This window comes from Halobacteriovorax sp. YZS-3-1, from assembly GCF_047084945.1.
In the GTDB taxonomy this organism is placed as follows: domain Bacteria; phylum Bdellovibrionota; class Bacteriovoracia; order Bacteriovoracales; family Bacteriovoracaceae; genus Halobacteriovorax_A; species Halobacteriovorax_A vibrionivorans.
Map to the genome: position 1 here is coordinate 1,153,447 of NZ_JBKIYI010000001.1, position 115,343 is coordinate 1,268,789.

Sequence of the window (115,343 nt, forward strand, 5' to 3'; positions counted from 1 at the left end):
AAAAAGTAGTCTAATTGTGGATGTTACTTTAATGCTTGAGGCAATGTATGAAGAAGGACAGGTTGAAGCAGTAAAGGGGAGTTTCACTCTAGTTGCAATCAATGATGAACGAAAGGCTGTACCTATTTTCTCATAAAAATAGAGATGGATGGATAAACTTTTTTCATTTAAAATATGACTATGTCATATTTTGAAGAAGAAGTATTTAATAGCGAAAATATTAGTGAACTCAGCTCTCTAAAAGGGGGCGAGTTCATTTGTTGTGAGTTTAATGATTTAGACTTAAGTGGATTAGATGCATCTGGTGCCAAGTTTATTGAATGTAAGTTTAATAACTCAAATTTGAGTAATTTAAATCTATTAGGTGCTACACTACGAGATGTTTCATTTGGCGATTGTAAGTGTGTCGGTATTAACTTTTCTGAGTGCAATAATTTATTTGATTTAAGGTTTAAGAGAGCTTCTCTTGATTATACAAGCTTTGTGGACTGCTCGTTAAATAGTTCAAGCTTTATTGAAAGCTCTTTTAAAGAGGCGGACTTTTCTCAGGGAACTTTTGAAAATTGTGACTTTTCAAATAGCAATCTCTTAGGTGCGAATTTTTCAAAGGCCAATATGAAAGGCTCTAATTTTAGCCATGCAATTAATTTCTATATTGATATTACAAATACAAATTTAAAAAAATGTAAATTCACTATGCCTGAGGCCCTAAACTTATTGGGCCCTTTTGGGATAGAAATCGAATAATCAAAGTTAAGCTAGGAAGGCGCCAATGAAAACACCAGAGAAATTTGCTTTAAAGGTTAAAGACAAAATCCGTGCACAAATTAATAGTGCTACTTCAAACAAACATCTATACTCGCAAAAAGATTTCCTCTATGAAAGAAAGGGGCCTTGGCCACAGCCTTCTCCTGTTCATCCTTGGGGAGAATCTCCTGCTGTTATTCATGTTCCATTTAGAGAAGTCGCTGACTGGTGGCTTTGGATTGGCCTTCGTTATATGGCGACTTTACCTCTTGCTCCTTTTTATTATCTTAAGGCCAAGATCATTCCTGGACTAAAAGAAGTCACGAATAAGGAATTTGAGGACTTATTAAATTATTCGATGATGAGTAAATTTTTAAGTGATCAATTAGATGAGGAAGATTGGAGAGTTTTTAGTGATTATAATAAAGACGAGAGAGAATGGTTTATTGTCGATCTCGATGCTGTAAGAGTTGTAAAAACATTTCCTGGTATTTATGCCAGCGCTTCTAAAACACTCCTATATAAAGAAGGAGAGCGCTTCATCGTTCAGGCGATCTACATCAAAGACACTGAGACTGTATTTGATATAAGTGAGGATTCTGATGCATGGGAGCTAGCAAAGTACTTCGTCCTTCAAGGAGGAGCTCTATGTGCAACTTTAGTTGTTCATCCTTTATTGCACTTTCCATTCGACTCAATAAATGCCATCTCTAAGACATCATTACCTAAAGAGCATGTTTTATTTAAATTACTATCTCCACATTTTCGTTTTACTCTGCCACTAGAGAATGCTGTATTAAATTATAAGAGCTCTCTTCTTCAAGAGAAGTGGTGGATGGTGTATGCGCCTTACCCTGGAGGACCAGCTGGTTTAAGAGATTTACTAGTGGAAGGATATAAGGGAATTAAAGGAAATTTATCTTACCCTCCATTTTCATACTCTCTTAATTCTCCAGGTGTTGAAGGAAAGTACGGCATCTATTTAAAAAGCTACTATGAAGTTTTCTATAAATTTGTATCAGAAATTTTATCAGATGTAGAAGATGGTGATTTTTGGATTACTAAATGGTCTGATTATTGTCATCAACACGTTAACGATTTTCCAAAAGGTAATGATATTTTCAAAGGTGATACATTAGTGAAAGCAGTGACGACCTATCTTTTTACAGTAACTGTTGCTCACGCTACTGATCATTACAATTATGGAATCTTAGATAAGAGACAGGTTCCATTACGACTTAGACAAGCGCCTCCTAAAAAGGGAGATAAGATGATGAAAAGATCAAAGCTTGTTAAGGCCTGGGATCAAATGAAATACTCTATGGCCGATAATCTCTTCTTTTCACCAACTACGGTGACAAAACTCATTGATGCTAATTATAAGTTCAAATGTCCTCGACGAAGAAAGGCAGTTATAACCTTTAAAAAAGATCTTATCGACCTTGATAGAAAGTTAAAAAAAGAGGGGATAGAATATATGCCACTTAATAAAATTTCGGCAAGTATTCAGTTCTAAAGGCTTAAATTCTTGGCAGTAATTGGAGCTTATTCACATGACGTAAATCATAATTGTATTTTTATGTTCTGAGAAAAAGCTCTTTAATTTCATGTGGTTACATCGCTAATTTCACCTGATGAAGAAAGTGGCAATAAATATTGTGGGATAATTGGCCATTATGATGTTACGTGATAAATTAATTGCGCTTCTATTTGGGGACTTGAAAAACTTTTCAGATCAAGAAGTTTCACATTTTCGTCTCTATCTATTGACGGTACTTCTTACAGCACCTCTATTGTGGACTCACGTACTGGCCGCATATGTATTCACAGATATTCCTACCTTCTATCAACTGGGAATTGTCTGTGCAACGATTCATCTATTGAGTCCACTTCTGTATAAAGTATTCCGCTCTTTTTCATTAATCTTTCACGCAATCATGTTTGCAGGATTCTCTCATATCGTTCTTTGGACACATTATACCGGTGGGATTTACAGTGTTCAGCCTATTTGGTTTACCGTTCTTCCTCTTATCGCTGGAGTTGTAGGAACACGTAGAGACTTTATCATCTGGTGTGTGATTCCTGTCGTAGCGACTTTGTATTATTTCGTGCTTAACTTAAATGGTTTTGTATTTACAAATCACTTATCTCAAACTGGTGATATTGCTGCCCGTGTTTTTATAATGATGGGACTTATCTTTTTAAATACTGTTTATATGTTTGTTTTCTTAACTGAAAGGGATCGCTTTAATAAGGCCATTTTTGAGAAGAGTGAACAGATTAATACACTATTAACACTCGTTGGACACGACATAAGTAACCCTTTAACTGTTATTAATTTATCACAGAAGAAGTTATTCAAATTATTAGAAGATAATTCTGATGAAGAGATTAAGAAGTGCCTGGCCCGTATTAATTCTTGCACGACTGGGATTGGAAATATACTTGCTCAAATACGGGATCTACAATCGATCAAACAAGGTAAAGTCGAGTTAAAATTTGAAAAGGTCTACATTAATGATGTTGTGGACTATCTTTCAAAAGTATTTGAATCTAAGCTTCAAGAAAAGGAGATTATACTAAATTATGACTTTAAGAAGTATCAAAATGTCTATGTCATGGGAAATGCTACAGCATTAAAATATCAAATTTTAGGTAATCTCCTCTCTAATGCAATCAAATTTTCGGAAAGAGGTAAGGAGATAAAAATAACCATAGAAGAAACAATTGATGGTGTTCATATTCATCTAATTGATGAAGGTGTTGGAATTGATGAAACACTCTTAGATATTCTTTTTGAAAGTAATGCCATCACATCAAGACAGGGAACCGGTGGAGAAAAAGGAACAGGTTTTGGGATGTCCATTGTGAAGACATTTGTTGAACTCAGTCATGGAACTATTGCTGTGAAGTCCCGAACTAAGAATGACTCACCGGACAATCATGGAACACATTTTCAATTAAGCTTTAAAAAGACGCTATTCTCTTAATTTTTCTTTTTCTGCTGGGATTTGTTATAATGTATTAAATTTATAACAAAAGAGGAATCTATGAGAATGATGAGGTCGACAAATCCGACACTATCAAATGATGTTTTTAATACAAGAGCAACAACAGGTGAAACAATGAGTTTTTCTGGTGTTTTCAATAAGGGGATGATTCTCTTTGCTCTTATGATGATGACTTTTATTTATACTTGGAATCAGACACTTGGTGCTCTTGAAAATGGTATGGGTGGCCAACTTTCACCATTTGTCATGATAGGTCTTATTGGTGGACTTATTGCAGCAATGGTTACAATTTTTAAACCAACTTGGGCCATGTTCACAGCTCCAATCTATGCACTCTTTGAGGGCCTATTACTTGGCTCTGTTTCAGCAATGTATGAATTTCAATTCCAGGGATTAGTCTTTAATGCCGTAACGATTACATTTGGGGCTTTTATCACACTTTTCTTTCTTTATCGTTGGGGCCTAGTTAGAGCAACTGGTACTTTTAAGAAGATTATAATGACAGCAATGGGGGCCATTTTCTTAGTGTATATGGTTGGATTTGTAATGAGCTTCTTTGGAGCATCAATTCCATTAATTCATGGAAATGGTCCAGTCGGTATTGGCTTTAGTCTTGTGGTTGTTTGTATTGCAGCTTTTAGTTTAATTCTTGATTTTGACTTCATTGAAAAAAGTGTTAATCAAGGTGCTCCTAAGTACTTAGAGTGGTATGCAAGCTTTTCTCTTATGGTTACTTTAATTTGGCTTTATATGGAAGTTTTAAGATTACTATCAAAGTTAAATAGTCGCGACTAATTTAAATATTTATGGACCAGCGTGCTCCAAAGAGTATCTGGTCCATTATTAGCTTTTCTGAATTAAAATCTTTTCCAGTTTTCCCATCTAAATCTTCAATCTTTTTACGATATAAATTAAATAGACTCTGATCTTCTGGCAGTTGATTGGCCATTTCTTTTAAAACTTGTGCTGCTTTTGAGAACTCTTTTGCAACGGGAGTATTAGAGCGTCCCGCTATTTCATAACTTTGATAAACAGAAGTAATCGTCTTTTTAAAATCTCGTAAGAGCTTCTTACTAATTGAATTATCAAGAGGAATATTCTTATTTGCCCAATCCTTAATTTCGCTTATCTCAGTAAAATGAGCGTAGAATGAATCAGTTCGACTATACTCGTATCCCCATTTTGATTTCTTTACGATCACACCTTGGCAAACGACTTTTAAGGCATCATCACTTAAACTATTAACAGTGATCGTTGATGTTCCTAAAATCTCCTCACTCTCATAGCCTTCTAAATCAAGGCAACGATATCGACATGTGAAGATGACTTCTTTTGGATATGGTGCTGAAAAATCATTTTGAATATAGCGCTTAGTTGAGTAGTCACTAATACAGTGGCCGGCCTCTAGTGCATATGAATTAAATGAGAAAAGAATTAATGAAATAAGTAACTTTAAAATCACGTTCTATCCTTGAGTTGTCATACCGTTATAAATAACGAACCAGATATAAATAGATAAAATAAGGAGGATTACCTTAAGTACAATACGGATATAATTTGGCTTGCGTGGCTTCATTGGCGCATTATAGGTGGGACTTATCAAAAGTTCAATATTACTAAGTAGTTGAATATATTGGGTAGTATAGCTTTTACGTCAAGTTAATTAACTTAGTTTCCGATAAAGTCTTAAGTATTTTTATTATTAGGGGAAACAATGCTTAAACTTCTTAAGAATCCGTCACTAATTCTAATCTTTTCTCTCTTGGCCGGGGTATTTCCACAGGTCTATGTCGCAAAGTACGATTATCCAGATTTCTTAAGTCGCCTGCCGGCTTCTTCCCCTCAGAAAACGGCCTATGAAGTATGGGGTGAGATGATGGAGTCATCTGTGGCCTTTAATGCTAAAGCAACCCAAGTCCTAGGCTCTGGCCGTCGCGCCATTTCTTGGGGAGGTGAAAAAGAGGGTTCATCTTCATATGTCACAAGAATCTTTGGGCCAAGTGCACATACGTTTGAAGCTATTGTCGAAGGTTATTCGATGGATGAAGAAGAGCAAGTTACATTTCTTAGAGACTTCTTTAGTCGTTGGATGAATAATCGAGCTGGTGAATCGATACGTGTATGGATTGATGAAGATGGTGTTCGCCATGATCCTGCACAAGAGTTATTAGATGCTAAGGGGCGAAATAAGGCCATTAATATGTCCTTCTTAAATAACTTTGACCCGCAAACAGCATCACATGAACAGTTAATGAATAAATGGTCAGAATTTATTAGTAAGACCAATAATAGTCCATATAGTTATTTAACTCCTGGAACTAGACGTAAGTTTTTTAAAGGAGAATTCTCATCATTAGTAGATCCAATTGACGATTACTATGACATGGTTCCCAATCTTGGAGCACCTGAAAAGTATATGTCTGAAATTGAAGATACTTCTGTTGGATGGGAAGTTAAATTTGCACCACAGAAGTCTTATGGTGAATTTCAAGAAATGATCGCATGGTTTAAGAAAACGATGGGACGCGGAGGTGAGTTATTTCAGGCTCCGGGGCACCAGCGTATGGTTGTTCCTATTGGTGGAAACTTTAATCGTTCAAAAGCAGCTGAGTTAACAAAAGCAGCTCAGGCCCTTATTGTCTTGGAGGGAATTGCTGGACGATCAGGTATTGAAACTGCTGATTATAAAAGTATTATTGATGATTATGAAATTATCGAAGCACTGGAAGACGGTTATGAAACAAATCGTGGTCCTCTTCGTGTCGATGATGAAGATCGTTTTATTAATAACTCAATCTCAATTGAGTTTAGATCGGGGACAAAGAACTCTCGTGTCGCTCGCTTTATTCAAGCTTCAATGGCATCTCGCTTTTCTCGCGGTGACTTTACAGGGATCTCTAAAGCTGATTCTTGGAATATCATTGGAGAATACTCAACATACCCTGATGAAGATGATCTGGTTGAGCGTTTTGGACTAACTCGTAGTCAGGCCCAGAGGGCCGCTCAAAAACTAAGAAGAGCTGGATTAAGTGGTTACAATATTGCTCTATGGAATTGGTATGATGATAACCCAATGTTAGGGGATACTAAGAAAGCTATTTTAAAGAATTTAACACGAGACTATTTAATTGATGTGGCAAGTTTACGTCATACTAATTATGAGAATTTAAAGAAGGCAGTAATCTCTTTACAAAGAGAATGGGTTAAATCTTCAAATATTGCTGAAGATGTTAAGAAGTATATGATGCCTGCTCGAAAGTTTTCGGATAAAGAAAATTTTCATAAGTTTAAACCAGGTACAAGAATGAATGTCGATGTTAATAAAATCGATCTTGGAGTTGAGTACTCAGCTAAATTCCCATTAAAATTTGAAGGTGACTATGCCATGATTGAAGATGGTAGCGGAGGCTATAATCGCCAAAGGCTAATGGATGGAAAAATGTCTTGGCTTCAAACACGTGTTGATATGTCGCCAGAAGAAAAAGAAGAATACCTAAAAAAGATGGCCGTAGATCTAAGAGATCGTCTAGGTGGAGAAGGTGAGCCTGAAAGACTTTTTGAGGATGGTCACGGTCACGGTTTAGATATCGCATATAAAATTAAAGACTCAAAAGATCGTTCATGGCGAATTGAGTGGGATGGTATTGGACGTAATTATACCCCAAGTGGTGAAGTCTTAGTTGAGTCTGTTAGAGCTGGATCAATTGAAGTTGTTACTCCAAAATTTGAACCAAATATGGATGAAGTCCAAGCAGTATATGATACTTTTGAAAAGAATAATGCCCTTCCATATATTAAAGCAGGTGGTGGGCACTTAAATATTGATCTAACAGCATTTGAAGGAAAGCCGAAAGAGTTTGCTCGTTTTCTAGCGACTTTCCATGAATACAGGTCAGTCATTGCTTTCTTATTTCAGGATCTCAATCGTATTAAAAGTGCAGAGCCTGTCGATATTAGTGAAGAGTTTGCTCAAAAGCTTGCTAATTGGAATGGCTCTGAAGCAGACCTAAAAAAGGCCCTTTATAATGAAGGATATTTTAACAAGCGAGTAGGAAGAAAGACTCGTTATACGCACTTAGATGTTTCGGCCTATTTTCAGGATGTGATTCCTCCTAAGTTTATTAGTGATGACTTTGATATCTCTAACCCAAAAGTTCCGTGGAGACCTGCCTTTAGAGTTAATCCAAAAATTCGCAAGGCCGAAGTGAGAATGTTTAATGCTCCAAGAGATGCATATGAGAGTGCTCTTCAAATGAAGCTATTTCGTGCAATTTTAAATAAAGCATTAAATAAAAATGATGAGATCTCTGGTGAGATGCAAAGTATTTCTCATGAAGAGTATCTGGAAAGGCCAGATCGTTTAATGGATGACTTAAAGAAGATGACTGATGATCTAGGTCTAGAGATGCGTGAATTTAGACCACTTGCTGGTGAAGCATTATCTAATGTTGAACATTATACGCAAATGAAATTTTATAAACCATTAGCTGATCAATTAACAAATAATCCAAAGTTTACTAATTGGGAAAGGGCAGTAAGACCAAGGGGAGCTCGTTCTGCGATTTCTTCTGAAGGAAGAGCTTATACTGGAGAAATTTCACCCGAGGCCCGAGAGTTTCAACGATTAAGGATTCAATCCGCAGAAGATAGCGCATACAATCGCGCCAATGCGGCCACAAATCTTTCTGGCCTTCCTCAGCTGAAAAAGAAGACCAATTGTGTAACAGCAATTAGAGATCTCATTGGTCAATAACAGTGGTTAAACGAGAGATCTATTCAACGCTTATCCATGAGGATGCAAAACATATTGTGGATCTTTTGGAGAGTCATGGAATTAAGAGCGAGTCATCAAACTCGCTCTTAAATGATCATATCTATCTCAATAGTGCTGCCACAAAAGAATATTCTATATCCATTAATGAATTGGACTATTATCAAGCGAAGTCCCTACTAGAAAAAGAAGGTGTTGAAGTAAAAGAGATACCTCTTTCTGATGGTAAAAAGAAGCTTGATAACGATTATCTTCACGATTCTCTACGTTTGGCGATCTTTGGAATGCTATTTGTTCCGCTCATTTTAAATATTCTATCCCTATTTAAACTTTATATGGCCATTAATAAGGGACAAAAACTTAAGTTCTTCTCAGTTCTACAAATCCTATTCTTTAACATCGTTGGAATCAGCTTTTGGAGCATTTTTCTCTATAATAAATATATTGAATCACAATGATAATTTATAATCATTATATTTATGATGCTTAATTCGATAATTTCTCTTTAACAAACTTTTTCAATAAAGAAAAAGAGTAGGGAGAATTTATGAAAGCATTATTAGTTGTATTATTTTCGTTGACGTGCTTTGCACAAACGACAGTTATTTCAGAGCGTACGGTTCAACTACCTGTTGATATTAGTAGCGCTAAATTAAAATGGACGAACCTAGGTTATGGCAGCATTTACTTTGTAAAAGTCATTGTTCCGCAATTAGCTGGAGAAACATTCCTAAATCATCGAAATGTTGGTGAGGACGGACCTTGTTTATTTACTCATGATACGAGAAACGTAGAGGACGTCGTCGGAGACAATCCTTCAATTGAAGATGTTGATTTTAAGATTAAGCTATCAAAGCAAACAATCAAGCTTGACGAACAAAAGTGTGGGGTTGTTCTAATAGAGGATGTAAGAGCAAATATTCGTGGTTTTGAATTTCAGCACACTCTTAGACACACAATGCCAGAAAGACATATTGATGATTGCTTCTAGCGAAGGTCTTTAAATAAAAATTCCAATCCATTAAGTTTGATCTCGGCCAGCTCTTCCAAGAGCTTGCCGAGCTCTCCTTGTGGAAAGCCTTTATTCGAAAACCACACAAGATACTCATCAGGTAGGTCTATAAGAAGGCGACCTTGATACTTTCCAAAGGGCATACGAATTTGGACAAATTTTAATAGATGTTGCTTATTAAATTCAATATCCATAAAGACATTATAAATTAATACTCGTTGACTGGCCCCTAAATACTTTGCTAAATATGACATATGGCAGAATTTAAAGACTTAGGGTTATCCCCACATATTTTATCAGCTCTTGAAAAGAAAGGTTATACACAACCAACTGAAATTCAAGAACAAGCGATTACACCAGTTTTACAAGGGCGTGATCTTATTGCAATCTCACAGACTGGGAGTGGGAAAACTGCTGCTTTTAGTGTTCCGCTACTTCATTTAATCAAAGAAAGTAAGAGAAAGCTTAATCCATTTCATGTAAGGGCCCTTATTATTGTGCCAACACGTGAACTTGCTATGCAGGTAGAAGAAAGCTTTAAGCAATATGGTAAGGGACTTGCCTTATCGACAATGGCCATATACGGCGGACACAGTCGTAAGCAACAAGTTCAAAAGCTTGCTAAAGGAATTCAGATTCTGGTTGCAACACCTGGCCGTCTAGTGGATCTATTAGAAGATGATTATGTTATTCTTGATGATTTAAAATACTTTGTCCTTGATGAAGCAGATCGCATGCTTGATATGGGCTTTAAAAATGATCTTGATAAGGTGATGGACAAACTTCCTAGTGAAAGACAATCGCTTTTATTTTCTGCAACGATGCCAAAGCCTGTTGAAGAAATAGCTCGAAGAACTCTAGTTAACCCTCATCGTATTGAGATTGCACCAGTGCACGCAAGACATGAAGGGATTCGTCAGATGGCCTATCTTGTTGAAGAAGAAATGAAGGCCGACTTTCTTTTGAAGTTTCTTAAAGACCGCCATATTAAAAGTATAATTGTCTTTGTCAAAACAAAGTCTCAGGCAAATAAATTAGAAAGGTATCTTAAAGAGAATCATATTAAGGCCTGTGCAATTCATTCTGATCGCGATCAACGCCAAAGAGTTTATAATTTAAAAGAGTTTCAAAAGGGTGCCATGCACGTTCTTGTGGCAACTGATATTGCAGCAAGAGGTCTTGATATTGATGGTGTAGGGTATGTCTTAAACTTCAACCTACCTCAACAAATCGAAAATTACACACACAGAATCGGAAGAACTGGCCGTGGGGGGAGAAGAGGTATTGCGATCTCTTATATCTCACCGCAAGAAGAAGGCTATTTTAATAGAATCCAAAAAGAACTTGGTCTTGATATCCATATAAAAAGGCCTACAAAGTAGGCCTCTCATATTTTTTTGAATATCTTTTGAAAATTACTTTTCGATATTTGCACCAACAATCGCAGCCATTTGCATCATGTTGATTGTCTCACCTTCATTCATATTACGAAGATCTGTTACTTTTCCAGACTTAGAAGTTGAGTTTGTATTTCTAAAAATTGGAAGTAGAGTAGCGTCAGCTACAATAAACTTACCTGCATTTTCAGGCTTTCCATTTTCAGTTTTTGTTTGAAGACCTTTTTCCTTGATATAGTCCCAAAGTCTTTTTGTAATCTCTGTGCGTGGAAGTTCAGTTTCTCCTAGCATTGATGCTAGTTCTGTTTTTAACTTAACTGGCTTCTTTAATCCTTTTGCTTCACTCATATTTAAATCCTTTTTAAATAGCTATTGAAATATTGTTTAGTAAAATCAAGTCTTTGTACAGTAAATTCTTAGTCATCTAGTCGATCATCAGCAATATGTGTCGATAAATCATCAATTACTGATAATTCCACGATATTTGATGCTTTGTCTAATAGCAATTGGCAGTCTTTACTTAAGTTAAGTAAATGAAGTTTTTTTCCAACTTGCTCATAACGCTCAGTGATATTTTGCAGGGCCTCAATTCCTGAATGATCCCAAACTTTTGAGTTATCAAAATCGATATAGACGTGTTCTTTATCTTCTTTAAATTCAAAAAGGTCTTTAAAAGAAGTTACTGAACCGAAGAATAATGGGCCTTCTAATTCATAGAATGTTCCTTCTTTTTTATCTTCTCTTTTTGCATGCATTGTTTTTCCGTGTTCCCATGCAAAAACTAAAGCTGAAACAATAATACCAACAGCAACCGCCACTGCTAAGTCAGTTAGAATCGTTACAACTGAAACGAGGATAATAACAAATAGATCAGACATCGGAATCTTTTTAAAGAGTCTTAAGCTTGACCACTCAAATGTTCCAATAACAACCATAAACATAACACCAACAAGTGCACCAAGTGGAATCATCTCAATTAGAGGGGCACCAAAGAGTACAAATAGTAGGAGAAGAATAGCTGCTGTAATTCCTGAGAAACGACCTCGTCCACCACCGCGAATATTAATCATTGATTGCCCAATCATGGCACAACCACCCATTCCGCCAAAGAATCCATTAACGAAGTTTCCAATTCCTTGACCAATACATTCACGATTTCCTTTTCCTCGAGTATCAGTTAGTTCATCAACAAGTTGAAGAGTCATAAGGGACTCAATTAAACCAACTGCGGCCGCAAGAACAGCATATGGAAGAATGAAAGTAAAAGCATCCATTGTGAATGGTACATATGGAATTCTAAAAGATGGAAGACCTGCTGCAATCGTTGTGATTGATTTATCTTGATCTTGAACAAAGTCGAGAACTGTTCTTACTAGTCCTGGATTTGCTTCATTTAGAAAGTAGCCAATGACTGTTGAGAGAACGATACCTGCTAATGTGGCAGGAATGGCCTTTGTTAATTTTGGTAAGAATACGCTTACTCCCATTGTAAGAGCTATTAGGCCACACATTGTCATTAGTTGAGGTGATGGTAGAAGTTCTCCTCCCATCGTAAACTGACTAAATTGCGCCTTAAAGATAATAATCGCTAGACCATTTACAAAACCCAACATAACAGGATGTGGTACAAGGCGAATGAACTTACCAAGTTTTAATATCCCACAAATGATTTGAATCATTCCCATTAAAATAACGGCAGCAAAAAGGTAGTTTAGCGCATTATCCATGGCCGCATCAAACGTCATACCTTGTGACTTACTCATTTCCATTACTTTATACACTAGTGGTGCAAAGATAACTGCAACTGCTCCTGTTGCACCTGTGATCATTCCTGGTCTACCTCCAAAAATCGAAGCGAGTAATCCCATCATGAAAGCTGCGTAAAGACCTACTTTCGGATGCACTCCTGCAACAAAGGCAAAGGCAATCGCTTCAGGAACTAGTGCTAAGGCAACAGTTAATCCTGAAAGGAAGTCGTTTTTGAGGTTTTCTGGTTTCTTTACAATTAATTGAACAAATTTGTTCTTCAGTGAAGCACTTACATCTTCACTATGCTTGATTTTATCAGCTGACATCTCTCTTCCTGTTTTAAATGATATAAGGCTAAATCATATATTACTTGATGCATTATTTAAAGTCATTATCCTTTAAGAAGTCGTTAAACTTTAATTACTTATCAGTAGTTTTTGATCTCGTTCAAAGCATCACAAATATTATTTAATAATTGGCAATTCTTAACAATTTATTGACCAAATAGGGATATCTCTTCACAGCATGTGAATGAAGTAATGAAGTATTTTGATTCTCGTTTAAGCTTTGAGCAGGACTTTATTTTTTGTGGTGAGAGTCAGTGTTCTTCTCTTGAAAATCAAGGGGAGAGGTTAAAGGAGATAGCTGAGCTTATCGATGCTGGTGCATTTGAGTCTCTCTTAACAGCTAATCTTGGCATCATTGATGAAGAGTCGTTAGCATATGCCCATCGAATGGTGGAAAATGACCAATTACTAGGTAAAGTTGTCTTAAATTACAGTGAATAACCCATAAATTGAATAAAAAGAGCACAAATATTGTGCTCTTTCCTTTTTCGTTTATAATGAAACTATGAAAATTAATGAAGAACTTACAGAAAAATTTAAAGAAGCTTACGATGTTGCCCTAAAGGCAAGAAGTCAAGCTCATGCTCCATATTCAAAATTTCAAGTTGGCTCGGCCTTAAAAATTGAAGGCGTTGATCAATGTATACCTGGCTGTAATGTTGAGAATGCAAGTTATGGTGGAACAATTTGTGCTGAAAGAGGAAGCATCCTTTCAAGTGTTGCCAATCACGGCAAGAAAAAATTCGAATATATTGTCGTTGTAACCGACCAAGAAGAGCCTGCAGTTCCATGTGCTTTTTGTCTTCAGGTATTGTCTGAGTTTGTTGGCCCTGACTTTCCAATTTATCTTGGAAACCTAAAAGGCATCACTAAAGAAGTTCTTTTTAAAGAACTGCTACCACATCCGTTTACTGAGTTTACAGTTTAACAGCGTTGGAAAACTTCTTTCGTGTGAGCACCATAGATTTCTAGATCATTTAGTCCAGCTAGACTTTTAATAAGCTCTTTGTCTGACTTATCATCTAAGTTCTTTTCTAGGTACTCAAAGAAACCATTTCGGTCTTTGCTTTCAAACGAAGCACTCTGAACTACGCGATAAAGATCCTCACGAGTATTATTTGAGACCTCAATTAACTTGTGAAGCACAAAGCTTGATAGGTGTTTGAAGTTTGCAGTTACTTTTGAAAGCATGGCCTCTTTATCCACAACAAGATCTTCAATTGTACTAGTCATTCTCTCTATAGAGTAGAAGAGTATTCCAAACATATCTGGTAAATAAAATCTTTCTGAGCTTGAGTGGCTAATATCTCTTTCGTGCCATAGGAGAGTGTTATCCATGGCAATTTGCTGATAAGAGCGAAGCATTCTGGCCATTCCTGTTAGGTTTTCGCTAGAGATTGGGTTCTTTTTGTGTGGCATTGTAGAAGAACCTTTTTGTCCTTTTTTAAAGCCTTCAAAAACTTCGGCAACATCAGAGTGTTGAAGATGGCGAATTTCAATACAAAGTCTTTCTAGAGCGCAACCAAATAGTGAGATAATAGATGTCAATTTTGCATGTCGATCCCTTGGGATAACCTGTGTTGATACAGATTCTACTTGAAGATCAAGTTGTGATAGAACACGCTTTTCAATTTCAGGAGTAATGATCGTGTAATTTCCAACTGCTCCTGAAATTTGACCAGTAAGTTCATTATTGTAGAAGTCTTTGAGGTCATTGAATCTTCTCTTAAATTCACAATAGTGACCTCTTAATTTTTGCCCAAAGCTCATTGGCTCAGCAAAAATCCCATGTGAGCGGCCAATGCATATTGTGTCTTGATGCTCTAGGGACTTGTCTTCAAGGGACTTAAGAAGCTTTTCGAAAATAGGGAAAGTACGTTCTAGAGTTTCTTTTATTTGAAGAGTTAGTGCTGTATCGATTACGTCTGAAGAAGTCACACCGTAGTGAAAAAACTTTCCTTCATTGGTTTCTAGTTGTTCTGTGATTGAAGTACAAAAAGCAATAACGTCATGGCGTGTTTCTTTTTCTATTTCTTTGATTCTCTCTGGACTGACAGAAACAGTATTGAGTTTATTGGAGAACTTATTTTCAATTAGTCCTGCTTCTTCAAGTGCGACGACAAGGGCCTTTTCAACTTCGAGGAATTTCTCAAATTTAAATTGGTCTGTCCAAATTTCACTAATTTCTGCTTTGTTATATCTTTCAATCATATTTATTCCCTAAAATATAAAACCAAGTCCTGCTTGTGCGCTAACCCAGCTTGCAGTTGTTTCAACTGGTGTTGTGTCATCTGAACTCTTAAGTGCCATTAAGTTATAAATGAAGCGAAGAGAGAAGTGGACTCCTCCAGATGCTCGCCAGATTAATCCATATCCTGCGTTAAAACCAAGCCCTGCTAGATCAACACCAAACGCTTCACTATCAGCTAAATTATAAGTGATATTAGTCTGAATCTCATCGTAAATAGAGTTAATATTGATGAAGTCATTTATAAGAATTGATCGACGGCTTAAGCCTGCACCAATAGAGTAGGTATTTAAACTTGCATCAATATTATCAAAAGAAGTCACCGCTGCCACGTCTAGTGTGTTGAGGGCCCCATATAGGGTGTAGGATAGATCTGATGAATAAAAAGTAAGGGTTCCACTAATTGTATTTGTGCTAGAGAATTCACTCATATTAGTAATAGCACCAAAGCTAACTTCTAGTGAAAAGTTATCATCCTTTGCATTATAGGATTCCAATTCATATCCATAATCCTCTTCAACAATCTTTATGTCTGAAAATTGTGAAAGTCCTTGAGCAAAGGGCGTATTAGATAAAAGAAATGAAGATAAAATAATTAGTAATTTTTTCATTATCGACCTCCACCTTTAACGATGGCCTTATCAAATGTTTGGTCCGGTAGGTTTTCAACTCCGATGATCTGTGCAAGTTCAATTCTTTTTACAAGATATTGATACTTAAGAATAGACTCACGATTTAGTGATTCATAGTAATCTTCCATGGCCATTTGATATTCCAGAAAACGAGTCTTTCTTTTTGAATATTGATTTAGTGCTGTATCCATTCTCTTTTTAAGAGAATCATTACGGCTTTTTATAATCTCTAATTGCTCTACTGTTGAGTTTAGAAAATTGAAGATATTAACGATGGCCTCTTCAACCTTTCTTCTTGTAAGGCTTAAGTTATATACGGCCTTCTCTTTTTCTAGTCTGGCATTGGCAACTTTTCTACGGTTAAATAGTCCACCATCACCAAATAAGGTCCAACTCGCGTTTAAGCTAGCAACAAGATCAATATTGGAATCACCGGCAGAGCTTGTATAGTAATCTGTCCCGACATTTGAACCACTGAAGCCGTGAGCATAAGTTCCAAAATTTACTGAAATCTTTGGTAGGGGAAGATTATCTCTTAAAGCGATTTCATATTCTCTTGCTTTTATATTTGAATCCACTTGGCGATCAAGAATAAAAGGAGAAAACTTTCTGGCCGTTGCCATGGCATTCTCGCGATTATAAGTCGTTTTTGAATACTCATAATCATCTTTTATCAGATATAGAGTTCCTGGAGCATCGTCTAACAGCTTTGCCATATTTTCATTTTGAATCGCTTCGTTAGTTTTTGCTCTTGTGTAATGCTCTTGGGCCCTTAAGTATTCAGAGCGTGCTTGGTAGTATTCATGTTTTGTGATCTTCTTTTGTAGGACTTTCTCACGGTTAAGACGATACACAAGCGTTGCACTTTGTAGGTACTGACGAGTTATGACCTTCAAGTCTTTTGCGTGAATGAGTTCAACATATTGGCGAACAAGCTCCTGTTTGAATTCACGTAGGTCTTCCTTGTCTCTTTGTATCTCTCTTTCAAGTGATTCTTTTTCATTTTTAAAGTTTAAGTAATCCTTTCCCCAGTTAAATAGAGTGTATTCTCCCAATTCTAAGGCCAGGGCACCACTTGCATCTTTGGTTATGCGACTTGCACTTTCACTTCCTGTCTTAAGAGTTCCAATTCGTTGTGGGTTTAACTGAAGAGTAATCTTTGGATTTGGTGTCCAAAAAGATTCTTTTACATCTTTTAACTTATTCTTTGAGATCTCAATATTCTTACGTCGAATAATATTGGCCTGGTATTTTCTCATCCCTTGCTCAATGACTGTTCCGAAATCGAGTGGGCGATAGGTTTGTGTTGTGGTTGAGTCATTTGCCTCTTGTATGAAAATCTCTGGAGATTGTTCATCATCTATAGCATGTAAATTATTGGTATAGAGCAAGCAAAAGGCGATAATAATGCCTAAAGAACGTGTCATATAAGAAATCCCTCTCAAATATAAATAAAACTTTATAATGTGTGCATGAAAATTATGTCTTGCATGACTCGAGATGGCAAATTTTAAGGTTATTTAGAGTGTCAGGCCAGGGCAGCCACGACGAACGATTTGTTCCTCAAGTTTAATGACTTTCAGATTGGTGATCTTTAATTCTTGAATGACTTTGTATTGATTGGCACGCAGCTTCTTTGCAATGGAAACTTTATTATCTGGTGCATCCTTAAGCAGATTCTTATTGCGATCCAAGAGAAAGAGTAATCTTTGGCGATGTTGAACCTTATCCTGTCTTTGTTGCATTAGGTCGTCACATCTTCTCGAAATTGATGGATCAGTAATAATAGATTCTGAAACACTTTGGGCCATTGTATTGGCAACAAAAATCATGGAACTCAATAAAATGAAGGGAAGAATGGCGTCTTGCGCAAACTTGAAGTATTTCATAGATTTATAATATCACACTTTGCAACGGCCCTTAAGTTTTGATAATATTTACTGTCAAAAAGGTAAATAATGAACTTAAAAGCTTTGGTATTAATACCATCAAGATTCGCCTCGACTCGCTTCCCCGGAAAACCACTTGCACAGATCAATGGTAAGGCCATGGTCTCTCATGTATACGATGGATGTGCTCCTATTGCAGATGTATTTCCAGGTTCTAAGGTTTGTGTCGTAACGGATAATGATGATATTGAAAAAATGTTAAAAGAAAGCGGACGTAATGTTGTTCGAGTAGACGATGATGTTCCTTCCGGAAGTGAGAGAATCTATCTCGCTTATGAGCGCTTTTTTAAAGATGAAAAATTTGATTTTGTTATTAATGTCCAAGGTGATGAGCCGCTCATTAAAGCAGACCTTTTAAAGAACTTGATAGAGATTCATCACGGACAAAACTTTGACGTGGCAACTGTGATCAAAGAGATGTCCATTGATAACGATCACGAAGATTATTTGAATCCAAATAAAGTGAAGGCCGTCTTCTCAAAAGAGAAGAATATTTGCCACTACTTTACTCGTAGTCCTCATCCTTTTAATCGTCAAAAACAAGCAGGCCTAAATTGGTATCTGCATATTGGGATTTATTCATTCAGACCAGAAGTTTTAAAGAGCTTTTGTTCTCTAGGTGAGTCAACAAACGAAAGAATTGAATGCCTTGAACAATTACGCCTACTAGATAATGGGCACACTATTGGGGCGACCATAACAGATATGACATTATGTGGAGTTGATACTCCAGAAGATATTCCATTTGTGGAGGGAGTAATTAATGGCCAATAGCCAAAAGAAGTATATTTTTATTACAGGTGGAGTTGCTAGTTCCCTAGGGAAAGGTTTAGCTGCAGCTTCAATTGCATCACTCTTAGAAAGACGTGGGATTCGTATCAATATGCTAAAGATGGATCCTTATATTAATGTTGACCCCGGAACAATGAGTCCAACTCAACATGGTGAAGTCTTTGTCACTGATGATGGTGCTGAAACTGACCTCGACCTTGGCCACTATGAGAGATTTACTTCACTAACTCTTTCAAAGCAGTCAAACTTCACAACTGGTCAAGTCTATTTAAAAGTTATTGAACAGGAAAGAGAAGGGAAGTATCTGGGGAAAACGGTTCAGGTCGTACCTCATGTTACTGATGAAATTAAGCGCCGAATTCATTTGGCCGCTGATGATGCAGATATTTTAATTGGTGAAATCGGTGGAACAATTGGTGATATTGAATCTCTTCCATATGTCGAGTCAATTAGACAATTTGCTCATGATGTTGGACAAGATAATGTTCTCTTTGTTCACCTTGTTCTAATCCCATACCTAGATGCTGCGGGAGAGTTAAAATCAAAGCCTGCTCAACACTCTGTTAAAGAATTGAGATCGCAAGGTTTATTCCCACATGTAATTATTTGTCGAAGTGATCGAGAAATTGAAGAGTCAATTATGGATAAGATTTCTCTTTTCTGTAATGTTCCTAAAGAGAATGTTTTTCAGTCACTAGATCTTGATTCTATTTATAAAGTTCCTCTAAATTTCCACGCTCAAGGTTTAGATGAAAAGATCACTCAAATCTTAGGGATTTGGTCATCATCACCAAAAGTTGCTGACCTTGAAAAGGTTGTTTACAACTTTAATAACCCGTTAAGAGAAGTAAAGATTGGTATTGTTGGAAAATATACTGAACTAGTTGAATCTTATAAATCTCTTGATGAAGCACTTAAGCACGGAGCTCTTGCTCATCAATTAAAGCTTGTTCCTGTTTATGTTGATTCAGAAGAAATTGAAAAGAAAGGTGCCGATAAACTTCTTTCTGATGTTCAAGGTGTTCTTGTTCCTGGTGGATTTGGACAAAGAGGAACTGAAGGAAAGATTGCGGCCATAAAATATGCTCGTGAAAATAAGATGCCTTTCTTTGGTATCTGTTTAGGGATGCAATTAGCAATCATTGAATATGCTAGAAATATTTGTGGCCTAAGTGAGGCTACATCAGAAGAGTTCAACACTGGTGGTGATCACCTTGTTCATTATATGGAAGGGCAAACTCGTGACGGAGCAAAAGGTGGAAGTATGCGCCTTGGAAGTTACGATTGTGAACTACTTGAAGGAAGCCGTACAAAAGAGATTTACGGACAAAAGAATATTCAAGAAAGACACCGTCACCGTCTAGAAGTTAATAACTTCTACGTTGAAAAATTAAAAGAGAATGGCCTTATTATTAGTGGCCGAAACCCAGAGCTTGATCTTGTTGAGACAATTGAAATTAAGGATCATCCTTTCTTCATTGCTTGTCAGTATCACCCTGAGTTTAAATCGAGGCCATATGCGGCCCATCCAATTTTTAGTGAATTCATAAAAGAGGCAGATAAGTATGGAAAATAAGAAGTTTGATTTATTTATGGGGACTTGTGTAATCGAGTCAGAACAAATGTGTATGGACGTTTGCGGAAGCTTATTAGAGATGCTTAAGCCAGTAATGGATCAAGTGAACTTCTCTTATAAGGGAAGTTTTGATAAGGCCAATCGTTCTTCAATTAGCTCTTTTAGAGGACCAGGTCTTGAAAAAGGTCTTCAGATTCTTGAAAAAGTAAAAAAAGAATATGGAGTTCAATTGATTACTGACTTCCATACAGCGGATCAAGCAGATACTGTGGCAAGTGTTGTGGATACAATTCAAATCCCAGCATTCCTATGTCGCCAAACAGATATGATTCTTGCAGGAGCTCAAGCGTGTAAAAAGCATGATGCTCAACTGAAGATTAAAAAAGGACAATTTCTTTCTCCTGAAGAAACGGGAAATATTGTCACGAAAGCGGAAGAATTTCTTTCAAAAGATAAGATCCTTCTTACGGAAAGAGGGACGTCATTTGGTTACAATAATCTTGTTGTTGATATGGCAAGCTTTCAAATTATGAAGTCATTTGGTGTTCGTGCTATTCACGATGCCACTCACTGTGTACAAAGACCAGGTGGATTAGGGACGGCAACAGGTGGAAAACGTGAACAGATTTTAACTCTTGCACAAGCAGCTGTCGCCGCTGGTGCTGATGGAATCTTTATGGAAGTTCACCCTAACCCAAATGAAGCAAAGTCTGATGCAGCAACGAGCCTTCCTCTTGATAAGGCCGGGGCCATAATTGAGAGACTATTAAAAATAAGAAAAGCAGTAACGGAATAATTAATGGATTTATTTACAAAAGCACAAGATTTTAAAGACAAATTAAAAGATATCAAAGTATTAGCATTTGATATTGATGGTGTCCTAACGCCGGGGCACGTTTGGTATCAAGATGATGAAATGGGCTTTAATCGCTCATCTCATACATCTGATGGATACGCACTAAAGCTACTTATGAGAGCAGGTTTTAAAGTTGGTGTTATCTCAGGAGGAGCATCAAAAGGTGTTCAAGAACGCTTTGTGAATAATCTTAAACTAGACTTTGCTTTTTTAGGTGATGAAGATAAGAGAGTTGCTTTTAAGAAAGTCTTAGATCTTGGCTTTGAACCACATGAGGTTCTTTTTATGGGCGATGAATTCTTTGATGTACCACTTTTAAAGGCTGCAGGATTTGCTGTCACAACACCTCATGCCTCACATGAAATCAAAATGTTTTGTGATTATGTGACTCAAAGAGAGGGTGGGCATGGTGCAGCTAGAGAGATGATTGATATTTTTCGCTACGTACATGGAATTGTTCCCGAGGTTTTAGACTTTGATGACAAACCAATTGATTTTAAATCGAGCTGGCCAAAGTAGGAGTTGATATTATGGATATGGAGAAGTTAAAAGGCCTATTAAATGATCAATACGATTGGCCTGCAGAATATAATTTTAAATTTATCGGAAATGATAGCAACCGAGATGAATTAATTATGGCCGTTGGCGCAGAGCCACACCATGAAAGACCGTCTAAAACAGGTAAGTATATTTCTTTTACTTTCAACGTCAAATGCAATAGTGCAGATGAAGTGTTAACAATTTATGAAAGAGTTTCTCGCCTTCATGGTATAATGTCTCTATGACAAAAATTTATAAGACAGCACTAGTTGTTGGCGCGGGTGCCTTTGGAACATCAATTGCTTCAATCCTTGCCAATAAATTTGAACATGTAATTTTAAAAGTTCGATCAGAAGATGTTTATCAAAATATCAATGATGATCGTGAAAACTCAGTCTACCTTCCTGGTATTAAACTTGATGGTAATATCAAGGCCATAATCGAGTGGGATGAGTTTGATACGAATTTTGAGGATGATCTAGAACTTGTTGTATCAGGTCTTCCAACTCACGGAATTCGTACCTTCTTTAGCGAAAATCTTGATCGCTTTGAAGGCTATCTTAAAAGAGAAATTCCTATTATTAGTTTATCTAAAGGGATTGATCCAGAAACTCTTGAGTTGAGTGATGACCTCTTTAATGATTTCTTCCCACAATATCGTGACTATATTACTTTCTTATCTGGCCCAAGTTTCGCAAAAGAAATAATGGAAAAACAGATTACTCTAGTCACAATTGCTGGACGATCTAAAAAAGTTCTAATGGATATCGCAACGAAGCTTGATACTCCATATTTTAAAGCACTTCCTAGCTATGACATTAAAGGTGTTCTCTTAGGAGGAGCACTTAAGAACGTTCTTGCTATTGCTGGTGGTATTGTCGAAGGTCTAGGCTATAACCACAACACTCGTGCGGCCATGATTACACGTGGAATTGTGGAGATGCTTCGCTTTGGAAAAGTCTTCAATGCACGTCCTGAAACATTCTATGGGCTAAGTGGAATGGGGGACTTAATCTTAACGACCACTGGTGGCCTCTCAAGGAATAAGACCTTTGGATTAGAGATTGCAAAAGGGCGTAAGCCACTTGATATCATTAATTCTCAGCGTACTGTTGTTGAAGGTTATAAGACGACAAAAGCTGCTTTTCTTCTAGCTGAGAAGTACGATATACGAGCTCGAATTTTTAAAGGGCTTTATGAAGTCCTTTATAATGATGCTAATGTTGAAGAGGTTTTAGAAAAACTTATGAAGGCACCAATTAAGTTTGAAATTGATTAAGATTCAATGACTTTATTTGGAAAGAAGATTGTAAACTTCGTTCCTTCATTAAGCTGACTTTCAACGTCAATAATTGCACCCATCTTTTGTGCTGAATGCTTTGTGATAGCAAGTCCAAGTCCCGTTCCACCAGTATTTATGCTACGAGAGCTATCGACACGATAAAAGCGCTCAAATATACGGGCGATCTTATCATTTGGAATACCAACTCCTTGATCTTGAACACTAATATATGATCCATCTTTATTTGAAGAATAATTGATGGTTATTTGTGTATTTTCAAGAGAGTACTTAATGGCATTTGTAATTAAATTTGAAATACAGTGATAGAGTAGTCTCTTATCTGTATTTAAGGTTTTAAGATTATCTTCATTAATTTGAATCGAAATATCTTTTTCATTGAGCTTTAATTGGTAATCATTGATTAGTGCATTAATAAACTCTGGGATATTAATTTCTTCGACTTCGATCTTTCCTTCGTTTTCAATTTTTGAAAGAGATAAAATACCATTAATTAACTCGTCTAGGCGATCAACGTTCTGAGAGATGATATCCAAGATCTCGGCTTGATCTTTATCTTCATTAATCGATTGTAAAGTTTGAGAGTATCCCTTTATAGAAGTAAGGGGAGTCTTAATTTCATGTGAGACATTTTCAAAGAAGTCTCTTCTCATATTATTTACATCTTGAAGTTTTGTAATATCGCTAAAGTAAAAGAATAGCTCATGGTTTTTCTTTTTTGATTTGATATTGCTTGTTTTGAGTTGATAGACGTGATTACTACCTTCGACACTTTTTAATTCTACTTGAGAGTTGTGAATTAAGTGAGCGTTATAACCACTCTTTCTAATGAGATTGATAAAGTCATAGTCTCGAATAATGTTAATAATTTCTACACCGCGATACTTTCCATTAAATGAAGAAAAGGTCTTGCGAAAGGAGTCATTTGAAAAAACAATTATTCCTTTATCATCTGTAGCGACAACGGGGTCATCAATTGAGTTTAAGATGACAGAGTAGTACTGTTTTGTATTAAAGATCTCTAATTTCAATTCTCTTCGTTTATTAAAGTTCTTTTGTGATTTTGATTCAATATAGTCCCAGTAGTCGCGGCTATCGCTTGTATCGATTTTATTCTTCATTCTAAAAAGTTTGAATAAACTATATAGAGGTGAAAAATAGTGCTTAAAAAGAAAGAATTGTCCTGCCAGAAACAGGAAGCCAAGTATGCCCATGGCCAAGAAGAGTTTAGAAAATACTCTTTTTGACATTAACTTCAAGGCATCTGATTTTATTTTTATAAAGAGAGTATAGACCTTTTCTTTTGAAGTAATTGTTTCGTGATAAAAGATATGATCTTCCTCACTTCTATAAGATCCTGGATTAAGTCCTTTAAACTCATTGATCTTAAAGTTAGCTTCACCACAACGAATTGTTCTATTTGCATTGAGTATATAAAATTGTGAGCGAGGAGATTTATACTCACACATTTTTGATATATTATTTTTTTTGAATAAGCTGAGTTCTTGTTCAATTATTGAATGAATAAAGTTATCTTTAAAGTTTCCAATAAAGACAACGCCCATAACGAGTAGAGAGATACAAAAAAGTATCGTTTGATAGAAGATGATATCGTTTAGGAATTTTATTTTAAGAAAATTAAAAAAGTTATTCTTCACTTTTTACTCGATAGCCAATTCCTCGAACTGTTTCAATAACTTTAGATTTCTCACCGAGTTTCTTTCGTAAGGCAAAAACATGTGTGTCAACAGTTCGATCTGTTACATATATATTTTCACCCTTTATTAAATCGACAATTTGCTTTCTTGTAAACACTTTCCCAGGACTTGATATGAGTACACAGAGGATTTTAAACTCCGAAACTGTTAATTTTACGAGCTTTTCATCAACTTTTGTTGTCACGCTTTCGGTGTCGACAGTAATTCCCATATGTTGAAAAGTCTTACTGTCGTGCTGTGCGTCTTCTTTCGTGATAGCTTCAATTCTTCTTTTTAGACTTGTGACACGGGCCTTAAGAACGCCAATATCAAATGGTTTCGTGATATAGTCATCGGCCCCAGCATCAAGTCCTTCAATGATGGATTCGCTTGATGTTAAAGCTGTTACAAAAAGAATCCCGGCCGTTGTTAGAGCTTTTGGGCCTCTGATGTAGCGACAAATTTCAACACCAGTTAGATCCGGTAGCATTCGATCGAGAATAAAGATTTCATAGTTATCTGAATCGATACAGGCAATGGCGCTATTTCCTGTTGGTGCGATGTCGTAATCAATACCTAGGCTCTTTAAGTTTACACCAATTAGTTTAGCAATCGAGTTTTCATCTTCAACAATAAGGGCCTTCATAATTTAACCTTTATAATCTAATCTTCAGAGTGTCTAATATCCTGTCCTGATTCTAGGAAAATGATATCTTCACAAATATTTGTAGCGTGGTCACCACAGCGCTCAAATATTTTTGAAACGCGAATAATAGCAAAGCCTTCGTCGACTTCAGCTTTTCCTTCTTTTAATAATTGGTAAAACTTCTTAACAAGATCTCTGTGAAGAGAGTTAACTTCCTGGTCCGCTTTAATTACGTCTGTTGCCATCTTTGTATTATTTGAAGCAAAGGCAATAAGACTTTTTCTTACCATTTCTAAAACTTCTGCTTGAATGATCGTGCAGTAGTCACGATTAGTTTCGACTCTCATTAAGTAACGTTTTAAGTTAACTGCCTCATCACCAAGTCTTTCAAGCTCTGAGTTTATTTTCATAATTGCAAGGGCCGTACGCAGATCAATTGCAGTAGGGGACTTCAGTGCAATAAACTTAAAAACATGGTCATCAACTAGTTTATGATATTCATTAATTTCATGTTCTAATTCATGAAGCTCTTCAATCTTTGAATCTTCTTGAACGGCTACGTGAAGAATCTTCTCCACAACAGCGGCCATTTCGGTAATATCTTTTCTAAGTGTTTCAACTGTTAAATCCATGGCCTACTCCTTAACCAAAACGACCCGTGATATAGTCTTCTGTTTTCTTTTCTTTTGGGTTAGTAAATACATCACTACTTAGGCCGTGCTCGATAAGCTCACCTAAGATGAAGAAGCTTGTATAGTCTGCAATACGAGCAGCTTGTTGCATATTGTGAGTTACAACAATTACCGTATAGTCCTTTTTTAATTCACTCATCAGATCTTCAATCTTACCCGTTGCAATTGGATCAAGTGCAGATGTTGGCTCATCCATTAGAACAATTGGAGGGTTCGTTGCAAGAGTTCTAGCAATGCAAAGTCTTTGCTGCTGTCCACCTGAGAGAGAAGTCCCTTCTTGGTGAAGCTTGTCTTTTACCTCATCCCAAAGAGCTGCTTTTGTAAGACAATTAAAAGCAATCTCATCTAATTCACTTTTTTTCTTCTTTCCCCAAAGACGTGGGCCAATAACAACATTGTCATAAATACTCATGGCCGCAAATGGGTTTGGCTTTTGAAATACCATTCCAATCTTGCGACGGATTTCAACAGGATCTGCGTCTGGTGCGTAAATATCTTTACCATCTAATATGACTTCTCCAGATACGCGTGCACCTTCCACTTCTTCGTGGATACGATTTAAGGTACGGATATAAGTAGATTTACCACAACCTGATGGGCCAATAATGGCATTAACCGTATTCTTCTCATATTTTAGGTCAATTCCTTTGACTGCTTGAAAGTCACCAAACCATGCTTGAATATTATTAACTTCTAAAATGATATCGCTATTAGACATTATGATTTCCTCACAAAGAATTTTTTAAGCTTCTTTGTATTAAATAAAAATTTCGCACTTAAATTTAGTCCCAGAACAATAATAATTAAAGTGAATGATCCGGCCCAAGCTTGTTGTTGCCAATCTTTATAGGGGCTTATTGCATAATTATAAATTTGGACAGGAAGGGATGCCATTGGGCCTGTCACTTGGAAGCTTAAATACATACTTCCAAAAGCTGTAAAGAGTAGTGGTGCTGTTTCACCAGCAGCACGAGATATGGCCAGGATAACCCCTGTTGTAAGAGAGTTTCTTGAGCCTCTTAAAATTATATTCCAAATAACTCGCCATCGAGGTAACCCTAGGGCCAGTCCTGCTTCTCTAACATGTCTTGGAATAAGTTTTAAAATCTCTTCAGTTGTACGTGTAACAATTGGTAAAATGATAATACTCAGAGCAAAAGCACCTGCTAGGGCAGAAAATGATTTAAAGCTAACAACAAATATTAAATAAGAAAAAATACCGACAACAATTGATGGAACACCTGTTAAGAGGTCAATTGTAAAGCGTAGGCTTTGCGCAATTTTTCCTTTACCGTACTCACTTAAGTAGACACCACATAATGTCCCTACAGGAACAGCTATAAATGAGCCTAGGGCAACCATCATTAGTGTTCCGATGATTGCATGTCTCATTCCGCCTCCAACTTCTCCTACAGGTTTAGGATCATTTAGAAAAAAATCTAAGCTTAACGAAGTGGAACCTTTTTGTAGAAGGAAAACGAAGATTAGAATAAGTGGCATTATTACAATGAGAGAACTTAGTATTAAAGTTCCTCGAAAGAGTTGGTTCTTTATGACTCTTTTTTTGGATAGTTTCATTTCTTACTCCTTCCTTTAGTTTGTCTCCATACAATTGTTCGTGCAATTAGATTGACGACAAAAGTGACGACAAAAAGTAGAAGACCAACTAGGCACAGTGCTGATAGGTGAAGATCACTTTCAGCTTCTGCATATTCATTTGCCATAACTGAGGCCATTGTTGAAGCCGGGGCAAAAATTGATTTTGATATTTGAGGTGTATTTCCAATAACCATTGCAACGGCCATTGTTTCACCTAAGGCACGTCCAAGGCCAAGAACTAATGCACCAACGATACCTGAAAAGCTTGGCTTAAGTACTGCAATTTTAATCATTTCAAATTTAGTCGCCCCAAGCCCTAGAGCTGCCTCTTTATGTAGAATACTTACAGAGCGAAAAACTTCTCTTGCTACAGAAGTAATCGTTGGGATGATCATTATCGCTAAGATGATTGATGCAGTTAAAATACCGATTCCAAAACTTGGACCTTGAAATAGAGGTAGAAATCCTAGAGTTGATTTTAGAGCAGGTGTAACAGTATCTTTTACAAAAGGAGCTAAGTAATAAAGTCCCCAAAGACCAAAGATAATACTTGGCACCGCTGCAATAAGTTCAACAAATGTCCCTAAAATATTTGAAAGAGATTTTGGAAGGTATTCTGTAATATAAAGTGCAACACTTACACTTACTGGTCCTGCAATTAAAAGTGCAAGTAGAGATGTTACAACCGTTCCAAAAATAAAGGGAAGTGCTCCAAACTCATCATCGATGGGATTCCAGAAGTCATCTGTGATAAAAGCAAAGCCAAATTCATTAAAGGCTTCGCGACTTGCAAAGAATAATTGTCCTATCATAATAAGTAGGAGAACAATTACAACAAGTGAAAAAAATCTTAGTGTAGTATAGGCCATCTTATCCTGATAACTAGGAGATGATGGCCTGAAGTCTTTTAATAATTTCATTAAAGAGATTTTACCTTCTTAACAACCTTTTTGGAAAGTTCTTCTGGTAATGGAGCGTAGAAAAGCTCTTTTGCGTAATTTTGACCTTTAGTTATGGCCCATTCTACAAATTTATAGATCTCGACTCTTTTTTGGTCCTTCTCAACCATTGGTAAAAGAATATAAGTTAAGGCACTAATAGGATATGCATCTTTATCGGCACTATTGATTAGTGAGCCAGTTAATTCTTTACCTTTTGGAGTAAATCCTTTGGCCGATGCTGATACAGCTTCAACTGTTGGATTAATGTAGACACCTGCTTTATTTTTTAGAGCAACTGTTTTGATATTATTCTTTCTGGCGTGAGCAAGGTCCATATAAGTGATAGTGCCAGTAGTGTTTTCTACCATTGAAGTTACACCATCATTTCCTTTTGCTCCTATTCCTGTTGGCCATCTTAGAGACTTTCCAGTTCCAACTCTTTGCTTCCATTCTGAACTTACGTCGACTAGGTAGTCAGCGAAATTCTTCGTTGTTCCTGAACCATCAGCACGACGAACAACTAGAATATCACTCTCTGGAAGTTTCATTTCTGGATTTAATTTTTGAATTTGTGGAGCATTCCACTTTGTGATTTTACCAAGGTAGATATCTGCTAAAGTTGGACCATCAAGTTTAAGCTGATCTTTAACTTCTGGGTGATTATAAGCAATCGCCACTGCACCTAGAACCATTGGAACGTGAAGTACTGGCCACTTTGCTTTCTTCTTATCTTTTTCTTTCATTGGAGCATCAGAGGCACCAAAATCAACTGTTTCTTTAATTAGTTGGCGAATACCTCCACCTGATCCAATTGGCTGGTAATTGAATTGTACGTCAGGATTTTGTTTTGAGTATTCTGAAAACCATTTTGAGTAAATGGCATATGGGAATGAAGCACCAGCAGCATTAATTTTCATTGCATGAGCACTTAGTGCAGATAGTGCGGCACAAAGTATAATGAGCTTTCTAATCATTTTATGTCTCCTCGAATATAGCTAAATGTGTGTTCTCACTAAGAAATTTAGCATAGGGAGAAAAGGGTGTTTATTAAGATTTTGTTAAGAAAACAGTAGGGCAGGCATTGCTGCCCCACGATATAATTTATTGAAGTGTATTTGAAACGTAAAGTCTAAATGACTTATCTTGGTTGCGACGAATTGTGCAAATTCCTTCTTCTCTTTTGTTGATTAAGTAATCGTAATAATCTGGAAGAGTATCTTGGATCTCAAGGATAGATTTTCCTTCGTGCTCACCAAAATCGATAAAGACGTTTTCTTCTGCAATTATTCCCGTTACCGGGCTTACTGGAATTTGTTGACTGGCCATGTTCCCTCCCTGGAGCATTTAGCAATTGTTAATTTAAATATATGTAATTAAAAATATATTAACCTTATCCTTGGTTAATTATTATTTTGAAATATTTGAAACGTTATGAAAAGTTTTTTTTACTTGACTGATGTTGTAAAGAAATTGCGAAAGTAGTTAATGATAATTTTAAATTCGTGTGGGTACTCACTTCCAATATGTGAACGTATTTTCTCTAAGGCTTCAAAGATCGATAAAGCCTCTCTATAAGGGCGTGTTGAGATCATGGCCGCAACGATATCACAGACGTTAACCATGAGCGTTTCAAAACCTGTTACAGTCAGGTTCTTGATATGTTGATTATCAGTGTCGTATTTATCGATAATACTGAACGTGTGATGGTTTTCAATGACCTTCATATGAGCAGGTGAGAGCTGAATCCTTCCTTGCAGAATTCTTGCAGAAATAATTGGGTGTTTCGCAAGTAGGACTTTATCCATTTCAGAAAGATTCTCTTTATCGAATTTATCAATAGGAATGGCCGACATTCCAATATCCTTAAAGTAACTTGTGATAAAAAAGTTCTCAATATCTTTATCATTATAGAGTTGAGATGTTTTCAGAATCCCTACGAGAAAGATTGAGGAAAGTAGGGGTTGAGCAAAAATATAATGATGCCCTTGGGCCGCATAGTAACGATATAGTGGCTCGTGCATCTTTGGGTTCTTTATTAGAAAGTTGGCGAGAACCTTTAGACTTTGATACTGAAGATTTAATGCATTATCATCCGTTGGATCTTCAAAGAGATAGCGAAGATTAATGGTAATAAGATTGAGCTGATTTTTGCAATTTTGATATGTATCACCCATTGAAAAGGATCTTGTTACCTGTCTTAGGGTGTTTTGTTGTAATTCCTTTAACTCTTCTCTTTGCTCATTACTTGCAAAGACTATAGTATGACCTCTTTCAATCATTTCCTTTAAAGTATCGTTAGCAACATAGGTGCCACGATATAGTGAATGCTTAAATTTACCATCTTCAAAGATAAAAACATCACATGGGGTTGTCGGGATATTAAAGAGCTCCCTTATTGTAAAAGGTGTGAGGTTTAGGGCCAAATGGGATTTTCGGAAAATATCCAATGCATTCATGATCATATTATAACTTAAGTAACCAAAATCATTAAATACCAATGAAAATAGGCAATAATTCGCTTTTATTGCCAAGTGGGGAAAATGGTCAATTACAGTATCTAAATTATTGAAAATAAAGGCTTCTACTAGAGAGTTAAGCAATCCACTCGTTTTAATTAACCAGATTGCTATAGTGGGGAAATACGAAGAAATAAATCGTTGACCAGTAGAGGGCGGATATGAGCGCATTAAAGAATTTAGAAGAATATATTGCAGATCCTAAGTTATTTGAATCTATTCAATTATTTGATGACGGCCCATATAGTCTACATTGGTCAAATTGGTCGAAATTAATTGAGGCCATGAAAGATCGTCACTCAAGTGGTATTTCTTCGATGAGTATCAGTGAAGTTAAAGAAGAACTTGAAGCTTTTAAAGAGATTCCAGTTTGGTTAGTGAATAAGAAAGGTGAGATGGAGACAACTCTATTTGATCTCTATAACTTCTATATTGACCCGAGATTAAAGCATCTTTGGTTTGATGTGAATAAGCAAACACTAATATCTCTAAAGCATAAGGCCGGTCCATTTATGCATCTGCATTCAATGAGATGGGTTGATTATGATATTTATAAATTATTTGTCTATGATCGCTTACTGACAAACCTATCATTAAGTCATCGTGACTTCAGAATGAACACAAATCTTAAGGCTAAGTTTTCATTCTGGAATTCTATATTAAAACCTGTTGATGGACAGATTGTGCAATTGAGTCGCAAGGGAATCCTTGTATCAATTGAGGGGCACAAGAATTTTTTAAGTCTATCACAGGCCGACCAAATTTCCCTTAGTGCTGAGGTTGGGGGACTCCTTAGCGCTAATGGGAAAACTTATGAAGAACTTGATGAGGCCATCTGCCAAAGTAAGAAGAAGAGTATAAAGATAGATTTTGATGATAATATCTTTAGCGACTTAAATGCTTTGGAAACATGTAAAGGTGAAACTTATTACATCTTTGTTCCATTTTCAAAATTTCCAATCAGACACCACAGAGTAGGTAAGGCCATTCAACATGTTATTGATGAAGTTGAAGGTGTAGCGTCTGAAATTCTTAATAAGTTAATAGCTTAGTAAATTATCTTATTGAGTGGACTTGGTCTAAAGCTTCTTATTCTTTTGTAGAGTACACTTAGGTATTCCTTACTTACAAGGAACGGGTGTTCTCTATTTGATGCACGAATAATAAAGTTTTCTTTTTTCTCAATATTTAAGTCTGGTAGAGAAGTTAATACCCATGAAAGGTCATATTCAATCTCTTCTCCTGATTTAATTTTTACAATAACTTTATAATATGGCTTCTTTAGGTAGCGCTCAATTCTTTCATTCATTTTATCTGTTCTCTTATCTAAAATAAGATTCGATTTGAAGCTTGTTAATTTAACAAGAAAGTCTTGGACTAATTCATCATTTAAAGCATTATTTCCAGATATCCATATGTCATTCTTATTTCTTTCAAAAGCAAAACGCAGCTTTCCTGAATTTATAACAGTAATGGCCGTAATATCACTTGGAGCATAACTAAAGACTCGTGAATCAATTAGAGATGGAAGGTCTAGTTTTTCCAGAGAGAACTTTACAGCGTTTACGTGGTAGATAGCATTATCACTATCACTCACAACATAAGTCGAGTTATCAATTGGATTAATTAGTCCAAAAGAGATTGTTTCATCAATTCCATCCTCATTCTTTAGAGTAATAGTTGAAGTTGGATTATCGAGTGAGAAGTTTGATAAATTGATAGGATCTTTTGGAAAGATCTTTTTTATTTTTACATTCTTTAGTGAATCGAGAAGCTTTGTGATTGTCGCTTCATTGGCATTAATTCGTCGAGGCTGAGTAATAATCCATTGGCCATTATTCTTTGCAAGACTAAATCGTCCTAGGTTTGATGCAAGAGAGAGACTATCTACGTCATCAATTTGATCACTTGTGAAAAGAAACTGTAGATTCGAAAGTTCTTTTGAAGTTATCACGGGTGCTTGAAAAAACTCGCTTATAACAGCTCCAAATAGGAGAGTCACAAAGAGAATTGAAACAAGGCTTGCTGAGAAATAGTTACGTCTAATATTTTGCATAAGAAATTTTAGAATTCTTATTAGAGATCGTCAAAGATATCCAGCTCGTCATCATCATCTCCTCCTGCTGGTGATGCCGGAGTTGCATTTACTGACTTTGGAGCCTCTTGGGCCACTTCTGGTTCAAATGACTTAATAAAGTTTCTAAGAAGAGTTCTTTCACCCTCTTTAAGAAATGTGAACTTTATCCCTGTACGGTAGGGTAGAGAAGCGTTGGAAATAATACGACTTTTCATATTAAAAGTTCGCGAATAAACAACGATTCCATTTAGGATAATACGATTTGGTATTTGGATATCAACAACGATTGATTGACCCTGTGTGAACTCTCGTTCACAGAAGAAATACATACCTTCCATGTAGAGTTCTGATAACAATAAATTCCCACTAAAAAGCTTTTCTTTTGGTAGATCGGGAATAAATTGCTTGATAACTTTCTTCTCATTTATCGGAGTAACATTGTCAGTTTCTTCTCCATTCATTGCTGCATCTGCCAGTGCTTGAGGATCAAGTTCGTTGTTATCATCTTCAACTTCTTCAGCAACAGGAAGCTCACCTTTGTCTTTATAAATTTCGATTAGGTCTTCTAAATCAGGCTTTTCGCCTTCTTTGTAGCGAAGACGAACGGCCTCTTCTACTTCAGATCGAAGAGTCCAGACTTTTACTGGTATTCTTTTTATAAGGACTGGGTCGTTACTTTTTCCGTGTATCATTAACTAACATTTTCTCACATTTTCAATATTTTGTATCTTTTGAAATTTTTGCCCTTTGAATGGTGGTAAACTAGTTAGCAGACATATTTTTAGTCTTAGTATGGTCTCCTTATGGAAGGGGAGATAAAGGATTAGGAGGATCTTAATGAGTATTAAATCTATTTTAGCGCCAGCTATTATTTCAGCAATGGCACTTTCACCACTTGCAGCTGATCATGTTCCAGGAGAACTGATTGTAAAGCTTAAGAAAGATGTTGCAGCAGAGAACTTTTTTGGACATTCACTAACGGGAGCATCACTTGATCGTCGTATCGAGCTATCATCAGGTGACCTTTATGTTGTGAAGTTTAATGAATCACTTGTGTCAATTGACACTCTTGCAAAGCAAATGAATGAAAGAGCAGAAGTTGAATATGCTGAGCCTAACTTCATTTACGAAATCGTAAAGCCAATTGTACACACAAATGTTCTTGATGAAATTCTAAACTATCAAGATGCTTCTGATAATGGTGCATACTATACACCAGCAGATGCTAAGTTTGGAAAACTTTGGGGACTTAGAAACACTGGTTCTAATGGGCCACGTGGTGTAAATGCTGTCGAAGGTGCTGACGTTGATGCACTTAAGGCATGGGAAATCACAAAAGGTGATCGCGCAATTAAAATCGCTGTAATCGATACAGGGATTGATTACAACCACCCAGATCTAAGAGATCAAATGTGGGTAAACGAAGCAGAAGCAAATGGTCAGCCAGGTGTTGATGATGACGGAAATGGTTATGTTGATGATATCCATGGTTATGACTTCGCTAATAATGACGGTGATCCTATTGATGGACACTCTCATGGTACACACTGTGCAGGAACAATCGGTGCTTCACACAACGCTATTGGTGTTGCTGGTGTAATGAGAGATGTTCAATTTGTAGCGGTTAAGTTTTTAACTGATAGTGGTTCAGGTTCAACTGAAGCTGCGATCAAGTCAATTGATTATGCTACAAAAATTGGTGTTGATATTATGTCAAACTCTTGGGGAGGGGGCGGACGCTCTGAAGCACTTCAAGAAGCAATCGAAAGAGCTAATGATGCAGGTATCGTATTTACGGCCGCAGCAGGTAACTCTTCAACTGATAACGATTCAAGACCACACTACCCATCAAACTACAATGTTGATAACGTAATTTCAGTTGCTGCAACAACAGCTGCTGATGAACTAGCAAGCTTTTCTTGTTACGGACGTTCAACAGTTCATATTGGTGCACCAGGGCATGAGATTCTATCAACTGTTAAAAATGGTGGATATGCTTCTTACTCAGGAACTTCAATGGCAACTCCTCATGTTTCAGGTGTAATTGGTCTTTTCCTAGCTGAAAATAAGGATCTAACTCCACTACAAATCAGAAATAAAGTTATGGTAACTTCTGATCCAGTAGCGGCACTTAGAGGTAAGACTATTAACTCTGGACGTATTAACGCTTACAATCTTTTAACGAATACAATTCCTGAAAGAAACGAGCCAAATCCAGAAGATTGGCAAACAGTTGATGCTCCTCTTTTTGAGTCAGCACACCCATATTCAGAAAATGAAGTTATGGAAACTGTTTACGAAGTTGAAGGTGCAAAATTCATTCGTCTAAGAATTCGTAAGTTTGACCTTGAGAATCGTTATGACTACATCGAGATTAGAGATGCTAAAGGTACTTTAATTGAGAAGGTAACTGGTAGCGGTGAGAACTACACTTCTTTCTTTGCTGAAGGTGGAACACTTAAATTAACATTTAAGTCAGACCGTTCAGTTCAGAAGTGGGGATTTGTTATTGATCAAGTTGATGTTCAATACTAATTTGTTTTAAATAAACAGCCATAAATAAAAAGGCCAGCTAAATGCTGGCCTTTTCTATATCTAAATGACTTAAAGTCTTAGAATTAAAATCTAATTAAGCGTTCCAAAGGTGCTTGTACTTCTTAAGGAACTTAGAAAGAGATCCAACTTTATCTAGAGTTCTAATTGCTCTAGTTGAAAGTCTAAGCTTAATTGTTTCACCTGTTACAGGATCATATACTCTCTTTGTTTGAAGATTTGGTTTTTGAGTCATTTTGCTTCTGTTCTTAGCGTGAGAAACTTTATTACCAACAAGTCTTCTTTTTCCAGTTAAATCACATGTACGTGCCATCACTTCATCCTTATTTATATAAACTCTACATTAATATTTGGGTTATTAGGTTGTAGAATATAAACATATCGTCATAAAAGTGCAACCATTTTTGTGCAAAATGAGCAATATCTTATGGTTTTTACAAGTAGTTATCAAAGAATCTTGGACATAGCAAAACGCTGTCGATATCATATTAGATATAAATAACTAATTTCAGGTAGTTATCCTCTTAAAAGGAAGAGGAGAGGTTGTAAGATTGAAAAAACGTATTTTATTGTTTTTCATAATTCTAGTAGCTATGTCGGTGAGCTACTTCCTATACCACTTCTATCAGGATGATTATCTACCACAGAAGGTTAGGGGTCATTACGAATCTGAAGGTCAAAAAGAACTCAAACCTTTTTCAAATAATACTCCTAAAAAGAAGTTTGTTCCACGAAAGCAATTCCATGAAGATAATGAGTATAAGAGAAGTGATGATCAAGTCGTCACAATTGAAGGCCTGCCTGCAGGAGAACTTGCACAATTAGGTGGCGAAATTCAAAAACTTGAGATGCTCAACTTAGATTGTGAAAAGAGTATCAACTCAAATCTGCCACCATCACAAATTATCGATCCAATTAATTCTTCTTATTTTCAAAACCCAGATGAAGTTATAATGAATCTTAAAAGAGCTGTAACTTTTTATAATGATGTAAAGGCCAGGCAAGAGGCTCTTCGTTTTGTTGAAAGAGCTGAGTACGCATTATCTTCTTATGAACAAGTAAGCGCAACAGACTTTGGAAAGATCTTGAGGGCCCCTCTTGTATGTCGTCAGTCCAACTTAACGATTTTCTTTGAATCTATTATTGAGTTAGCTGAAGAAGGTGAGTTTACTGCGATTCAAAAAGAAAATATTGTGGGCTTTATGACAACCGAAATCTTTAAGTCCCTTTCTAACGACTACTTACAAGATAATATTTTAATGCATCTGACACTTTTAAAAGGTGTAGGACTCTTATCTGGGGCGGATCAGTCTTATTTTACTGAGCTCGAGTCAATTTATGATGAGTTGAGAGCAGTCTATTCATCTGTTTATGAAGCACCTGAAACGGATAATTTAAAAGTCGTTAATCCTGGTGATGTATATATGGAATACCAAGCAAGGCAGAAGCAGTCAGCCGCCCGAAGTTTAGAGTTAATTGATAATTACTTAGATATCTATCTTCAGTTTTAAGAGGTTGATTATTCTTCCATGCATAAGTAGACGGCCTTTTCAATAGCGCCGGCCTTTAAGCACATATCTTTAATCTTACCTAAAATCCAGTGGCGCATTGGCCTTGGGTAGCGAATCTTTCCATCTTCACCTTTTGTAAGCTCCGAATGAAAGTAGGTTGTTTTTGGATAATTCTTTTTTACTTGTGAGTAGACATCTTTAGTAAAGCGCACAACACCAATTGAGATATATTCTACTTTATTTAGTGGAATGATATTAGAGACTTCATTTATTAGTTCTTGATATTCTTCTTCGAATTGATCTGTGTGAATAACGGGATCAAAGTGTAGTCCAATAGGGTGACCCGCTTTATACAGCTTCTCAATTGCCTTAAGTCTTGCTGCAAGAGATGGTGTCTTAAGATCATGTGATTTAATCTTATTCTTTGGCGATAAAGAAAATGAAGTAATAAAGTTTGGTAAGGGATCAAGCTTCATCAGTTCTTTAATATTTGCCGACTTTGTTCTTAATTCGATAAAGCACTTTGAATTACGTTTTGCAAAGTCATGATAGAAGCTTAGTTCATTGGTTAAGTGTGTTAGAGCTAGGGAATCACTGAATTCACCAGCGTGAAACCACAGGTTGCCTGTTGTTTTATCTGCTATTTCTTGCATGCTTGCCATAATTTCTTGATGATTAACAAAGAGAACAAGATCCGGTGAATTAAAATATCCTTGAAGGTAGCAGTAGTCACACTCATAAATACAATTATAAGCGTGGATAAAGTAATAATGAGGCTCACCTGAGATTCCATATGCATCAGGAGCTTCTTTTACTAAAGAGCCTTTTTTGTGGGCAATGAAGAGATTTAGAGAATCTCTCTTATGGAGATAAGGTTTTTTTACTCTTCCCCAGATATCTGCATGATTATCTATGTATACAACTTGTGCTTTTGGAAAGCGCTTTGGAAGAGAGAGAGCAATTTCTCCATTTCGAGCTTCTTCTTCAATGAATATCTTTTCAATCTTCATTAAAGATTTTCTCCATTCATAATTGATTGGTACTCGTGCCAGTCTATATTCTTAAGTTTACGAGTAAGCTCTTTTATATCTTTTTCGCTTTTGATATTTATTTTTAAATTTAAAAAGACTTTCTCAATTGCTGGGTCGTATGTGAGCTCTTTCTTCTCAAAGCCTGCATCTTGAATAAAGCTATCAAGTTGTCCTAGAATTTTTGTGCGTGTAGGATAAAGCTTCTCTTTTAGTTGATCCCTTAGCTTTAAGGCCCTCTTTTTTGGGGTCGTCTCTAAGTTTAGAAGGGAAGTTGTATCGATGATGTCATTAATATTTTCTTTTTCGTACTTTACACATAGTTGCTGGCACAGGTTTGAGACTTCTCGATTAAGAGAAAGTGTAAAGTAGTAGTCGCTTTGCTCTTTAAATGGATTCTCAATTGATGAGGCTTTCTCTACTAGTTCTAATTCTTGATAGAATTCAAATAATTTTTGAGAGTAATCTTGAGAAAGCTCTTTAATATATTCGCATATTGGTGCATCACTAACATGGTCTGAAATAAGTTTATAAGATAAAAGATCGATATTTGCTTGCTTGGCAACAAGGCCTATGGCCCATCCTTCTCGATCTGCTAGTGGGGCAATGTGCTCAAGCTTTTGAGATTCTTTGGTATCTAAAAGTCTTTGTTTTGCTGTGATGAGGTCGTGTTTTGCCTGAGTGTCTATTGTTTGAAAGCTTTTAAATTCATCTTGGCCATAGATTGTTCTAATTGAGTGAATTTCATTCTTTTGTAATTGTTCATTTAAGGCAGCACAAATACCGAAGTTAATGATTCTTTGAACATTTCCACTAAGTTGCCCTAGAGCGAGGCTAAGTCCCGTTAGAACGTTATTATGGCCTTCTCCTGTGATAATAAGCGCAACACTCTGATCCTCTAGAGTGTAGAGGGAGTTATTTAATGGGTGGGCCTTAAGCTCCATCTCTTTTAGGAAGCATTGTGCTTCACCGCGGTGTGCAAAAACTAGTAGATCCATTCCATTGGAATAACTTTTAATCTATCGGTGCGTCAAGTCTTTACGCATTTTAGGACAGAGGATACTTTTAAATTATGAAAATACTAGACCAATATGGAAAATTTGCTTTTGGTGGCGCAAGTATCTCTGGAGAAGGCGCTGGTTATGGATTTGGAGATATTAGTGAGTCTGACTCTCTTACTCTTCTACAACACGCTTTTGATCGAGGCGTTCGTATCTTTGATACAGCTCCTATATACGGCTTTGGAGAAAGTGAAAGGCGAATAGGCAAGGCCTTTGCTTTAAATGGACAAAGAGAGAAGGCTTTTATCATTTCTAAGTCTGGTGTTACTTGGCATGAGAATAAACGTGTGGATATGAGCAATGATCCAAAAGTAACTAGAGATATGCTTGAGCAATCTCTACGTGATCTTCAAAGTGATTATATTGATCTTTTTATGGTTCACTGGCCTGATGAAAATGTTGATATTCGTAAAACAGTTGAAGTATTAGCTAAAGCAAAGAACGAAGGAAAGATCAAACATATCGGCCTTTGTAATACTACACCTGAAGAGTTTAAGCTTGCTAGTGAAGTGGATAAGATTGAAGTGATTCAATCTCAATTCAACTTTTTTGAACAAGATGTAAAAAATGATATTTTTCCAATAGTTAAAGAAAACGATATTAGCTTCATGAGCTGGGGAACTCTTGATAAAGGGATTCTTACTGGACGAGTTAATCGCGATCGTAAATTTGATAAGAGTGACTGTCGCTCGTGGGCCCCATGGTGGAAGGCCATGGATAAAGAGAGTCGTTATGAAATTGTTGAAAGGATGCAACCTGCATTGGATAAACACGCTATGACAGGTCTAGATTTTGCGATTCACTTTAACCTTTCTCATGATGAGTTAAGTACGATTCTTTGTGGTGCTAGAAATTTAAAACAATTAGATGGTGTTATCGATAGTTTAGAGAAGAACATTACTAATGAAATGTTGGAAGATATAATCAATAGTGTTAGTTAGTGTTATTATTCCTACATATAATCGTGCAGATTTTTTAAAACGCTCGATTACTTCCGTCTTAAATCAAAGTTTTAATGATTTAGAACTCATTATTGTAGATGATGGCTCAACTGATCATACTCATGATGTTGTCGGCTCATTTTCAGACAAAAGAATTAAATATTTAAAGAAAGAAAACGCTGGAGTCTCTAGTGCAAGAAATCTTGGTGTAAAGAACTCAAAAGGTGATTATATTGCTTTTTTAGATTCTGATGATGAATGGCATCGAGATAAGTTGGCCTCTCAGGTTAGCTACCTAAAAAATACAGGAAAGGTATTAGTTCATACTGCTGAGAGGTGGCTAAGAGATGGAAAGGTTGTTAAGCAGAAAAAACATCACCAAAAGCATGGTGGTGATATGTTTATCCGATCGTTACAAGGCTGTGTCATTTCTCCCTCTAGTGTTTTAATGAAGAAGGAACTTTTTGAACAAATAGGTGGGATGAGAGAAGATTTCGTGGTTTGTGAAGATTATGACTTCTGGCTAAAAGTAACTTCTCTGTATGATATTGGTTTTTTAGAAAATGAGTTTGTGAATAAGTATGGCGGCCATGAAGATCAACTCTCTTTTAAGTTCTTTGCCATGGATTACTGGCGTGTGAAAAGTATGGCATGGATATTACAGAATAGGCCACTTAGTGAAGAACGTTCAAAGGCCTTATTAGAAAGTTGTCATAAAAAATGTCAGTATTTAATGAAAGGCTATAAGAAGCATCAAAATTTTAAAGACTATGAAGAAGTAAAGAGTATTGCAAGCTTTGTTACACTACATAAGTAATTGTGGCTCTTCACTAAGTCTCTTTTCTAATCCAAGTTCAATAGTTTTAGCATAGAAAACCTCTAAAGCTCTCTCCCATGGAGAGTCTTCAATATCACCGTTTAATAAATCGATAATATGAGGCAGTAGTTGCTCAACATATTCCTCAGTACTTTCTCTTGGAAGAAGTGAAGGCAGATGATCAATGGCCGTAACCTCAAGTAACTCTTCCAAGTCGACTCTGGTCGTTGGCGTATCAATTGTTGTGATATCGTCATAGATTGGAAGTGGATTACATGGCCCGGTTGGGTCACAGCTAACATCAGAAATAACACTTAAGTTTCTTTCTTGCTCTAATGTTTTAAGATCAAGAAATGGTTTTGCTTTAGTTGTATTTAAAGTGCAGTTTATCAAGATATCATAATCTAAAATTGCTCTAATTGGTCTTTGGACACTTGTTTCTTCTCGTCCCCATGCACAGAATTCGACACCAACACTTTTTAGAAATTGTTTTGCACCAATACCACAACGTCCACGGTGGCCAATGACAACGGCACGAGGTCGTTTTTGAAGCTGTTCAAGATCTTTGGCAACTTCGTTGATAAGACTAAATTGATTTTCATATGAATTTAAAGGAGCGCTTGCATTGAAGTCTTCTCCTCTTTGCTGAGCAATCCAATTCTTAAGTCCAATTGCTGCACCAACAAAACCGGCCCATCGACCAAAGGCTGCAATTCTCTTTCCATTCTCATCCACAAGGTATTCAAGATCAAATAACTTACCATCACCTTGAATAAAGCGATCAAGCATTTCATTGGCCCCATTTTGACCCTTGTAAACATGAGCAAAGTGAATGTGGCGATGAGTGAGAGGAAACTTCTCTGCATCCAGCTCTTTTAGACCTAAGATATATGCATTCTTAGGCGCCATATTGATCCAAGAGTTACTTGGCATCATTTTAAAGCCTAGCTTTTCAAATTCCTCGTCTTTAAAAATACGACTTGGAGATCTTTCGATGATAACTTCATGGCCGAGATCACGTATAGCTTTGGCCGCCTCTGGCGTGAGGGCACTTCGCTGCTCAAATGGCTTTGTCTCATGGCGTAACCATAAAGTCTTATAAATCATCCAATCTCCTAATCATCTATATCATCCCTAATTTGTCGAATTTACGAACAAATATAATTTAACAAGTATAGCAAAATATAAGCTCAGGGCCTGAAATTTGCCAAATTTTGTAAGATTTACAAGTGGGATTAAGGTATAACTATATAATATTAGTATTGATAAGCAAGTCCGAAAACGAAGGTTTTAGTAATGACCAAAACAAGCTCAAAAATTTTCTACATGGAAGACTCTCTTGGAAGTTATCTTGATTACGGTATTGGAGTTCCTCTTAAGGATGAACGTGTCACAAGAATACTAGATAATTTTAAAGATAATCCATCTCTTGAAAGACGTAGGCTTACTAAATTCAAATTAAGTGATCTCTTATTGGCCCATACTGATCGCTTCTATATGCGAGCTGTTGGTGATTCGACAAATCTCGTCTTACAAGCTTATGAACTAATTAATGATGATGGATCTTTTCATCGCTACGAACCAGATAGTGCAAAAAGGCCATTGAAAGATTTTATAATGAGGGCCCTTGCCCACTGTGAAGGGACATACCTTGCCGCTGAAAATGCTTTAGAAACTGGTTTTAGTTATCACCTTGGTGGTGGCATGCACCATGCAAAGAGTAGTGAACCAGGAGGGTTTTGTCTCTTTAATGATATTGTTATCGCCATTAGAAAATTACAAAAAGAAAAGGGCCTAGGAAAGTGCCTTGTGATTGATATGGATGCTCATAAAGGTGATGGTACTGCAGAGATCTTAAAAGATGATAAGACGATTGATTGTCTCTCTATTCACATGAAAGATGGCTGGCCTTTGGATAATCCAGACAAAACGAATTCAAGCTTTATTCCTAGTACATGGGATATTCCTGTAACTGCTGATGATAATTATTTAGAGAAGTTAGAAAAAGTGAAGGATTTAATTTCTGATAAGTACGACCTTTGTATTGTCGTTCAAGGTGCCGATGTTTATGAAAAAGACATTCTTGAAAGTGCAAAAGGAATTCAGCTTAGTTTGGAAGAGTGTTTAAAGCGTGATCTCTTTATGAAGAACTTTTTAGAAGAGAGAAAAATTCCCCAGGCCTGGGTTATGGCCGGGGGATATGGTGACGAGGTATACCGCGTCTTTTTACAATTCTTACAAAATACTTTTAAAAATTAGGCTCTGTAATTTCGTGAGCTAAGACTCTCTTCGTTGGTCTAAAGTACGTACGTGGAGTGTATTCAAGTAAGTCCGTAATCTTTGCCATGTAAAAGCAGGCATACTTTTCAACTTGATCAGCAAAACGAGATTCTTCTAAACCAGCACGCATCATCTCTCCCCAATGAGGATTGAAAAATTGTCTGTAAGTTTCAAGATGTTGAGAAATCTTAGTGTTGATCTTATCAATCTCACTAAAGATTTTTCCAATATCTTCCTTGTTATACTTTTCAGGATCTTCGTGCTTAAGAAGTTCTAATTTATTAAGTTCATGCTCAAGCTTTTCTTTCTTCTTCATCTCGGCATCAATTAAGGCCTGTGTCGGTGCTGATTTTTTAATTGCATCGATTTCACTTTGAAGAGGGTCGAAGATTAAGGCAGTTCTCCAATTAAAAGTTTTCTTTAATGTTAGAACGTCACCGTAGATATGGTCTCCTAGATAAAGAATCTCTTCACCTTCTAGTCCCAGGTCTTTTTGAAGTTTTCCTGCCCATCCACCTTGGTAGACTTTATTTTGCTCTAGAGGTCCTTCTGCATTTGTCATAAATCCAGTGTCAGGATTAATTTCTAAGAACATATTACTTACACTAAAGAAGCGTGGCTTAAATGCAAGACAGATTGAAATGTCAAAAAGCTCCATCCAACTATCGTGTTCCTTTAGGAATGGATCAATCGTGTGCTCCATAAGGCTCTTTGTCCAGCTCCATTCACTATTAGTGATAAGAATAAGCTTCTTTCCAAATCTCTTGAAGCGCTCAAGAAGTTTTGCAACTTCCGGATCTGCAATAATAAAGTCTTCAAGATTTTCTTGAACATGACCTTTAAGTGAACCATCAGAGTGGGCAATATCAATGACTTCTTTTATATCGCTAGATAGAGTCTCATAATCTGGTAATTTCAGGCCATTATCTTTTAGATCCACTAGATTTGAAAACATTGCTCCATTTGAAATTGAGAAGTTTGTATCTAATGATTGATACTGATCTGAATTTAGATCAATAATACTATTGCCATAGATTTCCGTTAGGTCACGAAAGTCAATTGACTTTGTCCCATGCTTTGCAATCTTAACTTTTCCATAGCGATTTGTTTGAAGAATATTTCCTCTTAACTTATCAATAATAAGGCCTTGAATAACTTGGTTGAAATCAAACTTTATATTGGTAATCTCTGCTGGATACTTCTTAATCTCAACTAGTTTTTCTAGTACAAGTTCAAAAACAAATTTTTCAAATGCCTCTGTTTTATAGCGAACTAATGTATAGTCCATATCAAAACCGATGGCCTTGATCTTCTTCATGTTTAATGTTCTATTGACGTAAACAGACATATTAAATTCCTTTTATAAATCTATCCAAGAATTATTCTCGGACCGTAGATTTTAGCTTCAAAGGAATAAAAAGTCATATTATTAATGTGTTAAGGTGTAAATCTAATGACTTACACCTTAATGACGCTCTTGGTAAGTATGTGTATGGCCACTACTTTAGGTTGATTTGATAGCGTGCAAAACCTTCTTCATCCAGGCCATCCAGTCGCTTTAAAGGATAGATTGCATTCTCCTTTATAAATCGGCTTGCCTTTTTTGAAGGTGAGGTTTCAAAATATACTTTTAGTTTTTCAGCATTTGGAACTGATTTTATTTTCCAATTCATATTAGGCTTTGCTTCAACAAAACCTTTTTTCTTACTTTCACTTCTAATGTAATTTATTAGTACTTGGCGGTTAGTATCAGGAGCTGTAATAACAACATTTTCTTTTACTGTTCCCGAGAATTTTCCACCTGTAGCGCGATAATTATTTGTTGCTAGAATAAATTCTTGATTATCTTTTACCGGCTTACCATTGTACTTTAGGTTCTTAATTCTAAAAGAGTCTTTGTTTAGAACTTTACAGTCTTCGTCAAAATGTCTTCTTTCTGTGACGTCGATCTCATAAGTAACACCATCGATATTATCGAAGTTATAAGTACGAAATCCTCCCCAGTTGATAAGAGGTTGCTCCTTAAAGTAGTTAGTATCAATGTGAGCAAACATACCAGCAGAACACTCAAGCCACATTCTGACATCTTTACCTGTAATTTTTAGGGCATAAAGAATATTTGGATAAAGATAGAGATCTGCTGCATTTCTAATCGTTAATTCACCTTTTGAGACATCTGTATAACCATTTGGATCATTCTTTCTTCCACCGGCCTTAAAAGGGGCCACAGCTGATAGAACAGGAAGATCACTTAAGTTAGCATCTCCTTGAATGGCCTTTTTAACATAGTCCATTTGTGCATTTGATACAATTTGAGTTGTTGCATCATCTTGAATAAGAGAAAGGAAACTATAGAAGTCTTGTTTTGAAGAACCAATTTTCTTGTCTGCTAATTTTAAAGTTCTTTGATGATCTTCTTCTATGATCTCACTTAACTCTAAATCAGGCTTCACACTCATATCTGAGTTTCGATCATAGATTGATTCGACACTAGACTGCCCATCAATGACACTCCAAATAGTTCCATCGTAATTAAGTTTTAAATCGATGATTCCAATATGAGATCCCCATTTTCCTGGCATAACTGCAGCTTTACCATTGATAGTCCCTTTCTTGGCATCAATACCTTCGATCCCTTCATATTCTTTAGAAGGAAATACTGCATGAGTATGACCAAAAGCAATAGCATTAATAAATGGTAGCTTACTTAAATAGAAGACAGAGTCTTCAGCATAGAGTTTATATTTATCAGTACTAATTCCCGAATGGGGGATGGCAATAATGATATCAGCACCTTCATTTTTCATTTTAACGGTTAGCTCTTTTGCTACTTCGACAATATCTCGAGCAATCACTTTCCCTTCAAGGTTTGCCTTATCCCAAAACATAATTTGAGGTGGTACAAAACCAATATAGCCAATCTTTAATTTATGTTTTTTACCTTTTGTATCGACGACTTCCTTTTCTTTAATAATATATTGCTTAAAGTATGGAGCACCTGGTTTGCCATTTTCGTCTTTGAAAACGTTTGCATTGATATATGGGAAATTAGCATCTTTTAAGGACTCGTTTAAGAAGTCTAGTCCGTAATTAAATTCATGATTTCCTATATTACCCACATCATATTTTAAATGATTCATTAACTTAAAAGCTGGGTGGGTTCCTTCTTTTCCATAGCTGGCCACGAAGTCGGCCATAGGGCTTCCTTGAATGAGGTCACCATTATCGACCAAAGTATAATTATCTGCGGATTTAATGTATTTCTTAATGAGGGTTGCTGTTTTAACTAGTCCATACTTCTTACTTTCACGATTTTGATAATAATCATAATCTTTGTAGTACCCATGAATATCAGTTGTTTCGATGATACGTAATTTAACTTGTGTCTGATTCTGACAACTAATTAAAAAAGTGAGTGAAAGTGAAAGTAAGAAGAAGTTTTTCATATTTAATCCTAGTAATAACGTCCTGAAGAATAAGTTGCATCAAACATGCGGGCAATTCCATATACTTCGACATTTCCTTTTAAACCTGCAAATCCATAGACCTGTGCTTGGCCGTAAACTTTTGCATTTTCCCATACTGAAGCTGTATCAAAAACTTCTGCATCTCCATAAACATGAGCATTGCCCCATACTTTAGCATAGTCTGAAATAATGGCATTACCAGTTATCTTAGCATGACCTGTAATTTGGGCCTTATCACAAATTTGCGCATTCTCTCCGATGTAGACACTATCTGAAACATAGGCCGTGGTTGCGACAAATCCACCTTGAGATCCATCAGCATTAATTCTATATTCACCTTCTTGTCCTGCGCATGGAGCTGCTAGTAATGGTAAAGAAATAAGTGTTGCAAGTGCATACTTCATCATTGTTTTCTCCTATATTTTTTCGATTAATTCGATTAATTTTTCACCGAGATTTTCTGATGCTAATTTTAAGTTAGCAAAGAACTCTTCCTCTGTTGGATGTTCTCCATCGACGATATCGGTAACTGATTTTAAAAATAGGGTAGGAATCGAGTACTGGTCTGTTACCCATGCAATAGCTGCAGCTTCCATATCTTTTAAAAGAGCAAGATTACTTTCGATAAGCTTCTCATCTTCAGGACTCATATCAAGAGAGTCACCTGTTGAGATAATACCAGTTTCGATACCTAAGAGAGTTGCAAACTTCTTTGCAATATCATGTTGTGACTTATATGTTCCATAATCTTGGTAGCCAGGAATTGGGATTCGGCGATCGTGAAAAACTGTTGTTTCCACAGTATAGACTTTTCCAATATCGGCGCCACGCTTTTTGAATCCACCGGCCGTTCCAGCATTGATTATAAAGTCTGCATTAAAGTCTTTTATGGCAGTAATTGTTGAGATAACAGCAGGTGCTGTCCCAACATTTTGAACCTTATTTCTTTTACATTCACCACTTATAATAATTGAAATATTGTGCTGATGATATTGAGTTTTGTAGACTTTCATTGGTAGATGATCATCAATTTTCTCAGCTTGATCTGGGTTAATTTTAAGTTTTTCTAGTAAAGGCTTGGCCTCTGAATCCATGGCCATGATTACAGCAATATTCTTCATTAAATACCTCAAATAATAATACTCTAATAGTGTAGAATACTTTCGTCATTAATTGAAATATTTGTGCCTTACTTTTAATTAGTCGAGATGTGAGGGATGAATATTATTCTTTGATCTCGTTTGAGCGGCCACTCTTAGTAACCATCGAGATACACGAGGATACTTCGGTCTTATTTTTTTTGAAAAGTCACTGGCAGCAAGTAAGCTCGAACTAAGATGACAATATGCTATAATGTCGACTAATTTGATCTGATTACCAAGTAGAAACTCATTTGTGGTAACAAGGCCATCAATGTATTTTAATTGCTCTTCAAAATGAGAATTCCCTAATTCTGGTTCAAGTCTAAAAATATCAAAACTAAACGTTGAATGTAGTAGTGCTTCCTTTATTGGCTCTGCAACTTTATTGAGATCTTCTTGTTTATCAAATTGATACTTGGCCGCTTTTTGAAACTTCTTCTTTATAGTAGCGTAGCCGTTTGGATTGATGAAAGACATATAAACGCATGAGGCCCTAAGACTTGTCAGTGCCCAGTCTCTTAGCATTTGTTCTTGTACCATTTGACTTTGTGGCACTTGGAATAGCTCAGATTCTTCTCTTAATTCTTTTAGGTATTTAATAGCGTTTCGTACCCCGAAGAATTTCTTATCTCTATCTTGAATAATAGGAAGGCCAGAAAGCTTATCCTTGGCACCATTTAATTCTGAAACAAGGGGGATGGCCTTAATATCAAAATCAATATTTAAAAATGATAAGCATCGATTAATAATTGAGCACGATGGACTAAATGATTCGATCTCGTCACTACCAGACCAAGAGTAAAGTATTTTATTCATGAGCTAACAATCGGATACGTTCGATTATTATTTAGAGAAAATATAAGAAACGTTCAACTTTAATAAGCTTTTTGAAACAAAATAATTATTTCTAAATGAATTAAGTCGAAAAAATCGCTCCTGTCTCCTTGTGCTTAAATAGATTTTGTGAATTTTCTCCTTAATTCGAAGAGCGTATTGATAGTCGAGTACCGAGATATATACAAATTAAGAGAATGGCCGCACCCACAATTTCAAGTGATGAGTATGGCTCATTAAATCGATAAATACTAAGGATTTTTGCTATTACTGGTTGAAGTAAAATAATTAGACCAGAGACAGAAAGGGGTGCTTTTTTTAGTCCGTAACTAATAAGAGACCAACCAATTATTTGGCAAAGCACGGCCAGTCCCATTACTGAAGGTAAATGTGTAATATTAACTTGTGAGTAACCGCTCTCAAACTGAGCACTTACTAATAATAGAAGTCCAGTAACAAGAGAAGAATATGTAATGATATCTAATGCTGTGATTTTATTTTTAAAGTTTAATAATGTTGTTTTCTTTATTGAGGTTGTATAAAGAGAATAGCAAAGACCAGTTGCAAGGCCAAATAATACACCCCAAAAGAAATCTTCCGACTTATAAAATTTGACTTGTCCCTTTAGAATTAAGAAGACACCAGAAAAAGCAAAGAAGAAGACTAATAACTTTTTTAAAGTGACTTTTTCTTTATAAAGAATAAGTCCAAAAACTAGCAAGTAAAAGACTTGAGTGTTTCCTAAAATTGTTGCCATTCCTGCTCCAATTAAGTGAACAGAGCGATGCCAGACAAATAAGTCTAAAGCAAAACATATTCCTATGACGGCCGTCATAGAATAGAAGCGAATATCTTTGATATAGTGTTTTTTAATAAATAATTGGTAAAGAAGAAGTATTGATCCAGCAATTCCACAACGAAGGGCGCCGATCATACTAGGAGATATATCACTACTTAAGTTTTTTACAAAAATTGGTGCTAAGCCTATACAGATGGTGCCTAAAATAAGGCTTATAACGCTCTTGTTCATATTAGTCCTCACTAAGATTCAAGAGTATAGCCGAAACTATAGTTAGAAGGGTATATTTTCTTTAAATTTTGCTGACGATTTGCCGATAATTTCATAAAGTATGTGTACGCTATAATTATAAAGGAGATATATTGTGAATTTATTTAAAATCACTATTGTTGCCGCTCTACTTAGTGTTAGTGCCTTCGCTGGAGACGCTGCAAAAGGTAAAGCTATCTACAAAAAAGTAAACTGTGCTCTATGCCACAACGCTGATGGTATGGGAAAAGCAAAAGATGGAAAATTAGCAATCGTTAAAGGACCAAGAATTGCAGGTCTTGATGCTGCTTATATTGCTGAGCAAGTAACAGCAATTAAGTCAAAGAAGAGAAAGACTAAGTACACGACAATGATGTGGACTAAAATTAGAGGTCTCTCTGACAAAGATATCAAAGATGTAGCTGCTTATGTAAGCACAATGTCTAAGGATAAATTTAAAGGAATGTTACAAAAGTAATTCCATAAAAAGAAAGGCCGCTTATAGCGGCCTTTTTTATATATTCTATTTAACTTCTAAGAAAATTCTAAATCCACCATAACTCTGATTGTATTCATCTGAAATCTCATCATTTGAAATTTCTACTTTACGGTTTAAATTGAAATCAAAGCTTGTTGTAACGGCCTGTCCATCTAGATACTTTCTAAGCTCTTCCTTTGTAAGAAGATCTTGAATATCGAAATTTACAGTAATTGATGACTCTTTTGAGTAATCCTTAATAGCAACTTTAGATAGGCTTTTATATGAGCCGTCTTTATAGAAGTGGAGGTTAGCTGACTTTGTTATAACGCTAACTTCTTCATTGCGAAACGTTCGATATGAGAAAAGATCAAAGATATTCTTCTCTTTGAATGCAAAGCCTTTGTCTGTCTCTTTACACTCTAGCATTTGAATATTTATTGTTAACTCAACACTTCCACTTTGCTGCTTGGCCTTATAGCTCTTTACTCGATAGGATTGTAATTTATTTCTAAAGACATCCTGCTTTGAGCTACAAGTAGATAGATTTCCATCCATTACTTTAACTACTTTATTAACAGGTGTTGCGTGGCAAACTCCACTACATAGTACTGACGTTAAAATTAGTGATTTCATATACTTCTCTCATATTTCAATAAATAATGAACATGTATATCATAGTCAGGAATTTAGTGGTGATTTGCAGAAAATTTACATAGCTGGTGACTAATATATAAGCAAAAAAAAGGCCCTGCATTACCTGCAGGGCCCAAGAGAGAGTTTTTATGCATTCATGCATTAATTGAGAGGCTGGGGAGCGCTCTCTATTTGTTCTTTTTTTTGTTTTCCAAGACCTGTGATCCACTTCTTTACTCTGTAGATAACAAGGTGGATTGTTGGAACGAGGGTGTAAGTAAAGAATATTGAGCCTAACATTCCTCCTACGAGAACTGCACCCATTGCAGACTTGATCTTATCGATCATAAAGAGCTGGGGCATAGTACCTGCAATAATTGCAATAGAGGTCATAAGGATGGGCTTTAGCTTTTCTTTGGCCCCTAACCATAGTGCTTCTTTTATCTCAAATCCTTCATCAAGTTTTTGCTGGGTAAATTCAATCATTAGAATGGCATTATTTACAGCAAGACCTACAACCATTACGATGGCCATCATTGAACCAATATTAATTGTTTGGTCTGTATAGAACATCATTAAGAATGAGCCTAGAAAAGAAGTTAGAATTGCTGAGCCAATTGAAATAGGGAAGACAAAAGAGTTTAAAATGGCCACTAGAAGCATATAAGTCAATATTACTGCTAGCATAAAGGCCTTACCCATTTCTTGTTGTGATTCCTTTTGGCTTTCTGCTTGCCCTGCAAACATGAATTTCGTTCCTTCTGGAAGGTCCGCTTTGTTAAACTTTCCTGCAAGATCTCCCATGATAGCACCGACTACACCTTTTACGACATAGGCCTTAACTTGGATAATTCTTTCTTTATCACGTCTTTTTAGTGGCGATGTTGCTTCAACGACTTTTACATCACCAAGAGTTGAGATTGGGATAAGACCATCTTTTCCATGAATTAAGAATTTATCAAAATCAGATATATTTCTTTTAAACTCTGGAGCAAGTGTGACATTGATATCGTATTCTTCACCATCTTCTTTGTAGACTGCATCGTCGTTTCCATTAACAAGGGCGCGGATTGTTCCACCTAGTCGAGAACTTGAAAGGTTTTGACGAATAACTTTTTGAGGCTCAGACATAAATTGAATTTCCATTTTTGGAATTCGGTATGAGCTTTCAATAGAACTAAAGTATCCAGAGTTCTTCATAATCTCTTGCATCTTTTTAGAAGCAATAATCATTTCATCAAAATTTCGCCCCGTGATATTAATGGTAATATCACCTTCGTTACCTGAGTTTCTATTACCACCAGAGAGTGTAATTTCAGCTTCAGGAATATTTGAAACTTTAGGAAGAATATCGTCCATGACGTCTTTGAAGCTTCTCTTTCTTGAAGCTGCTGGTGTCATATTTACTGTAATTCTTGAACGCTCTTCACCGTCATATCCAATATCAGCAAGAGTTGAAACTACTTCAGGATATTCTCTAATAACTTTTGCAACCTGCTGCGAAACTTCCGCTGTTTTCTCTACTGGTGTACCGTCTGGCATTAGAATATAGGCCGTAAACTCATCTCGGTCTGACTTTGGAAGAAACTCGTTACCAACTCGCGCAGCAGGGTAGACGATTGTAAAAAAGATTCCCATTAAGATGATAATGGAAGTTATCGGCCAGCTCATGAACTTATCAAAGAACCACTTATATTGTTTTGTTACCCAACCAAGAAGGCGATCAACAAGATGAGATAATTTTGGAAACGGACCTTTTAAAGTATCTGGGTCTTTAAGTAAGAGGGCACAAAGCATTGGCGTAAGGGTTACTGAAGCTAGGATTGAGAAAATTGTCGCATAAACAACAGTCATTCCAAATTGCAACATGAATTTACCAACAACACCACCCATGAAAGCGAGGGGAGTGAAAACAACAAGGTTAGTTCCTGAAGATGCCATTACGGCCAAGAGAACTTCTTTTGTTCCATCAATTGCTGCATTCTCTGAACTCTTACCCATCTTTAAATGCTTATATACGTTTTCAATGATAATAAGTGCATTGGCAATTAATGTACCTAGACAGGTACCAAAAGCAAGGAGAGTCATAACATTTATCGAAAATGACGACATATCCATAATAAATAATGTCGAAATAATTGAAGTCGGAATAACGATACTTGCAATCAAGGCACCACGCCAATCACCTAAGAAAGTTAGAAGAATCGCAATTGTTAACCCAATACCGATAAAAATCGATTGAATTGTCCCTTTTGTGTCATTCAATGTGATCTTAGTTGTATCGACAACTAGTTCAAGCTTCATTCCTTCTGGAAGTTCAGATCGAACTTCATCAAGAGAGTTTTTTACTGTGTTAACAATCTTGATCGCATCACCATCTGAGAGCTTTAAAATCGATAGACCTACGACGTCTTTACCATTGAACTTTGCCATTGTTTCAACGTCTTTAAAGCTATCTGTGACACTACCAAATTCTCTTAACTTAAAGACTTGTCCTTCTCGTGAGACAACTTCAAGGTTTCTAATCTCTTCAACATTGGCAAATTCACCAACAAATCTAACACTAATATTAGAGTTTTCACGTTTGATTGAACCACCTGGTATATTTAAGTTCTTTCGAGAAATTGCAGTAATAACATCTTCAATAGAAAGGTAGTTCTGAATAAGAAGGTTATTATCAAGTTCGATACTGATTTCTCTTTCTTGTCCACCAAAGATATCAACGGAAGCGACTCCATTAATTGATGAGAGCCTCGATTTTAGTTTCTTATCGGCATATTCATAAGTCTCAGTTAAATCGTGTTTAGAACTCGATAATGCAAGAGTTGCAATCGGTCTAATGAGTGGATCAAATTTAGCAATAATCGGTCGATCTGCACCATCTGGAAATTCATTTAAGATGGCCTCTACCTTATCTTTAACTTCAATTGACTTTATATTGGCATCAGCTTCAATCTCAAATTCGATCACAACGATACCAAAGCTGTCTCTAGCATCAGATTTTATCTTTTTAATTTGCGATACTTCAGAAATCTCATCTTCAATTTTCTTTAAGATTTGAGATTCAATCTCCTCAGGAGATGCACCAGCATAAACTGTTTGTACTGTAATAATAGGTAGCTCAACTTTTGGTGTTGGCTCAATTATAAGGTTTCCTATTGAGACGAGTCCCATAACCATAAATATGGCAATGAAAATGATCGTCGTTGCAGGTCTTTTAACAAATATTTCAATCATCTTCTTCTCCTATTCTAAGACGGACTCAACAATGTTGATCTTCTCACCATCTTTCAAATAACGCTGATCACTTAGGACAACTTTTTCACCTTCTTTAAGTCCTGACTTAATAGCAAAGTATTCCTTGTTATCACTAATTGTGACAATATCTCTTCTTTGAACTGTGTTATCGTCATTAACAATATAGACATGGTCAGTACCACCACGATTTGAAACAGCGTCTCTTTTTACAACAAGAGTATTCTTTGTCTTACTCGTTTGTATATTCATGACGTATAGATTCGTTGGTAGCTTTTGATTTGCAAAAGAGACGACAATCTTATGAAGTCCTGAAAGACGATTTGCTCGTTTTTCAACAGAGACAACTGATCCATAAAGGGATTCGTTATTTAGCCTTATACTGGCCAAGGCCCCGGGCTTGATTTGTGTCGCTATCTTGGGTGCTACTGAGGCATATATCTTTGAACCAAGATTATTACCTGTTACAATTACATTATTAGTGAAAGACTTTCTTAAGACTTTTGTAATATTAACTGGAGTTCCGGTTTTTTCTCTAATTGTAAAAACAGTAGGTGTCACTTTCATTTTTTGTTTTTGTATCTGCTTATCTTTAACAAAAAGACTCGCACCGTATATAAGGCCAATAATTAAAACAAAGACTAATTGCTTCATTATCTACCTCCTTTATTTCTTGAACTAGTTTTTGTCAGAAGTCTGTCCATTTCTGCACGTGTTATTTGTATTTGTAATTTCGTTTGTGCAAGACTTAGTCGGTTCTGTGTTAATTGGATCTCGCTATCATTCAATTGCAATTGTGAAACTCCACCAGATCGAAAAGAACTAAGAGCAACTTTATAAGAAGAAGATGCCAGCTCAACTGCTTCATCTTCCGCATCGTATCTTTCTTGGAGCCCTTCATAGTCTTGTTTAAGCTTTAGATATTGCGTTCTAATTTCACGCTTCATTTGTTTTAATTTAAGTGTGGCAATATTGTAGTCACTTCTTTTTATTGCAACTTCTGAGTTCTTGCTTCCGCCAAGGTCCCAGTCAAAACTAAACTGAACACCAAATGTTAAATCCTTTTGGTCATGAGTTGTTTCTCCTGCAAAGAGATCTGTTTTAGCTAGAGTAGGAGAGTAAGAAACATAGACTCCTAAGTCTGGAAGCCTTTGAGACTTTGCTAACTCGACCGAAAAGTCTGCGAGGCGAATATTTTCTTTTAAAATTTTGATATCAACAGTCTCTTCCAGTTTATTTAGATCATTTGTTGTTGAAATTTTCTTCTTTGGTCTAAGTGGGGTGCTTAATACTTCAACTTCATCTTCATAATCAAGTGCGAGATAATTCTTTAAGTCTAGAACAGCATTTTTTAGATTTTTCTTGGCGATAATCCAATTTGGTTTTCGACTTGCAAGGTCTGCTTGCATTTTTATATTATCATTTCTTGAAATTCTTCCGTATGAAACTCTATCCTCTAAAGCTTTCTTGTTCTTAAGAGCGTTCTTATATGAGTCGTAAGTGATTTTAACAATTTCTTCATTGAATAAAACTCTGTAGTAGAGCTGCTTTGCGACGTTTATTACTTGTGCATTTGTTGACGTTGTATTTAGTTCACTAATTCTTTTTGCAGATTCTGCAATACTCTTTCCATTGCTAATCTTTCCAAATGTATATATTGGCTGAGTAAGTTGAATTGTACCGTTGTGATTCCAATCATATCCGTAAGGAACAAAGTTTCCTTCACCATCACTTTTTCTTATGCCAGCTGTAATCGAAAGAGTTGGAAAGTAGTTTGAGTTTGCGCTACTTAGTGCTTCTTGGGCCTGGTCTAATTCTTCTTTAGCAATACCGATAGTTTCATTTCGCTTTATCGCTAAATCGATTACTTTATTTTCATCTAATTTATAATTTGCTGCATATGCACTGGAAATTAGGCATAGCGCTGCCGCAACTAAATATTTTAGTTGTTTCATTTGTCTCTCCTTTTAAATTCTAAGTCTTACAACTTAACGTCTGCTATTGTAGAATTCCTCTATGAAGATCATTTGAGAAAGTAGTTTCTGTCTTTCTTCTTCACTAAATTTAGAATAAATCTCATCACTCATCGCAAAATATCGTGGCATGACACGATCGATTAGCTCTAGACCACTTTCTGTGAGAGCGATCTTTTTTGAGCGTGTATCGTTTTCATCAACAACTTTAGAGATAAGATTGGCCTTTTCAAGTCTTGTGACAATACCTGTGATATTGGCCTTAGATACCATTAACTCTTCTGATAATTCTGTAGTCGTAATAAATTCCTGATTACAGAATTTAAGAATTAAAAGGACATCGAATTGTGGTTTGGTTAGCTTATATTGGCCCACTTCTTCAGAGACCATTTTATCGATTATTCGCGTCGTGCGAACAATTCTTGCGATAATGCTATCCTTCAGTGCGTTAGATGTTACAATTGACATATATACTCCATATTTGTTAATGTCTTAACCATATAGTTAACATGTTAACGAATGTGAATCAAGAATATTCTTTAACACTTTTAGGAATATTATATGAAAGAAAACAAAACTAAACAGAATCTAATTGATGTTGCTCTACCGATGATGGCAGAAAGTGGTGTTTACGGTGTTAGTCTTCGCGATATTGCAAAGAAGGCCGAAATAAATGTGTCTTCTGTTCTATATCACTTTGGTTCAAAAGAGGAGTTCATCGCAACTTGTGGTGAGTTCTGTGTGCAAAACTTAGTTGAAGCGATCGATTCAATAGCTCAAAGAAATTTCACCAATATTGATGAATTAACTCATTTTATCCATCAAAAAGTTGAGGAGAGTCGTATCGAGATTACTATTATAGTTATGCTTCTAGTGATTGAAAGCTCAGGTTTTAGAGATATATACGAGAAGTACGTTGCAGATAAATTCGTTAAGGTACAAGGTAGTGAAGTTCCTTATATTCTAAATCTAAGGTCATTCATCTCATTTGGTCTTTTTAAGAGTATTGATTTAAAAGTCGCCAATTCAAAACTTGAAGGCAATGGTATAGTGGATCTACTCTGTCAGGCCACGACCTCTACAGAGGCACTGTAAGCTAGAGCTTACAGTGCAGTTCATGCCATTTTCTTTCTAATTCTTGTCGATCTTCAGGATGAGAAATCTTAATTAATTCTTGTGCTCTTTGCTTAAGTGTCTTTCCATAGAGGTTAGCAATACCAAATTCAGTTACAACATAGTGAATATGTGAGCGTGTTGTGACGACTCCTGCACCATTTTTTAATGTTGGAACAATTTTTGGTATCCCTCTTTTACTACGAGAGTTGATGACGATGATAGGCTTTCCTCCTTGTGAAAGGCTTGCGCCTCGCATGAAGTCCATTTGTCCACCAACACCTGAAATAATATGATGTCCGATTGAGTCTGCACAAACCTGTCCTGTTAAGTCGATTTCAACGGCACTATTAATTGCACAAACTTTTGGATTTCTCTTAATGATACTAGGGTTATTCACATAATCGGCTTCAAGCTGAATTACACTCGGGTTATCATTGATAAAATCATGAACATCTTTACCACCAACAATAAATGAACTTACAGTCTTTCCTCGATGAACGTTCTTCATGGAGTTATTAACTGCGCCAGACTTTATTAGTTTTAAGGCACCGTCAGACCACATCTCAGTGTGAATTCCTAAGTTCTTATGATTAGTTAAACTACTTAATACAGCATCGGGAATACTTCCTATTCCCATCTGAAGAGTGGCACCATCTTCAATGAGAGTCGCTGTAAGCTGACCAATTTTTAAATCTTCTTCGCTAAGGGGACTTCCATGACTATCTGATAGTGCGCGATTAATTTCGATAGCGTAGTCAATTTCACTTACATGAATAAATCCATCCCCATGAACACGAGGCATATGTGGATTGATTTGCGCTATGACAACCTTAGCACTATTGACCGCTGCCTTGGCCACATCAACTGAAGTTCCAAGAGTACAAAAACCATGAACATCTGGAGGGCTTACATGAATTAAAGCAAAGTCGAGGGGGACTTGTCTTGATCGAAATAGGTTTGGGATCTCAGACAAAAAGCAAGGAAGATAATCAATGCGATCATAATCCACATACTTTCTTAAGTTTCCTCCTACAAAGAGGTTTACGATATTAAATATATCTTTGTATTTAGTGTCTGCATACTTCGCTTCACCGTGTGTATGAAGATGAGTTAGTGTTACATTGTTTAGGCGCTGAGCATTTTCGATTAGTCCATTAATTAACTCAGTAGGAGTTGCATCACCACCGTGAATAAAAACATTTGAGTTTGAATAGACATGAGAGAGTGCTTCCTTTGCGCTATTTAGTAATTTCAAAAGTCCTCCTTTTTTATATCCCTAGAATACGCCTAGTGAGGTTGAAACTAAAGTTATTTTGACGACAATTTTTATATGCCATCAATTCAAAAATTAGGGTATATTCCTAGCTATTATGGTTATCGAAACAACATCAAAACGACTCAAAGAATTAATCTACTTTACTATCCCACTTGTCATCGGACAGGTTGGGCAAATGTTATTTAACGTTGGAGATATCTTTGTGGCCGGGCGCTATTCCACTGCAGCTGTTTCTTCTATTGGAGTTGCATCTGGAATGTTGGCCCCATTTGTTATGATTGGTGTATCAGCTTTATTTTCTGTAAGTGCAGTTACTGCAAGAATGAGAGGCGAGGATGCTAATCCTCATACTAATGGTGTATGGGGAAGTGGAATGACTTTGGCCTTGGGCCTAGGCTCTCTTATTTGTCTTGCTCTCTATATCTTTACGTATTTTGTCGATGCAATTGGCCTTAATAAAGAAATAGTTCCACTCGTTAAAACCTATCTGCTTTGGGTTAATATCTCCATTATCCCGGCCTTAGTTTTTCAAATGATTAAAGAATACCTTCAGGCCTTTGATAAAACTATTTTTTCAAATGTCTTAATCATAGTGATGAATATTATAAATCTCATTATGAATTATTGCTTAATGTTTGGAATTGGCCCTATTCCTGAAATGGGAATTAAGGGCGCTGCCGTTGCAACAGTTATTACCCGCTTTGTATTAGCGATCATTCTCTATGTCTATGCATATCGAGTTCTTCCAATTGAAAGTCATTTTAATAAGAAGTCATTTAAAGAGTTAATTAGGTTGGGGATACCTGTTGGTCTTGGTACATTCATTGAAGTTCTAATGTTTTCAACTGTAACTGTTCTTATTGGGAGAATGAGTCTCGTAGCATCTGCTTCACATAATATCGTTCTAAATATAGCTGGACTCACATTTATGGTTCCTCTGGCAATTAATGGAGCTGCTGGTGTTAAGGTCGGATATGGACTTGGAAGAAAAGATATGGATATGATTAAGAGTTATTCTTATGGTTGTATCTTTATGGCCGAAGCTTACATGCTTTGTATGGCAATGTTCTATTTCTTATTTCCTGAAACATTAATGAGTCTCTTCACAACAGATAAAGAGGTTATTGCTTACGGTGCAAATCTTTTCTTCTTTGTCGCCCTTTTTCAAATACCTGATGGACTACAAATTACCATGTGGGGAATCTTAAGAGGATTGGGGATGAGTAAGCTACCTATGATTTATTCGTTTTGTGGTTATTGGTTAATTGGAATCCCTGCTGGAATCTTTCTTACTTACTATCATGGAATGGAAGCTGCTGGGTTATGGGCCGGTCTTGCTATTGGCCTAACGATGGCTTCAGGTGTCTTATCGTATTTATTTGTAAAAAGAATTGGTGAACTTGAGCTTCTTTGGGAGAAGTAATAAATCATTCTTCATTATTGAGGTTTAGCATTTTAGCTTCATTCAAATAATCTTTCATTGAGTGGTCTATCGTTGGATTTAATTCTTCGATCTTATTTACAAATTGGCCAATCTTTTCAATGGCATGATCTAGTCTGTTTATTGCTTTATTATCTTTTAAGTCCTTTCTTAATACTTTAGATATATTTAGAGCGATATTTAATTGATTATTTATTTCGTGATTGTAGGTTGCCACAATCGCATGAAATAATTGTATCTGTTTGTTGTTTATATCCTTCTTATGTAGTTCTAAGACTTTTGTTTGTGTTTCTATACGAGAAAGAAGTACTTCAAATTGTATTGGCTTATTAACATAATCATTTGCACCTAAAGTTAGTGCATCAACAATTTCTGACGTTGTATTTTGAGAGGTCACCATAATGACTGGAATATTGTTTTGGCTATAATACTGACGTATCTCTTTTAGTACGTCATAGCCTGAAAATTTAGGCATCATGATATCTAATAATACAATATCTGCATCTTCTACTATTTTTATATCTTCCATGACAATTGATGGGTCATTATAAACACTCACTGTATATTGAAGCTTTTTCAACTTTGTTGAAAGGATATGAGTGGAAATCTCGTCATCATCGATGATTAATATCTTATACATTTATGCACCTAGTTCTGTGGACATCTTTGTCAATTTCTCTTGTGAAAGAAGTGATACCTCTTTGAGCTTCTTTAAATTTTCCGTTACTTCGTTAAGTTTGTGTGATCGTGCAGCATCTTCTATTAATTCAGCATATTTAATCGCTGGTACGATATGAAAGTTTGCAATGGCACTTCTATAAGAATGAGCACTAATTCTTAAGTTTTCAAAGTCTTCTTCATCAAGAGCACTTTCTATATTTTTAATTAACATCGGTGAGCTACTAAGTAGCAGATCGATTGATTCTTTTAGTAATTGCTTATCCCCATCAAACTTCAGTAGTAATTCTTCTTTTGAAATGAGCTTATTTAGATAAGGATATCCCGTCGTTGATTTCTGATACGTATTGTTCTTAGTTACAATATTTTCAGAAATAATACCTTTTAAACTTTCGAAATCTATTGGTTTAGAGAGAACTAAATCAACACCAACATCTTTAAAATCTTCATTTTTTGATACTTCAATACTTCCAGTAAGGGCGATTATTTTTGGAGCTTTTAGGCCATACTTTTCATTAATAAGCTTGGCCGTCTCAATCCCATCAAGGGTTGGCATATGGTAGTCAATAAAGACAAGATCAAAGCGTTTTTGTTCTAGTCTTTCTAGTGCTTCATGGCCATTTTTTGCGAGTGACGCTTTGATATCTAATCTCTTAAGGTACTCTTTTAAGATTTTTCGTTGGATCTGGCTGTCATCTACGACAAGTACGTTAAGGGTATTGTAACTTTCAGATATAAATAATCTTGTGTTGTGAGTAGGTGCTTCACTTGGAGTACATTCAAATTCGATCTTAACAGTAGTACCTTCTCCTGGATTACTGTCAATATTAATACTACCTTTTAAGAGTTTTATAATTCTTTTACTTATTGATAGCCCAAGTCCTGTACCACCAAAGTCTTTTGTTGTTCTAGGCTCCGCTTGTTGATAATCTTCAAATAGTTTAGGGATTTGTTCCTTGTTTATGCCAATACCTGTATCGATTACTTGTACTGATATTTTAGTCGAGTTATTACCGTTTGGTTTAAAGTCCGTAACTATTTTAACCTTTCCATTCTCAGTAAATTTAACAGAGTTACTTACGATATTATTTAAAACTTGTCTTATTCTATAAGAGTCACCTTTAAACCAAGTCGGAAACTCATTTGAGAATGAGTAGCTTATAGTGGTGTTATTCTTTGCACTCTCTAATGAAAATAGAGTGACAATATCTCTTATTAATTCTTTAAAATTGAAAACTTCTTCATTTAATTCAAGCTTATTTGATTCGAGTTTTGATAGGTCAAGAATATCATTAATTGTCTTCATTAAGGCCATAGTAGAGGACTTAATGATTTGCACCTTCTTTAAGTCCTGTTTGTTCTTTAAGTCTTTTGATAGAATATCCACCATACCAATGATTCCATTCATTGGAGTTCTTATCTCATGACTCATATTTGCTAGGATTGATGACTTTATCTTTTCTGAGTAGAGGGCCTCTTTTCTTGCTAATTCGACATTTTGATAATTATAAATTAACAGTCCTCCAAGTAATGAGATAAATGAACCAAATATTAGGACAAGCTCAGCTGTTGATGAAGAAAGGTTTGCAATATATCGATCAGTTGGTGAAATTGAGATTTTCCATTCTCCACTATTTGTATCTAAGAGGAAGCTAGTGAAATTATCATTTTTATTTCTCTTATTTGAAGAAGTATAAATAAGGTTGTTATTTTCAAGTATTCTAATTTGAAAAGTCTCTTTATCAATATCTGTGAAAACTTCATTGAAAAACTCTTTAATATTCGTTGATATGACCTGAATACCAATTAACTGATTATTAGATATAACTGGTGTTGATACGTAGACGAGAGACTCGTTATTGTTATCTTTAACAACATTGCTAATAAGGAGTTTTCGACTTTGTGATGTATTATAAAGTGTTAATTCTTTGACTCTTTTTTGGTCTAAGTTAATTGATAGCTCACGCTTCGGGTAGAAGAACCTTCTCGGAGGATCATTTAAGTAAAGCTCTAATTGTTCAAAATATTTAAAGTCGTCGTAATAGTCTTTAGCATCTTTTTCCCATCGCTTCACATTAATAGCATCACTATAGGTAAGTCGTTGAGAGAGTCTGTCAATAGCTTTTAATTTTTCTTCAATGACGATTAATACTTTACTCTCAAGATCTTGTGAATCGTGAATAATTGTTTGCTCTATTGTTTGGGCCTCATTTTGTTTAATAAATTGAGCAGCTATAACAAATGATACTAAAATAACTAATGCAGTGGGTATTGGTAGCCAGTTGAAGTAGCTACGGTGTCTAAATCTTTTAATTACATAGTAAAAGAATGCACTTGATAAGGTAAGAAAAAGAAAAGAAGTATGAATGGCCATTCTCGTATGTTTTTGCCAAACAAATGTTACATCAATTCCTAATAAATACCCTAGAAACGATGTACCAGAAAAAGCAATAATAATTGATGTGATTATTAACTTTAAAACGAGTAGTCTTCTTTCTGTAACTTTAAGTAAACTGACAAAAGATAAGGCCGAAATTAGAATGAAACATGTTGCCGTGTTAGGGGACATTCTACCGGGAAATTCTGACTTCACTAATATATAATGTTCAAGAAATAATTGATCAATACCTAAGTTGATACCGATTATATATTGAAGAAGGCTTGTGAAAGAAATCAAAAATAATATTGTTGCAAAGATATGCTGAATTAATATGCTCTTTATTCTTTTCTTATTAGATATAAAGTAAATAGTTGCAGCGGATAAGATGAAGCAAAGGGCCGTGTTAAATTGCATTGGAACAAAGTTTGGTTGTACTTGAATCAAAGAAGGGATGTTCTTTATCCAACCAAACATAACTGATGAGGCAATTAAAGTGACGATAAAAGAAGATACTTTTATTGCCGTATTTTGATCATTCAAAACTTTACTTATTTTCTTATAAATTGGAGTGAGTTTTGTCATATTCTCCTCCAGCTTAGCTGTGAGTTTTAGCGATCCAGGTATTCACTTATTTTTTCAAAATCAAACGGCTTAGAAATGAGATCGACAACGCCAAATTCCAATGCATCCTTTCTTATTTGTGGGTTAAAATAACCCGTTATGATGAGCACTGGAGGATGCGATGGATGCCTCTTTCTTAACTCTTTTAAAAGTGTCAAACCGTCCATTATAGGCATCTTTAAGTCACTTACAACAAAATCAACTTCGTTTTTCAATATGTAATCAAGTGCTGTTGCACCATCTTCGAAACCAACTGCTTCATGGCCGAGATCTTCTAGGATCTCCACATATATTTCATTCAATGTTGTTTCATCTTCAGCAATTACAACTTTCTTTCTTGTTTTATCTAACATACATGTATCTTATTGAATTTATTTAGTTTGAGCAACATATGGTGTGTTACAGAACATTGCGTTTAAAATATGATAAAAATCAGCTAATTATGGCTTTTGACTTAAGAGATATGAAAGTTTGATAAGGCTTTAGATAAGAAATTTAATATTTTTAAGAAAAAATTTAGCTGGCTTGATCAAAAGTCTTTTCAATTTTTCCAATGACATTGTCGAAATCAAATGGTTTTGTCATGAGATCAAGGGCACCTAGCTCCTTGGCCCTTAAAGTATTTGCTTCATCGATGAATCCGGTAATAATAAGAACAGGTGGAATTTCTGGGTGAATTTTTCTAAGCTCTTCGATAAGAGTTATCCCATCCATTTTTGGCATTTTTAAGTCCGTGACTAGAAAGTCTACTTGATTTTCTTTTGCAAAAGCCAGAGCCTGATGGCCATCATAAACACCAACTGTTTTATAACCAAGTGACTCAAATGCTTCAACATACATCTCATTTAAGATTGGTTCGTCTTCGGCAACTAGTATGACTTTCTTTCTATCCGTCTTCATATAAGCAGATTATATTGTTTTGCTGTTTAAATTACAAACACATAACGCTTTAATTCAAATCAATTATTAAATATCGTTTGTTTTCAATAGCTTATTAAATAGAGTGTAGTACACGCTTCTTATAGCATTGAAATATACCTTAATTTTAATGAATTCTCTGATATAGCTCAGATTAATTGTAACTTGAAGTGATAGAATTTATTAAACAAGGAGCTTAAAATGAAAAATATCAAAGTCGAAGAATTCACTACACCTATCCTTCATGTCATCTCCGAGAATGCTCTATTGGATCAGGCCTTTAGTATTATGAAAGAAAATAATATCAGACACCTTCCAGTAAGTGATGGAGAGCAAATCTTAGGGATTATCTCAGAGCGTGACGTGATGGCCTTGTATGGGAAAGATTGGCAGGAAGCAATTAGAGTAAGAGACTTTATGAATGAATCTGTTTTATCTGTTTATCGTGGTGATAATCTTGGAGAAGTGGCCTATCAACTTTCAAATAATAAAGTTGGCTCAGCAATTGTCCTGGATGAAAATGGAAAGGTGTACGGAATCTTCACTGTTACAGATGCTCTTAATGCACTCGTTGAAATTTTTGTGACTGATGCATATGAGAGAAGTGATCTTCGCTAAATTTTAGTATTAGTTCATAAAACGTGTAGTACACTGGAATCTATAACTTCTTTGGTTATGACACGTTTTTTTATCATATTTTTCTAAATTTAAGTTTATAAACTTGTATAAGTAGTTTAATTTTCGTAATAAGAGCTAAACCTATTATATTTGTGTAGATTCAAAATTTTTTGTTCTCTATCCATTTACGAAGGACATTTTTTAATAATGAAAATTGAAAACGAGAAAAGTATTACATTTAAGTATCTCGTAGCTTTTATTTCAATTGTTGCTTTTACTATCTTGGCCCAGGCATTAGTGCAATACTTCATTCTTCAGCAAGAAAGTTATTCTGAGATAATTAACTTGGCCGGTCGCCAGCGTATGCTAAGCCAAAGACTTGCTAAGCAATCTTTGCTTTATTCCTTAAGTGGGGAAGAAAGAAAGCTCGCTCTTAGTAAAGACATCTTAAAAACAAAAGAGCTTCTTTTTTCTACACACAAACATCTTAAAAATGGTAGTGAAGATCACAAAATCGCTCCTGCATTCACAGATAGTATAAGAGATAAGTACTTAGCATTAGATCCTGTGTTAAAAATGATGGAAGAGGATGTTGTTTGTTTAATCAATAACTGCCAGACCCAAAAAGATAGTCTTAACAATATCGTCATTCATTCAGAAAGCTTCTTAGCAACGATGAATCATATTGTTTATGAGTCTGCAGATTATTCAAAATCAAGAATTTTAAATCTAAGTAAAGTTGAGTTTATACTTTTCACATTAATCATTCTCTTATTAATCTACGAATTCTTTAAAATTATTATTCCGATTAAACAAAAACTGATCTCGCAATTAAATGAGTTAAGACAAAAGGATCAAGTCATTACTCATAGCTCAAAGCTTGCTGCTATTGGCGAGCTGGCCGCCGGAATTGGCCATGAAATAAATGGGCCATTAACAATTATCAAAGGGTATCTAACGAGATTAAAGAGAGAAAGTTATAAGAATAATAAAAATGAAGCAAGCATAATAAATTCATTTGAAAAGATCGAAGGCTCTGCAAATCAAATTGAAAATATCGTTAAAGGACTTAGAACCTTTGCACGTAAAGATGATGTGAAAACGGTAGAATTTAATCTTGCACAGATCGTTCAAGATTGTATTGCTATGGTTGAGCAAATCTATGATCATTATGGAATTGAGGTTACTCTTGAAAATCAAGTAGGCGATATCAAAATCAATGGTAATCCTGGAAAGATTCAGCAAGTAATGATGAATCTCTTATCTAACGCAAAAGATGCTCTTGAAGGAAGTGATAATAAAGAGATTAAAGTCACTCTTTCTCAGTCAAATGAAAAGGTGCAAATTAAAGTTTCCGACTCGGGTGTTGGAATTAGTGATGCAATCAAAAGGAAAGTCTTTGAACCTTATTTTACAACTAAAGAGTTTGGAAAAGGTAGTGGCCTAGGTCTATCTCTATCTTTCAATTTTATCAAAGAGCATAACGGAACAATCAGTTATGATTCCGAACCAGGGCATGGCACAACATTCAATATTGAGCTCCCTGTTTAGAACAAAATACGGGCTTAGATAATTATTTGAGCGCAAAAATTCCTCTGTTTTCTTCACACACTTTCACAAGAAGATGTAATTCTAGTAGTTTACTTTTTTAGCATTTTTTTTCACAAAATGTGAAAATGACACGTGTAAGATATTGAAAATATTGCGATTTTCTTTTTTGTGAAAAATAATTTTTGTTTTTGTGAAAATATCACTTGTCATTATTTTTCTGAATTCATAAATTCTTTTCAACAAATTAAGTTTAAAGTTTTTATAAAGAAAACTTTTTGATACTAACAAACTATATTTAGGGAGAATTTATGAAACTAATCGCACTATTCGCAATTTTATTTACTGCTAACACTTTTGCTTCACAAAGAAATATCATCGGTGATGAAGTATTCTTTTCGGCACAAGGTCATGTTGGATCAATTCTTGAGGTATGTACTGACGGTGAAAATCTAAGAACTTTATCACCTGTTAAATATTGTACTGGATACTCAAAGGTATGGGTTGCAGACAGTGGAAAAAAATCAGATGGACACTATGATTACGTATGTAATGGTTTTGAAACAGGTGTTCTTACAACTGCAATTAATTACACTGTTAAAGTATGTCTTGAAAGAGAATACACAAGAGATAGCGATGACCGTGTACTAGGTAAATGTCTTCAATACGGAATTGAAAATCGTTCATATGAATTAGATGGAACTCTAGACGTTGAGTACACTTCAAGAGGTGGAACTAACGTTTATAGAACTAGCGAGTTAGACTACAGCGTACCAGCTTGTAACTAATAAGTGATTGTGTTGTAGGGGGGCCTCGGCCCCCTCTTTGTGTTTTTATAAGAAGAAAAATTGGCAATGGAAAAAGTATCAGCTTTAAATTTTGATAATTTTTTAGACTACTTAAATTATGTAGTCTCGCCAGCGTCTCATTTTAAATCACGTCCAAAGACACTCGAGCAGTGGGCCACACGTCTCGGTTATAAGTCTTCTTCAATTCTTTCTATGGTCTTAAAGGGACAAAGAGTTCCTAGTCATGATTTGATTGCTTCTATTGCTTTTGATTTAGATTTGTCTGAAGATGAAGCAAGGTATTTGCAATTACTTGTTCAGCTTGAAAAAGAAAAACGAAAAAATAAAGATTGCTCAAGGACTTTACAATATCTAAATAAACTCAAATCTCATGGTACATTTAATCGTATTAGTTTAGATGAATTTTCATATATTTCACAATGGCATTTCTTTGCTATTAAAAACTTAGTTCTCTTAGAAGACTTTAGAGAAGATTATGATTGGATTTCAAATCAGCTAAGAAAAAAAGTTCAACCTTCTAAAGTTAAGAGTTCGATTGAACAATTAGTGAAAATGGGTGTTTTAAAAAGAGATAAGGATGGCAATTTAAAAAAACCGACAAAGGGTTACTCTACAGGAGATACGATTCCTTCTTCTGCCATTCGCTCTCATCATAAGGAAATGATTTCAAGAGGGCATGAGTCCATTGATGAAATAGAAATGGCCCTAAGGCAAATTAGCTCTTTAACACTGGCCATTAGCGATGATGATATTTCAAAAGCTAAGGATAAGATTATAGAGTTTTGTCAGGAATTTAATCACACTTTTGCAAAAGATAAGAATGCAGACTCAATTTATCAGCTCAATATTCAGTTTTTTCCACATACTTTGGTAAAAAAAGGTAAGCAACAATGATGAAAATAATTATCTACAAATGTATTTTTTTGATTTTATTAAGTACACCACATGCTTTTGGTTATAAAAAAACAAATAATATTACTCCTGATATAGTGGCAAGAATGGGTGATTATGTCGGAAACGGTGGGGGTGTCGTAGAGCAAGACTTTACTAATGCACTTTTAAATTTGCCTTTATATATCGAAGATTGTCTACTTTCTTTAAATTGTGAGCTAACACAACAAGAAGAAATAGATTTAAAAAAGATCTTAAATATTGCCCGTCTTAATTCTAAAGATAGTGAGAAATTAATATTTTTATCAGGAAAGGACAGTGGGAAATTATTCTACACTGAAGGTGAAAATAGAGTAAGACTTGCTGTTACCGGTCTAACAAATGATGGCCCTATTTTTATTAATAGTGACTTATTATATGAAGATATAGATAACAGAGATATTCCTGCTATTAACTTTGGTCAAATTGTTGCGCTACTTATTCATGAAACGGGACATCTAACAGGTTTGGAGAATCATCATTACTTAGATTATCTAGGTGCCAAAGTTAGCTCCAATATGGATCTTAATAAAAAGAGGATAGACTATTTCTTAAGCTATAATAAACAGCTAAGTCTTGAAGTTGTAAACTTCTCATCTGGTTACACTTTTTCAACAATTCAAATGTATTATTTAGATAAGTCATTTTCACTAACGCCAGATTTTCGAAAAAAAATTAGTTGTGAAGATGAAAGTCTTTTTCCTGTAGGCATGAAGTTAGAAAATATTCATTGGGGGAAGGAATACTCAATAAGCCCAGATTCTAGTATTGTTCCTTTTAAAGGCTGGATTACAATCACATGCTTTGATGGCCGTGGTATGACTTGGATAGAGGAGAGAGTATTTGAGGCGCACTTACAGCTAAGTTCAAACGCTACTTATTCAATAATGAAAATGATAATAGAATAGTCTTAGTGATTTCAATTACCTAAGCTTAGGATTCGTTTATAGTGTAGTGTTTTACTAAAGTTCTTTCACATTTAGACCGAAATAGATACAGAGATATTTCGTGGGGAAGATGTGAGAAGAGACATTAAGAACATAGTTCTTATATTTTTATTCATTGGCTTTAATTCTATTGTCTTGGCAAGTGAGTTTGAGTGGACACAAGAGAGATTAAGCGTCGCTTACTCAAAGTTAAGTACTTCCCAACGTAAAGACTTACATATTAATCTTTTAAATTCTCTAGATCAGCAAGCTAGAAAAACTGATTATGAGCAAGAAAAAATCAACGTATATTTAACAGTTAATAAGCTCTATTTCTTAGAGAGTATACTCGATAGTGCATACGCTTCAATAGATGATCCGACAATTTATTGTCACTTCGGAGGCTGGATGACGACTATCAAAAATAGTAAATGCCAAGCTCCTTGGTCTCGCTCTGTTCGAAATAATGCAGAACTTGAAATCTTTGGCGAGAAATATCGTAACTCTTGTGGAGGGGCCAATCTCTTTCGATGTAACCCTTTAATTTTTGGGCCAGGAGATGATGGAAAAGGTATTTGTACCACAACAGATGACTCTGACCCAAGACTTTCAACGAGCTCTTGTATTGATGACTTTTTGGCACAACCAAATAGTTTAGAAGCTCATGTCGAGTCACTAATTGATAATCCAGAAAAGCTTAGTCAATATCTGGCCACGACACTAGAAACACTTCGCTCTTGTGAAGTACAGGACACTCCATTTGCATATTGCGATAGACTTGTTCAGATTTTAGAGACGACGTCTGAAGTCGTAGTACAATGTTCAAATCAAGATAATCTACTATCTTACTTACCAAAAATTATCACCCCATTTAATCAAGATGAATTAGATAGAATAACAAATGGATTAGGTGAGAAAGCAGTTCAATATGCTAAAGAATTAGAAGAGAAGCAAGAGGCCATACGATTACAGAATCGCAAAGTCTTAGAAGAGGCGATATCAAATGCAACTCAAGAGCCCCGTATGCGTGATACGATTACAAGAATTAGAAATAATGCATCTAAATGCTTACGAGAGCTTTGTAATAGAAGTGGCTTTTCTAATAGCAAACCAGCAAATAGATCAATAGCAAAGTGTGCAGCATATGTTAAGCATGCGATCTATCCATATCCTGGCGAAGAGGGTGAGCGTTATGCAAACTTCTCTGAATATCCATGGAGTCGTAATGCAGATGATGCTGTCGAAGGTGGGAATTGGCTTAGAAATCATGGATTTGAAAATATTCTCGATTATCCTGAAATGTCTCACTTAACTCCTGAGACTGCTCCTCCTGGTGCGATTATCGTTTATGAAAAAATAAATTCAAATCGTAATACGACAGTCGATGGAGTCAGAAGAGGGGCACCTGGGCATATTGAAATTAAGGCATCTGAGAATGAATACATAAGTGACTTTATCAATGATGAACCAACTCGCGTCGGTGGCCTTAGAAGGCCGATTGCCATCTATTACCAGATACCGGATTCATATAAGGAACAACTGCAGGAGGTTCCACAATGATTTTAAAACGATATTTAAAATATATTCTTATCTCTTTTTCGTTGATCCTAATGTCATACCAGAGCTTTGGCTCGAATATGAAAGAGGCATATATAAAAGATCTCAAGGCGGTAAAAGAAATCAAGGGAAGTGGTGATAATAAACTTCTAACACTTATTCGAAAAAGTTCGGATGAATTAGTTGATGAATGGTCTCCTGAGCTGGCAAAAGAGCTTTGCCGTGTATACGACAAGCTTCTAAATGTTAATCAGAACTACTTTTTGTCTGAGTTAATTGGCCCTGTTATGAAAAAGAGAAAGAAAGAATTTCTTCCAATCTTCAATAAAGTTGTATCTAAAAAGAATAGAGAACTTCATAAGAAACTCGAAGAAATGGTTGAAAGAGAAACACGCGAAGGTAATGGATAGTTTTTATTTCATTTAAAAGATGGCCCTGTTTTATCAGGGCATTAAAATTACATGCTTCTATAAACTTCTTCAATCGCTTCTTCAATGCCTTCAAATTGTAGAGCTTCTCGTTCATCTCCACGATTTGGAACTCGCATAATTGAATCTACAATTTCTTGATCACTAAACCCTTCTTCAATTGCATCGCGGATTGTTTGATCACAAAGTGAGCTCAATTTATTTTCCTGAAGAGATCCTCTACAGTTAAATTTAAGGTCTGTAGCAATCGCCGCTTTTCTGATTGCAATGTCTAGATTTTTATCAAAATCTACCCCAAGTGCTGATGAAGTAAGTGATGTAATAATAGATAGTCCAATGATTAATGATTTCATTTATTCCCCCTCATTTCATTTGTTCTTTTTTACCACCAATTAATCTATCGAGGACTTTTATTGAATATTATTCTTTTATGTCTAAATAATAGACACTCCTATAAGAAGTGTTAGTTCAATTGATATGGATAGATCTTGCGTTAATATGTTGGTGAAAACTATAAATTAAAGAAATGAGGAAAACTTTATGAAAGCAATTATCATCTTAAGCGTTATACTCTCAACATCACAAGCATTTGCATCTAATAGCTGCTTCTACAATATGTCAGAAGAGAAGGTCATGTCTCTTAAGAAGGCAAAACAAGACGCTTATACTCTGATCTACGACGCTTCAATGTGTTCTGATAGGACATTATTGACTCTAAAAGAAGAACTAATGAAGGCGTCAGAATCAAAGCTTTCATACTTAAAGGCCAGAGTAGAGGATTCTCAAAGCACTCTTTTAGGGGCATTTGGAAGCCTTGGACGTCATTCTGATATGAAACGCAAGTATGAGCACGACTTATCTAAAATTCAATCTGCTTTAAGTTTAGTACTTATTGAAATGAATAAGAGAAATCTCTAAATATATATTACAGGTGCTTTTCTTTTACCTATTGTAAGAGAGTCAGTACCTGTATCTATTTGATTGATTTTCTATTAACTTCTTTTTTTGAAACCCCATGGGCAATGGCGACAGCCATCTTTACAGCACTTTCTCATTCTCTTTAGGCGGGCCTCTGTAGAGACTCTACCTCCTGTCACAGGATCTCTATAATAGTCTTCACCATTTCTTTGGGCCTCATCATGAAGGAGGCGATATTGTGCTCTCAGATTATTCTTTTTCTTCTTATTTCTGGACAAGTTAGTTCCTCTTAATATTTTGTCTTACGTCCACCAGTACCACTACCTAGAGCAAGGTCCTTTTTTGATACGGTTCCATCGCGTTTCATTTTCTCTATTGTCTCTAAATTCCCTCGATACATCTTTTCAATCTTTTGAATGGCCCATGGATTCTTTCTAATAAATTTTAAAATTTTATTGAACATCGGAGGTTCATCATTGAAGCTATTAATCTCAGTCATTTTATAGATATCTTTACAGCCAAAGAGGTTGATGACATCTGTTAACATCATCTTTAAAGTCACACCTTCTAAAGGGTCCTTTTTGCGATTACTTTGATCATTCATTTTTTTTACCTGCTTTCATTTTGTTTAAAACTATCCTAACTCATTAAAGCGGTAAATAGTGTTTTTTCTTTACCTAATGAAAGTGAAATAGCAAAGGAGATCAAAGTAAAAAAAAAGGCCAGTTAAACTGACCTCTTTTCTTTAGTATTAATGTTTAGCTTTTTCATAATTGTCTCCTTGTTAAATGATTCATTAGAAGTCATTTTCTATATAAATTAGTCTACCGCTGGTGTGCGGACTAATTGTTGGAGAAGGGTAGAGTTCATGCAAAATAAATGTGAATTTTCTGTTTCCCGAGTGAAGGTGTAAAGTAAGTATTTAGGGGAGTCGACTTTAGCTCTTTGTTAAGTTAGTGAGCAAGTTTGCACGGGAGTCGCTCTCGGCCATCCATGGCCTCCGCGACATACCTACATCCTGTAGGCAACCGCCAAGAGCAATTAGATCGCTTACTAATATCCATAAAAATAAAAAAGCCCACTCGTTGAGTGGGCTTTTTTATTTTGGTGAATTTATCTTGATTCAAGTTAATCCAACAAGTTAAGTAAGGATCGTTAACAACAGAGCGAACGTGAGTCACGTCCGGTCATGTTGAGAAGAAAATTAAGCTGCTTGGTTATCCAGTTCTATAGACCAAGATTTAGATATACTATATCTTGAGAGCTTTCCAAGGATTTCGAGGTAACCTTCATCTCCATTTAGTCCAGCGTTTTCCATTGCTCTGTCAAAGTCTGGTCTATTAGGATTTGGTAGGCGTGAAACAAAAGCGTACCATAAGCTTTCGCTTTCATAAGTAAAGCCAGGCTTTGGTCTTTCGTTTCTACTAAGATTAAATGGAGGAATTCCACTAGTTAAAAAGTCTGTAGTATAAGTAAGAGAGTACATTTTATTGGACTCGTTCATAGTCAAAAAGGCTACAATTTTATTGTTGGCGACTATTTTTAGTGTGATACTCTCATTTTTAGTATTGTCAGGAGCCTCTTTACCTTTTCTAAGGTTAGATATTCGTGATTTTAGGCTGTCATAAGCTTTTCTAACCATTTATCTCTCCTTATTTATGATTTCTGAAATAAGAGCATGTCTCATGCTCAGGATCTTAATTATAACATTTTTTCTGTCTTGGCTTAAGCCCTTGCAGAAGTTTCTTAATATATATCTAACTGTTTTTTCATTATATTTATTAATTGGCTCAAACAATGATGTCAAGTACTTAGCATACCCTGTGTTATTAATTATGTGTTCTAATAAATCCATATGGTTAGTCCTAGGGTTTCCATTGATAGTTATCCTACAAGTATTCTTTTTACTGGTAGGTCTATACCATAGCGGATCATCTAGCTCTCCAGACTTTAAAATTTGTTTAATTTTGTCTTCACTCCAGCCTACGAGGAAACTTGTTGCTGTGTCATATAATGGCGCAAAGCGATAGGAGAGATTATGGTCTTTATCTCCAGTTAGTATAATTCCATAGTTTTCCCAATGTCGATCACTGTGGCCGATTAAGCAATCAAATCCAATCATTTTAAAGAAGCTATGGAGAATCTTTGACCCAAATTCTTCATTTAGGATCATCACAATATTATCAATATCATGTTCTTTTAATACAACTTTATCTCTTCCTAATTTTTTCCCTAGTCCTATGTCGCCAGAATATTCACAGATCAACTCCTTCATTTCCCAGAGCTCCTCATTGTTTTTTTGTTCATCTAGAAAACGTTTAACAATGATTCCTTTTTTGTTTTTATAAAGACATGGAAAGTATGAAGCAACATTAAGCCCGAAACTCATAGCAAGATATGAGTTGAATAATTCTGTATAGATTTCATTCTCGCCATATTCTGGAAATTTGATTAGATAGCGACTTGATTTTTCGTTAGGTTTAAGAATGTACTTTTCTCGAGTCCCTGCCCATTCTTGATCTAGGTTTATCCAAGATGAAACATCTGTAAACTTATTGTTACATAAGAATTTATCTTTTGGAACTTTGTATTTTGGTCGTGAGATAGGCTTCTCCAATCTAGTGAAAAATAGAGAGGGAGGAGTAGCCCCCCTCTCTATTTTTTATCTAATGTTTGAGTTTGATTTTATCATATCAATTTTTGTTTGATAAGATATGAAAATCGTCCGTCACTCCCTTCACATCAACCCCCGCCATACGGACATAGATCTGAAAGGTCTTAAAATCTGACCAGCCCCCCATTTTCATAACCTGAGTCGGCTCAGCTCCTGAAGCCAATACGTGAGTCGCAAAGCAAGCTCTTAGAGTGTGAAAAGTGATGTGCTTTTCAATTCCTATACGATGTAGGAAATCTCTTGTAACTTTGCCTGCGTTTCCACATCTCCAGTCCCAGCTCGTGGGAGAACATTGACAGAATTTGGATTAAGCTTTCTTATCTTTAGGAGGACTTCTTTTAAGTCTTCTGAGATATGTGCGTTTCTCCATTCTGAGTTCTTGGTCGATTTCACACCATTGAGTCGTTGGCTAAAGGATTTTGTGATTCGGATAATGTTGTTATCAAAATCAACGTCTTCCCATGTAAGGGCATATAGTTCGCCTGATCGCATTCCGGTGAGGAGAGCGACCGCCCAAATGTGACGCCAAGGGGGTTCTCTTATCTCTGCTTCATAAAGAAGTTTTCTAACTTCCTCCTAATTTATATTTTCTCACTTTTCCAATGTTTTTATTATTCTTAAATTTGCCCGATAAAGTCGAACACAAGAATTTAATAATGGCATGTATCCTTATGAGTTCTATTCCAGACTCTTTATATACTGAGTATTCATTTCGAAAGCTTGGCTATTCAAAACATAAGAGCCAGGTAACTTTCACATTCTTGGCTTTATCAAGTGCATTTCTTCTACTAGTTAATTTAGACTATGAGTTATTCGGGAACTTCTTTAACTACACGGTAGGAAGTTTGTTAGTTGTTTGTATTATTATTTCATTTACATATCTGAATAATGATAATTGCCGCACGTATTGAGTTTATTGTTTAAATCTAAAATGCAGTAGTCGTTCTTTGGCATCTCTCCTTGGCAACGCTATAAGCATCTTTACCATTACCCAATGTTGGATAACTGCCAATACTTTTAAAATAGTCAATGCCACGTGATGTACAAGAAAAGACTTCCTGATTGTTTCCTTTCTTAGAAGGAGTGCATAGGAGTAGCAATGAAAAAGATATAGCAATTATTATAAAACTATATAAGGCACAACCAGTATTTATATGAAAGTTGTTAGCGCCACAATTAGGACATTTAGAAGCAGATAATGCAATTTTATGTCCGCAAGTTTTACAATCGATTAACTTTTCTGTCATTTAATAACCTTAATAATATTGTAACTTACTTGTCGGATTCAACATGTAATTGTTTAACCGACTTTATTGTTTTATTTCTGCATATTTCTTTGCAAAATGAATGTTATTCGTAATTATTGCTTTACTCGTATTGAAATACTTTTACTTAAGATAGCTAGTTTAATAATACTTCTTCACCTCATACTTGCTCTATAGCCATTTTTCTGAGCATCTAATTCAGTTCTAAAGCAAACTCTATTATCATGCCCTTTGTTTTTGACAAGCATCATTCCGTAGAATTGTCCTCCTGGGGTATGATATATACCAGATTCATCATTACCTACAACTGGGCAGCATTCACTGTTATAGCGCTCTAAATTAGTATCTGTGCAAAGCTTAACTTCCTTGTGTGAGGAGCAACTTATGAATACAAGTGAAATAGAGAATAGTATAAGACACAGAGGAATTTTATGACGCAACTGGAAGTTCTCCTGTTTGAATTAATTTATTAAAATCATCTTCTGTTAAAATCTCAACGCCTTTTGCTTTAGATTCTTCTAGTTTTTTAGGACCGGCATTAGGCCCACAGCACAATATCGCAAGATTCTTTGTAACACTTTTTCTTACTCTGAAAGAATTGTTCGTCGCAACCTTTTCAAGATCAGCTCTTTTCGCTGCTGAGAAACCTGTAAATAGTATTTCTGTTTCTGTTGTCGATCTAGGTTTTTTAATTGGTGTTTTTGTGGATAATTTTTCAATACTTGGTTTATTAATAAAGGATACAATTCTATCTTTTCTGAAAGTTCTTACTTCTCCCCTTAGATGACAAAAACCTCTTATATATTCATCATCAATATTATATGCAGAAATTTCCCTGGTCGTTTTGTTTCCAGAAGCATCTTCATAAATGAAACTTATAACTTCCTTTGCTTTTGAGCTATTGGTAGTGTTTGTCTTAGATTTTTTATGATTCTCTATTGCTATAGGCTTTGAATTTATAACTTTATCTTTTGGCCTTGTTTCAACTGTTACTTCACTTGCTTCTTTGGCCATTTGAAGAAATTTATAGAATGAATAAATAACTAAACCAATAATTAGAAAAATAAATACATCAGACATTAAACCAACTTTGTAAAAGATTAACTTGAGTTAACTAGTCGGGAGTATCCCTTGTATCCTTTAGTGAACATTTTCTAGGTTATACATGTGATTCTAATATGTTTTCTGATGAACTAATGAACTTCTGTGTGAGTGTAAATTTCTTATTAATGTAATTTCAGTAAGTCAGCAGGGAAGTTATAAGTTATCCGAAAGGTGAAATTATTTTTTAAGAACATGTTCTAATATCCCGATATTTCAAATAGTTAGGTATCAAAGATCTTAAAATATTTATTTAGAAAGTCATTATGATATATATATTAATTTCTATTTCATTTTTATTGGGAGCATATTCAATTTTCTTAATTAGAAAATATGATGTTTATGAACCACAGCCAGTGCATACTTTAATTATTTCAATTATTGTTGGAGGGGCACTTTCCATATTCTTTACATTGTTATTAAGAGAACTTATTTCTCCTTGGTTAGATCCTATGACGAAGGTTGGTAGAATTATTTTTGCTGGTGTAACTGAAGAACCAGCTAAGTTAGTAACATTTCTTTTAATAATCAAACTATTTAAGAAATATGTCACAGAAGGAATTGATTTTTTTGTATATATGTTTTGTGTTTCTTTAGGTTTTTCACTAATTGAGAACATTGAGTATGCAACCATGTTTAAAAAAGAACTCATTCTTTCAAGGTTTATCTTTACTACACCAATGCATATAATGAGTTCTTCATTTATGGCTTTTTCTACAATGTGTTTCTATTATAATAAAGGCAATGTGTTAAATGTCGTAATATCAATTCTCTTCGCCATCATTTTTCATGGGGTACACAATTCCTTAGCATTAACTGGTAAAGGGTTATTTGTTTTATTAAACTTGTCTTTGTTTTATGTGTGGACACTTCGAGAATTCTTGATCTTTGCTTTATTGAACTTCTCTAGAAGAGTATCATTATTTGATACCATAATAAAAGCTCCGTATATAGATAAAGACCATGAGGTAGATTGTATACATTGTGATAATCGTGAACCTAAAGTGAAAATTGCTACTTTAAATGTTAAAATCAATATATGTCACGAGTGTGGAATGTATCTGTGCTCAATCGATGATTTATTAAAAATATTAGATTTTTTTACCTTGTTTGTAACAGATCAATCTTTAAGGAAGTTATATAATCTAATATTTAGTCGATCTGCGTATAGTCATCGATATGGAAGTATCCCAGACAATAGAATAACAAATCCATACATTACTGAATCTGGTATTGATGATCTTTACGAAGTAGGAGAAGGTGGATTCTATTGTTCAAGAAGTAAAAGAGCTTATTTTGATCTTAAAAAGTTAGATCATTACCTAAAAAAAATTACGATTCAATCATCAGTAAAAAGAAGGTCTGGTTTTGTCGCGAGTATGTTGTCGAGTTTTGATATCAAAAAATGCAATGTTATAAAACTAAATCCTAATGAAAGTAGCTTAATTGAATTAATTCAGGGAGATTTAGCTAGTCTTGGTCTTGAGTCTGATATCGGAAATTATGCATTTGGTAGGTATGTCGTTTTATTGAAGAGAGATGGAATTATTGAATATATTAACTTGAAAAGGTTTTTTTCTGGCCATACAGATCAAGAGATTTCTGAAGTTATTAAAAAATTAAAATATCGGAATATATGTAAGTAATATAATGACCATCATTTTTTGTGAATATTTAAAGATGTTTCAGTGTAGGTGTTTTGAGCTATGAAGAATAAAAAATATAAAGAAAATATAATGATGTGCTTTGCTCTTTTGTTTATATTTAGTTGCGCTTCAAATCTCTCTGAACGTGAAGCATATGAATTGATAATAAAACTTGAAAAAAATCAATATTACTCTCGAGCAAATTTTGAAACGTATAAATTTGAAGCTGCATACCCTAATAGCGAATTTATGTGTGATATCTTAAATGTTAGATTAAAACATTTAAATAGGACTGATTCACTGGAAGGATATAGAGTTGATCTTAAAAAGAAAGCTAAGGAACTAGATTGTATATTTTAATTCGTGATTTCTATTACTGTTATTTTTTATACTGTATACAAAAAAACATATATTGAACCAAATGTATTCTTATAGAATACTATTGATGAAAACTTGTAATCGTTACTAAATATAAGAAGTATTAACATATGGAGATTAAATGACCGTGGAATTGAAAGATAAAGTGCTCAACCAACTACAAGATAGTAAGGACAAAGGAGCCGTTGTGTTTAGGGGATGTCGTATTAAATCTAAAAACTTTGTTTGGAGTACTTCTGGTGAATTTGAATCAGTAAGCGACTTTAAGGAAGGAATATCAAACGAAAGCCTTAAGCAAAATATGATGAGGCTATGTTCGTTGTTTTCGAGGGCCGAAGTCGTAGATTGTGTAGAAAGTCTAATTCTTGGTAACGATACTTCATCTTATGAGACTTTAGAGTTATTGAAAAATGAAGGTATTGTTGAGACTGTAGGAGATAAACCTGTTTTAAAAGATACTGCTTGTTTGTTTTATCTAGGCATGTTGTCTTCATCTAAGATTTAGGAAATATTCTAATGGTATAAATAATACCTCGGAGTTGTGATAGTACTATTATGAACATATATAAAAGTTTGTTGTTATTTTTAATGTTGTTACTTTCAAGTTGTGGAAGCATTAAGGGATATATTGTTGAAAAGTATCGTGAAAATGGATACTTTAAAGACAAGTATCCTGAATCAGATGATCTTTTATTAAAGAAAAATGTTTTGGTTGTTGGAAATATAAACATATTCTTTGAAGGCAGAAAAATTACTGAATATTGTAGCTTTTCTGTATTTGAAAATAGTGAAATGTATGATGACTTAAGAATGAATTTACTACAAGAGAGTGGATTGTTGAGAATTCCTTTGAGAACGAATCAATATCAATTAGCGGGATTTACCTGTCTATCTTCCTCTCTTAATCCTTATATAGATATATCTTTTACGTTACATGATGAATCGTTTGACGGTAAGGTTTTAAATCTAGGTAATCGTGAAATAACCATATATAGGAAATTTATCGATTATAGATGTAAGTCAAAAAAAATAGATACGTTTAAATATAATTCTAAGGTGATAGAATCAGAGAGTACCGTTGACTTTTGTTCAGATGAATATTTGTGAAGGGGAGTATATGAATGATTTTAATTTAAGAAATATTTCAGAAGATAACTTCCTAAAAGCTTTATCATTAAACTCTCTCCTAATTAATAGTACATATCTTAGGCTTGATCGAAATTTTTTAGAATTCTGTATCTATCTAGCTCTATTAGATGAGAAGCTCTCGTCTAGTGAGATCCTAGATATTGAAAGCCTAATTTATTATAAAAATATCCAAAAAATTATAAAAGAAATTAAAGACCATCGTAAGAGCTTTCTTACTAAATTAGTAAATAGTGACTATCTTGAAATGAGAGTAAATAGAAAACTTTTGTTTTTCAAAAAGGTAGATTATTTAATTCAAAACATTGGTGAATTGAAAGTTGAGAATGATATTATCTTAGAGTTCGTTAATGCAGTTAAAAATAATGAAACTATCAATAATCAATATTCTAAGTATTTGTATGACTATTATCGTTATAATATTTTAGATGATACAGACTATACTGATTGGATGGATACAACATTTATTGATTAAGAGTATCGTCGTTCCTAATGTTTATCTAAGAAGCACTTGGAACTAATGTCTTACTCTCGTTTAGAAATATATGTTTTTAATTCACCAACGAAGATCTTAGTAAATTTCCATAAAGCGTAAATTATTACAGAACCGATCCATAGAGTTTCTATTAGAGAGATAAAACTACTTGGTCTAGCATCTCCACAAGATCCAATTCTTGATTCATATATAGTACAACTAGCAAAAGTTAATTCTGTTACTAAAAAAGATAAAAAGATAATTAATAATTTCATACCTGCTCCTATTAGTTTATAAATTGCAGGTTTGATGCCAATCAAATTGCTAGTAATCAGTTATATATGATGTACAACTTCTAGACAGTGTTGCTAAATTGAGCATTTTTGTAATTATATTAGGTGTATTAACAAATCGTAAAAAATTATAACTAATTAAAGAAGCCTCTTTCAGAGGCTCCCCAATAAATTCTTAACAATCTCAAGCTTCGTATCATCAAGCTGGAAGTCGTTCCTAGCGATTATTTTTTTTCGCACGTAAAATCGAAAGTGACCTGGAGCCATATATTTAAGCGATATTGTTTTTTGGGACTTAGTTAAGAATGTTGGCATGCTTGCATGGGAGTCGACTTTAGCTCTTTGTTAAGTTAGTGAGCAAGTTTGCACGGGAGTCGCTCTCGGCCATCCATGGCCTCCGCGACATACCTACATCCTGTAGGCAACCGCCAAGAGCAATTAGATCGCTTACTAATATCCATAAAAACAAAAAAGCCCACTCGTTGAGTGGGCTTTTTTATTTTGGTGGACCTTAGCGGGATCGAACCGCTGACCTCTTCGCTGCCAGCGAAGCGCTCTCCCAGCTGAGCTAAAGGCCCTCAATTGAGATATTTTCAAGAAGAATAATAGCCAAACCGTGAGGGCTTGGCAATATTATAATTCTTGAAGATCTCCATTTTGATCTAGTTCTCGAGCAAGTTCGGCCTTCTTTACACTTACGGCCTCTTCGTAGTTACGATAGAAGCACTGTGACTCATAGGCCTCATTTTTCGTTGAGAAGCGCTCGCTTCCATTGACTAGGTAGGGAATACCACCGCTGTCATCAAGAATCTCTGCACATCTCTTTGCTAAGAATTTTGCTCTTAGCCCCATGCCTTTTTTCTTAAGCATTGGGTAGTAGATAGCACATGAATGGAGAGTGTCACGATAGCTATCGTGTCTTTTTCCCTTCTTAAGAACTTTCTTTGCATTCTTATTTAGGATCTTAATAATCGACTTTCCAAAAACTTTCTCAAAGCTTTCTCTTGCCGTATTCATGAGAGGAATATTACTTGCTCCAACATTATCTCCTCTTAGAAGATTTTGTTGAATTCCGCGATAAATTGGGATTAGAAAAGTATATTTCGAATAATTTAAGCTATCCTCATATGTTAGCTGTGGGCTTTCTGCATATGGAAGGCCATAGAGGAAGTACTCTTCAACTGCACGTATATAGTTGTAGAAAGTCGCATCGATTGTCTCAACTGAAAGAACATCACCATCTGATAAATTATTTGCTAAATAAGTATAAGCTGCTTGTGATAGGTCCTTAAAGCTATTGCACTGGCAATTTGGAGCATCGATATCGCAGTCTTCTGGTGTCAGACTTGGAACATTGACAACAACCTTCTCAAAATTAACAAGGGCCTTAAGTGCTTTTAAAGCGTTTCTCATGCGAACTGAAAATAGGGCCGTTGCTTGTGGCCTCGTTCCCGTTTTTGTTAAATCCTCTTCAAAGATTTCGATGACTTCTGAGATTGAAAAATCTTTCTTATTATCTCGCCAATTATCTTCTGCTTCGATGATTTTATATAATCTTTCAACGTTAACTGAATTTCTAAGCTTCTCTGAAAGTCTTTCTTTATCGGCCGCAAGATCAGCTAGAGCTGGTTTAATTACTTCTTGAATATACTGTGTACGATCTTCATTTCGAGCAATTTGGTTTTCCTGACAATCACTATTCTGGTTTACCCAGTACTTACCGTCTTGGAATTCACGACAATAGACATTTAACTTTGCATTTACATTAGCAAACCAAGTTAAAGTATGTGACCACGTTTCCCAAGTTTTTATATTTTGATATTCATCATTCCACTCTTCGATTTGATATGGATCAGGCTGTTGCAGTCTAAGCTTTGCTTGTTCCTTTTGAAGTGTTGCAATGGTTACAATTGTATCCTGTTGATTTGCAGTTTCATAAATATCTCTTAATTCACTCAGAATTCTTTGGATACGAGGGTAGTGCTTTCTTAAATCTTTAATTCTTTGAAAGTCTTTGTCTGGAGTATCTAGCCTTTGAATGTAGTCATATAACCACTTAGCTTCTTCTCTTGTTGCATTCTTACGACGTAGGTTACAAGTCATGGCATTGATATTCTTATATGCACACTTATAAGATACGTAGTAATTTCTATCATTATATAAGTCTTCTAACGCTTGATAAGCATCACTTCCTTTATAACTTACGTAAGAGACAAGACTATCAACCATATTGGCAAGTCCTGTAGAAGCTGCAGAAGTAAATAGGGAAGAGCCTGGGTATAGAGCACCGGCAACTTGTCCCATTAACATAACTGCAGGGCGAAGCATTTTTGGACCTAAGTCATCATCACATTCTGGCGCATCTCTTAGGTCATCTAAGATTGTTGTGGCCATTGTGAGACTATCAACAACGCCATTTTCTTTACGGTAATCTGAATCGAGGATCTCATTTCTTCTTCTTTGTAGAGAGAGAATCTCAGCATCGTATTCACCGTTATAATTACTATTTGCCACAAGTTGATAAACCTCACTGGCAATCGTCTCTAAGTTTGAATCGATAATAGAAACTTCATTGGCATTACCCTTATATTGCTCACTTAGTGAAGAAAGGAAGGCCTTTGAGTTTGCATAGATTGATTGGCAACGATAGCGCTCATCTTTGATGTCTTTAATTGCTATTGTCAGGGAGTCAACAACTTCAAGGACAGCTTGATCGCTTACAAATTCACATGAATTCGCTAGTCGACCACTAAAGAGAATTGAACGGTTAAAGTCTGCTTGTGTAAAAGTGGCCACCATCGTGATGGCCATTATTTTTAAAAGAATTTTCGTCATTAAAAACCTAATTGTGTGTGTTGTGTTTCTTGTGTGTTTTATATTTCGTTATTTATAGACGACGACGGTCTTGTAGACTAGGTCCACTTATACATTTTCTTAAAGCATTTACTACTTCATTTTGATCATTACATGCGAAGTGTCCATCACATTCATTTTCAAAACAGGCAACATTAAATGTTCCTACACATTGTGACATAACTCTTCTGATGTCTTCTTGGCTATCAAAGTCTCTTCTGTTTAATCTTGAAAGCGCACTGTTAAGACATGAATTTTGTACTAACCAAAGTTGTGAATTTAAGCTTGTTACTTCATTAAGGTCATTACGATCGTAGCGACTTAAATTTGCCATTACTGTTGCTTGAACATTTCCTGTTACGTATTGGCAAGAACGAGCAATTGCATAAAGTTCATTGTGATCATTTTGATCAAAACGTGAAAGAAGTCTCATTGAATTGTTAATACAACCTAAGTCCAGTTGTCTTGTACACGCATCGTAAATTCTTCTTAGTTCATAATTAGATGAACATTCTCTTTCGTTACCTGAACACAATTTTTCAACACATGCAGATTGTGTATAGTTCGGTATTTGTGGTGCTCTAAATTGTGCCATTGTGCTTGTTAGATAAACAATGGCCACTAGCAATATAACTGCTCTAAACATAATAAACCCCTCCCTAATATTTCCCATTTTTATATAATTTAAGGAAAATTCTGCAAAGGAATTTATTTTTCAAAAGTGCGTAAGTGACTGGAATTTCGTTAGGCGTTATAAAATTTATTCAGACGAGTCTTCATATGAGGATAGATTTTGATGGCCTGCTCATACCACTCCTGAATACTCTCTTCTTTACGATTCATATCGATTGAGCGCTTGATGATAATCTCAAATAGTTCTTCTGATTTGAAACCACTATTTAATGTATCGATGGCCATCTTTAAAGACTGGGAAGCAGTAGAGTCTTTATCTGCTACGAGGGCATCCATGAGTGGAGCATTCTCATACTTTGGAAATTTTTCTTTTTGCTTAACTTGCACGAATTTAGTGGTCTTATTATCTGGTGTTTGAGTCAGGATAATAATCATTTTTTCTAAAATAGCAGGCTTTGTTGCGCAAATGATTGAAGCTTCCTCAATTAGCTTTAATGCCTTTAAGTATTTCTTATTTTTTTGTAAGTCTTGAATAGATGATTTATCAAATTCAATTTTTTCAAGTTCACATCGAGCATAGATGACAATGGCCGCAGAAATGGCATCTTTGATTTCATCTGAAGGCTCATTCACTTTCTTATAAGCATCATAATAATTTAAAATTAATTCATGCTTACCAGCCGCAACTGCAACCATTGATAAGTCTTTCAACATATCAGGTGAAATAGGGTAGTCCGCATGCAGTTTAAGTGAATACTGCAAGGCCATATAGTAATTTTTCTGATGTTTATAAGTTTTAAAAAATAGCTTTAGAGTATTAAAGTCTTTTGGGTTTATTGTATAAGACTTTTCAAGTGCTTTAAGGGACTCTTCAAAGTTCTTATCTTTGAAATGACAAAGTCCTTCCAGATAATATGTTTCATATGCTTCTTTTGATAACTCTCTGGCCTTCTCTACAATCTCAAAAACTTTTGCATGATCTTTTCCTACTTGTTCATAAGCGGCATTGATAAGTTTTCGATAATCACTTGGAGATGACTTCATCTCGTATAACTTATCCATTAAGGCTTTTATACTATCTACAGTGAATGGGATCGGTAAAACGAGATCCACTTGTTGTTGAGCAATTTTTGAAATCGCATCAATGGAATCATTTTGAGTCAGTAGAATGAAGCTGTTGTTGATTCGATTTGGTTGAAGCTTTAAGTGCTTCTTTAAAACGTCGTTATAGCGACCTTGATCAAGTACTTCGTAGCTAAAAACAAGATTGGGCTCAAAAGAGTCGAGCTCTTTTAGGGCATCATGAAAAGTCTTAGCAAAACGTACATTCTTACGTTCAATACCAAGTGACTTGAATGCATTCTCGTATGCAACACGGGCATTACCGAGAGACTCAACCACTAAGACTTCTAAGTCTTTAAAGAATGTTTGTTTTCTTGGATCTTCGTTACTCATCGACTGGTACTTTCCTAAATTTATCTAATAATTTATTTGTCTTCTCTAATCGATTCAAAATTACATTTTCAATCTTCTCGTGCATCTCCTTACTCTCTTCCAGAACTTTAAAAGTTACGTGGTTCTGTTCGTCGTTGTATGCACCAATATCCATGACTTCACTTGTTAGCTTTATGGCCTGCTCATGCTTTGTTAAATCGGCTGAATTGGCCTTTGTTACAAGTGAATTTTGGACAATATATAATTCAATCCTATGCCCTAAGGCACAGCTATTTTTCGGTAATAAAGCCGTTAGTTTTTGCGGAGACACAAGCATAACAAGATGACACTTATTTATCTCAAGCACACTAGTGTGACTGGTAAGATTCTTAATTACTAAAATGAACCTGTTGCTTTTTTGGCTTGCAATTTTAAACACTTGCTTTTCCATCTCTAAAGACTATCTCAAGGAAGGATTTTATGCAAAATGACGTATTTTACCCAGTTATTTAGGATAGTTAAGCCTAATTTTCGGCAATTATAGGAGGCGATCGGTTTTTTTTATTGACGTAATAAATGCTAGGTACTTAAAATTACTATATTACATATTTTTCTACTAAAACAACTAAACAAGAGGTTTAAAATGGCTAAAAAGAAAAAAGCAGCAACTAAGAAGAAAGCAGCTCCAAAGAAAAAAGCAGCTAAGAAATCAACTAAGAAAAAGGAAATGCTACTAGTTGGTTCAAAAACTAAAGAAGCACTAAAGGGTAAAGGATACAACGTATCTTCAGACGCTCTTGAAGCAATGAACGAGTACGTATACTGGCTAGTTGATCAAGCTCAAAAGAGATGTACAGCTAACGGTAGAAAGACAATTCGTCCATACGATATCCTAGGATAATCAAACGAATTCATTTCGTTAGAAATAAAGAAGCCTCGCTATGCGAGGCTTTCTTGTTTCTCTTGACCTGTTTCCATGTCTTTTATTTTTAAAATTCTTTGCTCTTTTTCCTGATCCCCATAGAAGATTACATTCTTAACCCCACGCTTGTTGGCGTAAGTCATCTGCTTCTTCATTTTGGCCGAAGTAGGGTAGATCTCAATTGAATGGCCTTGCGCTCTAAATTTGCGAGCAATTTGGAGGTATTCTTTTTGGTCGTCATCACTCATATTGATGATCATATAATCTACGCTTGCACCGATATCTTCAAAGAGTCCACGATCAAGCATGACATCATAAATTCTTTCAGCTCCAAATGAGATTCCAACACCTGAGAGCTTCTCTTTTTGACCAAACATACTTGTTAGGTCGTCATAGCGTCCTCCGCCACCGATACTTCCCATTGAACCATCAACAAGTTTTACTTCAAAAATACAACCTGTGTAGTAATCAAGTCCTCTTGCTAGAGTAGGATCAAAGACAAGGTTTTCAATTCCTAGCTCACGCACATTTGAGAGAACAAATTCAAGTTCTTCAAGGCCAAGTTTTCCAACTTCGTCTTCTCCTAGAAATTCTTTGATTGTTGAAAGCTTCTCATCAGAGCTTCCTTCTAAGGTAAGAAGTGTTGAGAGTCTTGCTACTTGTTCTTCACTAAAGTCACGTTTTAAAAGTTCTTCACCAACTTTCTCAGCTCCAATCTTATCGAGCTTATCAATGGCAATAGTCATATCGGTAAGCTTATCGCTGACGCCGAGAACACTAGCAATACCTTGAAGGATCTTTCTGTTGTTGATGACGATTTCAACACCATCAAGCTTTAGGTCGTTAAAAACATCGTGATAGACTTCAACTAGGGAAACTTCACTTAGAAGTGATTCTGTTCCAATAATATCTCCATCACATTGATAGAATTCGCGATAACGGCCTTTTTGAGGACGATCCGCACGCCAAACTGGCTGAATTTGATAGCGTTTAAATGGGAGGGCCAGTTCATTTAAATTGGCACACACATAGCGAGCAAATGGGATGGTAAGGTCATAGCGCAGACCTCGATCACACATCTTTGCTGAAATTGCTCCAAGATTCTTCTCTTCTAAATCTTCTGGCTTTACCTTCTTTAGAAAGTCTCCTGAGTTTAGAACGCGAAAAAGAAGCTTATCTCCTTCTTCTCCATATTTACCAGTGAGGACGTTCAGGTTCTCAACGGCAGGTGTCTCTAGCGGCATAAAGCCATGTGATTGAAACCTTTTTTTAATTGTATCAAATATATAATTTCGTCTTGATGATTCAAGTGGACCAAAGTCACGTGTCCCTTTTGCATTTTGTGGCCTAATCGTCGCCATTTAATTACCCCTTCGAAATAAATATATTTGTTTATACCCTTATTTTTAGCACTTTTAAAGCAATAGGCCTTTAAAAATCGCAACTTATTTGCCATAATTTCCTTATGAGACACAATACAACATTTTTCCTATTTTCATTTTTACTCTTTCTCTGTTCTTGTGCAGGCCTTAAGCCTCTACCAAAGCTTGGAACTTATGACGTTGAACAACGTATAGCCTACCCAGGTAAGGTGAATAAGATTATTTTAGACCTGCCAAGTCTCGGGGAAGAATTTCATATTCTCTGTGGAGATAAGAGGCTATCTCACGAAATTAAAAATGGAAAAATAACGGCATTCTATGCTCCGAGATATTGGTACTTTGAAACAAAAGATGGTGAGAAAACAGATGCGCCAAGTAATGTTCATTGCTACTTAAAGTCTAAGGTCTACGGAAGTGAAGTTCAGTATCACTTTACGACATTTAACATAAGGCCATTTGATTATAAGAAATCTTATATCAAGGTGGCAAAGAAGCACGTTGATCTTTCTCCTGAAGCGGTTGAGCGCTGGAAAAGAGAAGTGAAACTACAAAGTGAAGCTTATGCAAGTGCTGTTACAGATCGTTCATTAACAGATAAAGAATTTATCCGCCCGCTAAATAGTAAGATCACCGCTGTTTATGGTAATCGTCGTGTATTTAACGATAAGAAAAATAGCTGGCATTCTGGTACGGATATGCGAGCAAGAAGGCCAACGCCAATCAAAGCATCAAACGATGGGAAAGTAATCCTTGTTGAAGATCTCTTCTTTAATGGAAAGGCTGTCTTTATTGATCACGGTGCTGGTGTCATCACAATGTATTGCCACTTGTCAGAATTTAAAGTTAAAACTGGCGATACAGTTAAACGTGGTCAAATTATAGCTTTAAGTGGTAATACTGGACGCTCGAGTGCTCCACATCTTCATTGGGGAGTGAGAGTGCAAGGTAATTGGGTCGATGGCCTACAATTTTTAAAAGAGCAAAAGAAGCAGTTGAATCCACAGGCATATAAAATGCCTAGTGAAAAAGAAGGAATGAATTAATGGCCTTAACGATAGTAGTTATTGTTCTTCAAATTGTAATTATTGGATTCCTCTTTTTAATTTTTAAAAAAGAGCAAGTTGTTAACTTTGACGAAGTTAATAATTTAATTCGTTCTCAAAAGAATGAAATGACGGATACTTTATTCAAAAATAATAATCAGCTAGCAGAAAACTTCTCTAATCTAAGAGAACTTGTTGCTGAAAGATTGATGGAGACAAAAGGTGCTCTAAATAAGGATCTCTTCACTTTTAAAGATCAGCTTGGAAAAGATCTTGAGGCGAAGTTTGATAAAACGAATAAGTCAATCCAAGATAAACTGCAAAATATTGATAATAAAGTTCAAGAAAACCTCAACGAGAATTTCAAGAAGACTAATGAAACCTTTACTGGAATTATTGCTCGTCTTGCTAAAATTGATGAGGCCCAAAAGAAAATCGAATCACTTTCGACAAATGTTGTAAGCCTTCAAGAAGTTCTAACTGATAAAAAATCACGTGGGATCTTTGGTGAGGTTCAGCTAACTTCACTTTTAAAGTCAGTATTTGGTGAGGGTGATAAGTATTATAAGCTTCAGTACAAATTAAGTAATGACAAGCTCGTGGATGCAATGGTTGATCTTCCTGATCCAATTGGAAAGCTTTGTGTGGATTCAAAGTTTCCATTAGAAAACTTCAAAAGAATGTTTGAAGGATCATTGGAAGAGAAGGCGAGTGCACGTAAAGAATTCGTACGAAATGTAAAAAAACATATCGATGATATTTCGAGTAAATATATTATTAAGGGTGAGACTGCTGAGCAGGCCGTTCTCTTTCTTCCGGCCGAGGCCATCTTTGCTGAAATTCACGCATATCATGAAGATATTATTTCTTATTCTCAAAAGCATAATGTTTGGATCGCATCACCGACAACTTTCATGGCAACTTTAACAACTGTTCAAAGTGTAATGATGAATATGGAGCGTTCAAAGTATATGTCTATTCTTCACGAAGAAATCAATAAATTAGGTAAAGACTTTAATCTCTATGAGAAGAGATGGACTGATCTAACAAAGCATCTTGCAACAGTTACTAAAGACGTTAATAATATCAATATAACTACAGGTAAAATCTCTAAGAGATTCCAAAAAATTATGGAAGTAGAGATTGATAAGGCACAGTTGGCCAACGTGGCAGAAGTTGAATTTACTAGTCAGGAACCGTCAAATGACTTATAATAGTCTTTGATTCTTATAAAATTTTATCTATCGAAGGAATATATATGAGTTTAGAAGTATTTGTTGCATTGTGTTTAGTAGGGTTTTGGGCACTTTTACCAGCATCTCTAGCGATTGCATGTAAAGACTTTGATGATGCGATGATGGATGATCATCACTAAGAAACAGGTTAACTTTTTCCATGTTTCAATAACTTAAGTGAGCTCCTATAATAAATTAAACACTTATTATAGGAGTCTCATAAATGGCAAAAAATCGCCGACGCCTCAAGCAAATCTGGATTAACCCAGAATTTCAAAAACACTTTCTCGTTAAATTTGGATTTTTAAATCTCATCTCGTGTGGACTTTTTGTTGCCACAATTTTGTCGTTTCTTGTAAATGTCAGAGAGATGGCAGAGGAGAGTGGCTTCTTTCAAAGTGCTGCCTTTCAAGGCTTTTGGGATGTTCAAGTTCAAATCATAAGCTTTTCTCTTCTTATTGCAGTCTTAGTTTCTTTCTTTCTATTTCTATATTTAGGTTTAACAATGTCCCACAAGATTGCGGGCCCTTTGTATCGTTTAAACAATCACTTTAAAAAACTAGCTAAGTCTGAAGAGGATGAAGAACATTTTCTAGAGAAAGTAACATTTCGAAAAGGAGATTACTTCAGAGAGATTGAGGATTCTTTTAATGATTTAGTCGATAAGCAGAACTCATCTCATGAGTAATGCCAAGAAAAGTTCTCATGTATTTTTAGTAAGATACGTTGGGACCGAATTGAGTTGAAGTAAAATCAGTAAGTTGTAAGTAGTTAAAAAACCTATGTTAATCTAAAGAAAATTACTTGCAAATAAGGGGATCTCAGAAGTGTTAGTACTAATATTTTTAACAATCTTTAGTAGTCATCAAGTCTTAGCTCAAGGAATTTCTGTCATTCCAAATAACACGGCCCTTGGAGTTAGGTTAAACCAAGTGGGAAATGTTATTAAGAAGAACTCGTGTGATCAATTTCGCTCAAAACATTTAAATATTACGCTAACTCCTACTTGTTATGGTGCAAACCTGAGACATGCTAAGAGTACGATTGATCCTCGTGGTGGTGATATTAGAATGAATGTGAAGTTATCAAATGGTGGACAACACTTTGAGAGTAATACGGTCTTTTCTCCTCAGGTAACTTGGCCAAATACATATGGGCAATCATGTACGTGGAATGCTGAATCAAATGATGTTAATTGTTTAATAAAAAGTGGAAACTCTTCACGTGATGTTAAATATAAATGTGCTTACAAGAGGGCAAAGTTCTTTTTAAACGATGCTCTTGATTGTCGTCGTCAAGGAGACCCTCTAGCTCAAGCAGCTCTCAATTCAAATATTAAATGTAAATTCTTCTATAATTGGAAGGGAACTGGCTACGCTGCCAAGTCTTCATATACGAAAAAGCCTGGGCTTGCCAATTGTGGTATCCGAGGTAAGGAAGCAATGGATGTTTCAACTGAAATTGTATCAGGTGCTCAGGAAGATACTGAAAGTGAAATTCATGAAGGTGAAGTCAATGTTTCAATTGCGCAATTAAGTATTCCAAAAAGAGTTGGAGCACGTGACCTAAGTAGCGGCCGTGTAATCTTCTCTGGCTCTTCTAGTGATGTGCGTGTGGAATTCTTTCAACATAATGAAAAAGAAGATAAGTGGGTTAAGCTCGACTATAAAGGAAGTATTGGCCTTAATGATTTTGAGGATTGCCTAAATGTAAAAGCGGCGTTTCTTGGAAGAAATCAATTCTGTGGCTCTTATTATTCACCACTAATGTTATTCTTCGATGCGAATCTCCCTGACTTCTTAGGAAGAAGCTCATTTCCACTAATAAATGATGTACCAGTCGTAAACTGGGTAGAGCCTAATTCGAAAGGTTATTTCCTTGCCATTGATCGAAACGGTGATGGAAAAATTAATAGTGCCCTTGAGTTATTCGGTGATCAAAATACATATGAAAATGGCTTTAGAGCTTTAGCTAAGTATGATTCTAATAATGACGGTGTAATCGATATTAATGACGAAGTATATTCAAATTTAATTCTATGGAATGATCTCAATGGTAACGGGATCAGTGAAAGTTCTGAAATGACGACATTACCAAAGAAAGGTGTTACTTCAATAAACTTAGAATATAAAAGAGGACATATCGCTTTTGAAGGGCGAGCAGAGGCCAGAGAGAAGTCGACTTTTACGACTGAAGATGGACGCATTGGAAGCGTTTACGATATTTGGTTTTCTCCTGCAATATAGTAATTGAATTGATTAAAAATGGATTTTTATGAAGTTGTTAAGAAATGAACGCGGTGGTGCTGCTCTAGCATTTATAATTTTTGCTTCGGTGGCCGCAGCGTATCTCACAATGAACCTAAATCAGGTTCTCGACGTTGTCTCAAAAAAGAAAAAAGATGGCCGCATTAATGCTGAAATGGATACCTTTACTCGCGGTATTATTTCATACACGACTCATGCTTTAAAAAATCGTTGGTGTATGGATGATAAGTGGGCCAGAAGCGAAAGCTGTTCTGGAGATATGCATGAAGTAATTAGTAATAAGTTAAATCTTGAAAGGCTTCTATGGTCTAGCGCTTCTCTAACTGCGATTAAGCAAGCCTATAAAAATGAATATAATAAAGAAATTGGCTTTGAACCTGCTCTTGATGAGGTCTCGACAACAATAAATATAAAGTCTCTAGGGGAGTTAAGTCAGTCCCATCCAATTAACCTTTCTCTAACTAATACGCTTAGAAATTGTATGGATGAAGTTTCAATTTCTTTAAAGAAAGCTGAAAATAGTGCTCTTTATAAATCAGGGGATGATCGCTATATCGAAATCTTTGTTGAAGCAAAGATGAAAGATATCGATAGATGCTCCGATTATAATAGTAGACCCTACGGGAGAAGTTTAGTTGGTCTATTTCCAAGAACCCTAAATCAATTTGCAATCATTAAAGGTGGGGATCTAGACTTATCTAAATATACTGGATCGGAGAGCTCTAAAGGTTTAAATATTCACGCACCAATTTATGTTGATAATGACCTTATTCTACCGTCGAGCTCTTATGCACCAGTTGGGATTTATTCCAATATTCATTTAGGAAGAGGTGCTGTCAAAAGTGGTTCTGGTAATTTTGTGCCAAAGAGTTTTGGTGGACAGGATGATCAACTTTATTCGACTTATGCTAATGTAAAAACGATAAAACGAGGCGTTGTCTTTGAAGACGAAGTCGATGAGGGGATTGCCGCCTTATTTGGTAATGAATATTATGTTGATACAAGTCTGGCAAAGAAGTGTGATATTTGGCGCGAGCTAGAAGAGAACTTATCTGAAACTAGAGATTCTAGATTATTTGGTAAATTAAGTGGTAGTGGCTTTAGTGTCGGACTTTCAAAAACAAATCTTCCGATATCAAATGAATTTAAAGAATATGCCTTCCCAAGTGAATTAGTTAGCTCAACGAAGGGCTATACTGTTATTTTAAAAAATGACAAAAATACAGTCTCTTATATAGATGTAGGTAAATCTGAAAAGCCAATCATGAAAATGGACGTTTCTGTTCCTGCTAATGGTGAAACTGCAGAGTTGTTACTAGCACGTGATACAGAATTCAAAATTAACTTAAACTCTAGCATTAATTTTATTAAATCTAAGGAAGTTCTTACTAAAGAAACAGTAACAGATGAAGAATTTGATGACACTTATAAGGAAAATGACTTTCAAAGAGTTGTTAGAAATATTTCAAGTAAATGTAGTGACCTCAACTCTAAAGATCCTAAGGTAAGATCAGATAAATGTAGCCTTGTTGATTCTAATTTTAATGAATCAAAGAGTAGTAGTTGTGCAAGTGTATACAACGATAATCCTGGTGCTAAGGCCAGCTGCGAGTCTCGTGTTAACGCAATCGAGACTGCTTCTAATGAATATGCTGAAATGAAGGATGAATCACTTGAAGAAATTGAAGAGTATTTAAAAAAGCAGCCTAGTATTGATTTTAGTCTTTCGGCCTCAACAACAAATATCACAAACTTTAAAGTTGATATAAGTAATAAGGATCAACTCAATAGTGATGCGTATAAGAATATATCTGATATTACATTATCGTTAACAGCTTTTGATTTTGCCATTGAGAATAGTTCAAATTACACAACAGGACGTCGTAATAATGAGGCCCATAAACCAGGTCCAAATGAATTAGGTAATCCAAACCTCATTAATATAAAACTCATTCGAAATAAAGAAGGAGTGGTTGAATCTATTAAGTATACGAATGCCGAAGATGAAGAGCTTAAGGGCTGGACAATGTTAAAGCGCGATAATGGATTTAATGAACCTCCTCGCAAGCCGATGCCGGGACTATTTGAAAAACTTAGTAAGGAATTATTTATGCCTGAAGGTGGCTTAAGTATTTCTGAAAGTAAAGAGTTAAAAGAAAAGTGCTCTGGCATACCTGTTAATGACAATTATTCTTGGGATATCTCTTTTACAAAGAATACGCTGCATTCTTGGATGTATGATGTTGGTGGAAATGGAATTACATTGACTGAGACGATGGAAATGCAAGATCGTTACTTATTTAATCAAAGTAATATGTATCCAGGTGATGCTGGTGGGATACCTAATCAATCGGTCACTAAGAAATGTATTATTCCAAGTGATGTGAGTTTTATCTTTGGTTTCTACGCTTGTCTTGAGCTAGAGATTGAACCTCGTTCAACGCCTTTAACTTTTGTGGGAACACTACTAGTAAATGAGTTAGAAATATCAAGTGGTGCTCTAACCAGTGGTGTGAATTTCTATAGTATTTGGCATCCGGCCGCTATCGAAAAGCTAAGAGAGTATAAATGGCTTGCCCGTCGAGATGAAAATGGAGAGTTACTAGAATGTGATTCTAATATTACTGTTTGGAATAAAAATATTTCAAGACAGGAGCAATATGATTTAAGAACTTGCTCTCCAATTCATTTTGTCTTAGAGGGGCCAAATAATTATAACTGGACGACTGTTGATCCAGAAATAGGGCTTCCTGAAAGTGGGGGACTTGTCACAAAATCAAAAATACCAAATCGTTACCGTCGATTCAATATCCAAACATATTGGGTTGAAACTGGGAGTTTATAGTTGAAGTTGGATAATAAAGGTTTATCTTTAGCAGAGATTGTTGTCACAGCTGGCCTATTAGGTGTTCTAATATATGCCTTTGTTGGTGGACAAAATATTTTTAGAAGTGCAAATAAGAAATCGAGAAGTCAGGTCGTTCAACATAATCTTGTTAATTCTTTGTATCGTAAAATATCATCAAATAGTGCTGTTTTTCAGGTTAATATGAATAGTGATGAATTCTTATCAATGACAAGTTTACAAGACCTCAATGAGAAGCTTCCTCTTGCTTGGAATGATAAGTTGGTAACATCTGTTGAAGAGTGTCCTAGTTGCCCAGGCCGTATGGGTTATATTCTAACACCACACCCGACATATCGTGGGCTTTTAAAGCTTGTTATTCGCGTAACACATAAGTCTTATATTGAAGGCTTTAAGGATTATGAATTTGTTATTTCAGGGGAATAGAATGTTTAAGTTTATAAAAAAGAGTAATGGTTTCTCCCTTGTCGAATTATTGGTTGCTTCAGGACTTGCAGGAGTAGTCTTATTGTCAGCAACGTCATTCTTTAGTCGTTATAAAAGAGATAATAAAAAAGTAACAGAAGAGATTTTAGAAACAATTAATTTAACGCAATTTGAACAGGTCTTAAGTAAGGACCTATCTCTTGCAAAATTCTCTCTGGGCTCACTTGAGTTAATGGATGATAACGATAGGAACTTTTTCGATTTTTATTTTGATGTTACTTGTGAAGAAAATTGTCAAAGAGAGTTCGTTCTTAAAACTCCATCAGGAGTAGGCTCATTCTCTCGCCCCATTTATTTTCTTATTCAAGACCCGTTCTTTTCTAAAGAAGTTATTTTAAATCCAAGTGAAGCTTATAACTCAAGTACAGAGTTTCAAAGTTTAAACTTTAATAATAATTTGAATAATAAATTATATCAGCCTTCTTTACCTGATGAGCAACAAGATATTATATGGAGAAAGGGGGCGCTGATTTATGCCTATGCAAACCTTCCTGTTCGTAAAGATAGTAGTGAGCCAGGAAAGAATGCACCTACTAAATATAATTATCTTGGTTGGGTGAAGTCAAAAGGTGCATCTAAATTAGAAAAAGAAGATATTGAGCCTGATTTATTTATAAATTGGGATGTGAGATCGATGAATTATTATAATAGTGAAGATGACTTTTTAAGAAATATTCCCTTTGTTTATGGGCTTGCAAACTCTGTGTATGTAGCAAGAGCTCGAATAATTCGTTACCGTTTAAAAGCCTATAAAGATAATGACCAAGTTCTTGGCCGTTTATATCGCGGTGTAAAGCGCTCAGATGGAACTTATAGAGAGTTTGTTATTGGAGACGGTTTTAAAGAGTTAAGCTTCTCTCGTAAAGATGTCTCGTTACCATTTATTAATGTTCGATTTGATGTTGTTGAAAACTAAATCAAACCTTGGTTTTGGGCCTGCTCAACAGTTAGTGTTTTAAGCTGTACAGCGTGAAGGTCCTCACTTAGTTTTTGCTTTAGAATATCCATAACCATACGGTGTTGTGCTAGAAGCATCTTTCCTTTGAATTCATCACTAATAATTGTGATTCCAAGATGATCACCACCACCAGTTAAGTCATAAACTTGAACTTGTGAGTCTTTGATATTTTCTTCGATTATTGTTTTTACTTGTTCAAATAACATTTAGTGAATCCTCTTAATTTATAATTGGTTTTGCAGCAGCATAGAAGCTCGTTATAAAAGTTAGGATACGAAATGCTAATGTCGTAATTCCTAGGTAACGATGCTTTGGAATGAATGAGCGATCTCCTGCAAGAACCTTTCTACCTGAGATGATCATTGCGAAATAGAGTACAACACTCGATACTGCAAAGAATAAGTGTATTTTTAAAGCAGTTTGTGATTGAAAGACTTCCAGGGCCTTATCTATCGCACTGCGATTTAATTCAATTTGTAAAATTAGTAGGATATCCCAGATAATTGCGCTCGACATAATTTTAATATGCTTTTTGCGTTTCTTACTCTGCGTCACCCCGTAAACCATAAGAGCTAGGATGATAAATGACTGAATTTGAAAAAAAGTCGCTGAAGACATGTAATGGCCTTATAAAAATACCCAATTAATAATATATACCTAGAATATGACATAAAAAGTTGATTATCAATATGATTCAACAGTGCTAACTTATCTTTAGAGGAAGATGATATGAGCGAAGACAATAACACACTGGGTAAATGGGCATTATTAGATATTGAGACATCGGGCGCTGATGCAAGCGTTGATGAGATCATTGATGTTGGATTTCTTCAATTTGAAGGAACAAAACTTATTCATAAGTATGAATCACTATGCCGTCCAGAATTTGAAATTTCTAAATTTATTCAAAAGCTAACGGGAATCGATAATAAGATGCTTAAGAAGGCACCAATGCTTGATGATGTAATTGGTGAGGTTCTTGAATTAGATGGCCATGATATTTTGGCCCACAATGCTGATTTTGAAGCGGGTTTTCTTGATCATCATTTTGAAACTTTGGACTTCAGAGAAGGACATCGCTGGCAAGACTCCCTTTATTTCTTATCATTACTATTTCCACATATGTCTTCTCTTAAACTTGAAAACTTTATTGTGGGAATGGGACTTGCAGATAAAGAGCTACATCGTGGTTTACAAGACTCTATTGATCTATTGAAAGTTGTTATTGTGGCAACACTTATGACGAAAAAAGATGCTGGAAAGTATAATTTCATGATGTCTTTAATGCATAAGTATTCATTAGATAAATATTGGTTCTTTAAATTCCTAAGTCTCTATGAAGAAGACGTTTTAGAGATTGCAAATCAAATTGATTTTGATCCTATCCCACATATTGAAACAGCTCTTGAGTGGGCATATCCAAAGACTTTAGAGGATAAGCAAGAATATCATCAAAACTTTGATATGACCTTTAATGGTGCCAATGTAAAAGAAATATTTAGTAATGAAGAAAAAGTCTCAAAATTATTTAATGGTTATCGTTATCGAAAGTCACAAGAAGACTTGGCCTTAAAAGTTGGGCAGTCTTTTAAAAATCATATTCATTCAATGGTTCAAGCTCCTACTGGAACAGGTAAGACTTTGGGCTACTTAGTACCATCTGCATTATTTGCTTTAAGTGAACAAAAACAGGTCCTCGTTGCAACAGGAACAAAGACACTTCAGGCCCAGGCCATGAATAAAGACGTTCCAGCACTTCATAAGCTTTTAGGTGTCTCACCAAAGGACTTAAAGATTCGCCAACTTGTTGGCTCTAGTAACCACTTTTGCGAGTTACTTTTTACACAAAGACAAAATGAAACAGATTTATTCACTGACACAAAAGACTTCAAAGAAAAATTTAGTGATATTTATTTTGAATCACTTTTCTTTCATAATTCAAATAGTGCACTTGAACATATGATCTCTCGAAATGATCTTCCTTTCGTTTTGAAAATGAAATTAGAAGACTTTTCACAAGCAGAAAAAGACTTGGCCGTAGATTATAGGGCCTGCTCAAATAAGCAATGTCCATACTATGCAAATTGTACATATATTCGTGGACTTCGAGATGCAAAAGAAGCTGATATCATTGTTGGAAATCACGCCTTGATGTTTTCTTGGACAAAGTCATTTCCACGTCCTCCATACGTCGTTGTAGATGAGGCACATAAGATTGAAGGTGAGGCAACAAAGGCATTTTCTGCTGAAGTAGGGCAGTCTGATCTTGAAAGTCTACAAAAACAATTACAAAACCTACAAGGTCTTGGCTCTCTTTTTTATTTAATTGGAAACCTTATTGAAGGTAGTCAGGAAGAAGAGATCTCGGCACTTCGTATGCTTTCAATTGATAGTGCAACAATGTTACGTGATCATTTATTTGAATTACCTGATAAGTTTGAAATGATCTTTAAAAAGATGCCTCGCTATACAGATAAATTCTGGAATGAGCTTCCAATGATTATGCCAACTGAAAAAGAAGGCCTAAGGCTGAGTGTTTTCCATCATCTTGAAAGTATTTACCATCTTCTTAAATCAATTTATGAGAAGGTCTATCCTTATACTGTTCGTTGGCAAGCAAGTGATATGCAAGGGCCGCCTGAGATTACAGCGTGGACTCGCTTTGAATCTTTTGTCGGAACACTTGAAGATATTATGAATGCCCTAGCGCTTCTTTTAAAAATTGAAACGTCAACGCAGCCGTATTCTCTTTCAATGAAGTATCATGAGCAGCAGGGATTTCTTTTAACGGCCGGCCCAATTAATACGGGGAAAATACTTCACGATCAACTTCTTCAGACATCTTCTTCAGTTGTCTATACTTCCGCAACATTAGGCAATGAACATGGAGATCAAGGAAGTCGTGGTATGGAGTGGTCCACAGGTTATCTCTATAGTGAGCCAGAAAGACGCTTCCGCTCAGGACTATTTCTTCCTTCTGTATACGATTATAAGAATAAGACTCGTGTCTTCTTATGCGATGATACACCATCTTTATATGATAAGGATTTTGTAAAAACAGTTTGTGATCGTCTGGTTCCATTTATTGAAGATATTGGTGGAAGAACGCTTCTACTTTTCTCTGCTCGTGCCAGGTTTGAAAAAGCTGTCGAGTATATGTTGGATAAATTTGAAGGTAAACTTCCTGTCTTTGTTCAAGGTATGGGCGCCAATGTCGTTGAAGAGTTTAAGGATTCTGGAAATGGAATTCTAATTGGAATGGAGTCTTTTGGTGAGGGGATTGATGTACCTGGTGACGCTTTAAGATTTGTCTTTATTGATAAAATTCCAGACCTTTCAATGGATCAGGTTATTCGATTAAGACGTGATTATTACGATACAAATATTGGTAATGAATTTGAAGATTATTATCTAGCACACCGTACGCGTAATCTTCATCAAAAGCTTGGCCGACTCCTGAGAACTGAGAATGATGCAGGAGCAGTTGTTGTTATTGATTCACGAATTAAAAAGTGGAAGAATTCAACGATGGCAAAGCTTACAAAGCAAATGGAGCCTTATCAAATTAATCGTACGAACTTTAAGCAAGCGCTAGAAGCTTCTAAAGAATTCGTCCAAACATTAGAATAGGCTATCTTAAATAGTATCCAGATTATTGAGATACTTAATTGTGATATTTGTGCCTTTATTATCCTTAATAATGTAGGGAATTGTTTGGTGTTGAGATAACCAGATATTTAACATTTCTGGAGTCTCTTTCAATTCTTTTGGATCATTAGATTCAATTTTTTCAAATAGCTTATACTGAACGGCAGTAACGGTACTGCCGTCAATTTTGATATTTTCTGAAGTCTGGGCAACTCTTTCAACAACAATATTATTATTGATAATCGGTCCAGAATACGTCCATTGATTATTTGTTGAAAAGAAAGAGTAAAAATTCTTTCCTACGGAATCAAACTTCTTTGACCATAAGAAAAGCATTGAGCAACAACTTAGGGGAGTTGTGACAAAGAACTTAGGCGAGGTTGCAATTGATTCAGTCTTAACGATATCACCACATTCAAATTGATACTTAAGTTCACTATTGGAGTGATCAAAGAGAAAGATTTCTTTTGAAACTTGTTCACCAAGTGACTTCACAATATTAACTTTTATTGGAGTGTATTCCTTATCAACTGTATAGGCGACGTGGACCTTTAAAAGTTCCCCAGTCATTACACGCGCTAGCATTTCACCTTCAAAATAGATCTGATGGAATTTTGGCCTGCGATAGACTTCAAATGTTTCTTCAGCATAAAGGTTATCTTTACGGTAGTAGTTGTACGCACCGCGATATATCTTTTCACCCTTATTACTATTCCCAAAGTAGCTCATATTCAATATTATATGTTAAATCCTAAATTTATAATAGAGGTCAATTTGCGCTCAAGCATCAACATATTCTTTGAACGATTTATCTACTTGTTCAAGACTGTTCCTTTCTGGGTTATTACTTTCCTAGGTAATAGTGGTGTTTTAATTTTTGCCTATACTTTCTTTCATTTCGAAAAGGGTCATAATCCTAACGTGACAACTATTAGTGACTCAATTTGGTGGGCATTTACTACTATCACAACCGTTGGATATGGAGATGTTACACCTGTGACATTTTCGGGAAGGGTGGTTGCAGTTTTTCTAATGATTCTTGGTACAGGATTATTTGCTACATATACTGCCATCTTTGCCAATGTTATGCTTGGAAGAGAATTTCTAACTATAGGCCACCGCGTAAAGGTGTTAAAGAAAAATGTTGAGGGAATGCAAACAAGCTTACACCGTGAAGATTTAATGATAGAAAGAGAATTAGCTAGAATCAATAAGACTTTAAACTGTATTAACGACAGACTGACAAGTTTAGAAGAAGAGAATAATGGAGAAGAAGAATGAGTTATGAATTTTACAAAGTACTTCACGTTTTTATGTTAGTACTAATGGTTGCAGCTTTTGCACCGCAATTTGTTGGCCCTCAAGGTAATAACTCGAAGTTGCTAAAAATAACTTCAGGTATTGCAAGTTTCCTACTATTTGTAGGTGGTATGGGGCTTTTAGCTCGTATTGGTGTAAGCCACGGTGAAGGTTGGCCAATGTGGGTAAAAGTAAAAGTTGGTTTATGGGTAGCTGTTTCAGCACTTGGACCAATTTTAGCTAAGAGAATGAAGAATAATAGACTTGCTGGTCTAGGTCTTATCTTAGCACTTATCTTTGTTGCAATTTTTTCTGCTGTAACAAAGTACTAATCAAGTAATTCAATCTATGAATCGAGATTGGTTATCTTATAAGGGCCTATGGGCCCTTTCTTTGCCTTCTATTCTAGCATCAATGCTAGAGCCCTTAAGTTCAATTGTTGATACGGCCTTAGTTGGAAATTATGATACACAGATGCTTGCGGCAATGGCCGTAGGAGTATCAATCATCTCATCATTAACTTGGATGTTTAACTTCTTAGTTCATGCACCAATTCAAGCAATTTCACAAAAGCTCGGCAAAAAAGACTTTCCTCGAGTGGTCTCTCTTATTAAAGTTACTTTCTTAATTGCTCTGGCCCTAGGACTTATTTTAAGTATTTTTCTTGCACCATTTAGAGATTATATTTACCAATTTCTTTCAGTAGACCCTAAACTTTATAAACAATGTGATGAGTACTTCTTAACTCGAATATATGGCCATACATTTATCCTACTTTTTATGTCTGCACTATCCATATTAAGAGGCATGGCCGAGGTCAGAACAGTTCTCTATATTATTGGCTTCACAACACTTACTAATATTATTCTATCCTACTTAGGTCTTTATATCTTTGATGGTGGACTGGCATCAGTTGCAGCAGCTACTATTATTGCAAATGCACTTGGTCTTCTTATTGCCCTTTTCCTCGTTCTTAATCAGAAGTCTTTAAAAGGCCTTTTTATTAAAAGCAAGATTGCTCTAGAAGACGCATTTCATATGGGCAAGAATTCATTGAATGTATTTATGCGCTCAGCTTTCTTAACCACAAGTTTCTTTCTTGCTACAAAAGTTGCAAGTTCAATCTCAATTAAGGCGCTTGCTGCCCATCAAGTGATATTGAATTTATGGCTTTTTGCATCTTTTTTTACCGATGGCATTGCTACATCGGGAAATATTATTGGTGGTAGTTTGTATGGAAATAAGGGACATGAGAATCTTAAAGAAATCTTTAGAAAACTCTTAATAATGGGTGCTGTTGTTGGAGTTATTTTTTGCATTCTTTTCTTAACAGCTAACCGCTTTCTCATTGGACTATTTACTTATGATCAGTCGATTTATGAGATGATTAAAGGGGTCATTGTTTTCTTGGCCATCGTCCAAATTCCTGCTTCCATTGCGTATGTCTATGACGGACTGGTGTTTGGAATTAATCGCTTTGATTTCTTAGGCAAGCATATGGTCATTGCTTTCTTTACTTGTTTTCTGCCTCTTATTTATTTAAGTTTTACTTATCAGTCGTTTCTATTGCTATGGTCAGCTATTTTTTCTGTAGGAATCTATCGATTGATATCAAATGCCTATTTAATTAATAAAACACTAAAGGTGAGTGAGTTGTGAAAGAGTTGGGAGCTAAAGGCTTTTCCAAAGATTATTGGGACGTAAATTACGAAGATGCCGATGATATGGATGGTATTGGAAATGCCAAAGAGCACGTTGGTTATATTAAGTATCTATTTGGTATGGAGTATATTGATATAAGTTCAATAATTGATCTCGGCTTTGGCCTGGGACACTTATTTGAGGCACTTCTCGATGAGTTTAAACCATATAAGGCCCATGGAATTGAACCCAGTGAACATGCTTACAATATTGTTAAGAAGCGTGACATCAATAAAATTCCATCAACTAAATTTAAGCTAGAAAAAACAGATTTAGTTTCATGGTGTGAACGCAATAAAGACAAAAAGAAGTCCTTTGATTTGGCCGTTTGTACTTCTGTTTTTCAATACCTCACAGATGAAGAGCTAGAGTATTGTTTGCCAGTTTTAGCAAATCGAGCAAAGTATCTTTATTTGACTGTACCTACCGATAAGGAACTCGATCGCCAAATAGAAGATCTTGAGTTCAAAGATGAATATGCCATAAGACGAAGTCGTACAAAGTATCAAAAGATGCTCAAGCCGCACTTCACATTTATTTCTAGTCGACTACTAGAAAGCAAGGTATATTTTGATGAAACAAACACTAATTTTACCGACTTATTATATCGATTTTAAATGGAGTTTATTATGAGTTGTCCATGTGGACTTGGAGAGAGTTTAGAAAAATGTTGTTTACCAATTATTAAAGGTGAAACAAAAGCAAAGACGGCCGCACTTCTAATGCGCGCACGTTATTCTTCTTACACAACTGGGGATATCGACTTTATTGTTGATTCAACGCACCCAGATCATCGTGAAGATATGGATGTAAACGAAATTAAGGCTTGGTCATCACAATCTGAGTGGAAAGGACTTGAAATAGTCGACACTGCAGAGGGAACAGAAAGAGATGATTGGGGAATGGTTGAGTTTAAAGCAACTTTTGGCCTAGGTGGACAAGACCATGTGCATTATGAGCGTTCTGAGTTTGTAAAAATTGACGGAGATTGGTTCTTCGTAGACGGAGAGCCCATTGTAGCGCAGGTTAAAAGAGATGGAGCTAAAGTTGGACGAAATGATCCATGTCCATGTGGCTCAGGAAAGAAATACAAGAAGTGTTGCGGTAAATAAAACGTAACTAAATAGCCTTCGTTTTGACGCATGATGGTCTCGTAATAAAGGCCAATCTTAATGGTTAAACTAGTTAAAATTAGGGTTACAACTTTATGTATTTCTGTTAAAAAATTAATAATTTCAAATTTTATTTTATTGTTAACAAACCAAAATAACGGGATTTGTCGCTATGATTCACATTAAGAGAGGATTGGATCTTCCTATCAGTGGGAAGCCATCACAAAAGATTGAGGCAGGACCTCAAGTGACTAAAGTTGCCCTTACTGGACCAGACTATGTTGGAATGAAACCAACAATGATTGTTCAAGTTGGCGACGAAGTAAAGAAAGGACAAGCGTTATTTTCTTGTAAGAAAGTTGAAGGTGTACTTTACACAGCACCAATCAGCGGTAAGGTTATTGAAATTAACCGTGGGGCAAGAAGAGCGTTTGAAACTTTAGTAATTGAAGTTTCAGGTAATGAGCAAGTTACTTTTGAAAACTACAAAGGAACAGGAGTTAAGGATTTATCTAGAGAAGACGTTCAGTCTCTTTTAGTTGAGTCGGGACTGTGGCCAACATTTAAAACAAGGCCATTTTCAAAAGCTCCAGATCTTGGATCTGAGCCAAGTTCTATTTTCATTACAGCTATGGATACAAATCCACTTGCTGCTGATCCTGCAGTTGTTATCGCACAAGCAGGTGAAGACTTCACAAACGGTATTGAAATTATCTCAAAACTTACTGATGGAAAGACTTATGTTTGTAAGGCAGCTGGAAGTAATATTCCAAAACCTACTACGACAAAAGTTGAAACAAAGGAATTTGCTGGTGTTCACCCTGCAGGTAATGCTGGTACTCACATTCACTTTGTAGATCCTGTAAGTAATAAAAAGACGGTATGGTCAATTAATTATCAAGATGTAATTGCTATCGGTAAGCTATTTACAACAGGTGAGCTTTCAACAGAGAGAATTATCTCTATTGCAGGACCAGCTTCTGTAAACCCAACTCTTGTTAAGACAATCCCAGGAGCTCACTTAGGTGAAGTAACTTCAGGTAAAGTTGGACAAGGTGAGGTAAGAGTTGTTTCAGGTTCAGTTTTCAGTGGACGTGCAATGGCCGGTTCATTTGCTTATCTTGGTCGTTTTCATAACCAAATTACTCTTCTAGCTGAAGGGCGTGAAAGAGAGTTCTTAGGATGGCACAAGCCAGGTCTTAATAAATTCTCTGTTAAGCGTACATTCCTTCACTGGTTAAAGCCTGGGCAAATTTTCAATTTCACAACTGCTACTCATGGTTCTGATAGAGCGATGGTTCCGGTTGGATCATTTGAAAAAGTAATGCCTCTAGATATGCTTCCAACTCAACTTCTAAGAGCACTTGTAACGAAAGATAATGACTACGCTATCGAGCTTGGTTGTCTTGAACTAGACGAAGAAGATCTAGCTCTTTGTACTTTCGTAAGCCCTGGTAAAGTTGATTTCGGACCAGCTCTAAGAGAAAGTTTAACTATTATTGAGAAAGAAGGATAATTACAATGTTGCGCAAACTTCTAGATTCTCAACATGATAACTTCGCTAAAGGCGGGAAGTTCGAAAAATTTTATGCTGTATATGAAATGATCGATACATTCCTTTATACTCCAGGTGGAGTCGCTAAAGGTTCAGTTCATGTTAGAGATGCACTTGATTTAAAAAGATTAATGATCACAGTTGCTATCGCTCTTATGCCTGCGGTATTTATGGCAATGTACAACACAGGTCTTCAAGCAAACTCTGCTCTTGCAGCTGCTGGAATGACTCCTGAAGGTTGGCGTGCTGATATCATCATGGCACTTGGAGCAGGTTTCTCACCAGAGAGCTTACTAGCTAACTTATTACACGGATTCTTATACTTCTTCCCAATCTTTCTAGTAACTCAAATTGCTGGTGGTTTCTGGGAAGCATTATTTGCAATCGTTAGAGGACATGAAATTAATGAAGGTTTCCTTGTTACAGGTCTTCTTTTCCCTCTAACTCTTCCTCCAACAATTCCATTATGGCAGGTTGCTGTCGGTATCTCTTTCGGTGTTCTAATCGGTAAAGAGGTATTTGGTGGTACAGGGAAAAACTTCCTAAACCCAGCTCTTACTGCTCGTGCATTCCTTTTCTTTGCTTACCCTGCACAAATTTCAGGGGATGCGGTTTGGACTGCAGTTGACGGATTCACTGGAGCAACAGCTCTTTCACAAGCTGCTCTTGGTGGAGTTGAAGCAATCACTGTTTCAATGAAAGATGCTTTCTTAGGATTCATCCCAGGTTCAATGGGTGAGACATCAGCTCTTGCTTGTTTAATCGGTGCTGCAATTCTAATCATTGCAGGAATTGGTTCTTGGAGAATCATGCTTTCGATGACACTTGCTGCTGTTGCAACATCAGGTCTTTTAAATATTATCGGATCTGATACAAATATGATGTTCTCTGTAACTCCACTTTGGCACTTAGTGATTGGTGGTTTTGCATTTGGTACAGTATTTATGGCAACAGATCCAGTATCAGCTTCTATGACGACAAAAGGACATTGGTTCTATGGTGCTTTAATCGGTTTCATGGTTATCCTTGTTCGTGTTATTAACCCAGCTTTCCCAGAAGGTACTATGCTTGCAATCCTTTTCGGAAACTGTTTTGCACCATTAATTGATTACTTTATTATTCAAGGTAATATCAAGAAACGTGCAAATGGATACAAGACGGTATAAGGGGGCAGTGATGAGTAATGATAGTACTGCAAAAACTCTGATCGTAGCAACAATCCTATGTGTTGTATGTTCAGTTGTCGTATCTTGGTCAGCGGTTTCATTAAGACCACTTCAAGAAGAAAACAAAGCTTTAGATATTAAGAAGAACCTTCTTATGACTGCTGGGATTGTTGAATCAACAGCTCAGAAGAAAGAGATTGAGGAAGCTTATAAGCAAATCGAAGCTAAACTTGTTGATCTTAAAACTGGTGAGTACGTAACAGATATTAAGCCATCTGAATACGATGCAAACAAAGCGGCTAAAGATCCAAAAAGAAATTACAAGATTCCTTCAGACGAAGATCTTGGAAATATTAAGGTTCGTGCAAAATACGGAAAAGTATACTTTGTAAAAGACGGTGAAGAAACGAAATCAGTAGTTTTCCCAATTCACGGTAAAGGTCTTTGGTCAACAATGTACGGTTTCCTAGTTCTTGAAACAGACCTAAATACTGTAAAAGGTATTGGATTCTACGCTCACGGTGAAACTCCAGGTCTTGGTGGTGAAATTGATAATCCTCAGTGGAGAGCAGTTTGGCCAGGTAAGAAGATCTTTGGTGAAAATGGAAATCCTCAAATTCAAGTTATCAAAGGTGAAGCACGTGATGCTAGCAAATTTGATATCGACGGTCTTTCAGGTGCAACTCTTACAGCTAATGGTGTAACAGGAACTGTTCGCTACTGGATGGGGGACGACGCATACGGACCATTTATTGATAAATATACTCAAGGTGGGGGTGAATAATGAAATTAAAAGAAACAGTTCTTAACCCATTATTTGAAAATAACCCAATTGCTCTTCAGATTCTTGGTATTTGTTCGGCCCTTGCCGTAACAACTAAAATGGAATCAGTTGCAGTTATGTGTTTGGCCGTTACATTAGTTTGTGCATTTGCAAACTTATTTGTATCGCTAATTAGAAATCACGTTCCAAGTGCAATTCGTATCATCGTTATGATGACGATCATTGCTTCACTTGTAATTGTTACTGACCAGCTTTTAAAAGCTTATGTTTATGATGTTGCAAAGTCGATGTCAGTTTACATTGGTCTAATTATTACTAACTGTATCGTTATGGGACGTGCAGAAGCATATGCAATGAAGAACCCACCAATCATGTCATTCTTTGATGGTATTGGTAACGGTATTGGTTATTCAATTGTATTAGTATTTGTTGGATTCTTTAGAGAGCTTCTTGGTTCAGGAAAGCTATTTGGAGTTTCTATTTTAGCAACAACTGGAGAAGGTGGTTGGTACCAAACTAATGGTATGGCACTTCTTGCACCATCTGCGTTCTTCTTAATTGGTTTTTTCATCTGGGGTCTACGTACTTGGAAGAAAGATCAAATAGAAGAAATGTAAGGGTAGGTGAAATATGTTAGAACATTATCTTAGTCTATTTATAAAAGCAGTATTTATTGAAAACTTAGCTCTAGCTTTCTTCCTAGGTATGTGTACATTCCTAGCGGTATCAAAGAAAGTTAAGACTTCACTAGGTCTTGGTGTTGCGGTTGTTGTTGTTCAAACAATTACAATTCCAGTCAATAACTTACTTTATAATTACTTATTAAAAGACAATGCACTTGCTTGGGCAGGTATGCCAGGAACTGATTTATCATTCCTAGGACTTATCTGTTACATCGGTGTTATTGCGGCAATGGTACAAATCCTGGAAATGTTCCTTGATAAGTACATGCCTGCTCTTTATAACGCTCTTGGGATCTTCCTTCCACTTATTACTGTAAACTGTGCCATCCTTGGTGGTTCATTATTTATGGTGGAAAGAGATTACACATTTGGAGAGTCTGTTGTTTTCGGTCTAGGTTCAGGATTTGGTTGGGCCTTAGCGATTGCAGCTCTTGCAGGTATTAGAGAGAAAATGAAGTACAGTGATGTTCCAGACGGACTTAAAGGTCTAGGGATTACTTTTATCACTGTAGGTCTTATGGCCCTTGGTTTCTTAAGTTTCTCTGGGATCCAACTTTAACGGTAAGTAATAAAAAGGAAATATTATGAATGCAATTATTCTTGGTGTTTTAATGTTTACCGTTGTGGTTCTGGCCCTTGTCTTAGTTATTCTTTTTGCTAAGTCAAAGCTAGTATCAAGCGGAGATGTTAAACTAACGATCAACGGTGAGAAAGTTGTTCAAATCCCTGCTGGAGGGAAGCTACTTAATGCTCTTGCTGATCAAAAATTATTTGTTTCTTCTGCCTGTGGTGGTGGGGGAACTTGTGGCCAGTGTACAGTTCACGTTCACTCAGGTGGCGGTGAAATCCTAGAAACTGAAATGTCACATATCTCAAAGAAAGAAGCTCGTGAAGGTCTAAGACTTGCATGTCAGGTTAGTATTAAAACTGATATGGAAGTTGAAGTTGAAGAGTCTGTCTTTGGTGTTAAGAAGTGGGAATGTACGGTTAGATCAAACCACAACGTTGCTACTTTCATTAAAGAATTCGTTCTTGAACTACCTGAAGGTGAATCAGTTCCATTTAGAGCTGGTGGTTATATTCAAATTGAAAGACCTCCGGGACTTTCTATTGATTATAAAGACTTCGATATTGAAGAAGAGTACCGTGGGGATTGGGATCAATTCAACCTATGGCAATATAACTCAACAGTAAACGAAGAGACAATTAGAGCCTACTCGATGGCAAATTACCCTGAAGAGAAGGGAATCATTATGCTTAACGTGCGTATTGCTTCTCCTCCTCCAAGAGCTCCTAAAGGAACTCCTCCAGGGAAGATGTCTTCATATATCTTTAGCTGTAAGCCAGGTGATAAAGTTACTATCTCTGGTCCATTTGGTGAGTTCTTTGCTCGTGATACAGATAAAGAAATGGTTTTCGTTGGTGGTGGAGCTGGTATGGCGCCAATGCGTTCACATATCTTTGACCAACTTAAGAGAATCAAAACTGATCGTAAGATGACTTTCTGGTACGGTGCACGTTCTAAGAGAGAAATGTTCTATGTTGAAGACTTTGACGGCCTACAAGCTGAAAATGATAACTTCAAGTGGCACGTTGCTCTATCAGATGCTCTACCAGAAGATAATTGGGATGGTTACACAGGCTTTATTCACCAAGTATTACATGATGAATACCTGAGCAAGCACCCAGCTCCTGAAGATTGTGAGTACTACTTATGTGGTCCTCCAATTATGAACAAGTGTGTTATCGATATGCTTCTTGACCTTGGGGTTGAGCGCGACGACATCATGCTCGACGATTTTGGGGGGTAACTGCGGCATCTTCGCAAAGCGAAGATATGACGCAGTTAGGGCGCCCATCGCCTGAAATGAAATTAAACTTCAACAAGCCAGCTTTTAAGCTGGCTTTGTTGTCTCAAGCGCAAAGGGAAGCATCCGCAAAATTGTCCGCCCAAAGGCGGGCTATTGTTTGCGGTGCTAGCTCCCCATCTCTTCAGCTAGAAAATTGGAGCGAGAGCGAGGGGGAAATACCCGAGCGGTTCGTCTCAGGAGTAATGGGAAAGTCTTCGTAATAAAATCCAAATCTTCTTAAACCGAAAGCCGCGCCTGCGGCTAGCCTGAATACTAGATCGTATTCAGTAAATCACATCCATCTCTGCTTCAAAACTGCCCTTTGGGGCACTTTTACCGCAGGATGTTCTGAGGTTTATCCCGGTCTTAGGTTTTTATGTCCAGGATGGACGGTATGTCCGCGAAGGCAGGAGCCGAGAGCGGACGCATGCCCAGGATGGACGGTAAAATCTTAAGTTAAGTTATCCTTTCTTAAATTGTTCATTTTTTTTAATATGCTATTTTTTAGAAATGGATAGCATGAGCTCGTTATACATAGTTTTATTATCCTTCTTACTACTATGTGTTGTGAGTGCTTACGTCATTGCATCTCTAGATCGAGAAACTGATTATTCACAGCTGAAATTGGCCTTAAATATTAACTTCTTCCTTTATGCAATTAGGTTTGTTTTTGCTGAAAGTAGAGAAATGGATATTATCCTCTTTAGTCTGAAGGTTATTCCTCTTTATTATCTTAGTAATTTCTTTTTAGATAATCGTTTAAAGTATTATCGTAAGAGAATCTCTATCTTCTTTGTCTTAGGCCTTGTTGCCGGAGGCATCCTTTATCTCTTTAATACCAAAATAATGTACTATACACTTCCTATTGCCTTAGGGAGTTTCTCTCCCGGTATATATGCTCTTTATTTCTATGGAAAGAGACTTACGAATTTAGAAAATATTTTCTATTTTGGAATTTTTAGTGTTGCTGCCATTGTCACTCTTTCATTTTGTTTAAGCTATGAAGTTCCTGGCTCTGCTGTTTGGGGTTGGAGTGCTGGAGTATTAACTTTTATCTCCATTATGATGGGAGTGTTAGTTAAAACATTATCTAAGAAAGTAGAAGGTGATCACAAACTTCAAGAAGAACTAAAGCTTATTAATGCTATTTATAAGTCAGTTATTCACGATACTTCAAATGATTTAAACTTCCTCTCCTTAAGCCTTGCTAGAGCATTGCGAGATGAGAGTTTAAGCTATGTAAAACGGGCCTACGATCGACTTAGAGAGCTTATTAAGTTTAAAGAAGAAATGAGAAAGCAGTTTGATGGACAAGATAATTATTATGAACTCAATCCTGTCGATGTATTTAAGTGCGCTATCTCACGTTACGAAGAAGGTTTTCATGAGAAGAATGTGCAATTCATTACCACTGCACCAATAAAGAAAGAAGAAATATCCCTACCCATAAGCAAGGAGAGTCTTGTTAATTCTGTTTTGGGCAATTTATTATCTAATGCTCTTAAGTTTACTGACTCTGGTCTTAAGGTTTATTTTTCTATGGTGATAGATCATGATTTCATCTACTTCAGTATTATCGACTCCGGACAAGGGATACCTGAGGATATCGTAAAGTCAGTTCAAAGTTTTTCAAAAGTTCGCTCTAGCGCAGGGACAAATAAGGAGACGGGCAGTGGGATGGGGCTGAGTATAATATGCTACATCGTTAATCGAATTGGTGGTGAAGTTCAAATTTATAGATTGGAGCGCGGAACTAAAGTTGTGGTTAAGATTCCTTATACAAAAAGTCTTTCAAATCGACCAATTGATGACTTGGAGCAGGGTGATTTTATAAGTGCTCGCTATTAAGTCCCTGATATCTTCTTACAGTAATAGTAATTTTAAGTTTTTCAAGGTGTAATTATGGATATGAAAGCACTACTTACTCTACTTATTACTACTTATGTGTTGGCCGCAAGTCCAGCTACGATTTCTCAATTTTCAAATTCTCTAGAAAAGAGCCATGGATTAAAGCTTGGTCGGCTAGATGATGTTGCTCAAAAGGTGCGTATTCGTAAACCTAACTTCTTTGAAAAGTGGATGATGAATAAATCAGGGGCCGAAGCAACTTATAATGATAAGACCAATACAATTGTTCTAAGAGAGAAGAATTGGCGCGGTAGTCGAATTGTGGGGCTTTCAGACTTTCCAATGGGACAAAAGTATCAATTTACAATCTTAGCATCAACTGTCTTTCACGAAATGATGCATGCGGATTTTGATGTTCTAATTAAGAACTCAAATAGTCGTTCAGCAATTGCTCTTAAGAATGTTGAGAATTGGTTTCGTAAAAATATCAGAGGGGTAAACGCCCACGTTGCAGCCCACGAGTTCTTTGGTTATACAGCTTCTGATATCATCACTGGTTTAAATATGGATATCCAGGATATTCTTATGAATCATGGTATCAATTATCAACAAGAAAGATGCTTTGGTAAAAAGGGCCTAAAGAGAATTAAAGATAGGCTATTTCCAAGTGGAGACATTCGTTTTGTTGATACAAAAAATGTTTCTCAATATTCATTAAAGCTTACTCCTCGTTCCGTTTTTATCAAAGGAAAGGGAATCGATCTTAAAGGCACGACTTTTCCAGACTCATATCGAGCAGGGATTTATGAGCATTTCATTGCTGAATATGGTGCTCCTAAATCATCAAAAGATCTATTAGACTTCTTAGAGAGAGAGTATGGTGATTTATTACGCCGCTGTTATCAAGATATTTAATTTGTTAAATGTAAGTTGCACGATCCGTTTTTTCAATGGAAAATATCTCTAAGTATTTTTGGAGAGTTTTTTAATTGGAAGTCAGTAATAAAGCGTTAAATGCATACTTTGATGGGATCAAGTCCATGGGGGATTCGGTTGACGAATTTCTGTGTGAAATTTCTATGCAGGATAAAAGCCTCACAGATGAAAAAGGACGAATTTCTTGGGAGGATTTCAAGCTAATTACAATTGCTTTTGCAAATCGTTACGAAAATTATACCGAGATTATTAACGAAACAGGTGTCGCAAATAAAGTTATCAAGCCTATTTTTGATACTATAACTTATTTTGTTAGCTATAGCTTATTATTTAATTTCTTCTTGAAGCTTTCATTTAAAATCTTTTATTCAAATGTTAAAGTGTCCTCAAGAAAAATCAGTTCAGACACCTTTCATTTAATATTTACTTTTGATCATTCTGATCAGATCTTTCATGAGTTTATCAATATGTATGTTGATTTATTTCGAACGGTTCCAATGAACTTCTTAGGAGCAAAAAGTCCTTCTAGAGTAAAGTTTAGAACTCTTGATAATAAAGTCATCTATACTGTTTCTAATCCAGTATTTGCTAAGTTTAGCTTACCAAATTTCTTTTATAATCTCTTCTTTACTAAGAGAAAGTATAAAGAGTTAATCTTGCAAAATATTGAATACTCTAATCAGTTGGAAGAACAAAATCTTGAATTGGAAAATTATCGAAAAAAATTAGAGTCTTTAAATGCGGATCTAAATTTAAGTAATAGAACGTTAAATCATGATATAGCCAATAAGTTATTAAGTCTTGAGTTTGCAAAGAAAAAGATAAAAAGAGGGGATTATGAACAGGCCATAGATCGAATCGATCGTTTTTCAAAATCTGTTCTAGGTATAATTAATAATTCAAAAGGTCGAAGTTTTAAACATGATCAAATCTACGAATTTTCTGAGATTAATTTATACTCTCTCTTGTTAGACTCTGTTACTGAGTATGAAGATCTTGCTCATCAAAAAGGTATACGAATTATTCATGACTTTAAAATTGATGATAATTTAAAAATTTATACGAATAAAATAGCTCTTCAAAATAATCTAATCTCAAATATTATGTATAATGCAATTAAGTTTTCCAAAAAATATGGGAGTATAGTATTTTCAGCGGAAGTTCTTGAAGACCAATTATATCTAAGAATCATCGATTTTGGTGTTGGAATCCCACAAGAAAAAATTGATCTTATAAAGATGAATAGCGGTGCTATTGATTCAACAAAGGGGACTGAAGGGGAAGCTGGAACAGGACATGGTATGAGTATTATTATGGATACTGCTGCTGCACTTGGTTTTAAAGTAAATATTTCTTCAAGTTTAGATAATGGTACATCTGTTGAGTTATCTAAAAATATTGCTCATGAGGATAATGATTAT

Annotated in this window: 118 protein-coding genes, 1 tRNA gene and 1 pseudogene (2 of these 120 only partly in view); 62 read left to right on the plus strand and 58 right to left on the minus strand. The window is 35.7% G+C overall.

What is annotated here, in order from left to right; genetic code table 11:
- The 5 genes from ACMAZI_RS05560 to ACMAZI_RS05580 form a co-directional block, all read left to right on the plus strand.
- On the plus strand, positions 1-136 hold the end of the coding sequence (locus ACMAZI_RS05560; protein ID WP_148666850.1) for an acyl-CoA thioesterase. Its footprint begins 260 nt before the window's first position; only the last 136 of its 396 coding nucleotides appear in the window; the start codon falls outside the window, past its left edge; its stop codon occupies positions 134-136.
- 44 nt (positions 137-180) lie between these two features.
- Complete coding sequence (locus tag ACMAZI_RS05565) at positions 181-747, plus strand: pentapeptide repeat-containing protein (RefSeq protein WP_162929651.1); 567 nt, start codon at positions 181-183, stop codon at positions 745-747.
- 25 nt (positions 748-772) lie between these two features.
- Positions 773-2,263, plus strand: coding sequence for a hypothetical protein (locus ACMAZI_RS05570; RefSeq protein WP_412473586.1), 1,491 nt, complete (start codon positions 773-775; stop codon positions 2,261-2,263).
- Positions 2,264-2,423: 160 nt separating this feature from the next.
- On the plus strand, positions 2,424-3,737 hold the full coding sequence (locus tag ACMAZI_RS05575) for a sensor histidine kinase (RefSeq protein WP_412473585.1): 1,314 nt from the start codon (positions 2,424-2,426) through the stop codon (positions 3,735-3,737).
- 69 nt (positions 3,738-3,806) lie between these two features.
- Positions 3,807-4,553 carry a Bax inhibitor-1/YccA family membrane protein gene (locus tag ACMAZI_RS05580; protein WP_114706223.1) on the plus strand — a complete coding sequence of 249 codons (747 nt, stop codon included), beginning with the start codon at positions 3,807-3,809 and terminating at the stop codon, positions 4,551-4,553.
- Position 4,554: 1 nt separating this feature from the next.
- On the opposite strand, the gene ACMAZI_RS05585 is transcribed toward ACMAZI_RS05580, so the two are convergent.
- The gene (locus tag ACMAZI_RS05585; protein WP_114705196.1) at positions 4,555-5,220 is read right to left on the minus strand and encodes a hypothetical protein; all 666 of its coding nucleotides are present in this window, start codon (positions 5,218-5,220) and stop codon (positions 4,555-4,557) included.
- A gap of 252 nt (positions 5,221-5,472) precedes the next feature.
- Between ACMAZI_RS05585 and ACMAZI_RS05590 the strand changes: the two genes are divergently transcribed.
- From ACMAZI_RS05590 to ACMAZI_RS05600, 3 genes are all read left to right on the plus strand, one after another.
- Complete coding sequence (locus tag ACMAZI_RS05590) at positions 5,473-8,511, plus strand: hypothetical protein (protein WP_412473584.1); 3,039 nt, start codon at positions 5,473-5,475, stop codon at positions 8,509-8,511.
- A 2-nt stretch (positions 8,512-8,513) separates the two neighbouring features.
- A complete protein-coding gene (locus ACMAZI_RS05595) occupies positions 8,514-8,987 on the plus strand; it encodes a hypothetical protein (RefSeq protein WP_412473583.1) in 474 nt (157 codons plus the stop codon).
- A gap of 89 nt (positions 8,988-9,076) precedes the next feature.
- Entirely contained in the window at positions 9,077-9,520 is a 444-nt protein-coding gene (locus tag ACMAZI_RS05600; protein ID WP_114705193.1) for a hypothetical protein, read from the plus strand.
- Here ACMAZI_RS05600 and ACMAZI_RS05605 read toward each other — a convergent pair.
- Positions 9,517-9,735 (minus strand): DUF3820 family protein, encoded by a 219-nt coding sequence (locus ACMAZI_RS05605; protein WP_114706222.1) that lies wholly within the window; start codon positions 9,733-9,735, stop codon positions 9,517-9,519. The two genes, ACMAZI_RS05600 and ACMAZI_RS05605, sit on opposite strands and share 4 nt — an antisense overlap.
- Before the next feature lie 60 nt (positions 9,736-9,795).
- Between ACMAZI_RS05605 and ACMAZI_RS05610 the strand changes: the two genes are divergently transcribed.
- Complete coding sequence (locus ACMAZI_RS05610) at positions 9,796-10,923, plus strand: DEAD/DEAH box helicase (protein ID WP_114705192.1); 1,128 nt, start codon at positions 9,796-9,798, stop codon at positions 10,921-10,923.
- A 33-nt stretch (positions 10,924-10,956) separates the two neighbouring features.
- Here the strand turns inward: ACMAZI_RS05610 and ACMAZI_RS05615 are convergent, their stop codons facing one another.
- Together ACMAZI_RS05615 and ACMAZI_RS05620 are read right to left on the minus strand one after the other, a co-directional pair.
- Positions 10,957-11,286, minus strand: a complete 330-nt coding sequence (locus tag ACMAZI_RS05615; RefSeq protein ID WP_114705191.1) for an SWIB/MDM2 domain-containing protein — start codon at positions 11,284-11,286, stop codon at positions 10,957-10,959.
- A gap of 68 nt (positions 11,287-11,354) precedes the next feature.
- Positions 11,355-13,013, minus strand: coding sequence for a SulP family inorganic anion transporter (locus ACMAZI_RS05620; protein ID WP_114705190.1), 1,659 nt, complete (start codon positions 13,011-13,013; stop codon positions 11,355-11,357).
- 201 nt (positions 13,014-13,214) lie between these two features.
- Between ACMAZI_RS05620 and ACMAZI_RS05625 the strand changes: the two genes are divergently transcribed.
- Positions 13,215-13,475 carry a hypothetical protein gene (locus tag ACMAZI_RS05625; protein WP_412475113.1) on the plus strand — a complete coding sequence of 87 codons (261 nt, stop codon included), beginning with the start codon at positions 13,215-13,217 and terminating at the stop codon, positions 13,473-13,475.
- A gap of 64 nt (positions 13,476-13,539) precedes the next feature.
- Positions 13,540-13,962, plus strand: coding sequence for a cytidine deaminase (cdd, locus tag ACMAZI_RS05630; protein WP_114705188.1), 423 nt, complete (start codon positions 13,540-13,542; stop codon positions 13,960-13,962).
- Here cdd and purB read toward each other — a convergent pair.
- From purB to ACMAZI_RS05650, 4 genes are all read right to left on the minus strand, one after another.
- Positions 13,959-15,245, minus strand: a complete 1,287-nt coding sequence (gene purB, locus ACMAZI_RS05635; RefSeq protein ID WP_120405150.1) for an adenylosuccinate lyase — start codon at positions 15,243-15,245, stop codon at positions 13,959-13,961. The genes cdd and purB overlap by 4 nt on opposite strands.
- 9 nt (positions 15,246-15,254) lie before the next feature.
- Positions 15,255-15,893 carry a hypothetical protein gene (locus ACMAZI_RS05640; RefSeq protein WP_114705186.1) on the minus strand — a complete coding sequence of 213 codons (639 nt, stop codon included), beginning with the start codon at positions 15,891-15,893 and terminating at the stop codon, positions 15,255-15,257.
- Complete coding sequence (locus tag ACMAZI_RS05645; RefSeq protein WP_114705185.1) at positions 15,893-17,341, minus strand: TolC family protein; 1,449 nt, start codon at positions 17,339-17,341, stop codon at positions 15,893-15,895. Before ACMAZI_RS05645 ends, ACMAZI_RS05640 begins: the two co-directional genes overlap by 1 nt.
- Positions 17,342-17,434: 93 nt before the next feature.
- On the minus strand, positions 17,435-17,803 hold the full coding sequence (locus ACMAZI_RS05650) for a hypothetical protein (RefSeq protein WP_133296839.1): 369 nt from the start codon (positions 17,801-17,803) through the stop codon (positions 17,435-17,437).
- Between the two features lie 69 nt (positions 17,804-17,872).
- Here ACMAZI_RS05650 and kdsB point away from each other — a divergent pair, with 69 nt between their 5' ends.
- The 6 genes from kdsB to ACMAZI_RS05680 are packed head-to-tail and all read left to right on the plus strand — an operon-like array spanning position 17,873 to position 22,906.
- Positions 17,873-18,637, plus strand: a complete 765-nt coding sequence (kdsB, locus tag ACMAZI_RS05655) for a 3-deoxy-manno-octulosonate cytidylyltransferase (protein ID WP_412473582.1) — start codon at positions 17,873-17,875, stop codon at positions 18,635-18,637.
- Positions 18,627-20,231: a CTP synthase gene (locus ACMAZI_RS05660; protein WP_120405148.1), complete on the plus strand. Its 1,605-nt coding sequence runs from the start codon at positions 18,627-18,629 to the stop codon at positions 20,229-20,231. The genes kdsB and ACMAZI_RS05660 overlap by 11 nt, the downstream gene beginning before the upstream one ends.
- The gene (gene kdsA, locus ACMAZI_RS05665) at positions 20,221-21,027 is read left to right on the plus strand and encodes a 3-deoxy-8-phosphooctulonate synthase (protein ID WP_114705181.1); all 807 of its coding nucleotides are present in this window, start codon (positions 20,221-20,223) and stop codon (positions 21,025-21,027) included. The genes ACMAZI_RS05660 and kdsA overlap by 11 nt, the downstream gene beginning before the upstream one ends.
- A gap of 3 nt (positions 21,028-21,030) precedes the next feature.
- The gene (locus ACMAZI_RS05670) at positions 21,031-21,606 is read left to right on the plus strand and encodes a KdsC family phosphatase (RefSeq protein ID WP_114705180.1); all 576 of its coding nucleotides are present in this window, start codon (positions 21,031-21,033) and stop codon (positions 21,604-21,606) included.
- 11 nt (positions 21,607-21,617) lie between these two features.
- Positions 21,618-21,872: a DUF493 family protein gene (locus ACMAZI_RS05675; protein WP_114705179.1), complete on the plus strand. Its 255-nt coding sequence runs from the start codon at positions 21,618-21,620 to the stop codon at positions 21,870-21,872.
- Positions 21,869-22,906: an NAD(P)H-dependent glycerol-3-phosphate dehydrogenase gene (locus ACMAZI_RS05680; RefSeq protein ID WP_114705178.1), complete on the plus strand. Its 1,038-nt coding sequence runs from the start codon at positions 21,869-21,871 to the stop codon at positions 22,904-22,906. Before ACMAZI_RS05675 ends, ACMAZI_RS05680 begins: the two co-directional genes overlap by 4 nt.
- On the opposite strand, the gene ACMAZI_RS05685 is transcribed toward ACMAZI_RS05680, so the two are convergent.
- The 9 genes from ACMAZI_RS05685 to ACMAZI_RS05725 all read right to left on the minus strand — a co-directional run bounded on the left by ACMAZI_RS05685 (position 22,903) and on the right by ACMAZI_RS05725 (position 30,958).
- A complete protein-coding gene (locus ACMAZI_RS05685; RefSeq protein ID WP_114705177.1) occupies positions 22,903-24,585 on the minus strand; it encodes a sensor histidine kinase in 1,683 nt (560 codons plus the stop codon). The two genes, ACMAZI_RS05680 and ACMAZI_RS05685, sit on opposite strands and share 4 nt — an antisense overlap.
- Complete coding sequence (locus tag ACMAZI_RS05690; protein WP_412473581.1) at positions 24,575-25,270, minus strand: response regulator transcription factor; 696 nt, start codon at positions 25,268-25,270, stop codon at positions 24,575-24,577. Before ACMAZI_RS05690 ends, ACMAZI_RS05685 begins: the two co-directional genes overlap by 11 nt.
- Positions 25,271-25,287: 17 nt before the next feature.
- Positions 25,288-25,902, minus strand: coding sequence for a phosphate signaling complex protein PhoU (gene phoU, locus ACMAZI_RS05695; protein ID WP_114705175.1), 615 nt, complete (start codon positions 25,900-25,902; stop codon positions 25,288-25,290).
- A 10-nt stretch (positions 25,903-25,912) separates the two neighbouring features.
- Positions 25,913-26,680, minus strand: coding sequence for a phosphate ABC transporter ATP-binding protein PstB (pstB, locus tag ACMAZI_RS05700; protein WP_114705174.1), 768 nt, complete (start codon positions 26,678-26,680; stop codon positions 25,913-25,915).
- Positions 26,680-27,540 (minus strand): phosphate ABC transporter permease PstA, encoded by an 861-nt coding sequence (gene pstA, locus ACMAZI_RS05705; RefSeq protein ID WP_114705173.1) that lies wholly within the window; start codon positions 27,538-27,540, stop codon positions 26,680-26,682. The genes pstB and pstA overlap by 1 nt, the downstream gene beginning before the upstream one ends.
- Positions 27,537-28,481 carry a phosphate ABC transporter permease subunit PstC gene (gene pstC / locus ACMAZI_RS05710; protein WP_114705172.1) on the minus strand — a complete coding sequence of 315 codons (945 nt, stop codon included), beginning with the start codon at positions 28,479-28,481 and terminating at the stop codon, positions 27,537-27,539. Before pstC ends, pstA begins: the two co-directional genes overlap by 4 nt.
- Positions 28,481-29,476 (minus strand): phosphate ABC transporter substrate-binding protein PstS, encoded by a 996-nt coding sequence (pstS, locus tag ACMAZI_RS05715; protein ID WP_114705171.1) that lies wholly within the window; start codon positions 29,474-29,476, stop codon positions 28,481-28,483. Before pstS ends, pstC begins: the two co-directional genes overlap by 1 nt.
- Before the next feature lie 127 nt (positions 29,477-29,603).
- The gene (locus ACMAZI_RS05720) at positions 29,604-29,828 is read right to left on the minus strand and encodes a hypothetical protein (RefSeq protein WP_114705170.1); all 225 of its coding nucleotides are present in this window, start codon (positions 29,826-29,828) and stop codon (positions 29,604-29,606) included.
- 119 nt (positions 29,829-29,947) lie between these two features.
- The gene (locus ACMAZI_RS05725) at positions 29,948-30,958 is read right to left on the minus strand and encodes an HD-GYP domain-containing protein (protein ID WP_162929650.1); all 1,011 of its coding nucleotides are present in this window, start codon (positions 30,956-30,958) and stop codon (positions 29,948-29,950) included.
- Positions 30,959-31,179: 221 nt separating this feature from the next.
- Here ACMAZI_RS05725 and ACMAZI_RS05730 point away from each other — a divergent pair, with 221 nt between their 5' ends.
- The gene (locus tag ACMAZI_RS05730; protein ID WP_114705168.1) at positions 31,180-32,070 is read left to right on the plus strand and encodes a hypothetical protein; all 891 of its coding nucleotides are present in this window, start codon (positions 31,180-31,182) and stop codon (positions 32,068-32,070) included.
- On the opposite strand, the gene ACMAZI_RS05735 is transcribed toward ACMAZI_RS05730, so the two are convergent.
- A complete protein-coding gene (locus tag ACMAZI_RS05735; protein ID WP_114705167.1) occupies positions 32,067-33,074 on the minus strand; it encodes a DUF4340 domain-containing protein in 1,008 nt (335 codons plus the stop codon). The two genes, ACMAZI_RS05730 and ACMAZI_RS05735, sit on opposite strands and share 4 nt — an antisense overlap.
- Before the next feature lie 20 nt (positions 33,075-33,094).
- The gene (locus tag ACMAZI_RS05740) at positions 33,095-33,787 is read right to left on the minus strand and encodes a hypothetical protein (RefSeq protein ID WP_114705166.1); all 693 of its coding nucleotides are present in this window, start codon (positions 33,785-33,787) and stop codon (positions 33,095-33,097) included.
- Between the two features lie 145 nt (positions 33,788-33,932).
- Here ACMAZI_RS05740 and ACMAZI_RS05745 point away from each other — a divergent pair, with 145 nt between their 5' ends.
- Positions 33,933-35,630 (plus strand): S8 family serine peptidase, encoded by a 1,698-nt coding sequence (locus tag ACMAZI_RS05745; protein WP_114705165.1) that lies wholly within the window; start codon positions 33,933-33,935, stop codon positions 35,628-35,630.
- 94 nt (positions 35,631-35,724) lie between these two features.
- Here ACMAZI_RS05745 and rpmB read toward each other — a convergent pair whose 3' ends face one another.
- Positions 35,725-35,961, minus strand: coding sequence for a 50S ribosomal protein L28 (gene rpmB, locus ACMAZI_RS05750; protein ID WP_114705164.1), 237 nt, complete (start codon positions 35,959-35,961; stop codon positions 35,725-35,727).
- 238 nt (positions 35,962-36,199) lie between these two features.
- Here rpmB and ACMAZI_RS05755 point away from each other — a divergent pair, with 238 nt between their 5' ends.
- On the plus strand, positions 36,200-37,159 hold the full coding sequence (locus tag ACMAZI_RS05755) for a hypothetical protein (RefSeq protein WP_133296837.1): 960 nt from the start codon (positions 36,200-36,202) through the stop codon (positions 37,157-37,159).
- 8 nt (positions 37,160-37,167) lie between these two features.
- Here ACMAZI_RS05755 and ACMAZI_RS05760 read toward each other — a convergent pair whose 3' ends face one another.
- Both ACMAZI_RS05760 and ACMAZI_RS05765 read right to left on the minus strand, forming a co-directional pair.
- Positions 37,168-38,169 (minus strand): SPL family radical SAM protein, encoded by a 1,002-nt coding sequence (locus ACMAZI_RS05760; protein ID WP_114705162.1) that lies wholly within the window; start codon positions 38,167-38,169, stop codon positions 37,168-37,170.
- Positions 38,169-39,185, minus strand: a complete 1,017-nt coding sequence (locus ACMAZI_RS05765; RefSeq protein ID WP_114705161.1) for a hypothetical protein — start codon at positions 39,183-39,185, stop codon at positions 38,169-38,171. Before ACMAZI_RS05765 ends, ACMAZI_RS05760 begins: the two co-directional genes overlap by 1 nt.
- A 74-nt stretch (positions 39,186-39,259) precedes the next feature.
- Here ACMAZI_RS05765 and ACMAZI_RS05770 point away from each other — a divergent pair, with 74 nt between their 5' ends.
- A complete protein-coding gene (locus ACMAZI_RS05770; protein ID WP_114705160.1) occupies positions 39,260-40,189 on the plus strand; it encodes an aldo/keto reductase in 930 nt (309 codons plus the stop codon).
- On the plus strand, positions 40,179-41,006 hold the full coding sequence (locus ACMAZI_RS05775) for a glycosyltransferase family 2 protein (protein ID WP_199506594.1): 828 nt from the start codon (positions 40,179-40,181) through the stop codon (positions 41,004-41,006). The genes ACMAZI_RS05770 and ACMAZI_RS05775 overlap by 11 nt, the downstream gene beginning before the upstream one ends.
- On the opposite strand, the gene ACMAZI_RS05780 is transcribed toward ACMAZI_RS05775, so the two are convergent.
- Positions 40,995-42,113, minus strand: coding sequence for a saccharopine dehydrogenase (locus tag ACMAZI_RS05780; protein WP_114705158.1), 1,119 nt, complete (start codon positions 42,111-42,113; stop codon positions 40,995-40,997). The genes ACMAZI_RS05775 and ACMAZI_RS05780 overlap by 12 nt on opposite strands.
- A 189-nt stretch (positions 42,114-42,302) precedes the next feature.
- On the opposite strand from ACMAZI_RS05780, the gene ACMAZI_RS05785 reads away from it, so the two are divergent.
- The gene (locus tag ACMAZI_RS05785; RefSeq protein ID WP_412473580.1) at positions 42,303-43,265 is read left to right on the plus strand and encodes a histone deacetylase; all 963 of its coding nucleotides are present in this window, start codon (positions 42,303-42,305) and stop codon (positions 43,263-43,265) included.
- Here ACMAZI_RS05785 and ACMAZI_RS05790 read toward each other — a convergent pair.
- From ACMAZI_RS05790 to ACMAZI_RS05815, 6 genes are all read right to left on the minus strand, one after another.
- Positions 43,255-44,634, minus strand: coding sequence for an HAD-IG family 5'-nucleotidase (locus ACMAZI_RS05790; protein WP_114705156.1), 1,380 nt, complete (start codon positions 44,632-44,634; stop codon positions 43,255-43,257). The two genes, ACMAZI_RS05785 and ACMAZI_RS05790, sit on opposite strands and share 11 nt — an antisense overlap.
- A gap of 151 nt (positions 44,635-44,785) precedes the next feature.
- Complete coding sequence (locus tag ACMAZI_RS05795) at positions 44,786-46,732, minus strand: bifunctional 2',3'-cyclic-nucleotide 2'-phosphodiesterase/3'-nucleotidase (RefSeq protein ID WP_120405139.1); 1,947 nt, start codon at positions 46,730-46,732, stop codon at positions 44,786-44,788.
- A gap of 8 nt (positions 46,733-46,740) precedes the next feature.
- The gene (locus tag ACMAZI_RS05800; RefSeq protein ID WP_114705154.1) at positions 46,741-47,160 is read right to left on the minus strand and encodes a hypothetical protein; all 420 of its coding nucleotides are present in this window, start codon (positions 47,158-47,160) and stop codon (positions 46,741-46,743) included.
- 9 nt (positions 47,161-47,169) lie between these two features.
- Positions 47,170-47,874: a 5'-methylthioadenosine nucleosidase gene (locus tag ACMAZI_RS05805; RefSeq protein WP_120405138.1), complete on the minus strand. Its 705-nt coding sequence runs from the start codon at positions 47,872-47,874 to the stop codon at positions 47,170-47,172.
- Positions 47,875-47,952: 78 nt separating this feature from the next.
- Complete coding sequence (locus ACMAZI_RS05810; protein ID WP_412473579.1) at positions 47,953-48,711, minus strand: glutathione S-transferase family protein; 759 nt, start codon at positions 48,709-48,711, stop codon at positions 47,953-47,955.
- Between the two features lie 160 nt (positions 48,712-48,871).
- Complete coding sequence (locus ACMAZI_RS05815; RefSeq protein WP_114705151.1) at positions 48,872-49,759, minus strand: DMT family transporter; 888 nt, start codon at positions 49,757-49,759, stop codon at positions 48,872-48,874.
- A 133-nt stretch (positions 49,760-49,892) separates the two neighbouring features.
- Between ACMAZI_RS05815 and ACMAZI_RS05820 the strand changes: the two genes are divergently transcribed.
- Complete coding sequence (locus ACMAZI_RS05820; protein WP_158536711.1) at positions 49,893-50,255, plus strand: c-type cytochrome; 363 nt, start codon at positions 49,893-49,895, stop codon at positions 50,253-50,255.
- A 45-nt stretch (positions 50,256-50,300) separates the two neighbouring features.
- Here the strand turns inward: ACMAZI_RS05820 and ACMAZI_RS05825 are convergent, their stop codons facing one another.
- From ACMAZI_RS05825 to ACMAZI_RS05845, 5 genes are all read right to left on the minus strand, one after another.
- On the minus strand, positions 50,301-50,891 hold the full coding sequence (locus ACMAZI_RS05825) for a hypothetical protein (protein WP_114705149.1): 591 nt from the start codon (positions 50,889-50,891) through the stop codon (positions 50,301-50,303).
- Between the two features lie 162 nt (positions 50,892-51,053).
- Positions 51,054-54,128 carry an efflux RND transporter permease subunit gene (locus ACMAZI_RS05830; protein WP_412473578.1) on the minus strand — a complete coding sequence of 1,025 codons (3,075 nt, stop codon included), beginning with the start codon at positions 54,126-54,128 and terminating at the stop codon, positions 51,054-51,056.
- A 9-nt stretch (positions 54,129-54,137) separates the two neighbouring features.
- Positions 54,138-54,800, minus strand: a complete 663-nt coding sequence (locus tag ACMAZI_RS05835; protein WP_412473577.1) for an efflux RND transporter periplasmic adaptor subunit — start codon at positions 54,798-54,800, stop codon at positions 54,138-54,140.
- A complete protein-coding gene (locus tag ACMAZI_RS05840; protein WP_120405134.1) occupies positions 54,800-56,101 on the minus strand; it encodes a TolC family protein in 1,302 nt (433 codons plus the stop codon). Before ACMAZI_RS05840 ends, ACMAZI_RS05835 begins: the two co-directional genes overlap by 1 nt.
- A gap of 33 nt (positions 56,102-56,134) precedes the next feature.
- Entirely contained in the window at positions 56,135-56,587 is a 453-nt protein-coding gene (locus ACMAZI_RS05845) for a MarR family winged helix-turn-helix transcriptional regulator (protein WP_120405133.1), read from the minus strand.
- Positions 56,588-56,680: 93 nt separating this feature from the next.
- Here ACMAZI_RS05845 and ACMAZI_RS05850 point away from each other — a divergent pair, with 93 nt between their 5' ends.
- A complete protein-coding gene (locus tag ACMAZI_RS05850; RefSeq protein WP_334678271.1) occupies positions 56,681-57,214 on the plus strand; it encodes a TetR/AcrR family transcriptional regulator in 534 nt (177 codons plus the stop codon).
- 1 nt (position 57,215) lies between these two features.
- Here ACMAZI_RS05850 and ACMAZI_RS05855 read toward each other — a convergent pair whose 3' ends face one another.
- Positions 57,216-58,490, minus strand: coding sequence for an acetyl-CoA hydrolase/transferase family protein (locus ACMAZI_RS05855; RefSeq protein ID WP_412473576.1), 1,275 nt, complete (start codon positions 58,488-58,490; stop codon positions 57,216-57,218).
- Between the two features lie 115 nt (positions 58,491-58,605).
- Here ACMAZI_RS05855 and ACMAZI_RS05860 point away from each other — a divergent pair, with 115 nt between their 5' ends.
- Positions 58,606-59,934 (plus strand): MATE family efflux transporter, encoded by a 1,329-nt coding sequence (locus ACMAZI_RS05860; RefSeq protein WP_120405130.1) that lies wholly within the window; start codon positions 58,606-58,608, stop codon positions 59,932-59,934.
- A gap of 4 nt (positions 59,935-59,938) precedes the next feature.
- On the opposite strand, the gene ACMAZI_RS05865 is transcribed toward ACMAZI_RS05860, so the two are convergent.
- The 4 genes from ACMAZI_RS05865 to ACMAZI_RS05880 form a co-directional block, all read right to left on the minus strand.
- Positions 59,939-60,592: a response regulator gene (locus tag ACMAZI_RS05865; protein ID WP_412473575.1), complete on the minus strand. Its 654-nt coding sequence runs from the start codon at positions 60,590-60,592 to the stop codon at positions 59,939-59,941.
- Complete coding sequence (locus ACMAZI_RS05870; protein WP_412473574.1) at positions 60,593-63,592, minus strand: ATP-binding protein; 3,000 nt, start codon at positions 63,590-63,592, stop codon at positions 60,593-60,595.
- Positions 63,593-63,618: 26 nt separating this feature from the next.
- A complete protein-coding gene (locus ACMAZI_RS05875) occupies positions 63,619-63,984 on the minus strand; it encodes a response regulator (protein WP_114705139.1) in 366 nt (121 codons plus the stop codon).
- A gap of 163 nt (positions 63,985-64,147) precedes the next feature.
- Complete coding sequence (locus ACMAZI_RS05880; protein WP_120405127.1) at positions 64,148-64,531, minus strand: response regulator; 384 nt, start codon at positions 64,529-64,531, stop codon at positions 64,148-64,150.
- 219 nt (positions 64,532-64,750) lie between these two features.
- Between ACMAZI_RS05880 and ACMAZI_RS05885 the strand changes: the two genes are divergently transcribed.
- The 7 genes from ACMAZI_RS05885 (at position 64,751) to ACMAZI_RS05915 (ending at position 71,347) form a co-directional block, all read left to right on the plus strand.
- Complete coding sequence (locus ACMAZI_RS05885) at positions 64,751-65,167, plus strand: CBS domain-containing protein (RefSeq protein WP_120405126.1); 417 nt, start codon at positions 64,751-64,753, stop codon at positions 65,165-65,167.
- A 207-nt stretch (positions 65,168-65,374) separates the two neighbouring features.
- A complete protein-coding gene (locus ACMAZI_RS05890) occupies positions 65,375-66,718 on the plus strand; it encodes an ATP-binding protein (RefSeq protein WP_412473573.1) in 1,344 nt (447 codons plus the stop codon).
- Positions 66,719-67,026: 308 nt separating this feature from the next.
- Positions 67,027-67,503 (plus strand): hypothetical protein, encoded by a 477-nt coding sequence (locus ACMAZI_RS05895; RefSeq protein ID WP_114705135.1) that lies wholly within the window; start codon positions 67,027-67,029, stop codon positions 67,501-67,503.
- Positions 67,504-67,569: 66 nt separating this feature from the next.
- Entirely contained in the window at positions 67,570-68,418 is an 849-nt protein-coding gene (locus tag ACMAZI_RS05900; protein WP_133296836.1) for a DUF4423 domain-containing protein, read from the plus strand.
- Positions 68,419-68,447: 29 nt separating this feature from the next.
- On the plus strand, positions 68,448-69,362 hold the full coding sequence (locus tag ACMAZI_RS05905) for a hypothetical protein (RefSeq protein WP_412475114.1): 915 nt from the start codon (positions 68,448-68,450) through the stop codon (positions 69,360-69,362).
- A gap of 111 nt (positions 69,363-69,473) precedes the next feature.
- Positions 69,474-70,940: a hypothetical protein gene (locus ACMAZI_RS05910; RefSeq protein ID WP_412473571.1), complete on the plus strand. Its 1,467-nt coding sequence runs from the start codon at positions 69,474-69,476 to the stop codon at positions 70,938-70,940.
- On the plus strand, positions 70,937-71,347 hold the full coding sequence (locus ACMAZI_RS05915) for a hypothetical protein (protein ID WP_412473570.1): 411 nt from the start codon (positions 70,937-70,939) through the stop codon (positions 71,345-71,347). The genes ACMAZI_RS05910 and ACMAZI_RS05915 overlap by 4 nt, the downstream gene beginning before the upstream one ends.
- A 47-nt stretch (positions 71,348-71,394) precedes the next feature.
- On the opposite strand, the gene ACMAZI_RS05920 is transcribed toward ACMAZI_RS05915, so the two are convergent.
- The gene (locus tag ACMAZI_RS05920; RefSeq protein WP_114705130.1) at positions 71,395-71,718 is read right to left on the minus strand and encodes a hypothetical protein; all 324 of its coding nucleotides are present in this window, start codon (positions 71,716-71,718) and stop codon (positions 71,395-71,397) included.
- 187 nt (positions 71,719-71,905) lie between these two features.
- Here ACMAZI_RS05920 and ACMAZI_RS05925 point away from each other — a divergent pair, with 187 nt between their 5' ends.
- Positions 71,906-72,283 (plus strand): hypothetical protein, encoded by a 378-nt coding sequence (locus ACMAZI_RS05925; protein WP_412473569.1) that lies wholly within the window; start codon positions 71,906-71,908, stop codon positions 72,281-72,283.
- 74 nt (positions 72,284-72,357) lie between these two features.
- Here ACMAZI_RS05925 and ACMAZI_RS05930 read toward each other — a convergent pair whose 3' ends face one another.
- The 8 genes and pseudogenes from ACMAZI_RS05930 to ACMAZI_RS05965 all read right to left on the minus strand — a co-directional run bounded on the left by ACMAZI_RS05930 (position 72,358) and on the right by ACMAZI_RS05965 (position 77,302).
- Positions 72,358-72,561: a DUF5522 domain-containing protein gene (locus ACMAZI_RS05930; RefSeq protein WP_114705128.1), complete on the minus strand. Its 204-nt coding sequence runs from the start codon at positions 72,559-72,561 to the stop codon at positions 72,358-72,360.
- A gap of 11 nt (positions 72,562-72,572) precedes the next feature.
- The gene (locus ACMAZI_RS05935; protein WP_412473568.1) at positions 72,573-72,887 is read right to left on the minus strand and encodes a VF530 family DNA-binding protein; all 315 of its coding nucleotides are present in this window, start codon (positions 72,885-72,887) and stop codon (positions 72,573-72,575) included.
- A 600-nt stretch (positions 72,888-73,487) separates the two neighbouring features.
- Entirely contained in the window at positions 73,488-73,925 is a 438-nt protein-coding gene (locus tag ACMAZI_RS05940) for a hypothetical protein (RefSeq protein ID WP_412473567.1), read from the minus strand.
- The gene (locus tag ACMAZI_RS05945) at positions 73,926-74,900 is read right to left on the minus strand and encodes a HipA domain-containing protein (RefSeq protein ID WP_412473566.1); all 975 of its coding nucleotides are present in this window, start codon (positions 74,898-74,900) and stop codon (positions 73,926-73,928) included.
- 76 nt (positions 74,901-74,976) lie between these two features.
- The gene (locus ACMAZI_RS05950; RefSeq protein WP_412474442.1) at positions 74,977-75,180 is read right to left on the minus strand and encodes a tyrosine-type recombinase/integrase; all 204 of its coding nucleotides are present in this window, start codon (positions 75,178-75,180) and stop codon (positions 74,977-74,979) included.
- A pseudogene (locus ACMAZI_RS05955) lies at positions 75,177-75,518 on the minus strand (tyrosine-type recombinase/integrase); the annotation flags it as partial. The pseudogene ACMAZI_RS05955 and the gene ACMAZI_RS05950, both read right to left, overlap by 4 nt.
- Positions 75,519-75,883: 365 nt before the next feature.
- The gene (locus ACMAZI_RS05960; RefSeq protein WP_412473565.1) at positions 75,884-76,204 is read right to left on the minus strand and encodes a hypothetical protein; all 321 of its coding nucleotides are present in this window, start codon (positions 76,202-76,204) and stop codon (positions 75,884-75,886) included.
- A gap of 447 nt (positions 76,205-76,651) precedes the next feature.
- On the minus strand, positions 76,652-77,302 hold the full coding sequence (locus tag ACMAZI_RS05965) for a BRCT domain-containing protein (protein WP_412473564.1): 651 nt from the start codon (positions 77,300-77,302) through the stop codon (positions 76,652-76,654).
- 287 nt (positions 77,303-77,589) lie between these two features.
- Here ACMAZI_RS05965 and ACMAZI_RS05970 point away from each other — a divergent pair, with 287 nt between their 5' ends.
- From ACMAZI_RS05970 to ACMAZI_RS05990, 5 genes are all read left to right on the plus strand, one after another.
- On the plus strand, positions 77,590-78,969 hold the full coding sequence (locus ACMAZI_RS05970; protein WP_412473563.1) for a PrsW family intramembrane metalloprotease: 1,380 nt from the start codon (positions 77,590-77,592) through the stop codon (positions 78,967-78,969).
- Between the two features lie 60 nt (positions 78,970-79,029).
- Positions 79,030-79,329: a hypothetical protein gene (locus tag ACMAZI_RS05975; protein ID WP_412473562.1), complete on the plus strand. Its 300-nt coding sequence runs from the start codon at positions 79,030-79,032 to the stop codon at positions 79,327-79,329.
- A 145-nt stretch (positions 79,330-79,474) separates the two neighbouring features.
- Entirely contained in the window at positions 79,475-79,852 is a 378-nt protein-coding gene (locus ACMAZI_RS05980) for a hypothetical protein (RefSeq protein WP_412474437.1), read from the plus strand.
- Positions 79,853-79,902: 50 nt separating this feature from the next.
- A complete protein-coding gene (locus tag ACMAZI_RS05985; protein ID WP_412473560.1) occupies positions 79,903-80,454 on the plus strand; it encodes a hypothetical protein in 552 nt (183 codons plus the stop codon).
- Between the two features lie 10 nt (positions 80,455-80,464).
- Entirely contained in the window at positions 80,465-80,968 is a 504-nt protein-coding gene (locus tag ACMAZI_RS05990; RefSeq protein WP_412473559.1) for a hypothetical protein, read from the plus strand.
- A 50-nt stretch (positions 80,969-81,018) separates the two neighbouring features.
- On the opposite strand, the gene ACMAZI_RS05995 is transcribed toward ACMAZI_RS05990, so the two are convergent.
- The 6 genes from ACMAZI_RS05995 to ACMAZI_RS06020 form a co-directional block, all read right to left on the minus strand.
- A complete protein-coding gene (locus tag ACMAZI_RS05995) occupies positions 81,019-81,243 on the minus strand; it encodes a hypothetical protein (RefSeq protein WP_412473558.1) in 225 nt (74 codons plus the stop codon).
- A 520-nt stretch (positions 81,244-81,763) separates the two neighbouring features.
- A tRNA-Ala gene (locus tag ACMAZI_RS06000) sits at positions 81,764-81,839 on the minus strand.
- Between the two features lie 55 nt (positions 81,840-81,894).
- On the minus strand, positions 81,895-84,096 hold the full coding sequence (locus ACMAZI_RS06005; protein ID WP_412473557.1) for a hypothetical protein: 2,202 nt from the start codon (positions 84,094-84,096) through the stop codon (positions 81,895-81,897).
- A gap of 52 nt (positions 84,097-84,148) precedes the next feature.
- On the minus strand, positions 84,149-84,760 hold the full coding sequence (locus ACMAZI_RS06010) for a hypothetical protein (RefSeq protein ID WP_120405115.1): 612 nt from the start codon (positions 84,758-84,760) through the stop codon (positions 84,149-84,151).
- Between the two features lie 98 nt (positions 84,761-84,858).
- On the minus strand, positions 84,859-86,202 hold the full coding sequence (locus ACMAZI_RS06015; RefSeq protein WP_412473556.1) for a hypothetical protein: 1,344 nt from the start codon (positions 86,200-86,202) through the stop codon (positions 84,859-84,861).
- Complete coding sequence (locus ACMAZI_RS06020) at positions 86,195-86,548, minus strand: hypothetical protein (protein WP_412473555.1); 354 nt, start codon at positions 86,546-86,548, stop codon at positions 86,195-86,197. The genes ACMAZI_RS06015 and ACMAZI_RS06020 overlap by 8 nt, the downstream gene beginning before the upstream one ends.
- A gap of 276 nt (positions 86,549-86,824) precedes the next feature.
- Between ACMAZI_RS06020 and ACMAZI_RS06025 the strand changes: the two genes are divergently transcribed.
- Positions 86,825-87,082 carry a hypothetical protein gene (locus ACMAZI_RS06025; RefSeq protein WP_199506668.1) on the plus strand — a complete coding sequence of 86 codons (258 nt, stop codon included), beginning with the start codon at positions 86,825-86,827 and terminating at the stop codon, positions 87,080-87,082.
- Positions 87,083-87,120: 38 nt separating this feature from the next.
- Here the strand turns inward: ACMAZI_RS06025 and hisS are convergent, their stop codons facing one another.
- Positions 87,121-88,464, minus strand: a complete 1,344-nt coding sequence (gene hisS / locus ACMAZI_RS06030) for a histidine--tRNA ligase (RefSeq protein WP_412473554.1) — start codon at positions 88,462-88,464, stop codon at positions 87,121-87,123.
- Between the two features lie 104 nt (positions 88,465-88,568).
- Here hisS and ACMAZI_RS06035 point away from each other — a divergent pair, with 104 nt between their 5' ends.
- From ACMAZI_RS06035 to ACMAZI_RS06065, 7 genes are all read left to right on the plus strand, one after another.
- Positions 88,569-89,528 carry a M23 family metallopeptidase gene (locus tag ACMAZI_RS06035; RefSeq protein WP_115363656.1) on the plus strand — a complete coding sequence of 320 codons (960 nt, stop codon included), beginning with the start codon at positions 88,569-88,571 and terminating at the stop codon, positions 89,526-89,528.
- Positions 89,528-90,742: a DNA recombination protein RmuC gene (locus ACMAZI_RS06040; protein ID WP_115363654.1), complete on the plus strand. Its 1,215-nt coding sequence runs from the start codon at positions 89,528-89,530 to the stop codon at positions 90,740-90,742. Before ACMAZI_RS06035 ends, ACMAZI_RS06040 begins: the two co-directional genes overlap by 1 nt.
- A 244-nt stretch (positions 90,743-90,986) precedes the next feature.
- The gene (locus ACMAZI_RS06045) at positions 90,987-91,451 is read left to right on the plus strand and encodes a hypothetical protein (protein ID WP_115363652.1); all 465 of its coding nucleotides are present in this window, start codon (positions 90,987-90,989) and stop codon (positions 91,449-91,451) included.
- 139 nt (positions 91,452-91,590) lie between these two features.
- On the plus strand, positions 91,591-93,009 hold the full coding sequence (locus tag ACMAZI_RS06050) for a hypothetical protein (RefSeq protein WP_412473553.1): 1,419 nt from the start codon (positions 91,591-91,593) through the stop codon (positions 93,007-93,009).
- Between the two features lie 28 nt (positions 93,010-93,037).
- The gene (locus tag ACMAZI_RS06055) at positions 93,038-95,875 is read left to right on the plus strand and encodes a hypothetical protein (protein WP_412473552.1); all 2,838 of its coding nucleotides are present in this window, start codon (positions 93,038-93,040) and stop codon (positions 95,873-95,875) included.
- Positions 95,876-96,322: a hypothetical protein gene (locus tag ACMAZI_RS06060; protein ID WP_412473551.1), complete on the plus strand. Its 447-nt coding sequence runs from the start codon at positions 95,876-95,878 to the stop codon at positions 96,320-96,322.
- A 1-nt stretch (position 96,323) separates the two neighbouring features.
- Positions 96,324-97,298: a PilW family protein gene (locus ACMAZI_RS06065; RefSeq protein ID WP_158536924.1), complete on the plus strand. Its 975-nt coding sequence runs from the start codon at positions 96,324-96,326 to the stop codon at positions 97,296-97,298.
- Here ACMAZI_RS06065 and ACMAZI_RS06070 read toward each other — a convergent pair.
- A complete protein-coding gene (locus ACMAZI_RS06070) occupies positions 97,295-97,546 on the minus strand; it encodes a BolA/IbaG family iron-sulfur metabolism protein (RefSeq protein WP_115363642.1) in 252 nt (83 codons plus the stop codon). The genes ACMAZI_RS06065 and ACMAZI_RS06070 overlap by 4 nt on opposite strands.
- Positions 97,547-97,559: 13 nt before the next feature.
- The gene (locus ACMAZI_RS06075) at positions 97,560-97,958 is read right to left on the minus strand and encodes a hypothetical protein (RefSeq protein ID WP_115363640.1); all 399 of its coding nucleotides are present in this window, start codon (positions 97,956-97,958) and stop codon (positions 97,560-97,562) included.
- Between the two features lie 111 nt (positions 97,959-98,069).
- Here ACMAZI_RS06075 and ACMAZI_RS06080 point away from each other — a divergent pair, with 111 nt between their 5' ends.
- Complete coding sequence (locus tag ACMAZI_RS06080) at positions 98,070-100,970, plus strand: helicase C-terminal domain-containing protein (protein ID WP_412473550.1); 2,901 nt, start codon at positions 98,070-98,072, stop codon at positions 100,968-100,970.
- Positions 100,971-100,976: 6 nt separating this feature from the next.
- On the opposite strand, the gene ACMAZI_RS06085 is transcribed toward ACMAZI_RS06080, so the two are convergent.
- Positions 100,977-101,717, minus strand: coding sequence for a hypothetical protein (locus ACMAZI_RS06085; RefSeq protein WP_115363636.1), 741 nt, complete (start codon positions 101,715-101,717; stop codon positions 100,977-100,979).
- A gap of 12 nt (positions 101,718-101,729) precedes the next feature.
- Between ACMAZI_RS06085 and ACMAZI_RS06090 the strand changes: the two genes are divergently transcribed.
- The 14 genes from ACMAZI_RS06090 to ACMAZI_RS06155 all read left to right on the plus strand — a co-directional run.
- Positions 101,730-102,269, plus strand: coding sequence for a potassium channel family protein (locus tag ACMAZI_RS06090; RefSeq protein WP_115363634.1), 540 nt, complete (start codon positions 101,730-101,732; stop codon positions 102,267-102,269).
- Positions 102,266-102,619, plus strand: a complete 354-nt coding sequence (locus ACMAZI_RS06095; protein WP_115363632.1) for a SirB2 family protein — start codon at positions 102,266-102,268, stop codon at positions 102,617-102,619. The genes ACMAZI_RS06090 and ACMAZI_RS06095 overlap by 4 nt, the downstream gene beginning before the upstream one ends.
- Before the next feature lie 16 nt (positions 102,620-102,635).
- The gene (locus ACMAZI_RS06100; protein WP_115363630.1) at positions 102,636-103,946 is read left to right on the plus strand and encodes an MATE family efflux transporter; all 1,311 of its coding nucleotides are present in this window, start codon (positions 102,636-102,638) and stop codon (positions 103,944-103,946) included.
- Positions 103,943-104,605, plus strand: coding sequence for a class I SAM-dependent methyltransferase (locus ACMAZI_RS06105; RefSeq protein ID WP_412473549.1), 663 nt, complete (start codon positions 103,943-103,945; stop codon positions 104,603-104,605). Before ACMAZI_RS06100 ends, ACMAZI_RS06105 begins: the two co-directional genes overlap by 4 nt.
- 12 nt (positions 104,606-104,617) lie before the next feature.
- A complete protein-coding gene (locus ACMAZI_RS06110; protein WP_115363626.1) occupies positions 104,618-105,100 on the plus strand; it encodes a YchJ family protein in 483 nt (160 codons plus the stop codon).
- Between the two features lie 172 nt (positions 105,101-105,272).
- Positions 105,273-106,616 carry a Na(+)-translocating NADH-quinone reductase subunit A gene (locus ACMAZI_RS06115; protein WP_115363624.1) on the plus strand — a complete coding sequence of 448 codons (1,344 nt, stop codon included), beginning with the start codon at positions 105,273-105,275 and terminating at the stop codon, positions 106,614-106,616.
- Positions 106,616-107,821 (plus strand): NADH:ubiquinone reductase (Na(+)-transporting) subunit B, encoded by a 1,206-nt coding sequence (locus ACMAZI_RS06120; RefSeq protein ID WP_115363622.1) that lies wholly within the window; start codon positions 106,616-106,618, stop codon positions 107,819-107,821. Before ACMAZI_RS06115 ends, ACMAZI_RS06120 begins: the two co-directional genes overlap by 1 nt.
- A 10-nt stretch (positions 107,822-107,831) precedes the next feature.
- Positions 107,832-108,605 carry a Na(+)-translocating NADH-quinone reductase subunit C gene (locus ACMAZI_RS06125; protein ID WP_199506665.1) on the plus strand — a complete coding sequence of 258 codons (774 nt, stop codon included), beginning with the start codon at positions 107,832-107,834 and terminating at the stop codon, positions 108,603-108,605.
- Entirely contained in the window at positions 108,605-109,222 is a 618-nt protein-coding gene (locus ACMAZI_RS06130) for an NADH:ubiquinone reductase (Na(+)-transporting) subunit D (protein WP_115363618.1), read from the plus strand. Before ACMAZI_RS06125 ends, ACMAZI_RS06130 begins: the two co-directional genes overlap by 1 nt.
- 13 nt (positions 109,223-109,235) lie before the next feature.
- Positions 109,236-109,847: an NADH:ubiquinone reductase (Na(+)-transporting) subunit E gene (gene nqrE / locus ACMAZI_RS06135; protein ID WP_115363617.1), complete on the plus strand. Its 612-nt coding sequence runs from the start codon at positions 109,236-109,238 to the stop codon at positions 109,845-109,847.
- Positions 109,848-109,872: 25 nt separating this feature from the next.
- Positions 109,873-111,099, plus strand: coding sequence for an NADH:ubiquinone reductase (Na(+)-transporting) subunit F (gene nqrF / locus ACMAZI_RS06140; RefSeq protein ID WP_115363615.1), 1,227 nt, complete (start codon positions 109,873-109,875; stop codon positions 111,097-111,099).
- A 606-nt stretch (positions 111,100-111,705) separates the two neighbouring features.
- Entirely contained in the window at positions 111,706-112,986 is a 1,281-nt protein-coding gene (locus ACMAZI_RS06145) for a sensor histidine kinase (protein ID WP_412473548.1), read from the plus strand.
- Between the two features lie 54 nt (positions 112,987-113,040).
- Positions 113,041-113,901 carry a hypothetical protein gene (locus ACMAZI_RS06150; protein WP_115363611.1) on the plus strand — a complete coding sequence of 287 codons (861 nt, stop codon included), beginning with the start codon at positions 113,041-113,043 and terminating at the stop codon, positions 113,899-113,901.
- A gap of 74 nt (positions 113,902-113,975) precedes the next feature.
- Positions 113,976-115,343 carry the 5' portion of a sensor histidine kinase gene (locus ACMAZI_RS06155; RefSeq protein WP_115363609.1) on the plus strand. It continues 27 nt past the right edge of the window, so 1,368 of the gene's 1,395 nt are visible here — the first part of the coding sequence; it begins with the start codon at positions 113,976-113,978; its stop codon lies beyond the right edge, outside the window.

Bases quoted from the DNA above. Each gene is read 5' to 3' on its own strand.
- ACMAZI_RS05565 (WP_162929651.1), top strand. From the start codon at position 181: ATGTCATATTTTGAAGAAGAAGTATTTAATAGCGAAAATATTAGTGAA.
- ACMAZI_RS05570 (WP_412473586.1), top strand. From the start codon at position 773: ATGAAAACACCAGAGAAATTTGCTTTAAAGGTTAAAGACAAAATCCGT.
- ACMAZI_RS05575 (WP_412473585.1), top strand. From the start codon at position 2,424: ATGATGTTACGTGATAAATTAATTGCGCTTCTATTTGGGGACTTGAAA.
- ACMAZI_RS05580 (WP_114706223.1), top strand. From the start codon at position 3,807: ATGAGGTCGACAAATCCGACACTATCAAATGATGTTTTTAATACAAGA.
- ACMAZI_RS05590 (WP_412473584.1), top strand. From the start codon at position 5,473: ATGCTTAAACTTCTTAAGAATCCGTCACTAATTCTAATCTTTTCTCTC.
- ACMAZI_RS05600 (WP_114705193.1), top strand. From the start codon at position 9,077: ATGAAAGCATTATTAGTTGTATTATTTTCGTTGACGTGCTTTGCACAA.
- ACMAZI_RS05605 (WP_114706222.1), bottom strand. From the start codon at position 9,735: ATGGATATTGAATTTAATAAGCAACATCTATTAAAATTTGTCCAAATT.
- ACMAZI_RS05610 (WP_114705192.1), top strand. From the start codon at position 9,796: ATGGCAGAATTTAAAGACTTAGGGTTATCCCCACATATTTTATCAGCT.
- ACMAZI_RS05615 (WP_114705191.1), bottom strand. From the start codon at position 11,286: ATGAGTGAAGCAAAAGGATTAAAGAAGCCAGTTAAGTTAAAAACAGAA.
- ACMAZI_RS05620 (WP_114705190.1), bottom strand. From the start codon at position 13,013: ATGTCAGCTGATAAAATCAAGCATAGTGAAGATGTAAGTGCTTCACTG.
- cdd (WP_114705188.1), top strand. From the start codon at position 13,540: ATGAAAATTAATGAAGAACTTACAGAAAAATTTAAAGAAGCTTACGAT.
- purB (WP_120405150.1), bottom strand. From the start codon at position 15,245: ATGATTGAAAGATATAACAAAGCAGAAATTAGTGAAATTTGGACAGAC.
- ACMAZI_RS05640 (WP_114705186.1), bottom strand. From the start codon at position 15,893: ATGAAAAAATTACTAATTATTTTATCTTCATTTCTTTTATCTAATACG.
- ACMAZI_RS05645 (WP_114705185.1), bottom strand. From the start codon at position 17,341: ATGACACGTTCTTTAGGCATTATTATCGCCTTTTGCTTGCTCTATACC.
- ACMAZI_RS05650 (WP_133296839.1), bottom strand. From the start codon at position 17,803: ATGAAATACTTCAAGTTTGCGCAAGACGCCATTCTTCCCTTCATTTTA.
- kdsB (WP_412473582.1), top strand. From the start codon at position 17,873: ATGAACTTAAAAGCTTTGGTATTAATACCATCAAGATTCGCCTCGACT.
- ACMAZI_RS05660 (WP_120405148.1), top strand. From the start codon at position 18,627: ATGGCCAATAGCCAAAAGAAGTATATTTTTATTACAGGTGGAGTTGCT.
- kdsA (WP_114705181.1), top strand. From the start codon at position 20,221: ATGGAAAATAAGAAGTTTGATTTATTTATGGGGACTTGTGTAATCGAG.
- ACMAZI_RS05670 (WP_114705180.1), top strand. From the start codon at position 21,031: ATGGATTTATTTACAAAAGCACAAGATTTTAAAGACAAATTAAAAGAT.
- ACMAZI_RS05675 (WP_114705179.1), top strand. From the start codon at position 21,618: ATGGATATGGAGAAGTTAAAAGGCCTATTAAATGATCAATACGATTGG.
- ACMAZI_RS05680 (WP_114705178.1), top strand. From the start codon at position 21,869: ATGACAAAAATTTATAAGACAGCACTAGTTGTTGGCGCGGGTGCCTTT.
- ACMAZI_RS05690 (WP_412473581.1), bottom strand. From the start codon at position 25,270: ATGAAGGCCCTTATTGTTGAAGATGAAAACTCGATTGCTAAACTAATT.
- phoU (WP_114705175.1), bottom strand. From the start codon at position 25,902: ATGGATTTAACAGTTGAAACACTTAGAAAAGATATTACCGAAATGGCC.
- pstB (WP_114705174.1), bottom strand. From the start codon at position 26,680: ATGTCTAATAGCGATATCATTTTAGAAGTTAATAATATTCAAGCATGG.
- pstA (WP_114705173.1), bottom strand. From the start codon at position 27,540: ATGAAACTATCCAAAAAAAGAGTCATAAAGAACCAACTCTTTCGAGGA.
- pstC (WP_114705172.1), bottom strand. From the start codon at position 28,481: ATGAAATTATTAAAAGACTTCAGGCCATCATCTCCTAGTTATCAGGAT.
- pstS (WP_114705171.1), bottom strand. From the start codon at position 29,476: ATGATTAGAAAGCTCATTATACTTTGTGCCGCACTATCTGCACTAAGT.
- ACMAZI_RS05720 (WP_114705170.1), bottom strand. From the start codon at position 29,828: ATGGCCAGTCAACAAATTCCAGTAAGCCCGGTAACGGGAATAATTGCA.
- ACMAZI_RS05725 (WP_162929650.1), bottom strand. From the start codon at position 30,958: ATGAATGCATTGGATATTTTCCGAAAATCCCATTTGGCCCTAAACCTC.
- ACMAZI_RS05730 (WP_114705168.1), top strand. From the start codon at position 31,180: ATGAGCGCATTAAAGAATTTAGAAGAATATATTGCAGATCCTAAGTTA.
- ACMAZI_RS05735 (WP_114705167.1), bottom strand. From the start codon at position 33,074: ATGCAAAATATTAGACGTAACTATTTCTCAGCAAGCCTTGTTTCAATT.
- ACMAZI_RS05740 (WP_114705166.1), bottom strand. From the start codon at position 33,787: ATGATACACGGAAAAAGTAACGACCCAGTCCTTATAAAAAGAATACCA.
- ACMAZI_RS05745 (WP_114705165.1), top strand. From the start codon at position 33,933: ATGAGTATTAAATCTATTTTAGCGCCAGCTATTATTTCAGCAATGGCA.
- rpmB (WP_114705164.1), bottom strand. From the start codon at position 35,961: ATGGCACGTACATGTGATTTAACTGGAAAAAGAAGACTTGTTGGTAAT.
- ACMAZI_RS05760 (WP_114705162.1), bottom strand. From the start codon at position 38,169: ATGAAGATTGAAAAGATATTCATTGAAGAAGAAGCTCGAAATGGAGAA.
- ACMAZI_RS05765 (WP_114705161.1), bottom strand. From the start codon at position 39,185: ATGGATCTACTAGTTTTTGCACACCGCGGTGAAGCACAATGCTTCCTA.
- ACMAZI_RS05770 (WP_114705160.1), top strand. From the start codon at position 39,260: ATGAAAATACTAGACCAATATGGAAAATTTGCTTTTGGTGGCGCAAGT.
- ACMAZI_RS05780 (WP_114705158.1), bottom strand. From the start codon at position 42,113: ATGATTTATAAGACTTTATGGTTACGCCATGAGACAAAGCCATTTGAG.
- ACMAZI_RS05785 (WP_412473580.1), top strand. From the start codon at position 42,303: ATGACCAAAACAAGCTCAAAAATTTTCTACATGGAAGACTCTCTTGGA.
- ACMAZI_RS05790 (WP_114705156.1), bottom strand. From the start codon at position 44,634: ATGTCTGTTTACGTCAATAGAACATTAAACATGAAGAAGATCAAGGCC.
- ACMAZI_RS05795 (WP_120405139.1), bottom strand. From the start codon at position 46,732: ATGAAAAACTTCTTCTTACTTTCACTTTCACTCACTTTTTTAATTAGT.
- ACMAZI_RS05800 (WP_114705154.1), bottom strand. From the start codon at position 47,160: ATGATGAAGTATGCACTTGCAACACTTATTTCTTTACCATTACTAGCA.
- ACMAZI_RS05805 (WP_120405138.1), bottom strand. From the start codon at position 47,874: ATGAAGAATATTGCTGTAATCATGGCCATGGATTCAGAGGCCAAGCCT.
- ACMAZI_RS05810 (WP_412473579.1), bottom strand. From the start codon at position 48,711: ATGAATAAAATACTTTACTCTTGGTCTGGTAGTGACGAGATCGAATCA.
- ACMAZI_RS05815 (WP_114705151.1), bottom strand. From the start codon at position 49,759: ATGAACAAGAGCGTTATAAGCCTTATTTTAGGCACCATCTGTATAGGC.
- ACMAZI_RS05825 (WP_114705149.1), bottom strand. From the start codon at position 50,891: ATGAAATCACTAATTTTAACGTCAGTACTATGTAGTGGAGTTTGCCAC.
- ACMAZI_RS05830 (WP_412473578.1), bottom strand. From the start codon at position 54,128: ATGATTGAAATATTTGTTAAAAGACCTGCAACGACGATCATTTTCATT.
- ACMAZI_RS05835 (WP_412473577.1), bottom strand. From the start codon at position 54,800: ATGAAGCAATTAGTCTTTGTTTTAATTATTGGCCTTATATACGGTGCG.
- ACMAZI_RS05840 (WP_120405134.1), bottom strand. From the start codon at position 56,101: ATGAAACAACTAAAATATTTAGTTGCGGCAGCGCTATGCCTAATTTCC.
- ACMAZI_RS05845 (WP_120405133.1), bottom strand. From the start codon at position 56,587: ATGTCAATTGTAACATCTAACGCACTGAAGGATAGCATTATCGCAAGA.
- ACMAZI_RS05850 (WP_334678271.1), top strand. From the start codon at position 56,681: ATGAAAGAAAACAAAACTAAACAGAATCTAATTGATGTTGCTCTACCG.
- ACMAZI_RS05860 (WP_120405130.1), top strand. From the start codon at position 58,606: ATGGTTATCGAAACAACATCAAAACGACTCAAAGAATTAATCTACTTT.
- ACMAZI_RS05865 (WP_412473575.1), bottom strand. From the start codon at position 60,592: ATGTATAAGATATTAATCATCGATGATGACGAGATTTCCACTCATATC.
- ACMAZI_RS05870 (WP_412473574.1), bottom strand. From the start codon at position 63,592: ATGACAAAACTCACTCCAATTTATAAGAAAATAAGTAAAGTTTTGAAT.
- ACMAZI_RS05875 (WP_114705139.1), bottom strand. From the start codon at position 63,984: ATGTTAGATAAAACAAGAAAGAAAGTTGTAATTGCTGAAGATGAAACA.
- ACMAZI_RS05880 (WP_120405127.1), bottom strand. From the start codon at position 64,531: ATGAAGACGGATAGAAAGAAAGTCATACTAGTTGCCGAAGACGAACCA.
- ACMAZI_RS05885 (WP_120405126.1), top strand. From the start codon at position 64,751: ATGAAAAATATCAAAGTCGAAGAATTCACTACACCTATCCTTCATGTC.
- ACMAZI_RS05890 (WP_412473573.1), top strand. From the start codon at position 65,375: ATGAAAATTGAAAACGAGAAAAGTATTACATTTAAGTATCTCGTAGCT.
- ACMAZI_RS05895 (WP_114705135.1), top strand. From the start codon at position 67,027: ATGAAACTAATCGCACTATTCGCAATTTTATTTACTGCTAACACTTTT.
- ACMAZI_RS05900 (WP_133296836.1), top strand. From the start codon at position 67,570: ATGGAAAAAGTATCAGCTTTAAATTTTGATAATTTTTTAGACTACTTA.
- ACMAZI_RS05915 (WP_412473570.1), top strand. From the start codon at position 70,937: ATGATTTTAAAACGATATTTAAAATATATTCTTATCTCTTTTTCGTTG.
- ACMAZI_RS05920 (WP_114705130.1), bottom strand. From the start codon at position 71,718: ATGAAATCATTAATCATTGGACTATCTATTATTACATCACTTACTTCA.
- ACMAZI_RS05925 (WP_412473569.1), top strand. From the start codon at position 71,906: ATGAAAGCAATTATCATCTTAAGCGTTATACTCTCAACATCACAAGCA.
- ACMAZI_RS05935 (WP_412473568.1), bottom strand. From the start codon at position 72,887: ATGAATGATCAAAGTAATCGCAAAAAGGACCCTTTAGAAGGTGTGACT.
- ACMAZI_RS05940 (WP_412473567.1), bottom strand. From the start codon at position 73,925: ATGGTTAGAAAAGCTTATGACAGCCTAAAATCACGAATATCTAACCTT.
- ACMAZI_RS05960 (WP_412473565.1), bottom strand. From the start codon at position 76,204: ATGACAGAAAAGTTAATCGATTGTAAAACTTGCGGACATAAAATTGCA.
- ACMAZI_RS05965 (WP_412473564.1), bottom strand. From the start codon at position 77,302: ATGTCTGATGTATTTATTTTTCTAATTATTGGTTTAGTTATTTATTCA.
- ACMAZI_RS05970 (WP_412473563.1), top strand. From the start codon at position 77,590: ATGATATATATATTAATTTCTATTTCATTTTTATTGGGAGCATATTCA.
- ACMAZI_RS05975 (WP_412473562.1), top strand. From the start codon at position 79,030: ATGAAGAATAAAAAATATAAAGAAAATATAATGATGTGCTTTGCTCTT.
- ACMAZI_RS05985 (WP_412473560.1), top strand. From the start codon at position 79,903: ATGAACATATATAAAAGTTTGTTGTTATTTTTAATGTTGTTACTTTCA.
- ACMAZI_RS05990 (WP_412473559.1), top strand. From the start codon at position 80,465: ATGAATGATTTTAATTTAAGAAATATTTCAGAAGATAACTTCCTAAAA.
- ACMAZI_RS05995 (WP_412473558.1), bottom strand. From the start codon at position 81,243: ATGAAATTATTAATTATCTTTTTATCTTTTTTAGTAACAGAATTAACT.
- ACMAZI_RS06005 (WP_412473557.1), bottom strand. From the start codon at position 84,096: ATGACGAAAATTCTTTTAAAAATAATGGCCATCACGATGGTGGCCACT.
- ACMAZI_RS06010 (WP_120405115.1), bottom strand. From the start codon at position 84,760: ATGTTTAGAGCAGTTATATTGCTAGTGGCCATTGTTTATCTAACAAGC.
- ACMAZI_RS06015 (WP_412473556.1), bottom strand. From the start codon at position 86,202: ATGAGTAACGAAGATCCAAGAAAACAAACATTCTTTAAAGACTTAGAA.
- ACMAZI_RS06025 (WP_199506668.1), top strand. From the start codon at position 86,825: ATGGCTAAAAAGAAAAAAGCAGCAACTAAGAAGAAAGCAGCTCCAAAG.
- hisS (WP_412473554.1), bottom strand. From the start codon at position 88,464: ATGGCGACGATTAGGCCACAAAATGCAAAAGGGACACGTGACTTTGGT.
- ACMAZI_RS06035 (WP_115363656.1), top strand. From the start codon at position 88,569: ATGAGACACAATACAACATTTTTCCTATTTTCATTTTTACTCTTTCTC.
- ACMAZI_RS06040 (WP_115363654.1), top strand. From the start codon at position 89,528: ATGGCCTTAACGATAGTAGTTATTGTTCTTCAAATTGTAATTATTGGA.
- ACMAZI_RS06045 (WP_115363652.1), top strand. From the start codon at position 90,987: ATGGCAAAAAATCGCCGACGCCTCAAGCAAATCTGGATTAACCCAGAA.
- ACMAZI_RS06055 (WP_412473552.1), top strand. From the start codon at position 93,038: ATGAAGTTGTTAAGAAATGAACGCGGTGGTGCTGCTCTAGCATTTATA.
- ACMAZI_RS06065 (WP_158536924.1), top strand. From the start codon at position 96,324: ATGTTTAAGTTTATAAAAAAGAGTAATGGTTTCTCCCTTGTCGAATTA.
- ACMAZI_RS06070 (WP_115363642.1), bottom strand. From the start codon at position 97,546: ATGTTATTTGAACAAGTAAAAACAATAATCGAAGAAAATATCAAAGAC.
- ACMAZI_RS06075 (WP_115363640.1), bottom strand. From the start codon at position 97,958: ATGTCTTCAGCGACTTTTTTTCAAATTCAGTCATTTATCATCCTAGCT.
- ACMAZI_RS06080 (WP_412473550.1), top strand. From the start codon at position 98,070: ATGAGCGAAGACAATAACACACTGGGTAAATGGGCATTATTAGATATT.
- ACMAZI_RS06085 (WP_115363636.1), bottom strand. From the start codon at position 101,717: ATGAGCTACTTTGGGAATAGTAATAAGGGTGAAAAGATATATCGCGGT.
- ACMAZI_RS06090 (WP_115363634.1), top strand. From the start codon at position 101,730: ATGTTAAATCCTAAATTTATAATAGAGGTCAATTTGCGCTCAAGCATC.
- ACMAZI_RS06095 (WP_115363632.1), top strand. From the start codon at position 102,266: ATGAGTTATGAATTTTACAAAGTACTTCACGTTTTTATGTTAGTACTA.
- ACMAZI_RS06100 (WP_115363630.1), top strand. From the start codon at position 102,636: ATGAATCGAGATTGGTTATCTTATAAGGGCCTATGGGCCCTTTCTTTG.
- ACMAZI_RS06110 (WP_115363626.1), top strand. From the start codon at position 104,618: ATGAGTTGTCCATGTGGACTTGGAGAGAGTTTAGAAAAATGTTGTTTA.
- ACMAZI_RS06115 (WP_115363624.1), top strand. From the start codon at position 105,273: ATGATTCACATTAAGAGAGGATTGGATCTTCCTATCAGTGGGAAGCCA.
- ACMAZI_RS06125 (WP_199506665.1), top strand. From the start codon at position 107,832: ATGAGTAATGATAGTACTGCAAAAACTCTGATCGTAGCAACAATCCTA.
- ACMAZI_RS06130 (WP_115363618.1), top strand. From the start codon at position 108,605: ATGAAATTAAAAGAAACAGTTCTTAACCCATTATTTGAAAATAACCCA.
- nqrE (WP_115363617.1), top strand. From the start codon at position 109,236: ATGTTAGAACATTATCTTAGTCTATTTATAAAAGCAGTATTTATTGAA.
- nqrF (WP_115363615.1), top strand. From the start codon at position 109,873: ATGAATGCAATTATTCTTGGTGTTTTAATGTTTACCGTTGTGGTTCTG.
- ACMAZI_RS06150 (WP_115363611.1), top strand. From the start codon at position 113,041: ATGGATATGAAAGCACTACTTACTCTACTTATTACTACTTATGTGTTG.